The sequence below is a fragment of the Curtobacterium sp. RIT-PI-V genome (genome assembly GCF_025642935.1).
Classification (GTDB): Bacteria; Actinomycetota; Actinomycetes; order Actinomycetales; family Microbacteriaceae; genus Curtobacterium.
The window spans coordinates 1-97,996 of the sequence record NZ_JANZKM010000012.1; the positions used below are offsets into that span (position 1 = coordinate 1).

Annotated in this window: 95 protein-coding genes and 1 tRNA gene; 40 read left to right on the forward strand and 56 right to left on the reverse strand. The window is 71.2% G+C overall.

The window, feature by feature from the left end; genetic code table 11:
- From OGL88_RS09090 to OGL88_RS09100, 3 genes are all read left to right on the forward strand, one after another.
- On the forward strand, positions 1-975 hold a 975-nt coding region (locus OGL88_RS09090; protein ID WP_263091209.1), incomplete at its 5' end, for a Gfo/Idh/MocA family protein.
- Complete coding sequence (locus OGL88_RS09095) at positions 972-2,000, forward strand: Gfo/Idh/MocA family protein (RefSeq protein ID WP_263054889.1); 1,029 nt, start codon at positions 972-974, stop codon at positions 1,998-2,000. The genes OGL88_RS09090 and OGL88_RS09095, both read left to right, overlap by 4 nt.
- 49 nt (positions 2,001-2,049) lie before the next feature.
- Positions 2,050-3,291: an MFS transporter gene (locus tag OGL88_RS09100; RefSeq protein ID WP_205463616.1), complete on the forward strand. Its 1,242-nt coding sequence runs from the start codon at positions 2,050-2,052 to the stop codon at positions 3,289-3,291.
- A 15-nt stretch (positions 3,292-3,306) separates the two neighbouring features.
- On the opposite strand, the gene aztA is transcribed toward OGL88_RS09100, so the two are convergent.
- Positions 3,307-3,939, reverse strand: coding sequence for a zinc ABC transporter ATP-binding protein AztA (aztA, locus tag OGL88_RS09105; RefSeq protein ID WP_263054888.1), 633 nt, complete (start codon positions 3,937-3,939; stop codon positions 3,307-3,309).
- A 50-nt stretch (positions 3,940-3,989) separates the two neighbouring features.
- On the opposite strand from aztA, the gene aztB reads away from it, so the two are divergent.
- From aztB to OGL88_RS09125, 4 genes are read left to right on the forward strand one after another with little or no spacing between them, the layout of a single operon-like run.
- Positions 3,990-4,868: a zinc ABC transporter permease AztB gene (gene aztB, locus OGL88_RS09110; RefSeq protein ID WP_263054887.1), complete on the forward strand. Its 879-nt coding sequence runs from the start codon at positions 3,990-3,992 to the stop codon at positions 4,866-4,868.
- Positions 4,865-6,085: a hypothetical protein gene (locus OGL88_RS09115; protein ID WP_263054886.1), complete on the forward strand. Its 1,221-nt coding sequence runs from the start codon at positions 4,865-4,867 to the stop codon at positions 6,083-6,085. The genes aztB and OGL88_RS09115 overlap by 4 nt, the downstream gene beginning before the upstream one ends.
- Complete coding sequence (locus OGL88_RS09120) at positions 6,082-6,990, forward strand: metal ABC transporter substrate-binding protein (RefSeq protein WP_263054885.1); 909 nt, start codon at positions 6,082-6,084, stop codon at positions 6,988-6,990. Before OGL88_RS09115 ends, OGL88_RS09120 begins: the two co-directional genes overlap by 4 nt.
- 29 nt (positions 6,991-7,019) lie before the next feature.
- Complete coding sequence (locus OGL88_RS09125; RefSeq protein ID WP_263054884.1) at positions 7,020-8,198, forward strand: hypothetical protein; 1,179 nt, start codon at positions 7,020-7,022, stop codon at positions 8,196-8,198.
- Positions 8,199-8,276: 78 nt separating this feature from the next.
- On the opposite strand, the gene OGL88_RS09130 is transcribed toward OGL88_RS09125, so the two are convergent.
- Positions 8,277-8,633 carry a VOC family protein gene (locus OGL88_RS09130; protein WP_123339174.1) on the reverse strand — a complete coding sequence of 119 codons (357 nt, stop codon included), beginning with the start codon at positions 8,631-8,633 and terminating at the stop codon, positions 8,277-8,279.
- Between the two features lie 178 nt (positions 8,634-8,811).
- Between OGL88_RS09130 and OGL88_RS09135 the strand changes: the two genes are divergently transcribed.
- The 3 genes from OGL88_RS09135 to msrA all read left to right on the forward strand — a co-directional run bounded on the left by OGL88_RS09135 (position 8,812) and on the right by msrA (position 10,856).
- Positions 8,812-9,270, forward strand: coding sequence for a DUF4383 domain-containing protein (locus OGL88_RS09135; protein WP_123312179.1), 459 nt, complete (start codon positions 8,812-8,814; stop codon positions 9,268-9,270).
- 141 nt (positions 9,271-9,411) lie between these two features.
- The gene (locus OGL88_RS09140; RefSeq protein ID WP_263054883.1) at positions 9,412-10,233 is read left to right on the forward strand and encodes an aldo/keto reductase; all 822 of its coding nucleotides are present in this window, start codon (positions 9,412-9,414) and stop codon (positions 10,231-10,233) included.
- A gap of 101 nt (positions 10,234-10,334) precedes the next feature.
- On the forward strand, positions 10,335-10,856 hold the full coding sequence (gene msrA, locus OGL88_RS09145) for a peptide-methionine (S)-S-oxide reductase MsrA (RefSeq protein ID WP_123339177.1): 522 nt from the start codon (positions 10,335-10,337) through the stop codon (positions 10,854-10,856).
- 149 nt (positions 10,857-11,005) lie between these two features.
- On the opposite strand, the gene OGL88_RS09150 is transcribed toward msrA, so the two are convergent.
- Positions 11,006-12,007 carry an aldo/keto reductase gene (locus OGL88_RS09150; protein ID WP_263054882.1) on the reverse strand — a complete coding sequence of 334 codons (1,002 nt, stop codon included), beginning with the start codon at positions 12,005-12,007 and terminating at the stop codon, positions 11,006-11,008.
- Between the two features lie 119 nt (positions 12,008-12,126).
- Here OGL88_RS09150 and ppk2 point away from each other — a divergent pair, with 119 nt between their 5' ends.
- A complete protein-coding gene (gene ppk2 / locus OGL88_RS09155) occupies positions 12,127-13,074 on the forward strand; it encodes a polyphosphate kinase 2 (RefSeq protein ID WP_111086461.1) in 948 nt (315 codons plus the stop codon).
- A gap of 45 nt (positions 13,075-13,119) precedes the next feature.
- Here the strand turns inward: ppk2 and OGL88_RS09160 are convergent, their stop codons facing one another.
- Genes OGL88_RS09160 through OGL88_RS09175 form a run of 4 tightly spaced genes read right to left on the reverse strand, consistent with a single transcriptional unit; the run spans position 13,120 to position 17,917 of the window.
- Positions 13,120-14,961 carry a phosphoenolpyruvate carboxykinase (GTP) gene (locus tag OGL88_RS09160; protein WP_263054881.1) on the reverse strand — a complete coding sequence of 614 codons (1,842 nt, stop codon included), beginning with the start codon at positions 14,959-14,961 and terminating at the stop codon, positions 13,120-13,122.
- Positions 14,962-15,006: 45 nt separating this feature from the next.
- Positions 15,007-16,050, reverse strand: coding sequence for a 1-phosphofructokinase family hexose kinase (locus OGL88_RS09165; protein WP_263054880.1), 1,044 nt, complete (start codon positions 16,048-16,050; stop codon positions 15,007-15,009).
- The gene (locus OGL88_RS09170; protein ID WP_263054879.1) at positions 16,047-17,030 is read right to left on the reverse strand and encodes a transketolase family protein; all 984 of its coding nucleotides are present in this window, start codon (positions 17,028-17,030) and stop codon (positions 16,047-16,049) included. Before OGL88_RS09170 ends, OGL88_RS09165 begins: the two co-directional genes overlap by 4 nt.
- Entirely contained in the window at positions 17,027-17,917 is an 891-nt protein-coding gene (locus OGL88_RS09175; protein ID WP_263054878.1) for a transketolase, read from the reverse strand. Before OGL88_RS09175 ends, OGL88_RS09170 begins: the two co-directional genes overlap by 4 nt.
- 122 nt (positions 17,918-18,039) lie before the next feature.
- Between OGL88_RS09175 and OGL88_RS09180 the strand changes: the two genes are divergently transcribed.
- Entirely contained in the window at positions 18,040-18,825 is a 786-nt protein-coding gene (locus OGL88_RS09180) for an IclR family transcriptional regulator (RefSeq protein WP_263054877.1), read from the forward strand.
- Positions 18,818-19,588 carry an IclR family transcriptional regulator gene (locus OGL88_RS09185; RefSeq protein WP_263054876.1) on the forward strand — a complete coding sequence of 257 codons (771 nt, stop codon included), beginning with the start codon at positions 18,818-18,820 and terminating at the stop codon, positions 19,586-19,588. Before OGL88_RS09180 ends, OGL88_RS09185 begins: the two co-directional genes overlap by 8 nt.
- 48 nt (positions 19,589-19,636) lie before the next feature.
- On the opposite strand, the gene OGL88_RS09190 is transcribed toward OGL88_RS09185, so the two are convergent.
- The 10 genes from OGL88_RS09190 to OGL88_RS09235 form a co-directional block, all read right to left on the reverse strand.
- Positions 19,637-21,142, reverse strand: a complete 1,506-nt coding sequence (locus OGL88_RS09190) for an NAD-dependent succinate-semialdehyde dehydrogenase (protein WP_111085108.1) — start codon at positions 21,140-21,142, stop codon at positions 19,637-19,639.
- Positions 21,139-23,055, reverse strand: a complete 1,917-nt coding sequence (iolD, locus tag OGL88_RS09195) for a 3D-(3,5/4)-trihydroxycyclohexane-1,2-dione acylhydrolase (decyclizing) (protein ID WP_263054875.1) — start codon at positions 23,053-23,055, stop codon at positions 21,139-21,141. Before iolD ends, OGL88_RS09190 begins: the two co-directional genes overlap by 4 nt.
- A 24-nt stretch (positions 23,056-23,079) precedes the next feature.
- Positions 23,080-23,919 (reverse strand): 5-deoxy-glucuronate isomerase, encoded by an 840-nt coding sequence (gene iolB, locus OGL88_RS09200; protein ID WP_263054874.1) that lies wholly within the window; start codon positions 23,917-23,919, stop codon positions 23,080-23,082.
- Positions 23,920-24,020: 101 nt separating this feature from the next.
- On the reverse strand, positions 24,021-24,899 hold the full coding sequence (locus tag OGL88_RS09205) for a sugar phosphate isomerase/epimerase family protein (protein ID WP_263054873.1): 879 nt from the start codon (positions 24,897-24,899) through the stop codon (positions 24,021-24,023).
- The gene (gene iolG, locus OGL88_RS09210) at positions 24,896-25,906 is read right to left on the reverse strand and encodes an inositol 2-dehydrogenase (RefSeq protein ID WP_263054872.1); all 1,011 of its coding nucleotides are present in this window, start codon (positions 25,904-25,906) and stop codon (positions 24,896-24,898) included. The genes OGL88_RS09205 and iolG overlap by 4 nt, the downstream gene beginning before the upstream one ends.
- A gap of 55 nt (positions 25,907-25,961) precedes the next feature.
- Positions 25,962-27,014 (reverse strand): Gfo/Idh/MocA family oxidoreductase, encoded by a 1,053-nt coding sequence (locus OGL88_RS09215; RefSeq protein ID WP_263054871.1) that lies wholly within the window; start codon positions 27,012-27,014, stop codon positions 25,962-25,964.
- A complete protein-coding gene (locus OGL88_RS09220; protein ID WP_263054870.1) occupies positions 27,011-27,913 on the reverse strand; it encodes a sugar phosphate isomerase/epimerase family protein in 903 nt (300 codons plus the stop codon). Before OGL88_RS09220 ends, OGL88_RS09215 begins: the two co-directional genes overlap by 4 nt.
- A complete protein-coding gene (locus OGL88_RS09225) occupies positions 27,910-29,130 on the reverse strand; it encodes a Gfo/Idh/MocA family protein (protein WP_263054869.1) in 1,221 nt (406 codons plus the stop codon). Before OGL88_RS09225 ends, OGL88_RS09220 begins: the two co-directional genes overlap by 4 nt.
- An 84-nt stretch (positions 29,131-29,214) precedes the next feature.
- Complete coding sequence (locus OGL88_RS09230; RefSeq protein WP_263054868.1) at positions 29,215-30,237, reverse strand: LacI family DNA-binding transcriptional regulator; 1,023 nt, start codon at positions 30,235-30,237, stop codon at positions 29,215-29,217.
- Between the two features lie 21 nt (positions 30,238-30,258).
- Positions 30,259-31,737, reverse strand: a complete 1,479-nt coding sequence (locus OGL88_RS09235) for a sugar porter family MFS transporter (protein WP_263054867.1) — start codon at positions 31,735-31,737, stop codon at positions 30,259-30,261.
- A 236-nt stretch (positions 31,738-31,973) separates the two neighbouring features.
- Here OGL88_RS09235 and OGL88_RS09240 point away from each other — a divergent pair, with 236 nt between their 5' ends.
- The 4 genes from OGL88_RS09240 to OGL88_RS09255 all read left to right on the forward strand — a co-directional run bounded on the left by OGL88_RS09240 (position 31,974) and on the right by OGL88_RS09255 (position 35,165).
- Complete coding sequence (locus OGL88_RS09240) at positions 31,974-32,966, forward strand: substrate-binding domain-containing protein (protein WP_263054866.1); 993 nt, start codon at positions 31,974-31,976, stop codon at positions 32,964-32,966.
- Positions 32,963-34,003, forward strand: coding sequence for an ABC transporter permease (locus OGL88_RS09245; protein ID WP_263054865.1), 1,041 nt, complete (start codon positions 32,963-32,965; stop codon positions 34,001-34,003). The genes OGL88_RS09240 and OGL88_RS09245 overlap by 4 nt, the downstream gene beginning before the upstream one ends.
- A complete protein-coding gene (locus OGL88_RS09250; RefSeq protein ID WP_263054864.1) occupies positions 34,003-34,899 on the forward strand; it encodes an ATP-binding cassette domain-containing protein in 897 nt (298 codons plus the stop codon). The genes OGL88_RS09245 and OGL88_RS09250 overlap by 1 nt, the downstream gene beginning before the upstream one ends.
- Positions 34,900-34,991: 92 nt before the next feature.
- Positions 34,992-35,165, forward strand: a complete 174-nt coding sequence (locus tag OGL88_RS09255; protein WP_263091210.1) for a hypothetical protein — start codon at positions 34,992-34,994, stop codon at positions 35,163-35,165.
- 22 nt (positions 35,166-35,187) lie between these two features.
- Here OGL88_RS09255 and OGL88_RS09260 read toward each other — a convergent pair whose 3' ends face one another.
- Entirely contained in the window at positions 35,188-35,994 is an 807-nt protein-coding gene (locus tag OGL88_RS09260; RefSeq protein WP_263054862.1) for an N-acyl homoserine lactonase family protein, read from the reverse strand.
- A gap of 76 nt (positions 35,995-36,070) precedes the next feature.
- Here OGL88_RS09260 and OGL88_RS09265 point away from each other — a divergent pair, with 76 nt between their 5' ends.
- Together OGL88_RS09265 and OGL88_RS09270 are read left to right on the forward strand one after the other, a co-directional pair.
- On the forward strand, positions 36,071-36,721 hold the full coding sequence (locus OGL88_RS09265; protein WP_263054861.1) for a cyclase family protein: 651 nt from the start codon (positions 36,071-36,073) through the stop codon (positions 36,719-36,721).
- The gene (locus OGL88_RS09270; protein ID WP_263054860.1) at positions 36,718-37,404 is read left to right on the forward strand and encodes an alpha/beta fold hydrolase; all 687 of its coding nucleotides are present in this window, start codon (positions 36,718-36,720) and stop codon (positions 37,402-37,404) included. Before OGL88_RS09265 ends, OGL88_RS09270 begins: the two co-directional genes overlap by 4 nt.
- A gap of 30 nt (positions 37,405-37,434) precedes the next feature.
- Here the strand turns inward: OGL88_RS09270 and OGL88_RS09275 are convergent, their stop codons facing one another.
- The 10 genes from OGL88_RS09275 to OGL88_RS09320 form a co-directional block, all read right to left on the reverse strand.
- Complete coding sequence (locus tag OGL88_RS09275; RefSeq protein WP_263054859.1) at positions 37,435-38,712, reverse strand: metal-dependent hydrolase family protein; 1,278 nt, start codon at positions 38,710-38,712, stop codon at positions 37,435-37,437.
- Positions 38,713-38,731: 19 nt separating this feature from the next.
- Complete coding sequence (locus OGL88_RS09280) at positions 38,732-39,550, reverse strand: ABC transporter ATP-binding protein (protein WP_263054858.1); 819 nt, start codon at positions 39,548-39,550, stop codon at positions 38,732-38,734.
- A complete protein-coding gene (locus OGL88_RS09285) occupies positions 39,547-41,289 on the reverse strand; it encodes a dipeptide/oligopeptide/nickel ABC transporter permease/ATP-binding protein (protein ID WP_235035917.1) in 1,743 nt (580 codons plus the stop codon). Before OGL88_RS09285 ends, OGL88_RS09280 begins: the two co-directional genes overlap by 4 nt.
- On the reverse strand, positions 41,282-42,343 hold the full coding sequence (locus OGL88_RS09290; RefSeq protein WP_111086468.1) for an ABC transporter permease: 1,062 nt from the start codon (positions 42,341-42,343) through the stop codon (positions 41,282-41,284). Before OGL88_RS09290 ends, OGL88_RS09285 begins: the two co-directional genes overlap by 8 nt.
- A gap of 94 nt (positions 42,344-42,437) precedes the next feature.
- Positions 42,438-44,018 carry an ABC transporter substrate-binding protein gene (locus OGL88_RS09295; protein ID WP_165918706.1) on the reverse strand — a complete coding sequence of 527 codons (1,581 nt, stop codon included), beginning with the start codon at positions 44,016-44,018 and terminating at the stop codon, positions 42,438-42,440.
- A gap of 110 nt (positions 44,019-44,128) precedes the next feature.
- A complete protein-coding gene (locus OGL88_RS09300) occupies positions 44,129-45,520 on the reverse strand; it encodes an amidohydrolase (protein ID WP_263091211.1) in 1,392 nt (463 codons plus the stop codon).
- Complete coding sequence (locus tag OGL88_RS09305) at positions 45,513-46,118, reverse strand: cysteine hydrolase family protein (RefSeq protein WP_263054856.1); 606 nt, start codon at positions 46,116-46,118, stop codon at positions 45,513-45,515. Before OGL88_RS09305 ends, OGL88_RS09300 begins: the two co-directional genes overlap by 8 nt.
- A gap of 113 nt (positions 46,119-46,231) precedes the next feature.
- The gene (locus OGL88_RS09310; protein WP_263054855.1) at positions 46,232-46,786 is read right to left on the reverse strand and encodes a hypothetical protein; all 555 of its coding nucleotides are present in this window, start codon (positions 46,784-46,786) and stop codon (positions 46,232-46,234) included.
- Positions 46,783-47,544: an amidohydrolase family protein gene (locus OGL88_RS09315; protein WP_111086473.1), complete on the reverse strand. Its 762-nt coding sequence runs from the start codon at positions 47,542-47,544 to the stop codon at positions 46,783-46,785. Before OGL88_RS09315 ends, OGL88_RS09310 begins: the two co-directional genes overlap by 4 nt.
- Positions 47,545-47,685: 141 nt before the next feature.
- Positions 47,686-48,186, reverse strand: a complete 501-nt coding sequence (locus OGL88_RS09320) for a hypothetical protein (protein ID WP_263054854.1) — start codon at positions 48,184-48,186, stop codon at positions 47,686-47,688.
- 110 nt (positions 48,187-48,296) lie between these two features.
- Between OGL88_RS09320 and OGL88_RS09325 the strand changes: the two genes are divergently transcribed.
- Complete coding sequence (locus OGL88_RS09325) at positions 48,297-48,992, forward strand: GntR family transcriptional regulator (RefSeq protein WP_263054853.1); 696 nt, start codon at positions 48,297-48,299, stop codon at positions 48,990-48,992.
- A gap of 102 nt (positions 48,993-49,094) precedes the next feature.
- Here OGL88_RS09325 and OGL88_RS09330 read toward each other — a convergent pair whose 3' ends face one another.
- From OGL88_RS09330 to OGL88_RS09350, 5 genes are read right to left on the reverse strand one after another with little or no spacing between them, the layout of a single operon-like run.
- Positions 49,095-50,528 (reverse strand): amidase, encoded by a 1,434-nt coding sequence (locus OGL88_RS09330; protein ID WP_263054852.1) that lies wholly within the window; start codon positions 50,526-50,528, stop codon positions 49,095-49,097.
- Complete coding sequence (locus OGL88_RS09335) at positions 50,528-52,528, reverse strand: primary-amine oxidase (RefSeq protein ID WP_263054851.1); 2,001 nt, start codon at positions 52,526-52,528, stop codon at positions 50,528-50,530. Before OGL88_RS09335 ends, OGL88_RS09330 begins: the two co-directional genes overlap by 1 nt.
- Before the next feature lie 28 nt (positions 52,529-52,556).
- Positions 52,557-54,113, reverse strand: coding sequence for a gamma-glutamyltransferase (locus tag OGL88_RS09340; RefSeq protein ID WP_263054850.1), 1,557 nt, complete (start codon positions 54,111-54,113; stop codon positions 52,557-52,559).
- Positions 54,110-55,204 carry an FAD-dependent oxidoreductase gene (locus OGL88_RS09345; RefSeq protein ID WP_263054849.1) on the reverse strand — a complete coding sequence of 365 codons (1,095 nt, stop codon included), beginning with the start codon at positions 55,202-55,204 and terminating at the stop codon, positions 54,110-54,112. The genes OGL88_RS09340 and OGL88_RS09345 overlap by 4 nt, the downstream gene beginning before the upstream one ends.
- Positions 55,201-56,442, reverse strand: coding sequence for an aminotransferase class V-fold PLP-dependent enzyme (locus OGL88_RS09350; protein ID WP_263054848.1), 1,242 nt, complete (start codon positions 56,440-56,442; stop codon positions 55,201-55,203). The genes OGL88_RS09345 and OGL88_RS09350 overlap by 4 nt, the downstream gene beginning before the upstream one ends.
- Before the next feature lie 100 nt (positions 56,443-56,542).
- Here OGL88_RS09350 and OGL88_RS09355 point away from each other — a divergent pair, with 100 nt between their 5' ends.
- Both OGL88_RS09355 and OGL88_RS09360 read left to right on the forward strand, forming a co-directional pair.
- Positions 56,543-57,049: a RidA family protein gene (locus OGL88_RS09355; RefSeq protein WP_131844897.1), complete on the forward strand. Its 507-nt coding sequence runs from the start codon at positions 56,543-56,545 to the stop codon at positions 57,047-57,049.
- A complete protein-coding gene (locus tag OGL88_RS09360; protein ID WP_263054847.1) occupies positions 57,046-58,248 on the forward strand; it encodes an MFS transporter in 1,203 nt (400 codons plus the stop codon). The genes OGL88_RS09355 and OGL88_RS09360 overlap by 4 nt, the downstream gene beginning before the upstream one ends.
- Here OGL88_RS09360 and OGL88_RS09365 read toward each other — a convergent pair.
- Positions 58,235-59,689 (reverse strand): aldehyde dehydrogenase family protein, encoded by a 1,455-nt coding sequence (locus tag OGL88_RS09365; RefSeq protein ID WP_111086482.1) that lies wholly within the window; start codon positions 59,687-59,689, stop codon positions 58,235-58,237. The genes OGL88_RS09360 and OGL88_RS09365 overlap by 14 nt on opposite strands.
- 46 nt (positions 59,690-59,735) lie before the next feature.
- A complete protein-coding gene (locus tag OGL88_RS09370; protein ID WP_131844900.1) occupies positions 59,736-60,755 on the reverse strand; it encodes a phosphotriesterase in 1,020 nt (339 codons plus the stop codon).
- Positions 60,756-60,979: 224 nt separating this feature from the next.
- On the opposite strand from OGL88_RS09370, the gene OGL88_RS09375 reads away from it, so the two are divergent.
- From OGL88_RS09375 to OGL88_RS09415, 9 genes are all read left to right on the forward strand, one after another.
- Positions 60,980-62,608, forward strand: a complete 1,629-nt coding sequence (locus OGL88_RS09375) for an APC family permease (protein WP_131844901.1) — start codon at positions 60,980-60,982, stop codon at positions 62,606-62,608.
- Positions 62,609-62,621: 13 nt separating this feature from the next.
- Complete coding sequence (locus OGL88_RS09380; RefSeq protein ID WP_263054846.1) at positions 62,622-63,461, forward strand: urea amidolyase associated protein UAAP1; 840 nt, start codon at positions 62,622-62,624, stop codon at positions 63,459-63,461.
- Positions 63,461-64,165, forward strand: coding sequence for an urea amidolyase associated protein UAAP2 (locus tag OGL88_RS09385; RefSeq protein ID WP_134195549.1), 705 nt, complete (start codon positions 63,461-63,463; stop codon positions 64,163-64,165). Before OGL88_RS09380 ends, OGL88_RS09385 begins: the two co-directional genes overlap by 1 nt.
- A gap of 26 nt (positions 64,166-64,191) precedes the next feature.
- The gene (gene uca, locus OGL88_RS09390; protein ID WP_263054845.1) at positions 64,192-67,857 is read left to right on the forward strand and encodes an urea carboxylase; all 3,666 of its coding nucleotides are present in this window, start codon (positions 64,192-64,194) and stop codon (positions 67,855-67,857) included.
- Entirely contained in the window at positions 67,854-69,566 is a 1,713-nt protein-coding gene (atzF, locus tag OGL88_RS09395; RefSeq protein ID WP_263054844.1) for an allophanate hydrolase, read from the forward strand. The genes uca and atzF overlap by 4 nt, the downstream gene beginning before the upstream one ends.
- A gap of 23 nt (positions 69,567-69,589) precedes the next feature.
- A complete protein-coding gene (locus OGL88_RS09400; RefSeq protein WP_263054843.1) occupies positions 69,590-70,282 on the forward strand; it encodes a TetR/AcrR family transcriptional regulator in 693 nt (230 codons plus the stop codon).
- Between the two features lie 45 nt (positions 70,283-70,327).
- Positions 70,328-70,936: a biotin transporter BioY gene (locus OGL88_RS09405; RefSeq protein ID WP_263054842.1), complete on the forward strand. Its 609-nt coding sequence runs from the start codon at positions 70,328-70,330 to the stop codon at positions 70,934-70,936.
- A gap of 107 nt (positions 70,937-71,043) precedes the next feature.
- Entirely contained in the window at positions 71,044-71,442 is a 399-nt protein-coding gene (locus tag OGL88_RS09410) for a hypothetical protein (RefSeq protein WP_263054841.1), read from the forward strand.
- A gap of 71 nt (positions 71,443-71,513) precedes the next feature.
- Positions 71,514-71,861: a DoxX family protein gene (locus tag OGL88_RS09415; protein WP_263054840.1), complete on the forward strand. Its 348-nt coding sequence runs from the start codon at positions 71,514-71,516 to the stop codon at positions 71,859-71,861.
- A 16-nt stretch (positions 71,862-71,877) separates the two neighbouring features.
- Here the strand turns inward: OGL88_RS09415 and mpaP are convergent, their stop codons facing one another.
- The 12 genes from mpaP to OGL88_RS09475 form a co-directional block, all read right to left on the reverse strand.
- A complete protein-coding gene (gene mpaP, locus OGL88_RS09420; RefSeq protein WP_263054839.1) occupies positions 71,878-73,500 on the reverse strand; it encodes a daptide biosynthesis intramembrane metalloprotease in 1,623 nt (540 codons plus the stop codon).
- Positions 73,497-74,252: a hypothetical protein gene (locus OGL88_RS09425; protein ID WP_263091213.1), complete on the reverse strand. Its 756-nt coding sequence runs from the start codon at positions 74,250-74,252 to the stop codon at positions 73,497-73,499. Before OGL88_RS09425 ends, mpaP begins: the two co-directional genes overlap by 4 nt.
- Positions 74,249-74,971 (reverse strand): ABC transporter ATP-binding protein, encoded by a 723-nt coding sequence (locus OGL88_RS09430; protein ID WP_263054837.1) that lies wholly within the window; start codon positions 74,969-74,971, stop codon positions 74,249-74,251. Before OGL88_RS09430 ends, OGL88_RS09425 begins: the two co-directional genes overlap by 4 nt.
- Positions 74,972-75,109: 138 nt before the next feature.
- The gene (locus OGL88_RS09435) at positions 75,110-75,268 is read right to left on the reverse strand and encodes a hypothetical protein (protein WP_181433321.1); all 159 of its coding nucleotides are present in this window, start codon (positions 75,266-75,268) and stop codon (positions 75,110-75,112) included.
- A 66-nt stretch (positions 75,269-75,334) separates the two neighbouring features.
- Positions 75,335-75,487, reverse strand: a complete 153-nt coding sequence (locus OGL88_RS09440) for a daptide-type RiPP (RefSeq protein ID WP_263054836.1) — start codon at positions 75,485-75,487, stop codon at positions 75,335-75,337.
- A 29-nt stretch (positions 75,488-75,516) separates the two neighbouring features.
- On the reverse strand, positions 75,517-76,695 hold the full coding sequence (locus OGL88_RS09445) for an iron-containing alcohol dehydrogenase (protein WP_263054835.1): 1,179 nt from the start codon (positions 76,693-76,695) through the stop codon (positions 75,517-75,519).
- Entirely contained in the window at positions 76,679-77,950 is a 1,272-nt protein-coding gene (gene mpaD, locus OGL88_RS09450) for a daptide-type RiPP biosynthesis aminotransferase (protein ID WP_263054834.1), read from the reverse strand. Before mpaD ends, OGL88_RS09445 begins: the two co-directional genes overlap by 17 nt.
- A complete protein-coding gene (gene mpaM / locus OGL88_RS09455; protein ID WP_263054833.1) occupies positions 77,943-78,752 on the reverse strand; it encodes a daptide-type RiPP biosynthesis methyltransferase in 810 nt (269 codons plus the stop codon). Before mpaM ends, mpaD begins: the two co-directional genes overlap by 8 nt.
- Positions 78,749-79,705, reverse strand: coding sequence for a hypothetical protein (locus tag OGL88_RS09460; protein ID WP_263054832.1), 957 nt, complete (start codon positions 79,703-79,705; stop codon positions 78,749-78,751). Before OGL88_RS09460 ends, mpaM begins: the two co-directional genes overlap by 4 nt.
- A 105-nt stretch (positions 79,706-79,810) precedes the next feature.
- On the reverse strand, positions 79,811-80,398 hold the full coding sequence (locus tag OGL88_RS09465; protein WP_263054831.1) for a hypothetical protein: 588 nt from the start codon (positions 80,396-80,398) through the stop codon (positions 79,811-79,813).
- Positions 80,399-80,403: 5 nt separating this feature from the next.
- On the reverse strand, positions 80,404-80,583 hold the full coding sequence (locus OGL88_RS09470) for a hypothetical protein (protein WP_263091214.1): 180 nt from the start codon (positions 80,581-80,583) through the stop codon (positions 80,404-80,406).
- A 440-nt stretch (positions 80,584-81,023) separates the two neighbouring features.
- Positions 81,024-81,113, reverse strand: a tRNA-Ser gene (locus OGL88_RS09475).
- 143 nt (positions 81,114-81,256) lie between these two features.
- Between OGL88_RS09475 and OGL88_RS09480 the strand changes: the two genes are divergently transcribed.
- Positions 81,257-82,222: an SGNH/GDSL hydrolase family protein gene (locus tag OGL88_RS09480; protein ID WP_205463578.1), complete on the forward strand. Its 966-nt coding sequence runs from the start codon at positions 81,257-81,259 to the stop codon at positions 82,220-82,222.
- A 10-nt stretch (positions 82,223-82,232) separates the two neighbouring features.
- The gene (radA, locus tag OGL88_RS09485) at positions 82,233-83,594 is read left to right on the forward strand and encodes a DNA repair protein RadA (RefSeq protein WP_185021261.1); all 1,362 of its coding nucleotides are present in this window, start codon (positions 82,233-82,235) and stop codon (positions 83,592-83,594) included.
- Between the two features lie 80 nt (positions 83,595-83,674).
- Here radA and OGL88_RS09490 read toward each other — a convergent pair whose 3' ends face one another.
- Positions 83,675-84,058, reverse strand: coding sequence for an SseB family protein (locus tag OGL88_RS09490; protein WP_131922013.1), 384 nt, complete (start codon positions 84,056-84,058; stop codon positions 83,675-83,677).
- A gap of 281 nt (positions 84,059-84,339) precedes the next feature.
- On the opposite strand from OGL88_RS09490, the gene cspE reads away from it, so the two are divergent.
- The gene (gene cspE, locus OGL88_RS09495; RefSeq protein ID WP_017887662.1) at positions 84,340-84,549 is read left to right on the forward strand and encodes a transcription antiterminator/RNA stability regulator CspE; all 210 of its coding nucleotides are present in this window, start codon (positions 84,340-84,342) and stop codon (positions 84,547-84,549) included.
- A 227-nt stretch (positions 84,550-84,776) separates the two neighbouring features.
- On the opposite strand, the gene OGL88_RS09500 is transcribed toward cspE, so the two are convergent.
- Together OGL88_RS09500 and OGL88_RS09505 are read right to left on the reverse strand one after the other, a co-directional pair.
- The gene (locus OGL88_RS09500) at positions 84,777-85,439 is read right to left on the reverse strand and encodes a hypothetical protein (protein WP_263091215.1); all 663 of its coding nucleotides are present in this window, start codon (positions 85,437-85,439) and stop codon (positions 84,777-84,779) included.
- Between the two features lie 64 nt (positions 85,440-85,503).
- Positions 85,504-86,046 carry an amino-acid N-acetyltransferase gene (locus OGL88_RS09505; protein ID WP_263091216.1) on the reverse strand — a complete coding sequence of 181 codons (543 nt, stop codon included), beginning with the start codon at positions 86,044-86,046 and terminating at the stop codon, positions 85,504-85,506.
- Positions 86,047-86,144: 98 nt separating this feature from the next.
- On the opposite strand from OGL88_RS09505, the gene OGL88_RS09510 reads away from it, so the two are divergent.
- The 5 genes from OGL88_RS09510 to OGL88_RS09530 all read left to right on the forward strand — a co-directional run bounded on the left by OGL88_RS09510 (position 86,145) and on the right by OGL88_RS09530 (position 89,685).
- Positions 86,145-86,597, forward strand: coding sequence for an SRPBCC family protein (locus OGL88_RS09510; RefSeq protein ID WP_263054827.1), 453 nt, complete (start codon positions 86,145-86,147; stop codon positions 86,595-86,597).
- Positions 86,598-86,808: 211 nt separating this feature from the next.
- Complete coding sequence (locus tag OGL88_RS09515; protein WP_263054826.1) at positions 86,809-87,252, forward strand: hypothetical protein; 444 nt, start codon at positions 86,809-86,811, stop codon at positions 87,250-87,252.
- Entirely contained in the window at positions 87,249-87,707 is a 459-nt protein-coding gene (locus tag OGL88_RS09520) for a hypothetical protein (RefSeq protein ID WP_263054825.1), read from the forward strand. The genes OGL88_RS09515 and OGL88_RS09520 overlap by 4 nt, the downstream gene beginning before the upstream one ends.
- The gene (locus tag OGL88_RS09525) at positions 87,704-88,654 is read left to right on the forward strand and encodes a hypothetical protein (protein ID WP_263054824.1); all 951 of its coding nucleotides are present in this window, start codon (positions 87,704-87,706) and stop codon (positions 88,652-88,654) included. Before OGL88_RS09520 ends, OGL88_RS09525 begins: the two co-directional genes overlap by 4 nt.
- Positions 88,651-89,685: a hypothetical protein gene (locus tag OGL88_RS09530; protein ID WP_263054823.1), complete on the forward strand. Its 1,035-nt coding sequence runs from the start codon at positions 88,651-88,653 to the stop codon at positions 89,683-89,685. Before OGL88_RS09525 ends, OGL88_RS09530 begins: the two co-directional genes overlap by 4 nt.
- Positions 89,686-89,939: 254 nt before the next feature.
- Here OGL88_RS09530 and OGL88_RS09535 read toward each other — a convergent pair whose 3' ends face one another.
- Together OGL88_RS09535 and OGL88_RS09540 are read right to left on the reverse strand one after the other, a co-directional pair.
- Entirely contained in the window at positions 89,940-92,459 is a 2,520-nt protein-coding gene (locus OGL88_RS09535) for an ATP-dependent Clp protease ATP-binding subunit (protein WP_263054822.1), read from the reverse strand.
- A 223-nt stretch (positions 92,460-92,682) separates the two neighbouring features.
- A complete protein-coding gene (locus OGL88_RS09540; RefSeq protein ID WP_263091217.1) occupies positions 92,683-93,177 on the reverse strand; it encodes a Clp protease N-terminal domain-containing protein in 495 nt (164 codons plus the stop codon).
- Positions 93,178-93,229: 52 nt separating this feature from the next.
- Between OGL88_RS09540 and OGL88_RS09545 the strand changes: the two genes are divergently transcribed.
- Positions 93,230-94,162, forward strand: a complete 933-nt coding sequence (locus OGL88_RS09545; RefSeq protein WP_111086944.1) for an NAD(+)/NADH kinase — start codon at positions 93,230-93,232, stop codon at positions 94,160-94,162.
- Between the two features lie 150 nt (positions 94,163-94,312).
- Here OGL88_RS09545 and OGL88_RS09550 read toward each other — a convergent pair whose 3' ends face one another.
- The 4 genes from OGL88_RS09550 to lysS all read right to left on the reverse strand — a co-directional run bounded on the left by OGL88_RS09550 (position 94,313) and on the right by lysS (position 97,822).
- Complete coding sequence (locus OGL88_RS09550) at positions 94,313-95,371, reverse strand: sigma-70 family RNA polymerase sigma factor (protein ID WP_111086943.1); 1,059 nt, start codon at positions 95,369-95,371, stop codon at positions 94,313-94,315.
- A gap of 378 nt (positions 95,372-95,749) precedes the next feature.
- Complete coding sequence (locus tag OGL88_RS09555; RefSeq protein WP_263054821.1) at positions 95,750-95,881, reverse strand: hypothetical protein; 132 nt, start codon at positions 95,879-95,881, stop codon at positions 95,750-95,752.
- A 181-nt stretch (positions 95,882-96,062) separates the two neighbouring features.
- Entirely contained in the window at positions 96,063-96,266 is a 204-nt protein-coding gene (locus tag OGL88_RS09560; RefSeq protein ID WP_111086942.1) for a hypothetical protein, read from the reverse strand.
- A 29-nt stretch (positions 96,267-96,295) separates the two neighbouring features.
- On the reverse strand, positions 96,296-97,822 hold the full coding sequence (gene lysS, locus OGL88_RS09565) for a lysine--tRNA ligase (RefSeq protein WP_263054819.1): 1,527 nt from the start codon (positions 97,820-97,822) through the stop codon (positions 96,296-96,298).
- Positions 97,823-97,996 lie beyond the last annotated feature (174 nt).

Consider the following 97,996-nt stretch of genomic DNA (forward strand, 5'->3'; position numbering starts at 1 on the left):
ATCGCCCACGCGCACATGCCCGGCCTGCTCCGCCTCGGCCCGGTCGTCGTGTACGCGCAGGACGGTGCGCAAGATCTGGCCGCCGCGTTCGCCTCGGCAGCAGCCGCCGCGGGGTCGTCGATCACCGTCGTCGACTCGCTCGACGACCTGTTCGCCGCCGTCGACGTCGTGGACGTGGTGACGCCGACCTTCGCCCACGCCGAGGTCGTGCGCGCCGCACTCGCCGCCGGCAAGGACGTCGTGTCGGAGAAGCCGCTCGCCCGGACCGACGCCGACGCTGCCGACCTGGTGGCCCGTGCGCAGGACGCTGGCCGACAGCTCTTCCCGGCCCACGTGGTGCGCTTCTTCCCCGCGTACGTGCGCCTGCACGACGCCGTCACCACGGGCCTCCTGGGCGACCTGGCGGTCCTGCGGTTCGTGCGCTCCGGGGCCTTCCCGATCCGCACCGCGTGGTTCGCCGACCGGGCACTGTCCGGCGGCATCGTGATGGACCAGATGATCCACGACCTCGACATCGCGCGCTGGGTCGCCGGACCCGTCACCACGGTGTCGGCGGTCGGCGTCCGTGCCGGCACCGAGGCCGAGCCGGTGGAGGCGGCGCACGTCCTGCTCACGCACGAGTCCGGTGCGATCAGCCACGTCGCCGGGATCTGGGGACCGCAGCACCTCGCGTTCTCGACCGAGTACTCGGTGACGGGCACACGCGGCAGCCTGGCGCACCGGTCGCTCGACGAACAGGACTACGTCGCCGACCTCGCGGTGCCCGACGCCGCGGACGGCTTCCTGCCCGAGGTCGACCCCGCCGACGACCCGTACGGACTCGAACTGGCCGAGTTCCTCGGAGCGTTCGCCGGCGGTGCCGCTCCACGGGTGACGGCGGCGGACGGCGCCGAGGCGGTCCGGATCGCGAACGCGGCACTCGAGTCGATGGACACGGGGCAGCCGGTGTCCCTGATGACGGGGGCTCGCGCATGAGCGCCCTGAAGATCGCCGTGATGTCGTTCGCCCACACCCATGCGATCGGCTACCTCAGCGCCCTCGCCGCGATGCCCGGGGTCGAGGTCCGGGGTGCCGACCCGGACGGCGTCAGCACGGGCGAGACGGTCATCGAGCTGCGCGGCCGCGACCTGGCCGACGAGCTCGGGGTCGCCTACGCGGAGACGTACGACGAGCTGCTCGCCTGGGCCCCGGACGCCGTCGTCGTCACGAGCGAGAACGCCCGGCACCGCGAACTCGTCGAGGCCGCGGCCGCCGCCGGTGCGCACGTCCTGTGCGAGAAGCCGCTCGCGACCACGTGGGCGGACGGCCTCGCGATCCGCGACGCCGTCGACGCGGCGGGCGTCATGCTCATGGTGGCGTTCCCGGTGCGGTTCACCTCGGCGTTCGACAAGCTCCGAGCGGCGCACGACTCCGGTGCGCTCGGACAGCTGTTCTCGGTCCGCGGCGCGAACAACGGCATGCTCCCCCTGACCCGGTCGTGGTTCACCGAGCCGGAGCTGTCCGGCGGTGGCGCGATCGTCGACCACGTCGTGCACATCGCGGACCTGCTCGAGGGCCTGATGGGGTCGGCGCCCGTCACCGTCACGGCCGTGGCGAACCGCACGCTGCACGCGGCCCGGGCACGGGCGGAGACCGCCGGACTCGTCACGATCACGTACGCGAACGGCGTCGTCGCCGCGATCGACTGCTCGTGGAGCAAGCCGGACACCTCGGCGGTGTGGGGTGGACTGACGCTCGACGTCGCCGGGACGGGCGGCACGGTGTCGCTCGACTTCTTCGGTGCGGCTGCGCGCGGGATCGTCGCGGAGACCGGGCTGCCGATCGAGTCCCGTTACGGCGCCGACCCCGACGCCGTGATGCTCCGGACGTTCGTCGACGCCGTCCGGTCGGGCGTGCAACCGCAGCCGGACGTGCACGTCGGGCTGCGGACGTTGTCGATCGTGCTCGCCGCGCAGGAGTCGGTGGCGTCGGGCCGCACCGTGTCGGTAGCCAGCGAGTAGCGACACGACACGCGGGAATGGCCCGCGACCGGCGCTGCTTGACGACCCCATGACCTCGTCAGCAGAGCGCCGCGGGTGGCTCGGTGTCACGTCCGTCGCACTCGGGTCCTTCGTCCTCGTGCTCTCCGAGTTCCTGCCGATCGGACTCCTGCCCGCCATCGCCGCCGACCTCGACGTCGGGATCGGCACGGCCGGGCTCATGGTCGTCGCCACGGGGCTCGTCGGTGCCGTCGCGGCACCGGTCGTCACGGTCCTGACCTCGCGGGTGGACCGCCGTGTCGTGCTCGTCTCGCTGACCGTGCTGCTCGTGGTGGCGGACGGCCTCGCAGCGATCGCCCCGTCGTTCGGTGTGCTGCTCGTGGCGCGCATGCTCCTGGGCGTCGGCATCGGCGGGTTCTGGGCGATCGGCGCCGGCATCGCCGGTCGACTGGTCCGGCCGGCCGCCACGATCCGGGCGACCTCGCTCATCACCGCCGGCGTCTCGGTCGCGACGGTCGTGAGCCTGCCGCTCGGTGCCCTCGTCTCGTCGCTCGCCACCTGGCGGCTCGCGTTCGTCATCGGTGGTGTGCTCGGTCTGGTCGCACTCGTCCTGCAGCTCGCGATGCTGCCGCGCATCCCCGCGCAGCAGCAGGTCCGGTTCGCGACGCTCGGCTCGCTGCTCCGCGTCCCCCGCGCCCGTGTCGGTCTGATCGCCGCCGCGTTCCTGTTCGCCGCACAGTTCGCCGCGTACACGTACATCGCGCCGTACCTGCAGGACCTGGTCGGGGTCGGCCCGGACACCGTCACGCTCGCGCTGCTGGTGTTCGGCGTCGCGGGAATCGTGGGGAACTTCGCCGCCGGCTTCACCCTCGGGCGGAGCGTGCTCGGGACGATCAGCGTGTCGAAGGTCGCCCTCGCGGCCGCCGTGGTCCTGCTTCCCCTGCTCGCGCACTCGGTCGTCGGGGTGTTCGTGCTGCTCGTGGTGTGGGGGCTGGTCTGGGGCGCGTTGCCGCTCGGCATGCAGACGTGGATGTCCACGGCGTCACCCGCCGGGTCCGAGACCGGGCTCGCGCTGTTCGTCACGACCATCCAGCTCGCGATCGCCGCGGGGTCGGTGCTCGGCGGCGCGGCGGTGTCGTCGTTCGGGCTCGCCGCGGACTTCTGGTTGTCCGGAGGGGTCGCCGTCGTGGGCGCGATCGTGCTCGTCTCCCTCGGGCTGCGCCGCTCGAGCGCAGCGCCGGTCGCAGACGAGGCTCCGGCACCGGCGCCGGTGACGACCTCGACGGGTTCCGTCGCCGTCGCCTGCCCCTGACTGCCGCCCGCGCCGTCAGGGCGCAGAGAGGGTGACCACGGCGTCGGCTGCGGCGATCGCTGCAGGGTCGTGTGCGGCGTGCACGACGACGACGCCGTCGGCAGCCTCGGCGGCGAGCGCCGACACCACCAGCGCCGCGGACGCCGCGTCGACCCCGGCCGTCGGTTCGTCGACGAGCAGCACCCCGGCCCGCTGCGCCAGCCCGAGTGCCACGAGCGTGCGCTGCCGCTGCCCGCCGGACAACGCGTCGAGGGGCCGGTCCGCCAGGTCAGCGATCGCCATCCGCGCGAGCTGCGCGTCGACGACGGCTCGGTCGTCACGTCCGAGCGGACGCCACCAGGCCCGGTGACGCCACCGGCCCATCGCGACGGCCGCGCGGACGGTGAGCGGGAGCGTGGTCGGTGGGACGGACTGGCTCACGTGGGCGACGCCGTCTGACGGGAGGCCCGTGACGCGCCCGGCGGTCGGCCGCAGCACGCCCGCCACCACGTCGAGCAACGTCGACTTGCCGGATCCGTTGGGTCCGGTCAGCGCGGTGACCCGGCCGGCAGGGAAGGCCGCGTCGAGGCCGTCGAGGACGGTCCGCTCTCCGCGGAGGGCGGTCACCTGCTCGAGGCGGACGGCGGGCATCGGATCGGTCGCGAACACCTGAGCACGCTATCAGTATCGATAGTCGTTTTCATGTAGCGTCTCGGATCGTGACCTGGCTGACCGACCCCTTCACCGTCGACTTCATGGTGCGTGCCCTGACCGGTGGCGCCCTGGCCGCGGTGCTGTGCGCCGTCGTCGGGACGTGGGTGCTCGTGCGTGGGATGGCGTTCCTGGGCGAGGCACTGTCGCACGGCATGCTGCCCGGCGTCGCGATCGCAGCGCTCACCGGCGTGCCCGCAGTGCTCGGCGCCGCCGTGAGCGCCGGGGTGATGGTGTTCGGCGTCGGGGCGCTGCGACGACGCGGTGGCTTGTCGTACGACACCTCGATCGGGCTGCTCTTCGTCGGGATGCTCGCGCTCGGGGTCATCATCGTGTCGGCATCGCGGTCCTTCGCCACCGACGTCACCGCGATCCTGTTCGGCGACGTGCTGGCCGTCACCCGCGCCGACCTCGTCGGCCTGGCGATCGCCGTCGCCGTCGCCCTGCTCGTCGCCGCCGCGTTCCACCGACCGTTCACGGCACTGGCCTTCGACGTCCACAAGGCCGCGACGCTCGGCCTGCACCCCCGCCTCGCCGAGGTGGTCCTCGTCGGCCTGGTCACACTCGCCGTCGTGGCCTCGTACCGGGCCGTCGGCACCCTGCTGGTCGTGGGGTTGCTGCTCGCGCCCGCCGCCGCGGCCCGCGCCTGGACGAAGCACGTGGCCTCGACGATGCTCCTCGGCGCGGTGCTCGGTGTCGCCGCCGTCCTGGTCGGCCTGCTCGTCTCGTGGCACGTCGGAACCGCCGCCGGCGCCAGCATCGCGGCCGTCGCCGTCGCCGGGGTCGCCCTGTCCCGTGCCACCGCCGCCGTCGTCCGCAGGGTCGCGCGCGCGACCACCAGGCCCGTCGAACACCCCGTCCGAGCCACAGCACGAGAGGCACCATGAACCACGACCCGACCACCGACCGCACACGCGCACGCGCACGACGCACTCGACTCCTGGGTGCCCTGGGCCTGACGACCGGCCTCGCGCTCACCGTCACGGCGTGCTCCACCGCGTCGACACCGCCGGCCGACGACGCCAGCGCGACCACGGCCCCGCACGGCTACGTGGCGGGCGCGACCGAGTCCCAGGAACCGCAGCTGGGCCTCCTGGCCGTCTCCGCGACCGGCGAGACGGCCCGGCACGACCTGCTCACCGGCGACACGACCGACCTGGACCGCGTCGGCGCAGCCGAGCACTCCGCGACCGACGGCCGGTTCCTGGTGACGAGCGACGGCGACCGCACGACGATCGTCGACGGCGGCTCCTGGACCGTCGACCACGGCGACCACACGCACTACTACGCCGCCGAGCCGCGCGTCGTCGGGACGCTCGAGGGCGGCGGTCCGGTCCAGGTGCACTCGTCGGAGACGATGACCACGATCGCCTGGCCGGAGCGCGGCGAGGCAGTGGTGCTCGACCGCGCGGCACTCGGGCAGGGCGAGCTCGACGAGACCGCCCGACTCGACGCGACCGTGCTGCTGCCGCTCGGCGAGCACCTGGTGGCCGCCGACGGCGACACCGTCCGCGTCCTCGATGGCGACGGAGCGCAGACCGGGTCGACCGGGTCGACCAGCGCCGGACAGGCCTGCATCGACCCCGCTGGTGGGATCGTCACCCGCGCCGGCGCCGTGGTGGGCTGCGCCGACGGAGCGGTCGTCGTCGACGATGCCGGTGCGACCTCGTTCGTCGCACTGCCGGACGACGCCGAACGACCGACCGCGTTCGCCGCGCGGGCCGGCCGCCCCACGGTCGCCGGCCTCGCGGGCGACACCGGCTTCTGGTTGCTCGACGTCCGACAGGGCTCCTGGCAGCACGTGCCGACCGATCGGCCGCTGCGTGCGGTGGTCGCCGTGGACGACCAGGACGAGCACGTGGTCGGGGTCGACGACGCGGGTCGGGTGGTCGTGGTGACCGCCTCGACCGGGAAGGTCGCGACGACCGATCCCCTGGTCGACGGCGACCGAGCGCCGCTGCTGCAGCTCGACGCGCAGCGTGCGTACGTGGCCGACCCCACGACCGCCGTCGTCCACGAGGTCGACTTCGCGGACGGCGCCCGCGTGGCCCGGACCGTCGAGCTCCCGTTCGCGCCCGTCGCCTTCGCCGAGGTGGGACTGTGAGGGTGCACGGGCGCGCACTGACCGCAGCACTCGTCGTCGCAGCCGTCGCCGTCACGACGGCCGGCTGCACCACGACCGGGTCAGACCGCCCACTCGTCGCCGTGACGACGAACATCCTGGGCGACGTCGTGACCGAGGTCGTCGGCGACGACGTCGACGTCATGGTGCTCATGCCCCCTGGCGGCGATCCGCACTCGTTCGAGGTCTCCGCGCAGCAGGCGGCGCGACTCCGGAGCGCCGACCTCGTGGTCGAGAACGGCCTCGGGCTCGAGGAAGGGGTGGCCCACCACGTCCGCGCCGCGGCCGACGACGGCGTGCCCGTGTTCACCGCCGGCGACGCGATCGACGCCCTGGAGTGGACCACCGACGACGACAGCGGCCCCGATCCGCACTTCTGGACGGACCCCGCGCGGATGGTCGACGTGGTCGAGGCCCTCGACGACGAACTGGACGCCGTCGGCATCGACACTCCCGGCGCCGAGGCCTACACCGACCGGCTCGATGCCCTCGACGACGACATGACCGCCGCGTTCGACACCATCCCCGCCGATCGGAGGGCCCTGGTGACGAACCACCACGTGTTCGGCTACCTCGCCGATCGTTACGGGTTCCGGGTGGTGGGGGCCGTGATCCCGAGCGGCACGACCCTGGCGTCCCCGAGCGCCGCCGACCTGCGTGACCTGGCGGACGCGATCGAGCAGGCGGGCGTCCCGACGATCTTCGCCGACGCCTCGCAACCCGCACGCCTGGCCGAGGTCCTGGCGGAGGAGGTCGACGTGCAGGTGTCGATCCGCTCGCTGGCGACCGAGTCCCTGACCGAGGACGGCGCCGCGTCGACCTACCTCGGGATGATGCGCTCGAACACCGAGTCGATCGTCGACGGCCTGACGGCTCCGATTTCTTGATGAGAATGAGAATCAGTACAGTGTTGTCCATGACGAAACCTAAGACCCTCCGCGCCGCAGCACTGCCGGCCGCGCTGCTCGGTGCCGCGGCCCTCGCCCTGACCGGGTGCGCCACGAACGCCGCCGACGCCGAGAGCACCTCGGCCCCGAAGGCCGACGGCACCCGCATCACGCTGACCTACGACGGCGGCCTGCTCGTGCTCGACCAGGACCTGCAGGTCGTGGCCGACGACGCCGTCGACGGCTTCACCCGGGTGAACCCCGCCGGCGATGGCCGCCACGTGCTCGTCACGGTGCCCGAGGGTTTCCGGGTGCTCGACACCGCAGCGGACCCGGCCCTCACCGACGCGGTCTTCCCGGCCGACACCGGTGGGCACGCCGTCGTGCACGGTGACCACACCGCCCTGTTCGCCGACGGCACCGGCGACGTGACGACCTTCGACAACACCGAGCTCGACGGCGACGCCCTGCCCGACGCCCGGACCACCGAGTCCGAGGCGGCGCACCACGGCGTCGCGATCGAGCTCGAGGACGGCACGCTCCTGACCACCATCGGGACCGAGGAGAGCCGCTCGGGCGTGCGCGCCCTGGACACCGACGGCAAGGAACGCACGCGCTCCGAAGCCTGCCCGGACGTGCACGGCGAAGGTGCGGTCCAGGACGAGGTCGCGGTCTTCGGCTGCACCGACGGCGCGCTCGTCTACGCCGACGGCGCGTTCGAGAAGCTCGACGCCCCGACCGAGTACGGCCGCACCGGCAACCTGTTCACCACGCCACACTCGTCGGTCGCGGTCGGTGACTACAACGACGACCCGGACAGCGAGGGGTACCTGCTCGACCAGATCGCCCTGATCGACGCGGCCTCGGGGAAGTACACCGTCGCGGACCTGCCCGACGGCGTCGGCTTCACGTTCCGCGACCTCGCACGCGGCCCCGGCGACGAAGCGGTGGTCCTCGGCGACGACGGCGCCCTGCACACCTTCGACGAGACCACCGGTGAGCAACTCGACTCGTTCCCCGTGATCGACGCGTGGGAGGGCCCGGCCGAGTGGCAGGACGCCCACCCCGCCGTGAAGGTCGCTGGCGACATCGCCTACGTCACCGACCCCGCCGAGCGGAAGGTCCACGCCGTCGACCTCACCACCGGGAAGGTCGTCGCCTCGAGCGATGCACTGCCGGGCGTGCCCAACGAGATCGCTGTCGCGTAGCGCTCTGCAGGCGACCGCGCGCAGACGGGAGGCCCGGTGCCAGCTGGCACCGGGCCTCCCGTCTGTCCTGGGGTCGCGTCAGCCCTGCGGCGGCGCGTAGAACTGCAGGTCGTTGCCCTCGCTGTCCTTGAACGGGACGATCTTGCCCCACGGGTGCTCGCTGATCTCGCCCTGCACGTCCGCACCACGCTCACGGATGCTCGCCAGCTCGTCCTCGATCGACCCGTCCGGCTGGAACGTGATGACCGCTCCCCCACCGCTCGACGGGCTCGCCGACTCGCGACCGTTCAGCCCGATCATGAGACCGTTCGCGTCGATCTCGCTCCAGTCGTCGGACTCGTCCGTGACCGTCAGCCCGAGGGTGTCGCGGTAGAACGCGACCGCCCGGTGCATGTCGGTGACCGGGACCCATACCGCTGCGACTCCGCTTGCCATGGTGTTGCCTTCCGTCGGGTGTTGCCGTGTTGCGGAGCGTAGGCAGCACGGCATGCGCACCGACTCAGCAGGTGCACCGACGTTCGGAAATCGGATCGTCCCTGCAATCCGACTGCGCATCGACTACGAATGCCCTGTGCGTCACATCCGCGACGCGTACGAGATGAGAGGTCCCACCATGACCAGCAACGCAGCAACCGCTCGCAACCGCACCGGCTCGACGTGGACCCAGAAGGGTGCACTCCTCTTCGGTGTCGTCTTCCTGATCGTCGGCATCGCCGGCTTCATCCCCGGACTCACGATGGACATGGGCTCGATGTCGATGGCTGGCCACGGTTCCATGGCCCTGCTCCTGGGGCTGTTCCAGGTGTCGGTCCTGCACAACATCGTGCACCTGCTCTTCGGCATCGTCGGACTCATCGCAGCCCGTTCGGCGTCGGGCGCTCGCCTCTACCTGGTCGTCGGCGGCATCGTCTACGCCGTCCTGTTCGTCTACGGTCTGTTCACGGCCGGCATGGCGGACCCCGCGAACTTCGTCCCCCTGAACAGCGCGGACAACGTCCTGCACGCGTTCCTCGCCGTCGCGATGATCGTGCTCGGCTTCGTGCTGCCGCGCATCGGCGCGCGCACGCGCTGACAGTCGTCCGTCGCCTGACGCGTTCGCGCCCCCAGGCGGGCATCGCGCCCATGTGAGTCGGGGCGCGATGCCCGTTCCGGGGCGCGGTGCGCGGTGGCGGCGCTCCACACGTCCACCAACCCGCGGCGTACTGTCCGTCGCATGCCCGCTCTCACCGACACGTTCACCCTGTCCAACGGCCTGCACATCCCGAAGATCGGCTTCGGCACCTGGCAGATCCCGTCCGGCGACGACGCCTACGACGCCACGAAGACCGCCCTGGACGCCGGCTACCGTCACATCGACACCGCTCTGGCCTACGGCAACGAGGCCAGCGTCGGCCAGGCCATCCGTGACAGCGGCGTCCCGCGCGACGAGGTCTTCGTCACCACGAAGCTGCCCGCCGAGATCAAGACCGCCGACGGCGCCCGCGAGGCCTTCGAGACCTCGAGCCGCAACCTCGACGTCGGCGTCATCGACCTCCACCTCGTGCACGCACCGTGGCCCTGGGACGCCATCGGCTCCGACCACCGCGACGGCAACGTCGAGGTGTGGAAGGTCCTGGAAGAGGTCTACGACGCCGGCAGGACCCGCTCGATCGGTGTCTCGAACTTCGCCGTCGCCGACCTCGAGGACCTGCTCGGCCGCACCGACGTCGTCCCGCACGCGAACCAGATCCGCTGGTTCATCGGCAACACCCAGGACGAGACGACCGCGTTCGACCGCGAGCACGACATCCTCACCGAGGGCTACTCGCCGCTCGCCACCGGCGGCCTGCTCGAGAACACGCAGATCGCCGAGATCGCGGCGAAGTACGACAAGTCCGTCGCTCAGGTCGCGATCCGCTACCTGCTCGAGAAGGACGTCCTGCCGCTGCCGAAGTCCACGACCCCGTCGCGCATCGCCGACAACGCCGACGTCGACTTCGTGCTGTCGGCCGACGACGTTGCCGCGCTCGACGCGCTCGAGGACACCACGAACTGACGCGGCCCGACATCCGCCCGGCGACGGGAACACCGCAGCCCCGTCGCCGGTTGCACCACACGGTGCCGCAGCCAGCGGCACGACGACCTCAGGAGGCCACCATGACCACCACCGAAACCGCCATCCTCGCCGGCGGCTGCTTCTGGGGAGCGCAGCAGCTCCTCCGCCGCCGTCCCGGCATCATCAGCACCCGCGTCGGCTACTCGGGTGGTGACACCCCGAACGCGACGTACCGCAACCACGGTGACCACGCCGAGTCGGTCGAGATCGTCTTCGACCCGTCGGAGATCTCGTACCGCGACCTGCTCGAGTTCTTCTTCCAGATCCACGACCCGTCGACGAAGGACCGCCAGGGCAACGACGTCGGCCGTGCCTACCGTTCCGCGATCTTCTTCACCTCGCCCGAGCAGGAGCAGGTCGCGCGCGACACCATCGCCGACGTGGACGCCTCCGGCATCTGGCCCGGCAAGGTCGTCACCGAGGTCGAGCCCGCGGGCGACTTCTGGCAGGCCGAAGAGGAGCACCAGGACTACCTCGAGAAGTATCCTGCCGGGTACACCTGCCACTTCGTGCGCCCGGGGTGGAAGCTCCCGCACCGCGACGAGGCGACCGCGGCGGTCTAAGGCAACCCACCAAGAGACGGGAGGCACGGTGCCAGCTGGCACCGTCCCTCCCGTCACGGCCGTCGCCCCGCTGGCGCGGTGCGCCGGTACCGGCGGTGGGGCCCACCTCCCGTCCGTCCAAGGGTCACGCCCACTGCCTCCGGCGTGCGTCAGCCGCGCGGTACCAGGGCGTCGATCGCCGCGAGCTCCTCGTCGGTGAGCGGGGCACCCGCGAGGGAGTCGAGCGTGCCGTCCAGCTGACGGACGCTCGATGCCCCGACCAGCGCCGACGTGACGGCTGGCTGCCGGAGCACCCACGTGATCGCGAGCTGGGCGAGCGTCTGCCCGCGAGCCGCCGCGATGTCGTTGAGCGCCCGCGCCGTGGTCAGGTACTCGTCGTCGATGCGGTCCGCGCCGAACCAGCGGCCCTCGGCCGCACGTGACCCCACCGGAACCGAACCGTCCAGGTAGCGGTCCGTCAGCAGCCCGCCGGCCAGCGGCGAGAACACGATCGCACCGGTGCCGAGACGCGCGAGCTCGTCGAAGAGCCCGTCCTCGGGGACCCGGTCGAACATGTTGTAGCGCGGCTGGTGGATGAGCAGGTGCATGTTCTCGGCGGCGAGCGCCTCGGCTGCCGCGGCAGTCTGCGCCGGGTCGTAGTTCGAGATGCCCGCGTAGAGCGCCTTGCCCGAACGGACCGCGGTCACGAGCGCGCTGACCGTCTCCTCGATGGGGGTCTCGGGGTCGGGACGGTGCGAGTAGAAGACGTCGACGTAGTCGAGCCCGAGGCGCCCGAGCGACTGGTCGAGCGACGCGAGCATGTACTTGCGCGAGCCCCGGTCGCCGTACGGGCCCGGCCACATGTCGTAGCCGGCCTTCGTCGACACCACGATCTCATCACGGTACGGACGCAGGTCCGACTCGAGGATGCGGCCGAACTGCTCCTCGGCCGACCCGGCAGGCGGACCGTAGTTGTTCGCCAGGTCGAAGTGGGTGATCCCGCGGTCGAAGGCGTGCAGCACGATGTCGCGCTGCGTGGCGAGTGCGCGGTCGGCGCCGAAGTTGTTCCACAGGCCGAGGGAGATACGCGGCAGCAGCAGGCCGCTCCTCCCCACGCGCTGGTAAGGGAGCTGCTCGTAGCGGTCGGCGGCAGGTAGGTGGACGTCAGGCATCGTTGCTCGATCCGGGTCGGGGACAGGCCATCGAGAACGCTACCGCGCCCGGTGACGCAGCCGCCTGGTCACCTGTGGGACACGTCCGGTTGGGCAGTTGTCGGGTCGCACAGGACAGGATGGGACCAGCCGACCGATCGGCGGGCAGAGGAGACACCGTGGACACAGCGCCGTACTCGCAACCACTCCGGGAGTACATCGAGCAGCTCCGGACCGAGGGCTACAGCGTCGCGGACGGACACACCGCCGACCCGGACCTCATCGACCCGCACGGCAACCCCGTCCTGACGTGGCGCGACGACTACCCGTACGACGAGCGACTGCCGCGCGAGGAGTACGAGTACGCGAAGTACCAGCTGCAGATCGAGCTCCTGAAGTGCCAGTACTGGCTCGAGGACACCGGGCAGAAGGTCGTCGTGCTCTTCGAGGGACGTGACGCCGCGGGCAAGGGCGGCACCATCAAGCGGTTCACGGAGCACCTCAACCCCCGCACCTCGCGCGTGGTGGCGCTCAGCAAGCCGAGCGAGCGGGAACGCGGCGAGTGGTACTTCCAGCGCTACGTGCAGCACCTGCCGTCGGCCGGCGAGATGGTCCTGTTCGACCGCTCTTGGTACAACCGCGCCGGCGTCGAGCGGGTCATGGGGTTCTGTGACGACGACCAGTACGAGTCCTTCATGACCCAGGTGCCGCAGTTCGAGCGGATGCTCGTCGACTCCGGCATCCACCTGACGAAGTTCTGGTTCTCGGTCACCCGACGCGAGCAGCGCACCCGGTTCGCGATGCGGCAGCTCGACCCGGTGCGCCGGTGGAAGCTGTCCGACATCGACCTGCTGTCCCTCGACCGCTGGGAGGACTACACCGAGGCGAAGATGGCGATGTTCACGCGCACCGACAAGCGGTACGCGCCGTGGACCATCGTGCGGTCGAACGACAAGAAGCGCGCCCGCCTGAACGCGATGCGGTACTTCCTGACGCAGTTCGACTACCCGGACAAGGCGGTCGACGTGATCGGCAAGCCGGACCCGCTGATCGTGCGGCGCGGCAAGCGGGACGTCGACATCGAGTGAGCGGGGAACGACGCCGCGCGCTCGTGGCGTCCGCCCGGCGCTCCGTCACGCCGCGTCCTCGAGCCGATGGACGAGCTGGTCCAGCCGCGCCCGCAGCCGCACCGGTAACCGGTCGCCGAACCGGTCGAAGTGCGCCCGCAGCTGCTCGGCCTCGGCGGACCACGCCGCCGGGTCGACGGCGAACAACTCGTCGAGCGCGAAGCCGTCGAGGTCGAGCCCGACCAGGTCGAGTCCGCCCACAGCGGGCAGCCCGCCGACGGGACTCCAGTCCACGTCCGCCGAGCCGTCGAGCCGGCCAGCGATCCATTCGAGCACGCGGACGTTCTCGCCGAACCCGGGCCAGAGGTAGCCGCCGTCCGAGGACCTGCGGAACCAGTTGACTCGGAAGACGCGCGGTGCGTTCGAGCCGAGGCGGTCACCGATCTCGAGCCAGTGCGCCCAGTGGTCCGCCATGTTGTAGCCGCAGAACGGCTGCATCGCGAAGGGGTCGAGGCGGAGTTCGCCGACGGGTCCCTCTGCCGCAGCGGTCTGCTCGCTGGAGATCGTCGAGCCGAAGAACACGCCGTGTTCCCAGTCCTCGGCCTCGGCGACGAGCGGGACGTTGGTGGCGCGGCGACCGCCGAAGACGATGGCGTCGATCGGCACGCCGTCGGGGCTGTCCCAGTCGTCCGAGATGGTCGGGCACTGGGCAGCGGCGACCGTGAAGCGTGCGTTGGGGTGCGCGGCCGGGGTCACGCTGCCCGGTTCCCACGGCCGTCCGCGCCAGTCGATGAGGTGCCGCGGCGGTTCCTCCGACGCGCCCTCCCACCAGACGTCGCCGTCGTGCGTCATCGCGACGTTCGTGAAGATCGTGTTCGAGCGCACAGTGGTCATCGCCGCCGGGTTCGTGTCCGGGCCGGTCCCGGGTGCGACGCCGAAGAACCCGGCCTCGGGGTTGATCGCCCACAGACGGCCGTCGGCACCGGGGCGGAGCCACGCGATGTCGTCACCGATGGTCTCGACCTTCCAGCCGGGCAGCGTCGGGGTCATCATCGCGAAATTGGTCTTGCCGCAGGCGGAGGGGAAGGCGGCGGCGACGTGCAGGACCTTCCCCGTGGGCGTGGTGACGCGGATGAGGAGCATGTGCTCGGCAAGCCAGCCGTCCGCGCGGGCCATCGACGACGCGATGCGGAGGGCGAAGCACTTCTTCGCGAGCAGGGCGTTGCCACCGTACCCGGAGCCGTACGACCAGATCTCGCGGGTCTCCGGGAAGTGCGCGATCGTCTTGGTCGAGTTCGACGGCCACGGCACGTCCGGGATCCTCGTGCCGTCGTCGTCGACGAGCGGCATGCCCACGGTGTGCAGGGCCGGGACCCAGACCGTGTCCGGCCCGATCTGCGCGAGGGCATCAGCGCCCATCCGGGTCATGATCCTGGTGGACACCACGACGTACGGCGAGTCCGTGATCTGGACGCCGACCTGCGAGATCGCCCCACCCACCGGCCCCATCGAGAACGGCACGACGTAGAGCGTCCGCCCGCGCATCGCACCCCGGAAGCGCGCCGTGAGCTCGGTGCGCATGACGTCGGGTTCCCGCCAGTTGTTCGTCGGGCCGGCGTCGGCCTCGGTGGCGGAGCAGATGAAGGTGCGGTCCTCGACCCGTGCGACGTCCGCGGGGTCGCTCCTGGCGAGGAAGCTGTCCGGGCGCAGGCCCTGGTCCAACGCGATGAGGGAGCCGGCGGCGACCATCTCGGTGAGCAGTGCGCGGTTCTCGACCTCACTGCCGGAGCACCAGACGACGTGGTCCGGTTCCGTCAGGGACGCGACCTGGTCCACCCAGTGGTGGAGGGCCTCCAGGCCGGGTCCTGGCTCGATCGTCGATCCGATCGTCTCGGTGGTGGCAGTCATGCTGATCCTTCGAGGTCGGGCGCCCGCGGCGTGCTGCGGACGGCGTCAGCCGGTCGCGGCGAGCGAGTCGACGCGCAGCCAGGTGGAGTGGTCGGTGTGGTGCGGCGGGCGGAACGGCTGAGCGCCGTCGCCGCGGGTGGCCGGGGTGGCGCGGAGCGCAGCACCCCGCTGGGCGACCGCTGCAGCGCCCCAACGGACTGCGAGTCGCGCGGCGGCCGACGGCGTCGCGCCGTCCGACTCGGCGGCGAGGTACCCGGCGAGTGCCGCGTCACCGGCCCCGGTCGTGTCGACGCAGTCGGTCGCGACCCCGGGGACCAGTTCGTGTCGGTGGGCATCGACGAGGAGCGCCCCGGCGGCACCCATCGTGACGAGCGCGCGTCGTGCGCCCCGCGAGAGGAGGGCGCGCGCTGCACGCACCGTCTCGTCCACCGTCGTGACGGGGTGTCCGACGGCCTGCGCGAGTTCGTCGACGTTCGGCTTCACGAGGTCGACCGGCGCGAGCGGGTCGAGCACCGCCGTCAGCTGGTGGCCGGGGACGTCGAACGCGACCGACAGTCCGACGGCCCGAGCCGCGACGACGAGCGGGAGCACGTCGACGAGGTGGTCGCCACCGGCGACGGCCGGGATGCACCCAGTCACCACGAGCCATCGGGCGTCGGTGTCCAGCGTGGTGCGGAGCACGGCCACGGTCAGCGTCGTCCACTGCGCACGTGTCAGCGGGGCCGGGGCCTCGTTGACGTTCGTGGTGACGCCGTCCGCCGCGGTCACGACGGTGTTGACCCGGGTGCGCACGCCGAGGTCCACCGGCGTCAGGCCGGAGTGTGCGTCGTCGTCGAGGGGCGCGAGCGCCTCCGGCGACAACGGGGCGACCGCGTGCGACGCCGCGCCGTGCGCGAGGAGCGCACGGGTGACGTTCACGCCGTTGCCCCCGAGTGTCTCGGTGACGGTGTGGGCGCGGTGCACGGTCCCGCCCCGCAGGGTGTCGACGGAGTACGTCCGGTCGATCGCGGGCGCCGGGGTGAGCGTGACGATCGTGCGTCCCGTCCGGGTCCCCGTCCACGCCGCAGCGTCCGGACGTACCGTGCTCATGCGGCGACTCGCTCCCCGAGGACGGCACGGATGCGGTCCGCGACGCGCTCGACCGAGAGTCCGTACTTGTCGAGCAGGAAGTCGTTGGAGCCCGACTCGGCCCAGGAGTCGACGAGCCCGACCTTGTGCAGGCGGGCCCCGCTGGCGTGGCCGGCGAGGACCGCCGCGACGACGTCACCGAGTCCGCCGACGACGTTGTGCTCCTCGACCGTGACGACCTGGGCCGCGCCGTCGAGCAGCGCCCAGAGGGCGTCGTCGTCGAGGGGCTTGATCGTCGGCACGTGCACGTGTCGGACGCGGTGTCCCTCGGCCTCGACGGCGGTGATCGCCTCGACGGTGCGGGAGGTCTGGACGCCGGTCGAGACGACGGTGACGTCGGGTCCGGTCCCCGCGTCGCGTTCGTTGCCCTCGCCGTGGTCGTAGCCGTCACGCAGCAGCACGGGCGCGCCGATGCGGAACGCGTAGCTACCGTCGAAGACGTCGGCGACCGCGTCGCGGGCGAGCCGGAGGTACACGGGGCCGTCGTGGTCGGCGGCCCAGCGGATCATCGCGGCGGCCTCGGTCTCGTCGGCCGGCGCGAGGACGGTCATGTTCGGCAGCGCACGCATCACCGACAGGTCCTCGATGTCCTGGTGGGTCTTGCCGCTCGCGCCGTTGAGCAGCCCGGTGTACGCGGCGGCGAGCCGGACGGGGGCCTTCGTCTGGGAGACGAGCATGCGCACCTGGTCGAGCGCGCGGTTCGTCAGGAAGACCCCGAACGACGACAGCCAGGGGCGGTAACCGAGGGTCGACATGCCGAACGCGATCCCGACCATGTTCTGCTCGGCGATGCCGGCCTGGACGAACCGGTCCGGGTGGGCCTCGGCGAACGTGACCGCCATGGTCGAGGTCGCGAGGTCGCCGTCGACGACGACGATGCGGTCGTCGGTCCGTGCGAGTTCGGTGAGGGTGTCGCCCCACACTGCGCGCTGCGCCTTCATGCCAGGGCCTCCGTCTTCTGGTCGATGAGCAGTTCCGTACGGGCGGTGTCGAGCTGCTCCGCGGTGGGGACGCCGTTGTGCCACTTGAACGTGGCGCGGGTGAACGAGACACCGTTGCCCTTGACGGTGTGGGCGATGATCGCCGTCGGCTTGCCGGTCGCGCCGCGGGCGGCATCGACCTCGGAGTACGCGTCGAGGATCTCCTCGAAGTCGTGGCCGTTGATCTCGATGATGTTCCACCCGAAGCCGCGGAACACGGCCGGGAGGTTCACGTGCCCCATCGGTTCGCTGCGGTCGTAGCGGTCGTGCTCGCCGGCCGGCCAGCCGTACTGCTGCAGACCGTTGAGGTCGACGATCGCGGTGAGGTTGTCGAGGCCGTAGCGGGGGGCGTGGATGACGGTCTCCCAGACCATGCCCTCCTCGATCTCGCCGTCGCCGAGCACCACCCAGGTGTGGAAGTCCTTGCCCTGCATCTTCGCGGCGATCGCCATTCCGGAGCCGGCGGAGAGTCCCTGCCCGAGGGACCCGGTGGAGGAGTCCACCCCCGGCGTGAGCTTCATGTCGGGGTGCCCCTGGAGTCGGGAGTCGCCGTGGTCGAAGGTGGCGAGTTCCTCGACGGGGAAGTACCCCCGGAGGGCGAGCACCGAGTAGAGCCCGATCGCCGAGTGCCCCTTGGACAGGATGAACCGGTCGCGGTCAGGGTCCTGCGGCTGCTCCGGGTCGATCCGGAGCTGGTGGAAGTAGAGGGCGACCATCAGGTCCATGGCGGACATCGGGCCACCGATGTGCCCCGCCTTGCTCGTCGCGACCGTCTCGAGGACACGCCAGCGTCCTTCTCGGGCGACGGTCTCCAGGTGTTCGACGTCTCTCGCGTCGTTGCGTGTCACGGCGACTCCTTCGTTCTGCGGTGGTGGCATCAAACTATCACTCTGTGAACGACATGTCTACTGCGTGAGATTAGCGGAACGAGCCGACGAAGCCGGCGTGGTCGGCGTGGGAGGATGACGACATGGCAGACGGCGCCTCCGACGACGGTGGGATCGAGATCCTCAGCAAGGCCGGCGCGATCATCGACGCGCTGGCCGAGACCGAGGCCCTGACGGTGAGCGCGCTGGCGGACGCGGTCGGGGAACCCACGTCGTCCACCTACCGCCTGCTGCAGAGCCTCATCGCGATGGGCTGGGTCGACGCCGCCCCGGCCCGCGGCACCTACCGTCTCGGGCTCGCCTGCATGCAGATCGGCGGCGTCCTGGAGGACTCGCTCGACATCCGCGGGCTCGCCCTGCCCCGGATGCGCGAACTCCGCTCGAGCGCCGGCGTCGCTGCACTGCTCTGCTACCGCCGGGGCACGCGTGCCGTGTGCGTCGAACGCCTCGAGGGCCACGACGTCCGCTCCGTGGCGATGCAGGTGGGCGACTCGCTGCCGCTCCACGTCGGCGGGGCGCCCCGCGCCCTCCTGGCGTTCCTGGCCGCCGGCGAACAGCACGCCGTGGTCGACGAGCTCCTGGCGACGCCCGACCTGCCGTACGCCGTCCCGTCCCGGGGCGCGCTGCAGGCGGAGCTCGAGGCGACTCGATCGCGCGGGTACGCCCGGTCCGACCAGGACGTCACGATCGGCATCGCCGCCTTCGGCAGTCCCGTCTTCAACCACCGCGGCGAGCTCGTCGCCGCGGTGTCCATCAGCGGGCTGCGAGAACGGCTCGTCGACCGCGAGTCCGAGCTCGCGGACCTGGTGATGTCCACCGCCGCCGCGATCAGTGCGGACCTGGGGTACGACGGAGGTCGACGTGGCTGACCGGAAGCCGATGCGCGTGCTCGCCAACTCGATGGCGGTGGTCGAGGCCCTCGCCGAGCGCGGGGACCTCTCGCCCGCTGAACTCGCCGAGGCGACGGGACTCCCCCGCCCCAGCGTCTACCGGTTCATCGACGGACTCCGGGCCGTCGGGATGGCGACCACCACGGACGAGAACCGTGCGCGCCTCAGCGTGAAGTGGTTGCACCTTGCCGACGCCGCACGGGACGCCATGACCGAGTGGTCCAGCGCCCGACGGATCCTCGACGACCTCGCCGAGCGCACCGAACAGACCGCGTTCCTGACCGTGCCGCGCGGCGACGAGGCCGTGTGCGTCGACTGGGCGCCCGGTCGAGGCATCGGCGTCCTCACCCTGGCACCGGGCCGGTCCCTGCCACTGTACGCCGGGGGCGCCGGTCGCCTCGTGCTCGCGTACGCCCGTGACGTCGACGAGTACCTGGCCGACGGGCCCGAGCGTCGACCGCTGACGAGCGCGACGATCGTCGACGCCGACGCGCTCCGCGAGGACGTCGAGCGCACGCGGTCCCAGGGGTTCACACTGTCGCTCGACGACGCCACGATCGGGATCGGCGCGCTCGCGTTCCCCGTGCTCGGGTCCGACGGGGCGCTGATCGGGTGCCTGTCGGTCGCCGGCCGGTCGGTCGATGTCCGCGAGCGCCAGCAGGAGTTCACCGACGCCGCGCGTGCGGCCGTCGCGGAATTGACGAGCGGGGCCACCAGCGAACTGGCGACCCCGCTGTCCTGACGCGCACGCCGTGCCGTCGGCGGGCCCGGGCCTGCGGTGGCGCGAGCGCTACCAGCTCACGGCGATGTACTGCGACTCCATGTACTCCAGGAGCCCCTCGGCGCCGCCCTCGCGGCCGATGCCCGATTCCTTCATCCCGCCGAACGGCGCCGCCGGGTCGGACACCAGACCACGGTTCAGCCCGACCATGCCGGACTCGATCCGTCCGCTGACCCGCAGGCCCCGAGCGAGGTCCTGCGTGTACACGTACGAAACCAGGCCGAACGGGGTCCCGTTCGCGAGCCGGACGGCGTCGTCCTCGGTGCGGAAGGTGACCACGGGCGCGACCGGCCCGAAGATCTCCTCCTTGAGGATGCGCGCGTGCTCCGGCACCCCGGTCAGCACGGTCGCCGGGTAGAACCAGCCGGGGCCGTCCGGGGACGCTCCGCCGGTCAGCACCGTGGCGCCGTCCTCCTTCGCGCCGTCGACGAGCCGGGCGATGTCGTCGCGGGCGGTCTCGTTCACCATCGGGCCGAGCTGGACCTGCGGGTCGAGGCCGTCGCCCGTCCGGAGCGCGCCCATCGCCTCGGCGAGACGTGCCGAGAACGCATCGGCGATGCCCTCCTGCACGTAGAAGCGGTTCGCCGCGGTGCAGGCTTCGCCGCCGTTCCGCATCTTGGCGATCATGGCGCCGGCGACCGCCTCGTCGAGGTCGGCGTCGTCGAAGACCACGAAGGGTGCGTTGCCACCGAGCTCCATCGACGTGTTCACGACGGACTCCGCGGCGAGCTTCATGAGCTTCACGCCTACTTCGGTCGATCCGGTGAACGAGAGCTTCCGGGCACGCGGGTCGCGCACCATCTGCTCGACCACGGTGCCGGAGGACCGGCTCGGCAGCACGTTGAGGACACCGGCCGGCAGGCCCGCCTCGGCGAAGAGCGCGCCGATCGCCAGGGCGGTCAGCGGGGTGTCGCTCGCCGGCTTCAGGACCGTCGTGCACCCGGCGGCGAGGGCCGGTCCGATCTTCCGGGTCGCCATCGCCGCGGGGAAGTTCCACGGGGTGACGAGGATCGCGATGCCGATCGGACGGTGCTCGACGAGGATCTTGTTCGTGCCACCCGGTGCGGTCTGCAGCGCACCCGGGATCCGGACGGCCTCTTCCGCGTACCAGCGGAGGAACTCGGCGGCGTACAGGACCTCGCCGCGGGCGTCGGCGAAGACCTTGCCGTTCTCCGCCGTGATGAGCCGCGCGAACCAGTCGGCGCGCTCGACCATCAGGTCGTACGCTCGCGACAGCACCTCGGATCGCTTCCGGGGCGGGGTCGCGGCCCAGCCGGCGGCAGCGTCCGCCGCGGCGTCGACGGCCGCCTGGGCGTCGTTCCGGGTCCCGCTCGAGACGGTGGCGATGACGCTGCCGTCCACGGGGTCGTGAACGTCGAACGTCGCGCCGTCGGACGCTGCGCGTTCCACCCCGCCGATCAGGAGGCCCGTGGGGACGCCGGCGGTGATGCTCGCCCGGTCGGTCGTCGAGTCCACGGCGTCGATGGCGTCGCGGACGTCGGTCACGTCGGTCATGAGTGCTCCAGTTCTCGGACGCGGGGTGCGGGCTGCGTCAGGTAGAGGCGCTGCTCGCGCTTGTGCTCGTCGTAGGTGGCACGGGCGTCCTTCGTGCTGTCGAGGGTCGAGACCTCGGCGACCGGCACGTCCCACCAGGCACCGGAGCCGCCGAAGCGACCCTGGGCGTCGACACGGACGTACACGACGCTGGTGCCGTCGTGTGCACGGGCCGCGTCGAGCGCGGAACGGAAGGTGTCCGCGGTGTCGGCGGAGAAGACCTCAGCACCGTAGCTCGCCGCGTTGGCGACGAAGTCGACCTCGAGCCGGCGGCCGTCGTGTCGGAGTGCCTCACCGCGCTCGTTGAAGCGGGTGCCGAACGTCTGCGAGCCGAGGGTCTCGGACAGTGCAGCGATCGAGCCGTAGCCGAAGTTGTCGACGATGACGATGGTCATCTGCAGGTGCTCCTGCACCGCGGTCATGATCTCCTGCGACATCATCAGGTACGAGCCGTCACCGACGAGCACGTGCACGCGCCGCTCGGGTGCGGCGAGCTGTGCCCCCACGCCACCGGCGACCTCGTAACCCATGCACGAGTTGCCGTACTCGATGTCGTAGCCCTTCGGGCCGCCCGGACGCCACAGGCGGTGCAGGTCGCCCGGCATCGAGCCTGCGGCGTTGACCACGACGTCGTCGGGCTCGGCCGAGGCGTTGAGGAGCCCGAGCATCTCGGCCTGGGACAGCGTCGGGCTGTCCTGGACCTCGACGATGCGGTCGACCTCGACACGCCAGTCCGCGGCCGCCTGCTCGTTCGCGGCCGCGACGTCGGCGTCGAGCGTGAAGCCGTCGAGCGCGGCGCGGAGCTCAGCGAGCGTCTCGCGGGCGTCGCCGACCAGGGGGATGCCGGACTCCTTGAACGCGTCGATCTCGGCGACGTTGATGTTCACGAACGCCACGTCGGGGTTCTGGAACATGGTGTTCGAGGCCGTCGTGAAGTCGGTGTAGCGGGTCCCGATGCCGATGACCACGTCGGCGTCGTTCGCGATGGCGTTGGCGTACGCGGATCCGGAGGAACCGAGTGCGCCGAGGGCGAGCCGGTGGTCCCAGGGCATGCCGGCCTTGCCCGCCTGCGTCACGCCGACGCCGATGCCGGTCGACTCGGCGAAGCGTACGAGCTCCTCGGTCGCCTCGGAGTACACGACGCCACCACCGGCGATGACGACGGCCTTCTTCGCACCCTTGATGAGCTCGGCCGCACGCTGGATCGCCGCGGTGTCGGGACGGTTGCGGGCGACGTGCCAGACCCGCTCGGAGAACAGCGTCTCCGGGAAGTCGAACGCCTCGGCCTGCACGTCCTGCGGCAGGGCGATGGTGACGGCGCCGGTGTCGGCCGGGCTCGTCAGCACGCGCATCGCCTCGAGCAGGGCGGAGGGGAGCTGCTCCGGCCGGCTGATCCGGTCGAAGTACCGCGACACCGCACGGAACGAGTCGTTCGCTGTGACGTCCATCGCGTACGGGTGCTCCTGCTGCTGGAGCACCGCGCCGGTGGACCGGGTGGCGAAGGCGTCCGACGGGAAGAGCAGGACGGGGATGTGGTTCACCGTCGCGGTACCGGCACCGGTGACCATGTTGGTCGCGCCGGGGCCGATCGAGGTCGAGACGGCCAGCGCGCCGAGGCGGTTCTTCGTCTTCGCGTAGCCGGTCGCGATGTGGACCATGCCCTGCTCGTTGCGGCCCTGGTAGTAGGGGAACACGTCCTGGTACTGCAGGAGCGCCTGTCCGAGCCCGGCGACGTTGCCGTGGCCGAAGATGCCGAACGCGCCGCCGAAGAAGGACTGCGTCACCCCGTCACGTTCGACGTACTGGGCCTGCATGAACTCGACGATCGCCTGGCCCACCGTGAGGCGGCGGGTCGGCTGAGGGTGTTGCGCCATTGCGAACTTCCTTTTCGTGGTGGGTCAGGGGCGGACGGGGACGAACGGCACACGCGGATCGGTGCCGAGGGCTTCCCACTTGGCGCGGGCCGGGGCGAGCGCGGGGTCCTCTGCGGCCTGCAGGGTGCGCTTCGGCGCCGGGCCGGCAAGGACGTTCAGGTAGTAGAGGTCCTGGTCGTGGGCGGCCACGGTGGTGTGGTACCCCCAGGGGATGAGGCAGATGTCGCCGTCCCGGACGGGGACGTCGAGGTCGAAGTCACGCTCCGGGCTGTAGACCCGCTGCAGCGCCCACCCGTTCTCCGGGTCGCGGAGACGGTAGTAGTAGACCTCCTCCAGCTGCGCTTCGCCGTCGATGTCGTGCTCGTGCTTGTGCGGCGGGAAGCTCGACCAGTTGCCGCCCGGGGTCCACACCTCGACGATGTGCAGGCGGTCGGCCGGGAAGTCGGGTGACATCGGCGTGGAGACCTGCCGCGTCGCGTTGCCGGCACCGCGGGTGGCGGATCCGACGTCGCCCGGCGTGACCAGGACGACCTCGTGCTGCTCGGTGGCCGGCGCGGTCGCGATGGCCAGTTCGGCTCCGGGGGTGGCGGTGATCGTCACTCCGGTGTCGCGCGGGACGGAGAGCGTGTGCCCGAGTCCGTCGAAGACGGTGTCCCGGCCACCGAGGCGGTACTCCTCGCCGGCGACCGTGAGGACGAGGTCGCCGTGCAGGTTCACGAACGCCCGCTCGTTGCCGTCGGCGGGCAGCTCGACCGTCTCGCCGTCGCCGAAGGTCTTCACCTGGAAGGTGATGAACTCCCAACCGGCGATCTCCGGAGTGATGACGTCCCATGCGCCGTGCTTGAGCACCTGCGGGTCGACCATGTTGTGATCCTCTCTGCGTCGTTGCGTTCGGATGGGGAGAGCATACAGCTTTTCTCGCTTGGCGGACGAACCGTCCGCTGTGAGAAAAGCGGTCAGGCGAATCAGAACCCGGCTTCAGCGAGCCGGATGCACCGCAGGGTCGTGTCCCGTGCAGCGTCCAGGGCGTCGGCCAGCGACTTCGCGCGGTGCTCGATCGAGAGCATCTCGACGCCCCACGGGCCGGACCAGCCAACCCGGGCCATCGTGCGGAAGAAGCCGACGACGTCCTGCGCGCCCTCGCCCGGGTAGCGCCGGTTGTCCCGGGTGTCCTCGAACAGGGTGCGGCCAGCCTCGGGCAGGGCGTCCGCGTCGTTGACCTCGACCCCGACGACCGTCGTGGGGTCAAGGGTGCGTCGGAGCTCGTCGAGCGAGGTCCCGGCGCGGAAGACGTGCCAGGAGTCGACGACCAGGCCGGCGTGGGGATGGTCCACCGCCCCGACCAGTTCGGACCCCTGCGGCAGCGAGGAGATACCGGCGAAGGGCAGCGGCTCGAGCGCGAGTCGCGTGCCGATCGCCGCGGCCTCGTCGGCCAGCCGGCGGAACGGTCCGACGTAGGGCTCGACCGAAGCGAGCGTCGGCGCCGGAGGCGGAGCGATCTTCACCATCGGGCTGTCGAAGGCCTGCGCGGCGTCGCGGAGCAGGCCCCATCGGGCACGCCACGGCGCGTCCGACGGGTCGCGCCACCAGTCCTTGACGAGTTCGACCTCGAGGTGACCGATGCCGAGGCGGTCGGCATGGGCCCGGAGCGCGTCGAACCCGATCGTGTCCCGGACGACCTCGAGGTCGTCGACGACGAACCCGAGCCCGGTGAACCCGGCGTCAGCCACGGCACTGACCCTGTCCCGTGCCGAGAACGAGCTGCGCTCCGACGTGCCGTCCGGCACCGCGGTCCCCGACGTCGTCCAGCAGGTGGCGACGAGGTCGTGGCTGATCCCGGTCATCGCGACAGGTCGACCGCGACCGATCCGCCCGTGCGGGCCGACCGGTCGGCGGCGTCGGCGAGGACGAGCGCGGCACGGCCGTCCTCGAACCCGGGGCTGCGGGAGGGTTCGCCCCGCACCGCCTTCAGGAACTCGACGACCTCGAGCCGGTATGCCTCCGCGTACCGTTGCAGGAAGAAGTTCTGGTACGGCTCCAGTGCCTCGACAGCGTCGACACCCCAGTGCCGTACGAGCGTGTCGGTCTGGTTGCCGACCTGCAGGAGCCCCTCGGACCCGAAGACCTCGAAGCGCTGGTCGTACCCGTACGCCGCGTGCCGCGAGTTCGTGATCACCACGAGTTCGTCGCCCGCACCGCGGAGGGTGACGACCGCGGAGTCGAAGTCGCCGAGTTCGCGGGCCGTCGCACTGAACGTGTTCGCGCCACGGGCGGTCACCTCGACGATGTCCGGCACGAAGAAGCGGGCCATGTCGAGGTCGTGGATCGTCATGTCACGGAAGATCCCGCCGGACGACGCCAGGTACCCGGCCGGTGGCTCGGCGGGGTCGCGGCTCGTGATGAGGACCTGCTCCAGCGTGCCGATCTCCCCCGCGCTCACCCGGCGGTGCAGTTCGGCGAAGTGTCGGTCGAACCGCCGGTTGAAACCGAGCACGATCGGGACGGTGGCGGCCGCGGCCTTCGCGCGGAGCCGGTCCACCCGCTCGAGGTCGAGGTCGATCGGCTTCTCGCAGAGCACCGGAACGCCCGCGTCGATCGCGGCGTCGATGAGGTCGACGTGGGTGACCGTCGGTGCCGCGATGATGACCGCGTCGACCTCGCCCGAGGCGAACACCTCGGCCGGGTCGGTGCTGACCGCGCCGCCGTACTCGGCGGCCGTTCGCTCGGCGCCCTCGACGAACGGGTCGCAGACCCACGCGAGCTCTGCGTCGTCGATGGCGGCCACGCTCATGGCATGGACCTGTCCGATGCGCCCGGTGCCGAAGAGGCCGATCCGGATCTGTTGCGCCATTGCAATCTCCAGGTGGTGTTGGTCGCGTGGTCTACGCGGTGGTGGTCCGCGTGGTCTACGCGGTGGTGGTCCGCGTGGTCGACGCGGTACTGCGCGGTCGCACGGGACGACCGGTGTGGAACGATTCGGCAGCGGCTTCGGCGAGCGCGGTGGCGACGAGACCGGCGGCGGGCGGGGTGAGGCTCTCCGACTCACCACGGATCATCCGTACGAAGTGCGCGATCTCCTCCTCGAACGCCGGGACGAAGCGGTCGCCAAAGGTGTCGTACGGGTTCACCGGGGCGATGCCGCCGGGCTCGGTCGACGTGATCGGCGTGCGCGGTCCGTAACCCGCGCCGAACGCGCCGTTCGTCCCGGTGACCTCGAGCCGGACGTCCTGGCCGGCGTCGCTCCGGCGGAGCGCCCCGATGCTGCCGACGGCACCCGAGGCGAACCGCAGGGTCACCATCGCGGTGTCGGTGTCCTGGTGGTCACCGTAGACGGGCTCGTCCAGGACGGACCCGATCATCGAGATCTCGACGACGGGGTCGCCGACGACCCACGGGATGATGTCGAAGTCGTGGACGAGCAGGTCGAGCCACATGCCGTGCGACTGCGGGATGTAGTCCACCGGCAGCGCGTGGTGGTCGTTCTCGGTCGCCTGCACGAGTCGCAGCGTGCCGACGTCACCGTCGAGGACGTGCTGCCGCAACCGCTGGTAGCCCGGGTCGTAGCGGCGGTGGAACGCGACCATGATCGGGGTCCCCGTTGCGTCGAGGTCGCGGGACAGCTCGGTGAGCTCGTCCACGCCGAGTGCGAGGGGCTTCTCGATCAGGAGCGGGGTGTGCGAGTCCGCGACGACGCGGGCCAGGTCGGCGTGGGTGTCCGTCGCCGACGCGACGAGGACGCCGTCGAGCGAGGGCAGGACGTCCGTGAGGGGATCGACGGTGGTCGACACCGATGCCCAGCCGGTCTCGCCACTGCGCTGCGCGTCGAGCCGGGTGCGCACGACCTCGGTCCGGCCGGCGTCGCGACCGACGAGGACGACCTCGTCAACGCCCGGGGTCCTGGCGAGGTTCCGCGCGTGCATCGCGCCGATGCGGCCGAGGCCGGCGACACCGACCCTCACCGGGTGACCTCGGCGCCCTCGAGCTCGGCGACGAGGGCACGGACGAACTCGACGCTCGCACGGGCGTCCTCGATCGGGCCGGTCCCGGGAGCGGGCTCCTCGAGCACGACCTTGTCCTGCTCGAGGACGATCCAGCCGTCGAAGCCGGCCTCGACCATGCTCGTCAGGATCGCGCGGATGTCCACGTCGCCCTGTCCGACGGGTCGGTAGAGCAGGTCCGCCTTGATTGCGTCGAAGTAGCTGATCTCGCCGTCTGCCACCCGCTGCGCACCCTCGAGGGACACGTCCTTGAGGTGCATGTACGCGATGCGGTCGCTGTGGTCGGCGGCGAAGCGGACCGGGTCCGTGCCACCGAGGAACAGGTGTCCGGTGTCGAAGCAGAACGGGATCGTCGATCCGGCGAGCACGGCATCGACGTCGTCCTTCGTCTCGACGACGGTCCCGACGTGCGGATGCAGGGTCGCTGTCACGCCGACCGCCGCCGCCGCCTCGGTGATCCGGTCGAGGTTGGTGAACAGCGTCGCCCACTGCTCGTCGGTGAGCGGCTCGCGCTGAGCGTCGTAGCCGGTCTGCTCGCTGTCCGCGCAGACCACGAGCACGGTCGCCCCGGAGGCCGCGTAGTCGGCGAGTTCCTGTTCGATCCGGGGCAGCGGGTCGGTGCCGGGCTGATGGGCGATGACCGGCACGAAGCTGCCGATCGCCGTCATGCCGAACTCGGCGAGCCGGGCCGCCTTGTCCTCGGGCGTCGGGGGCAGGAACCCCTGGGCGCCGAGCTCGGTGGCCTCGAAGCCGAGGGACGTCATCTCGGCGAGGACGCGCTCCGGCGGCAACTGGTGGCCCCAGCCGTCGACCTCGCTGACGCCCCAGGAGATCGGTGCGGTCGCGATGCGGAGGCTCATGCGCGCACCCCCTCGGTGACGGCGGCGGTGTTGGCGGTGGTGCCCGGTTCGACGGGCAGGTCGACCCACAGACCCGACTCCGCCGATTCCTCGGCGGCGCTCAGCACGCGGGCCGAGGCGACGGCGTCGTGGATGTTCGACCCGGTGGCCTCGCCGCCGGTGGCCGCGGTGAGGAACTTCGCCGCCTCGATCACCTTGAGGTCGTCGTATCCCATGCTCGTGCCGGAGCTCGGCTGGAACCGGGAGTAGTCGGGGAAGTACCCGTCGGCGAACGCGCGGGTGTAGCCGACGTGCTGCCCGGTGCGGGCGAGGGCCACCTCGAGCTCGTTGAGCCGCTCGAAGTCCCAGCGGACCGACCCCTCGGTGCCGAAGACCTCGAACGCGTACTCGGACCGGGGGCCGACCGCGATGCGGGAGGCCTCGAGGTTGCCGATCGCGCCCGCGCCCACGGCGGAGTCGCCGAACCGGACGAGCATCGTTGCGTAGTCCTCGTTCTCGACGGGGAGCAGCTTGCCGGCGTCGGGCGTGCCGGGGAGCCCGGGCCGCTCAGTCAGGTAGGTGCCGGTCGCGGCCGAGATCGAGCCGATCGGGCCGAGGACGTAGTGCATGAGGTCGACGAGGTGCCCCATCAGGTCACCGAGGACCCCGCTGCCCGAGGTCGCCCGGACGAAGCGCCACGTCAGCGGGTCCTCCGGGTTCGAGGAGAAGCCGCCGAAGAACCGGCCGCGGACGTTCGTGATCCGGCCGAGGGAACCGTCGAGGACGAGCTGGCGTGCGTGTTGCACGGCCGGGACGTGCCGGTAGTTGAAGCCGATCGTGGTGGCGACACCGGCGGCGTCGGCGGCTGCGGCGACGGCTTCGGTCTCGGAGGCTCCGCGGCCGACGGGCTTCTCGATCCAGAACGGCTTGCCGGCCTCGGCCGCGGCGATGCCGATCTCGGCGTGCAGCGAGTTCGGGGCGCAGATCGACACGACGTCGACCTCGGGGTCGGCCAGGACTTCGCGGTAGTCCGAGACGACCTTCTCGTAGCCGAGGACGTCCTTCGCGTGGTCGCGACCGGCGGGTGCGACGTCGGCGGCGACGACGAGTCGGGGACGGAGCCCGAGCTCCGGGTAGACGAGCGGGAGGAGGGCGTAGGAGCGCGAGTGGAGGCGCCCCATCCAGCCGACGCTGATGAGGCCGACTCCGACTGAGCGGGGTGCGCTGTTCTCTGCCACGGGTGCTCCTTTGCTTCCTGGCGAGGATTTTGAACCGGTCCAAAATCTGGACCGGTTCAATGTACGACCGCGGTTTCGCCGATGTCAACCTCGGCGCAGTACTGACGACGACCGGACCCGGAGCGTCGGCGCGATGAGCACCTCGCCGGGGTTCTCCTCCGAGAGCAGGAGTTCCGCGGCACGTCGCCCGATCGCCGCGTTGTCCGGGTCGACGGACGTCAGGTCCACTGCCCCGAGCGCCGCCAGGTACGTGTTGTCGTACCCGGTGACCGCGACCGAGCCGGTGAGCCCGCGCTGCCGGACGGCCGCCGTCACGCCGATCGCGGCGAGGTCGTTCACGGCCGTGATCGCCGTCGGCGGTTCGTCCCGGCCGAGCAGCTCGAGGGCCGCTCGGTACCCGGCAGCCTCGGAGAAGTCGCTCTCGGCGACCAGCCCTCCGTCGAGCCCGTGTTCGTGGACCGCTGCACGGAAGGCCTCCACACGCCCGGTTGCTACGCGGCCCCCGGCTCCGCCCACGTGCCCGATGCGCCGGTGCCCGATGTCGACCAGGTGGTCGACGACGAGCCGGATCCCGACCTCGTCGTCCCCGCGGACCGTTGCAGCACCGGCGAGCCGACCGGGCCGTGCGCTGGCGATCACGATGCGGGCGGCGCCCATCACCTGCACGACCCGGTCCATGGTCGGCACCGACCCGACGACGATGAGCCCGGACGGCTGCAGGTCACCGAGCATCGCGACCGCGTCGAGGTCGAGGCGCGGGCGTGACGAACCGTTCGGCAGCACCGCACTGGTCATCAGCCCGAGGCGACCGCCCGACGCCAGGGACACCCGCGCCGCGTCGACGACCTCGGCGAGCACGGGGTTCCGCGAGTCGGCGACCAGGATCCCGACGAAGTCGTCCCGGGCGCCGTTGAGCGAGCGCGCCACCCGGTTCGGCCGGAACCCCAGCACGTCGGCGGCGTCGAGGATCCGGGCGAGGCGCTCGGGGCTGACCGAACCTGGTGAGCTGAACGCGAGCGACACGAGCGACTTCGACACCGCCGCACGGTCGGCGACGTCCCGCATGGTCGCGCGCCGCCCCGCTGTGGTGGACCCGTCGTCAGCCATGCTCCACATCTTGCAGCACGGTCACCGCTCGTCGCGACCGGCCCGCTTCGCCTTGCCCTTGATGGTGTCGATGTAGATCGCACCGGTCGTGACCTCCTCCTCGAGCTTCTCGAGCGACCAGCCTCGGGTCTCCGGTACCTGCGTCACGATGAACGCCAACGCGATGGCACCGATCACGGCGAAGAGGAAGAACGTTCCGGTGATGCCGACGCCCTCGATGAGCGACGGCACGTAGAGGGCCAGGACACCGTTCATCAGCCAGCCGGCGAACGCCGCGATGCCGGTCCCGAGGCCGCGCATGTTGAGCGGGAAGATCTCGGCCAGCCACACCCAGACCGCGATGTTGAGGCAGGACTGCATCGACAAGACGAAGGCGCAGATCAGGAACAGGAGCACGTAGGGGCGGATCGGGTTGCCGTCCGGGATCACCAGGGACGACACGCCGATCAGGATGTGGCAGGTCGTCGTCAGGGAGAGCCCGAGGATGAACGTCTTCCGACGGTCCACGCGGTCCATGTTCCGGAGGGCGATGAGCCCGCCGACGACCGCGAGGATGCCCGGGGCGATGTTCGCGATGAGTGCGGCGTTCGCCCCGAACCCGGACTCGATCAGGATGCGCTGGCCGTAGTACATGATCGAGTTGATGCCGGTGACCTGCTGGGCGATGGCGACGCCGCACCCGATCAGGACGATGCGGATGAGCCAGCGACTGGACAACAGGGCCTTCAGCCCGTTCAGGCGGGTCTCGCTGGGCTCCTCGGCCGTCACCCGACGGATCTCCTCGAGCTCGGCCTCGGCACGGCCCTCGTTGCGGACGGTCTTGAGGATCGCGAGCGCCCGTTCGTCGTGACCGTGCTCGACGAGCCAGCGCGGGGACTCCGGCATCCGGAGCATGCCGATGAACAAGGCGGCGGCCGGGATCGCGCAGATGAAGAACATGACGCGCCACACGCCACCCTCGTCGCCGAGGACGATGCCGATGATCGCGTTGATGACGAAGGCCGCGAGCTGCCCGCTCACGATCGCGAGCTCGTTGCGCCCGGTGATCATGCCGCGGATCTCGAGCGGCGCGAGTTCTGCCAGGTACACGGGGACGACGATCGACGCGGCGCCCACCGCCAGGCCGACGGCGATGCGTCCGGCCAGCAGCACCTCGAAGTTCGGCGAGAACACCGCGAGCAGCGTGCCGCAGAAGAAGAAGACCGCCATCACGAGGATCGTGGAGCGCCGGCCGATGCGGTCGGACACCGGGCCGCCGATCAGCCCGCCGACGGCCGCAGCGAAGACGAGCGACGAGATCACGACGCCGAGCCCGATGTCGTCGAGCCCGAGCTGCGACTGGATCGAGATCTCGGCACCGTTGCTGACGCCGGTGTCGTACCCGAACAGCAGGCCGCCGAGGCAGGCGACGACCGAGATGAGGCCGATCCGCTTCCGGTGCGGTCCCGTCGTGAGGGGTGGGAGTTCGAGCGCTCCGCGCGGTTGACCCTGTCCCGACATGCTGACTCCTTCGTCATCGACTCCCGCGGTTCTCACACTGCGGACGGACTGTTCACAGGGTAACAGTGACCGCCACCCTGATCCACTCTTGTGGACCATGGCGATTCGTTATACCGTACGCCGGACAGACAACCCGTCAGGTGAGAATTGGCAAAGTCGCTGGCTCTCAGACAGCTCCTCGGCGGAACCGTCGAACCCGTGCACCACAGCGGAACCACTGGACAAAGGAGTCTTCCGTGAAGCGCATCTCTGCAGTCATGGGCATCACCGCCGCGCTCGCGGCGGGTGCCCTCGTCGTCGCCGGTTGTTCCTCGCAGGGGGGTCGTGTCGCATCGAGCGACGACGACTCGTCCGGCGGGACCAGCAAGGGCTCCGGCCTCACCATCGCCCTCGTCACCCACGCCGCCCCCGGCGACACGTTCTGGGACATCGTCCGGAAGGGTGCCGAGGACGCCGCGAAGAAGGACGGCGTCAAGCTCCTCTACGCCTCCGACCCCGACGGGTCCAAGCAGGCACAGCTCGTGCAGCAGTACACCGACCAGAACGTGGACGGCATCGCGGTGTCGCTCGCGAAGCCGGACGCGCTGAAGAGCTCGGTGCAGGCAGCCGAGAAGGCCGGGATCCCCGTGGTGTCCTTCAACTCCGGCAGCGACGCCTACTCGGCCCTCGGCATCCTGGCGCACTTCGGACAGGACGAATCGGTCGCCGGTGAAGCGGTCGGCAACGAGCTGGAGAAGCAGGGCCTGTCGAAGCCGATCTGCGTCATCCAGGAGCAGGGCAACGTCGCACTCGAAGCACGGTGCGGCGGCATCAAGAAGGTCCTGCCCGACACCGAGACGCTCTACGTCAACGGCACCGACAACAGCGCCGTGCAGTCGACGGTGACCGCGAAGCTCCAGGCGGACAGCGACGCGGACGTCGTCGTGGGGCTCGGTGCCCCGTACACCGCGGTGATCCTCAAGGCGGTCAAGGCCGCAGGCAGCGACATCAAGGTCGCGTCGTTCGACCTCAACGCATCGCTCGCCAAGAGCATCAAGTCCGGCGACGTCCTGTTCACCGTGGACCAGCAGCCGTTCATGCAGGGCTACGAGTCGATCGACTCGATCGTCCTCTACAAGCAGGGCGGGTTCGTCCTCGGTGGCGGCAAGCCGACCTTGACCGGACCGGCCATCGTCGACTCGTCGAACATCGGCAAGGTCCTGCAGTACGCCGAGGACGGTCTGCGGTGACCGCCGCAGGGCTCGTCCTCGCGGGTGACGAGCGGCTCGCCGCCCGGAGCCCCGTCCGGAAGCTCCTCGGCCGCCCCGAGGTGGGTGCGGTGGTCGGCGCGATCGCGATGTTCGTGTTCTTCGCCGTCATCGCCCCGGTGTTCGTGCAGCCCGACTCGATCTCGACGGTCCTCTACGGTTCGTCGACCATCGGGATCATGGCGGTCGGTGTCTCGCTCCTCATGATCGGCGGAGAGTTCGACCTCTCCGCCGGCGTCGGGGTCATCTCCTCCTCGCTCACCGCGAGCCTCTTCGCCTGGTACTTCTCCACGAACGTCTGGGTGGGCGTGTTGCTCGCGCTCGTCTTCTCGCTCGGCGTCGGCTTCGTCAACGGGTGGATCCTCGTCCGGACGAAGCTCCCCTCGTTCATCGTCACCCTTGCGACGTTCCTGATGCTCGCCGGCCTGAACCTCGCGGTCACCCGCCTGGTGTCCGGCTCGGTGTCGACGCTGGACGTCTCGCAGCTCGACGGCTTCGCGCTGGCGGAGCAGATGTTCGCCGCCGACGTCCCGGTCTTCGGCATCACGGTGAAGATCACCGTGTTCATCTGGATCGCGCTCGTGATCATCGCCTCCTGGGTGCTCCTCCGCACCCGGGTCGGCAACTGGATCTTCGCCGTCGGCGGGGACGAGAACGCCGCCCGCGCCGTCGGTGTCCCGGTCACGAAGACGAAGATCGGCCTGTTCATGGGCGTCGGCTTCTGCGCCTGGATCGGCGGCATGCACAACCTGTTCGCCTTCAACGTCGTGCAGTCCGGCGAGGGTGTGGGAAACGAGTTCCTCTACATCATCGCCGCTGTCATCGGCGGCTGCCTGCTCACGGGCGGCTACGGATCCGCGGTCGGCGGTGCCATCGGCGCCCTGATCTTCGGGATGGCGAACAAGGGCATCGTCTATGCGCAGTGGAACCCGGACTGGTTCAAGTTCTTCCTCGGGCTCATGCTGCTGCTCGCCACCATCATCAACCTCATCGTCAAGAAACGAGCGGAGCAGAAGTGATGCCCGAAGCCGCGAACCCCACCACGCAGGTCGTCGAGGTGCCGGTGTCGGAGACGTCCGACACCGTCGCAGGCGCACCGCACCTCATCGCCCTCCGGGACGTCGGCAAGCACTACGGCAACGTCATCGCCCTGTCCGACATCACGATGGACGTCGACGCCGGCCGCGTGACGTGCGTCCTCGGCGACAACGGCGCCGGCAAGTCGACCCTGATCAAGATCATCGCCGGGCTCCACCAGCACGACGCCGGCACCTTCTCGATCATGGGCGAGGACCGGAAGCTCTCGTCGCCGCGAGATGCCCTCGACGCCGGCATCGCCGCGGTCTACCAGGACCTCGCGGTCGTGCCGCTGATGCCGATCTGGCGGAACTTCTTCCTCGGCTCGGAACTCCGGAACCGGCTCGGCATGCTCGACGTCCCGGCGATGAAGCGCATCACCAAGCAGGAGCTGCTCGACATGGGCATCGACCTGCGCGACGTCGACCAGCCCATCGGCACCCTGTCCGGTGGTGAGAAGCAGTGCGTCGCGATCGCCCGCGCCGTCTACTTCGGCGCGAAGGCGCTCATCCTCGACGAGCCGACCGCCGCGCTCGGCGTGAAGCAGTCCGGTGTCGTGCTGAAGTACATCCTCCGGGCCCGCGACCGCGGTCTCGGCGTCATTTTCATCACGCACAACCCGCACCACGCCTACCCCGTGGGCGACCGCTTCCTGCTGCTCCGTCGCGGCAAGAGCATTGGGTACTTCGAGAAGAGCGTCATCACCCTGCCGGAACTCACCGGCATGATGGCCGGCGGCGCCGAGCTCGAAGAGCTCGCGCACGAACTCGAGCAGGTCGGTGGGCAGTCCGAGCGCATCGAGGAGATCCGCGCAGCGGAGGTCGTCCCCGGCGCGTAGACGGACGGACCGCACGCGGCCCGAGAACGGGCAACAGACGAAACGGGAGGCCCGTGGGGACATCGCCACGAGCCTCCCGTTTCGTCCCACTGGTGGTCCACCGCAGCCTCGTGCACTACCTGCATGTGCACGAGGACAAGCAGATGCGCGGGTTGCGCCCCGATTCCGAGTACGTCGAACCGGCCGTCGAGGTCTCCGCGATGCTCGCCGACGCCAGCCCCAGACACGACCACTACCCGGATGCGTACCACCGCCACACGCTCTGAGCGGGAGGGCGGACCGGGACCGTCACAGCGCCGACTGAGGCGACCACGCGTGCCAGCCCGGGTCGTGTCCGGGCCAGACCTCGACCCCGTCCATGGCGGCGAGGTCGGCCAGCCGCTCGACGGCCCGCTCAGCGAGCCCCTCGCCGTCCGGGCCACCGGTCCAGCCGCAGGGGATCCGCTCGACGACGTTGCGCTCCAGGTCGGCCGCGTCGCAGGCGAGCACGACCGATCGCCCGGGCAGGTCGACGCGGAACGACTGGTGCCCCGGCGTGTGCCCGGCGGTGTCGAGCGCCGAGAACCCGGCGGCGAGCACCGTGTCGCCGTCGACGAGCCGCACGTCGACGTCGGCACCGAGGACGTCGGACGGGATCACCGTCTCCCGACGACCCGCGCCGGCCTGCAGCCAGTCCCACTCCCGCCGCTGCAGCACCACGGGCGTGCCCGCCGGGGCGAGCCGGAGCCCACCGGTGTGGTCGAGGTGGACGTGCGAGAGCGCCGAGAACCCGAGGTCGGCCCAGTCGAGCCCAGCTGCGGCGATGCCCTCGGCGAGCGCGTCGCCCGGTGGGACGACGGCGGTGTAGCTCTCGTAGTCGTAGTACTGCTTCCGCAGCGTCGGATCGCGGACGACGTCGAGGTTGAAGCCGCCGTCGATGAGCGCCCAGCCGTCCGCGAAGCAGACCGCAGCGGCCGTGACGGGTTCGAGCAGGAAGCGCGCCGGGTCTCCGCCGCGGAGCGACACGGATTCCGGGATCGGCTCCCACCCGAGCACGAGCGGCACGATCCGGCTCGGGGGTCCGCCGAGGTCGAACAGCGGGGCGGAGTCGGGCATCCGTTGCACCTCTCGTCAGGTTGGATACAATCTAGCCCAATGCGAATCCATCCTGCAGGAGTTCCGGGAGGAAGCCATGACCGACGCGATCGACATCAACATCCCGATCCACACCGAGATGCTGCACTGGGGCCGGCGCCCCACCTTCGAGATGGTCGAGGAGATCGCGGACGGGTACCCGTCGGACGTCTCCCGCTGGCTGATCGGTGCGCACACGGGCACGCACGTCGACGCCCCGTCGCACTTCGTGCCCGGTGCGACGACCGTCGACGAGATCGCGCTCGAGAGCGTGGTCGGCCCGGTCCGCGTCCTCGACCTGCGACACGTCGTCGAGGAGATCACCGCCGACGACCTCGAGGAGGCGGGTGCGGCCGGCGCCGAGCGCGTGCTGTTCCGCACGCGCAACTCGACCGACGCGCTGACCCGGAACGAGCGGTCGGAGACGTGGGTCGGCCTCGGCCCGAGCGGCGCGCAGTGGCTGGTCGACCGCGGGGTCCGGTTCGCCGGCATCGACTACATGACGATGGAGGCCCCGGCGCACACCGAGGCGTGGCCGACACACGTCGCCCTGTGCGGCGCCGGCGTCGTGATCCTCGAGAACGCGGACCTGTCCGAGGTCGAGCCCGGCGACTACCTGATGGTCTGCCAGCCGGTGCCGTTCGCGGGGCGCGAGGCCGCTCCCGCTCCGACCGTCCTGCTCCCCCTCGCCGTGGCGACCCACGCATGAGCGTCCACGTGGTCCTCGTCCACGGTGCCGGCGGTTCGCCGTCCACCTGGTCGTCCGTCGCCCCGCTCCTGCGCGACCGCCGTATCCCGTACACGCTCGCCGACAACGCGATGACCTCGCTCCGCGACGACGAGGCCTCGGTCCGCGCCCTGGTCGACGGCATCGACGGCCCGGTCCTGCTCGTCGGCCACTCCTACGGCGGCGCCGTCATCACGAACGCGGGCACGCACGACCGCGTCGTCGGACTGGTCTACGTCGCGGCCTTCGCTCCGGACGCGGGCGAGTCGGTCTCCGGGATCGTCGAGACCCGGGAACCCGCTCTCGTCTCGCAGTACATGCACCGCGGCCCGGCCGGCGAGTGGATCGCACAGGACGACGAGGAGTCGCGGCTGGCGCTCGCTTGGGACGTGCCCGAGGACGTGCTCCGGGCCGCACGTGCCGAGGGGCGAGTCACCGCCGACGCCGCCTTCCAGCAGCCCACGGCAGAGCCCGCCTGGCGGACCCGCCCGAGCTGGTACCTGGTCGCCACGAGCGACCGGCACCTGCTGCCCGCGATCCAGCGCGACTTCGTCGCCCGGATGGGAGCAGTGGTCGACGAGGTCGACACGAGTCACGCCGTCACGCACGCCGCTCCGGACCGGGTCGTCGCCGTCATCGAGCGCGCGGTGGCCGCGCTGCGCTGACCACCGCCGGCTGCGCGGGTGGCGCCACGGTCAGGAGGCCGTGGTCACCAGTCCGTCCAGGTCCTTGACCACACGACCCGCCTGCAGGACCGCGCGCACGCTGGCAGCGTCGGCCAGCGCGCCGACGCCGGCGAGCGGGTCGACGCCCGAGACGACCAGGTCACCGGCCTTGCCGGGCTCGACGGAGCCGAGCCGGGCCTCCAGACCGAGCAGCCGGGCACCCTGCAGCGTGCCGGCCGTGATCGCGGCGAGCGGCGAGAGCCCGACCTGCACGAGGCGGGCGAGTTCGGCGAGGTTCCGACCGTGCGGGTGCACACCCGCGTCGGTGCCGAGCGCGACGGGGACGCCGGCGGCGACGGCACGTCGCACGCTGTCGAGGCCGCGAGCGTGCAGTGCCGCGCGCTGTGCGAGGCGTTCCGCAGAGGCGGTGGACGGGTCGAGTTCGCGCAGGAGCGTGCTGAGGGTGGGGACGAGCACCGTGCCGCGTTCGACCATGAGCGCGATGGTGTCGTCGCGCAGGTCGTAGCCGTGTTCGATGCTGGCGGCTCCGCCGAGCACGGCGGCACGGACCGCGGCGTCGGTGAGCGCGTGGGCGGTGACCGGGCGGCCGCCGCGTTCGCGGACCAGGTGGACGACGAGCCGCACCTGGTCCTCGGTGATGCCGACGTCGTCCGGGTCGTCGGTCGGCGAACCGACCCCACCGGACGTGGAGACCTTGATCGCGTCGGCGCCGGTGCGGAGCAGCGAGCGGACCGTCCGGACGACGTCCTCGTCGGTGTCGACGACGCCCGGCGCGGGCATGCCCGGCCGGACGGCCCAGGCCGGCAGCGACCCGTTCGGCCGGACCGGGTCGGCGTGGCCACCGGTCGGCGAGAGCATGGCGATCGCGAGGTGCAGGCGCGGACCGGCGACGGTGCCCCGGGCGACGGCGTCGCGGTAGCCGGGGGTCAGCCCGTCCAGGTCCCGCGCGGTCGTGACGCCGGCGTGCAGGGTGCTCCGGAGCACCTCGGCGACCTCGAGCACGTGCTCCTCCGGGAACCGTGCCCGCTGTTCCTCGGGCGTCGTCGGCACCATGCTGAGGTGCACGTGCGCGTCGACGAAGCCGGGCAGCAGCCACCGGCCGGACAGGTCGACCGTCGGCACGTCCGCAGCCGGGGCGCGCCGTGGACCGACGTAGGTGACGTCGCCGTCACGCAGCTCGACCTCGGCGTCGGCGCGGGGCGGAGCACCCGTGCCGTCGACCAGGGTCGCGCCGACCAGTCGGAGCACGCCGTCGGCGTGCGGGGTCGTCGGGAGTCGTGCCGCCACAGCGGGCCTTCCGGGTCGGTCAGCCGGCCAGGCTGAAACGGGCGGAACCGGGGTCCGCGTCGAGGAGACGACGCGTGTACCAGTGCTGCGGATCGGCGTAGATCTGCTCGACCGGACCGGCCTCGACGACCTCACCCTGGTACAGCACGACGACTTCGTCGCTCACACGCTGCACGACCGCCAGGTTGTGCGAGATGAACATCATCGTCAGGCCGAGGGACTCCTTGATGTCGGCGAGCAGCTCCAGGATCTGCGCCTGCACCGAGACGTCGAGCGCCGAGGTGATCTCGTCGGCGATGACCAGGTGCGGGTCGATGACGAGGCCGCGGGCGATGGCGATGCGCTGCCGTTGCCCGCCGGAGAACTCGTGCGGGTAGCGGTGCATCATGTCCCGTGACAGCCCGACCCGCTCGAGCCAGCCGCCGATGCGGTCCTCGTGGGTGGCGACCCGGGGGCGGACGGGGTCGATCGCCTCGGCCAGGGTCTGCGCGACGGTCCGTCGCGGCGAGAGCGACGAGTACGGGTCCTGCGGGATCATCTGGATCCGGCGACGGTACCCGCGCAGGGTCGACCGGTCGGCCGCGGTCAGGTCGACGCCGTCCACCGCGGCGCTGCCCGAGGCGGGCTTCACGGTGCCGACCAGGACCTTGGCGAGGGTGGACTTGCCCGAGCCGGACTCGCCGACGACGCCGACGGTGCGACCTCGCTCGAGGCGGAGGTCGACGCCGTGCAGGACGGTCGTCGAGCCGAACGCGACGTCGAGGGCGCGGACGTCGATCATGGGGGCCGTGCCGGTGTCGGTTGCGTGGCGTTCGCGCGTCGTCGTGGTGTCGGTCATGCGTGTGCCTCCGCCTGTTCGGTGCGCGTGGACTCCGTGGGCACGGTCACGACCGGAGTGGCCGCCAGGAGCTGCTTCGTGTACGGGTGGTCGACGGTGTCCGGGGAGAGCCCGGCGACGTCGTCGATGCGCTCGACGATCTCGCCGTTCCGCATCACCAGGACCCGGTCGCACAGTGCTCGGACGACCCCGAGGTCGTGGGAGATGAACAGCACGGCGGTGCCGGAGTCCTCGTTCATCCGCTTCAGCACCGTCAGCACCTCGCGCTGGACGGTGACGTCGAGGGCGGTGGTCGGTTCGTCTGCGATGAGCAGGTCGGGCTTCGTGCTCATCGCCGACGCGATCATCGCGCGCTGCTTCATGCCGCCGGAGAGCTGGTGCGGGTACTGGCGCAGTCGACCCTCGGGATCGGTCAGCATCACGGCGCGGAAGCCCTGCGTCAGGAGTCGGATCGCGTCACGTCGGCTGTGTCGCAGCCGCATCCGCAGCACGTCGGACAACTGGATGCCGAGCACCATGGCCGGGTTCAGCGCGGTGCCCGGGTCCTGGTAGACCAGGCCGATGCGGGAGGCGAGCACGCGGTCCGGCACACGACCGAGCAGGTCGACGCCGCCGAGTTCGAGCCGCCGCGCGGAGCCCTCGAGCCCCTCGCCCAGCAGCTTGGCGACGAGCGAGGCCGTCAACGACTTGCCCGAACCGGACTCGCCGACGATCCCGAGCACCTCGCCCCGCCGGATGGTGAACGAGACGTCCTTGACCAGGGCGCGTCCACTGGCGGCGTGCTGCACCGAGATGCCGTCCGCGACGAGCACGGCGTCGTCCTCGACCGCGAGCGTCGACGGGCCGGTCGCGCGGGTGGTGCGGGACCGCGTGGTGTTCGACCGCGGGTTCGCGGCAGCGGCCAGTCCGTCCCCGACGAGCAGGGCGGCGAGGGAGGCGAAGGTCAGCGCGACCGCGGGGCCGACGATGACGACGGGGTTCACGACGATCCGGTCGAGTCCGTCGTTGAGCAGGGTGCCCCAGTCGAACGCGGGGGTCTGCGCGCCGAGGCCGATGAAGGACAGTCCGGAGATCTCGACGAGCGATCCGGAGAAGGCGCCGGCGATCAGGATCAGCGTCGGCTCGGCCATGTTCGGCAGGACGTGCCGCATCGCGACGCGGTGCGCCGGGACCCCCATCAGGCGTGCCGTCGTGACGTACTCGCTGGTGGAGATCTTCGCCGCCAGGTTGGCGGTCAGACGGGCGAAGCCGGCGATGTTCGCGACGGCGATGGCCACGACGACCTGCACCATGCCCTGCCCGAGGATCGCTGCGACGATGATCGCGACGAGCATCGTCGGGTAGCTGACCGCGAACTCGATCCCGCGCAGCCCGAGCTCGCGCACCCGGCGGGGGGCGAGCCAGACGCCGATGCCGAGCGCGATGCCCACGATCGCGGACAGGGCCGTGGCGGCGAGCGCCATCAGGACCGTGGCCCGGGTGGCGACCAGGGTGCGCGCGAGCATGTCGCGGCCGAGGGTGTCGGTACCGAGCGGGTGTTCGGCGGTGGACCCCAGCCCAGAGGTACCGCCGATGCCCGTGGCCTGGGCGCCGAACACGAACGGTGCGACGACCGCCACGATCAGGATCAGCCCGAACATCGCCAAGCCGACGATCAGCCCGCCGTTCCACGCGAAGGTGCGGGGACGCGATGCCGGGTCGGTCGAGGCCGCCTGGACGGCGGTGATGGTGTCAGCCACGCTTCTCCCCGAGGGTGCGCGGGTCGATGAGACCCAGGATGATGTCGATGACGAGCGTGATCACGAGCGAGATGAGCCCGATCACGAAGACCGCGGCGCGGATCACGGGGTAGTCCTTGTCCACCGCGATCGCCTGCACGATGACGCCGCCCAGGCCCGGCCACGCGAAGACCGCCTCGGTGATGAGTGCCGAGCCGAGCAGGGCCGTCAGGATGATCCCGGACAGCGTCAGTGCGGTGGTGAGCAGGTTCGGCAGCATGTGCTTGGCGTAGATCGACAGCGCCGGCAGCCGCCACCCGCGGGCGGTGCGCATGTAGTCCTGCTCGAGGATGACGGCGGTCTCACGGCGGACGATGCGGGCCACCGAGCACGTGCCGCCCACGGTGAGCGAGGCGATCGGCAGGACCGCCGCCGCGCCGAAGTCGTAGGCCGGCGAGTACGCGGGCGGCAGCACGTGCAGCAGGACCGCGAAGACGACGACGAACCCGGTGGCGAGCACGTACGTGGGGATCGACGAGATCAGGCCGGTGACCGCCGAGAACGAGACGTCGAGCCAGCGGTGCCGGTCGCCGCGGGTGAGGACACCGACGGTCATGCCGAGTGCGAGTCCGAGGACGAGCAGCAGCAGGACCGCGGCGATCGTGATCGTCAGCGTGTACGGCACGGCCGTCATGACGATGTCCATCGCCGGTGCGCGGTACTTGTACGAGTCACCGAAGTCGCCCTGCACGACGCCGGCGACGTAGTGCCACAGCTGGACGGGGATCGGCTGGTCGAGACCGAGTTGGTGCCGGACGAGCTCGACCTGGGCGAGCGTCGCGGTGTCGCCGGCGATGGCCGTTGCCGGGTCGCCGGGGATGAGCTGCACGATGAGGAACGTCACGAGGACGAGCAGCGCCAGGTTGATGACGAGTCCGACGGCACGGCGGAGCAGGAAGCGGCGCCATGCGCCACCGAGGCTCGCGGCCCGGGGTGCGGCGGCGGTCGGGGTTCCCGGAGACCCGGGGGTGCCCGGACCGGGCACGGGGAGATGGTCGACGGTGGTGGTGCTCATCGCGGGTCCTCCTGGTGCTCCGGTCCGGGCTGGGGTGGTGCGGTGGTGCGGTGGTGCGCGTTGCGTGGTGCGTGGTGCTCGTTCGGTCAGGCGATCAGGAGACGATCCGCATGGCGGAGACGTCCCAGTAGCCCGAGAACACGTGGGTCTCGAAGCCCTTGCGGGCGACGTACCGGTGCGTGTCCGTGATGAGCGGGGTCATGTCGACGCGCTCGAGGATCGACTTCTGCGCGGTGGCGAAGTCCTCGCACTGCTGGTCGGCGTCCGACGTGGCCATCGCCGCCTGGTAGGCCGCGAGTCCCTCGGGGTTGTCGCTCGAGGACACGTTCGTGCCGCCCTCGGCGTAGGTCGGTCCGACGTAGCGCGCGATCGAGGTGTTGATCAGCCCGGTCTGCGCGTCCTCGGCCGCCACGGCGACGTCCCAGGTCTTGGGCTCGGTGCGCATCTGCTTGGTCCAGTCGGCAGGGTCCGGTGCCGAGACCTTCACGGTCGCACCGGCGTTCCGCAGCGACTCCGCCAGGAAGTCGGCGGCGGGGTCCCAGTTCGACATGATGAGCAGGCGGATCGTCTTGCCCGTGAGCTCCTTCGTCGCGGCCTTCGCGTCGTAGGACTGCACGAGCGACGAGTCGTCCACCGCGCAGCGGTAGCTCGCCGCGTTCACCGTGTTCTGCTCGACCCCGAGTCCGTCGAGACCGGCGTTGTTGAACCCCTTCGTGTCGATCGCCTGGGCGACCGCGGCACGGAGCGGCTGGTCGTCGGCGAACACCGAGCCGGAGCCCTCTGCCTCGTTGAACACGAGGTTGTAGGCCGAGCTGGCGAACTGCACGGTGGAGTAGTCGTCGCCGCTGAAGCGCTCGGCGTTCGAGTCGTAGAAGCGTGCGACGTCGACACCGCCGGACTGCAGCAGGTTGGCGCTCGTGTTCGAATCGCCCTGCACGGTCAGGTTGATCGTCTTGGCCGGCTCACCGGTGACGGTCTTCCACGCCGGCCAGGCGTCGTAGTCGGACCGCAGCGCGTAGGAGACGCTCTTGCCGGCCGAGGACTTCGCGAGCGTGTACGGGCCGGACCAGGCGCCGTCGACGGTGCCGGCCGCGAGGCCCTTCGTGTCGGCGAGACCGGCCGGGCAGATGATCCCGGTACCGGGGCGGGTCAGGCCGCCGAGCAGCTGCGAGTACGGCTCGCTGAGCGAGATCGTCAGCGTGCCGGCGGCGTCGTCGGCGGTGAACTTCGGGTCGCCCGAGCCGAAGGCCTGGTTCTTCCAGGTCTGCGCACCCGAGTCGTCGAGGCCGACCAGGTACTCGAATGACTTCTCGACGACCGTCGGCGTGATCTCGGTGCCGTCGGAGCACGTGGCGCCGTCGCGGATCGTGAACTCGTACTTCGACGCCGACTCGGCGTCCCACTTCGTCGCGAGTCCGCCGATGTAGCCGCCGTCGTCGCCCTCGCCCTGCCGGAGCAGGGTGTCGAAGCCGAGTCGTGCGACCTCGACGTCCGAGCTGGCCGAGGCCTTCGCGGGGTCGAAGGTCGCCGGGGCGTACCAGAGCTCTGCGTTGATCGTGTCGGTGCTCGACGAGCTGTCGCCGCCGTCAGCGGAGCCGGACGCGGTGCACGCGCTCAGGGAGAGTCCGACGGCGGTCGCCAACGCGACGCCGACGAGGATGCGCTTCCTCACCATGGTGCTGTCCTCCAGTGGGATTCGGGGTGATGCCAGGGAGTCAGTCCCAGGGGCGGGTCCAACTTGGATCCAATTTAGAACAATCCGCATCCAACAGTGTTTCGAGTGGATTACATCTGCCCGAGACGAGCCGCGGCGTCGAAGACTGTCACGCCGCCGACGTCGGTGCGCAGGACCCGCGCCGCGGTGAACTCGTCGACCGTGCACGCGGCCGGGTCCACGTCGAGCAGCACCCAGTCCGCCAGGGCGCCGGCGCGCAGCACGCCGCGACGGTCCTCGGCGAAGGACGCGTGTGCGGCACCGCGCGTGTAGGCCTCGACCGCCTCGAGCACCGAGAGTGCCTGCACCGGGCCGATCGGCTCGTCGAGGCCGCGCATCCGACGGGCCGCGGCGACGGGGACCACCTCACGCGGGTCGAAGGGGAAGTACGGCGCGTCCGAGCCCATGGCGACCGTGGCACCGGCGTCGGCCCAGGTCCGCATCGGGTTGACCTCGTCGACACGGCTGCCGAGCCGGCGCTGCAGCCCGGCGGCGTTCTTCCAGGCGATCGAGGGCTGCAGCGACGCCACGACACCGAGGCGTGCCGCACGGTCAGCGCTCGCGACGCTCGGCTCGAGGTACGCGTGGATGAGCTGGCAGCGGAGTCCGGCGACCGATCGCCCCGTGTCCCGTTCCGCTGCCTCGAGCCCGTCGAGCACCTCGGCGACCGCTCGGCTGCCCACCGCGTGGACACCGAGCCCCCACCCCGCGGCCACGCACGACGCGGCGAGCCGGGCGAAGTCGCTCGCCGCGATCCGCTGCACGCCGTGGTCGTCGCCGGTCCAGGGCCGTTCGAGCAGCGCCTGCCCCTTCATGCCCTCGCCGTCGTAGTAGACCTTGACCGGGCCGAGCCGGAGGCGGTCGTCGCCGTCACCGGTCACGCCGTCGATCGAGTCGAGCACCGCCAGGGCCGCATCGACGTCGGGAACCGCTGCACTGCCGAGCTCGGGGTAGGGCATCGCGACCACGCGCAGGGTCAGGAGTCCCTGCCGGTGCGCCTCCCGGTACCCCTCGAGCTCGGGCAGCGTGACGGCCGGGTCGACGACACCGGTGAACCCCATCGCGTGCAGCAGCGGCTGGACGCGGCGGATCGCGGCGAGCCGGTCCCCGAGCGTCGGCGGTGCGTCCCCGATCCAGTCCGGGGCATCCGGGTCCGCGTCGCCGTCGGCGAGCATCGCGGCCGAGAACGTCGCTGCGTCGGCGTCGCCGTCCACGAGCTGCAGCGCTTTGAGTCCGGCGCGCTGCGCGTGCGCGTGGGCGTCGGTGAACCCCGGCAGGACGGTGCCCTCGACGTGGTCCTCGGCCGTGCCCTCCGGAGCCGCCGCCCGCACGTCGTCGAGCGTCCCGACCGCCGCGATCCGGTCGCCGACGACGAGCAGGGCCTCGGCGGTCGGCACCCCGGGGTCCATCGTCCGGACGTGTCCGACGACGAGCCGCGCGGACCGGCCGGCCGCCTCACACACCGACGGGCTCCCGCTCGTCGAGCCAGGTGCGCACGTCCGCAGCGGTCACGAGGGCGTCCCGCTGGAGGTACCCGATCGCCTCCAGTGCCGCGTCGTGCGCGCGTTCGCTCGACCCGGCGACGCAGTCGGTGAGGACCCGGACGGCGTAGTCGTGCTGGTGGGCGTCGGCCGCCGTGTAGTGGATGCAGACGTCGGTGAGTCCGCCGACGAGCAGGACGGTGCCGGCTTTGTACGCCTTGAGCACGATCTCGAGCTCGGTGCCGAAGAACGCCGAGTAGCGCCGCTTGCGGATGACGAACTCCTCGGGCCGAGGGTTGATCCACGAGGCCAGCTCGGTCTGCTCCTCGCCCTCGATGCAGTGCGGGCCCTCGGCGCCGTCGAGCTCACGGCCGATGTCGACGAGGTCCGGCTTGTGGACCTCCTGGATGAAGACGACGGGCACACCCGAGGAGCGGCAGTGCTCGATGAGGTCACGGACGCGCGGTGCGCGCTCGGCACGGCCGCCCATCACGGGGATGCCGGGCGTGGGCATCGTCGAGGCAGCTCCGCCCTGGATGTCGACGACGATCAGGACGGGGTTGCCGGAGACGGCGAGCATGCTGGTGGTTCCTTCCGGGACGGATCGTGCAGCGGGTGGGGACCGGTGCGCGCCGTCGCCGTCATCCTCTGACGGGATCCGGCACCGCAGGGGTCCGGGGTGTTTCCGCGGTGTTAAACCTCAGGTGTCGCCGAACCGGGCGGTGTCGCCGAACCGGGCGGTGTCGCCGAACCGGGCGGTGTCCCCGCGGGCGCCGTCACCGCTCCAGCCGCCGCCCGCGCGCTCCGCCGCCGCCGGAAGGGCAGCAGCTCGGCGACCCCGACCGGCCCGAACCCGTTCCCGACCGCGACCCACACCCGGGCGTCGGGCGCGTGGTCACCGAGCAGCTCCGCGCAGACCCCGCACGGCTCGATCAGGTGCATCGTCCCGCCCGGCCTGCGGAGCACACCCACGACCGACACCACCGGCGACCCGGCGACGACGGCCGCACTCAGCGCAGCGGACTCGGCGCAGACCGACGCGCGACCGGCCGATGCCTCGACGTGCAGCCCGGTGACCACACTGCCGTCGGCGAGCCGGAGTGCTGCGGCGACCTCGTGCACCCCCGTGCGGTACCGCCGGTCGAGCACGTCGGTCGCGATCCGGAGCAGCTCCTGGTCCGCGGCGCCCATCCCGGACGGCGGGCCGGCGAGCACCGGTCGGTCAGACGCGGGCGAGCCGCTGCTCACGACCAGCCCAGGATCCGCGCCATGTTGCCACCCTCGACCAGGGCCCGGTCGGCCTCGTCCGGGATCGCCTTCGCGATCTTCATGCGCTCGAGGTCGAAGTCGCTGCCCGGCCACTCCGACCCGAGCAGGATCTTCTCCGCGCCGAGGCGCGCGTACGCCCGCTTGACGTCGGACATCAGGGTGGCCGAGGTCTCGAGGTAGACGTGCGGGTTCCGCTCGGCGACGATGATCGCCTCGGGCACGTTCCACACCGCGCCCATGTGGGCGATGATCGTCGGCACCGTCGGGAAGTTCTTCGCGATCTCCTCGATGGAGAACGGTGCACAGAACGCGTCGTCGAGTGCGTTGATCAGCACGGGCAGGCCGAGCTCGGCGCAGACCTCGAACAGCGGGTCGAGCAGGCCGTGGTCCGCGACGTGGTAGCCGTGCAGGCTGGGGTGCAGCTTCAGGCCGACCAGCCCGCCCTCGGCGAAGCGACGGATCTCGTCGGTGGCGTTCTCCCACTGCGGCATGACCTGGCCGAAGCCGAACAGCCGGTCCGGGTGCGCGGCGACCAGGTCCATCAGGAAGTCGTTCTCGATCCCCTGCGCGAGCGAGCAGACCATGGCGCGGTCGACCCCCGCGGCGTCCATGCGGTCGAGGATCCGGTTCGCGTCGAACGGCGTGTACGCCGGCGGCTCCTCGCCCGGGCGCACGCCGCTCAGGTAGTCACTGCGGCCGCGGCGGTCCTGCGTGGTGTTGTAGGCGTCGATGATCATCGTGGGCGTCTCCTCGTCGGCGGCTCGTGGGGCGGAACTCCCGCACATGTGATCCGATACTGCCAGAATTGGATCCAATTTGGTAGCACTGGGGTGCGAGACACCCAACCTGGAGGCGCGACACACCCCCGCCGCGCTGGGTCAGTGCACGACGACCATCGCGCCCATGGCCAGCACGCTCACCAGTGACGCCGCCCGGCGCACGGACTCGACCCGCGGCACCCGGCCGCCGACGACGTTCCACAGCACCACACCGGCGTGCACCGCGACCGCCACCCCGACCGGCAGCAGCACCGCACCGTGGGAGTGCCCCGCGCCGGCACCAGCACCGGCATGGCCACCTGCGAGCAGCACGAACACCGCGCCGAGCAGCATCCCGAGCGCGTGCAGGTGGTCGCCACCGGGCCGACTCCGGCGACGCCACCGGTCCACCGCAGCCGTGCCCATCGCGCATCCACCGAGCAGGAGCGCCCAGAACGGCGCCGGCACCATGTGGAGCGCCGGCACGTGGACGTCGAGCATCGCGACGAGCATCACCGCCTCGGCGACGAGGGCGACCGGCCCGACCCGTCGCCCGCCAGCGATGCCGAGCCCGAGCGCACCGACGGCTGCGACGAGCATGACGACGAGCAGCACGGACATGATTGGATCCAATCACGAGCGAGTCGGATACGGCAACGGGATCCAACACCTGGCAGGATTGGATCCGCAGCGGGGGCTCGCTGTGACGACGTACCGAGGGAGACCACGACGTGACCACCAGCGACGGCAATGCACTCGTCGACGACCTCGCCGCCCGGATCCGCGCGAAGATCATGTCCGGCGAGATCCCCATCGGCGCACCGCTCCGCCAGGCCGACCTCGCCGCGCAGTTCGGCATCAGCCGCACCCCGGTCCGCGAAGCGCTCCGGCAGCTGCAGACCGGCGGCCTCATCGAGGTCGTGCCGAACCGTGGCGCGGTGGTCCGGGTGCCGGTGCCGTGGGAGGTCCGCGAGGCGTACGAGGTCCGCGCCGAGCTCGAGTCGCTCGCAGCCCGTCGCGCCGTGGACCGGCTCGACGACGCCACCATCGCGCAGCTCCGCTCGGTGAACCAGGCGATGTACGAACGCTCCCTGGCGGCGGCCGAGGGCGAGCAGCCGAAGCAGCGCGAGGGCAGCGACAACGACCAGTTCCACGGGCTCATCTACCAGGCCTCCGGCAACACCCGGCTGACCCGGATGCTCGTCGAGATCAACGACGCCTTCCCCCGGAACGTCTCGGCCCTGGTGCTCCGCGAGAACTCCCGGCACCGCGAGGAGAACTTCCGCGAGCACGAGGAGCTCATCGAGGCGCTCGTCGCCGGCGACCGCGAGCGCGCCGCCGAGCTCATGCGCGACCACGTCCTGCGCGCCGGCGAGCACCTGGCGCACTGGTACGAGCGCCGCTCGTCCACCGTCTTCACCGGCTGACCCGGCGCGACCAGCGAAAGCGGCGCGAGAGACCGGACCGCGCGGTCCCGCACTGACGGGGCGGGGCCGACCCGCGCCTCCCGACCGGGCCGCGCCGGCCGCCTACAGGACCGGCGCCCGCCGGATCCAGCCGGTGGCCTCCTCGATCGCGCGCGTCACCGCGAGCAGCTGGGCCTCGCGGCCGTACCGCCCGACGACCTGCACGCCGACCGGCAGCCCCTCGGGCGTGAACCCGGCCGCGGTCACCACGACCGGGTGCGCCGTCAACGTCAGCCGGTTCGCGAGCATCTGCCACGTGAAGTAGCGGTCGAAGCGGTGGCCGTCGACCTCGTCGACCCACTCGACCTCGGCCGGCGGCGCGACCACCGGCGTCGCCGGCAGCACGAGCACGTCGTGCCGGTCGAGCACCGCAGCCGTGTCGCGGTACATCCGGGTCCGACGCTCGTACGCATCGGCGAGCTGCGCCGCCGTGGTGGCGCGCCCCTGCTCGACGTTGCGGACGTAGTCCGGGCGGAACCCGGTGGCACCGGCGTCGACGGCGTGCCGCCCACCCAGGAAGAACTCGAACGTCTCGATGGTCTCCCACGCTTCGTCGGCACCCGCGAAGTCGGGCTCGTCCGCCTCGACGACCGCTCCGAGCCCGGCGAGCTGCTCGGCGAACGCCCGGTGCACGGCACGCACGGCCGGGTCGATCGGCAGGCCGCCGGCGTCCTCGCTCCACGCGACGCGCAGGCCGTCGAGCTCCACCGGACGGACCGGGTGCTGCGTCATGGCGGACATCGGCCAGACGGTCTTCTCGACGGCCAGGGCTTCCATGAAGCGTGCCGCATCGGCGGAGTCGCGCGCCATCGGGCCGGTGACGCCGTGCGGCGTCCAGGCGTTGCCGGTCCGGCCGCTCGGCACCCGGCCCGGGCTCGGCCGGACGCCGACGACGTTGCAGAACGCGGCCGGGTAGCGCAGGCTCCCGCCGCTGTCGGAGCCGTCTGCGATCGGCAGCATCCGCCCGGCGAGCGCCGATGCGGCACCACCGCTGGACCCACCCGCGTGCCGCGAGGTGTCCCAGGGGTTCACGGTCGTGCCGAACACCGGGTTGAAGGTCAGCACGCCCTGGCCCATCTCCGGCGTGTTCGTCTTGCCGATGATGATCGCGCCTGCGTCGCGGAGCAGCGTCGCGAGGACGCTGTCCTGCTCGGCGGGGCGCGCGTCGGCGAACGCCGCCGACCCGTTCGTGGTCGGCAGTCCGGCGACGTCCATCAGGTCCTTCACCGCGGTGGGCAGGCCGTGCAGGAGCGGGAGCGGTTCGCCCGCGGCGCGTGCCGCGGCGGTGCGGCGGTCCGCCGCTTCTGCCGCGGCCAACGAGACCGAGTCGGGCTGCTGGGAGACGACGGCCTGGAGGCGCGGGTTGCGTTCCTCGATCCGGTCCAGGTGGGCGCGCATCACCTCCACCGCCGACACCTCGCGGTTCGCGACGGCGTCGGCCAGGCGGACGGCGGACCAGTCGGCGAGGTGCTCCGCGGTGTGCTCGGGCGCGGGCATCAGCGGCCGCCCTCGTGGTCGTGCTGCTGCTCGGCGTGCACGTGCCCGTCGTGCGCGGCGTCGGCGTGGTGGTCGTGCGCCGCGTGGTCGTGGTCGTGGCCGGAACCCGGCGCGCAGTGGTCGGTCGCCGACGGCGGGACGTCGAGCGAGGGGTTCCGGTCGAAGAAGCCGTCCGGTTCGAGCCGGAAGCCGATCGTGTCGACGGGCATGATCGGCCACTGCTCCGGCCGCGGGAAGTGGTGCACGCCGAGGACGGGCCACAGCACGAGGCGCTCGTTCTCGAGGGACCGGTCCGCCTGCTGCCAGACGTGCACCCCGTCGTCACCGAGCTCGCCCTGGTTCGGGTACTCGCCGGCGATGAAGCGCTCCTCGGGGTCGAAGGCGCTCGCCCAGAGGTGCTTCGCGACGAACGGCGCCTTCCGCTCGACGATGCTGCCGGGGCGGACGTGCAGCTGCGCGGTGTTCTGGACCGCCAGGCGGTAGGCCGTGCTCTCGCCGTAGCGGTTCTGCGCGGACTCGCTCTCGATGCGCCAGTGCAGCGCGCGGGCCGGGTCGGTCATCCGGGCGCCGTCGGCCTCGGAACCGATCGGCGTCTCGACCGCGATGCAGGCGTTGCCGTAGGGGTTCAGGGCCTCGTCGGGCTCGGGCTCGGCGTGCACCTCGACCAGCCGGTTCAACGGCCCGTCGACGGCGGTGTCGAGCCGGACGGCGAAGTAGTGCTGGTGCGTCGGGGCCTGCACGTTCGGTGCGACCATCCGGCCGTACCGCGGGGTCTCGCCGTCGGCGATGCCGGACACCGACATCAGGCCGGTGAGCTTCACCTCGAGCTCGACGGAGCCGTCCTGGTACAGCGACCAGTAGAAGCCGTAGTCGTAGTTCGCCACGGTCGCGAAGCTCGAGATCACGAGTCGGCGGCTGCGACGGACCTCGGCGCTGCCGGTGCGGGTGTTGACGTGCTTCCAGAGGATCGAGTCGTCCTCCTCGTGCAGGCAGATGCCGTTGACGATCGTCTGCGCTTCGCCGTGGCCGTCCAGGAAGTCGACGTCGAAGTAGCGGATCTCCCCCAGGCAGTCGCAACCGAGCTCGAGGCTCGCGGTCAGCGGGCCGGCGCCGTACTCGCCCCAGTCGAAGAAGTTCTTCCGGTACGCGGTCGGGTCGCTGTCCAGGTACGGCACGTACATCTCGTTGACGGCCGCACGGTGCAGCACCGGGCGCTCGACGTCGCCGTCGCGGTAGGACAGGTCGTGCAGCACGAGCCCCTCGCGGTGTGAGAAGCCGACGCGGAACGTCCAGTTCTGCCAGCGGACCTCGTGCCCGTCGATCGTGAAGCCGGGACCGTTCGGCTGGACGATGTCGAGCGCGGAGACCTCGCGGTCGGGACCCCAGGTGCCGGAGGTGTAGACGCCGGTCTCGCTCGCCATCGGGATGACGCCGTGGTCCTCGATCCGGATGACCTCGAGGGTGTCGAGGTCGAGGATCGGGACGAGCCCGGCGACGGGTCGTGCGTAGCCGTTGTCCTCGGGGAACTCGCGGTACCAGACCGTGCCCCAGCTCAGGCGGCGGTCGGCGAGGTCCTCGGGCACGAAGCCGGTGATCGACTCCGGGTCGACCCAGACGAGCGACGTGTCGGTGATCCCGCGCTTCGCGAGCGCCTCGATGATGAGCGGCGACTTCCGTGCGGCCTGCGCGATGAGCCGTGCTTCGTCACTCGAGACGCCGGGGCGACGGTGGTCCACGTCGGTCCACGACTCGACGATCGCGGGCGAGTCCGGGCCGGCGGTCCACCCGCGCACCTCCCACGCGGCGTGGGCGTCCGGGTCCATCACGACGGTCCGCACCGGACGGGCGCCACCGGCGGTCGTGCCCCTGGCCTTCTCCTCGTCGAGCGCGATCCCCCAGAAGCGCGGCCGGGCCCCGATGCGCCCGGAGGCACGGACGGCGGTGACGAAGGAGGCGATCTCGACGGAGGTCAGCGGATCGAGGACGTGGGTGCTGCTCATGGGCTTCCTTCTCGGGTGGATCGTGCGGTCAGTGGGCGTCGAGGACGACGGCGCGGCCGTCCGCGCGGGGGTCGCTCGCGGCGTCGAGGTGTCCGTCGGCGTGCAGCCGGACGGTCTGCACGTGCCCGGCCTCGTCGACGGGGCCGTCGGTGCGGGCGACCGGCAGGCCGAGGGCGTCGGCGGCGGCGATCGCGTCCTCGGAGCCGGGTTCGGCGACGAGCGTCATCACCTCGTGCCCGAGGTCGCGCGCACCGATCACGAACCGCGGTCGGCCGAGGACCTCGTCGGGGTCGCTGCCCGCGGCGACCAGGTCACGGGCGAGCTGGGCGAGGATCCACGGCTGGGCGCTGCCGCCCTGGCAGCCGAGGCCGAGCACCAGGTCGTCGGTCTCGGCGATCACCGGCAACAGGGTGTGCGGCGGTCGCAGGCCCGGTCCGACGTGGGCGGGGTGTGCGGGGTCGGTGCTGAAGGCGGAGCCGCGGTTGTGCAGGACCACGCCCGTCCCCGGGTCGAGGATGCCGGAGCCGAAGAGCTGGTAGACGCTCTGGATGAGCGTGACGACGGTGCCGTCGCTGTCCGCAGCGGTCACCGCGACCGTGTCGCCGAGGGCCCGGCCGGCGCGGGGCAGTGCTCCGACCCGACCGGAGTCGCGTGGGTCGAGCATGGCCGCGACGTCGATGGAGCCGCCGCGGGGGTCGCCGAGTTCCGCCTGACGGACGAGTGCGGCACGGTGCACGGCGTCGACGAGGTCGGCGGTCGCGGCGGTCGCGGTGCCGTGCTCACTGCCGCCGGCGAGTGCTTCCGGCAGGATCCCGAGCAGCACGACGCCCTGCGTGGGTGGCGGCGCGACCCACCATCGGGCACCGCCGATCGTCGTGCCGCGGGGCTCGACGATCTCGGCGTCGTGCGCGGCGAAGTCGGCTTCAGTGTGGGTGCCCCCGAGCGCCCGCAGCCGAGCGGTGATCGAGGCGGCGATCCGTCCCCGGTACATCGCGCCCGGGTCGGCAGCGAGTTCGGTCAGGGTCGCGGCGAGTGCCGGCTGCACGAGCGGGTCGCCTTCGGCCAGGAGCGCCCCGGCGTCGTCGGTGAAGACCTCGCGCATCCCGGGGTCGGCGTGGAGCTCGTCGGTCCGGACCGCGATCGCACGGCCGAGTCCGGCGGAGACGGGGACCCCGTCGGCCGCGAATCGTGCTGCGCGGGTCAACGGGTCGGCGAGCCCGAGCCGGCCGCCGAGTGCGTCGATCGCCTGCCATCCCGCGACGACGCCGGGGACCGTCACGGTCTGGGCGCCCTGCCGGGGCATCCGGTCGTGCTGCGCGAGCGCCGCGACGTCGATGCCGGCCGGTGCGGCACCGGCGGAGACCACGGCGACGACGGGCTGTCCTCGCCGACGGACGAGGGCGACGAGGTCCCCGCCGATGCTGCACTGGTGCGGGTAGACGACGGTCAGTGCCGTGGCCGCCGCGAGCGCGGCGTCGATGGCGTCCCCGCCGGCCGCGACCGCCTCGGACGCAGCGTCGAGGGCGGCCGGGTGCGGTGCGGCGACGGCGATGCGTCGGGTGGAGGGTGCTGCTGGGGCGGTCATGCGGTGGTCACCATCCGTGCGGGGCTGAGGAACGCGAGGTCGGGTCGGTCGATGCCCTGCACCAGGTCGGCGACGGCCGCACCGATCGCCGGCCCGAACTTGAAGCCGTGGCCGGAGCAGGCCGCGGCGAGGAGCACCTCGGGCTGCTCGGGCAGGGCGCCGACGACGAACCGCTTGTCCGGGGTCATCGTGTAGAGGCACGCGACTGCCTGGGCACCGGCGGTGACGATGCCGGGGACGAACCCTTCGAGGAGCTCGGCCAGGTGCGCGACCTCGGCCTCGGTCGGCGGTGCGACGGGCACGTCCGGGTCCCACACGGGTCCGGCGTCGATGCCGATCTTCGCGCCGGATCCGGCGGTCTCCGGGAGCCCGAAGACGAGCCCCTCCGGCAGGTCGATCGAGAAGCACCCGAGCGCGGGCGGCTGCGCCACGGTCTGCCCCGTCGGCGCGGTGAGCGTGACGATGCGCCAGACCTCGAAGAACGCGGCGGCCTCGGGTACCAGGTGCGACGCCCAGGCGCCGCCGGCGAGCACGAGCCGTCGCGCGCGGACACTGCCGGCGTCGGTCAGGACGGTGACGACGCCGTCGTCGACCTGCCAGTCGAGCACGGTCTCGCCGTACCGCAGGTCGGCGCCGGCCGCCGCGGCGGCGGACTGCGCGAACGCGAGCGCCCGCGCGGCCTCGAGCACACCGGCGTCGGGGTCGTGGACCGCGCCGTACGACTCGGGCGGACGCAGCGAGGGCGCGAGCGTCGGCCAGGCTGCGCGGTCGACCGGGAGGCTCGCCCCACCCTGCATCGTCGGCTCGCCCCGGTGCGCGTACAGTCCACCGGTCCGGTGCAGGAAGGGCGCGCCGGCTGCGGCCCCCCAGCGGTCCCACCCGCGGTACGCACGGTCGACGAGGTCGTTCCACACCGGGTGTGGGTACGCGCGGCGGATCATCCGGGTGGCGCCGTGCGACGAGCCGCGCTCGTGTCCCGGCGCGAAGCGCTCCACCGCGACGACGTCGAGGCCGCGGCGCGCGAGCTCGTACGTGGCGGCGGATCCGTGGATGCCGAGTCCGAGGACGACGACGTCGTGCACGGCCGTCACGCGCGGACCTCGGCGACGACGTCCGCGACACCCTCGAGCAGGACCCGGACGTCCTCCTCGTCGTTGTACACGTGCGGCGAGACGCGGACGACGCTCGGCAGGCCACGGGCGCCCAGGTCCCACTGCGCGTGGCTCGCGGGGACGGAGATCGAGTCGATGCGGCGCTGCCGGAGCCGGGCCGAGACCTCCTTGCCGGCGACGCCGTCGACCGTGAAGGTGACGATCGCGGACGCTGACGCGGACGGGTCCGCCACGGTGACGCCGTCCACGGCGTCGAGCGCGGTGCGCAGGTGGGCGCCGAGGCCGACCAGGTGCGCCTCGGTCGCCGCCGGCCCGCGGTCGAGCGCTTCGCGCAGCGCCACTCCGAGGCCGAGCCGTGCGGCGACGGAGCACTCCCACGTCTCGAGCTGTCGCGCGGTGCCGTCCATCGTCCACTCATCCTCGCCGGTCCAGACGGCTCCGCGGACATCCGGCGCCCACGCACCGACGCCCTCGAGCATCCCGCGGCGCAGGTAGGCGATCCCGGTGCCGCGCGGCCCGCGCAGGAACTTCCGGCCGGTGGTGACGAGGGCGTCGCAGTCGACGGCGCGCACGTCGATGTCGATCTGGCCGACGGACTGCGTGGCATCGACGACGGTCAGGGCGCCGTGGCGACGGGCGACGGCGCTGATCTCCGCGATCGGTTCGACGAGGCCGGACGAGGTCGGCACGTGCACCGCGCTCACGACGACACGGCCGCTCGCTCCGGCGACGGCGCGGTCCAGGGCCTCGAGGTCCATGGCACCGGTGGCGTCGCTCGGCACGACCTCGAGCCGCACGTCGTCGTGCCGCTGCATGGCCAACAACCGGAGCGCCTGGCTGACGTAGCTGGATCGGGGTGCGACGACCGTGTCCCCGGCGCCGAGCCGCAGCGCGTCGAAGACACCGCGCAGGCCGCTCGTGGCGCTGTCGAACAGGGCGATCTCGTCCGGCGCCGACCCGAGCAGGGTGGCGGCCGCGGTGTAGACGCCGGCGACCTCGTCGGCGACCTGGTTGGCGGCTTCGTACCCACCCACCCGCTGTTCCCGGCGCAGGTGGGTGACCACTGCCTCCAGGACGCCGTCGCTGACCAGGCCCGCGCCGGCCGCGTTGAAGTAGTGGCGCCCTGCGGTGCCGGCGGTGCGAGACCGCTCGGCGGCCACGTCGATCGCCGTCACTGCCTGGGCGGCCATCGTGCCGTCCTCGAGACCGATCGTCATGTCGCGGGTCCTCCCTCGTGCGCGCCACCCCCGGACGCTGAATGGATCCCATCATAAACAGGTTGTATCCATTACCGCCACCGCCGGATACTGTTGTCCCATGGAACACTCCGCTGAAGCCCGCGCGCAGGAACTCGGACTCGTCATCCCGGACTACGCGAACCCGCCCTACGGTGGCCGGTACGGCAGCTCGCTCCGCGCGTTCCACCGCACCGGCGACCTGCTGGAGCTGAGCGGCATGACCCCGGAGTCGCGGGACGGCACGATGCTGCACCCGGGGTCGGTCGGGGTCGACATCACCCTCGAGCAGGCTCGTGAAGCGGCCCGCTACACCGCGGTCAACGCCCTCGGCATGATCCGCTACGCCCTCGGCTCACTCGACGAGGTCACTGCGCTGTCCCGCGGGCTGTGCTTCGTCCTCTGCCCGCCCGGGTTCGAGCAGCTCAACCAGGTGTCGAACGCGGCCAGCGACCTGCTGTTCGACGTCTTCGGACCGGACGTCGGCCGGATGGGCCGCGCGTCGATCGGTGCGACCGCCCTGTCGCGGAGCGCCTGCTTCGAGCTCTGGCTCAGCCTGGAGTGCCGCCCCCGCCGAGCCGGGGAGTGAGACCGCTCGCCGAGACCGGCACGCGGGGGACCGCGTTCTGGCTCCTCGTCGCGGCGTCGACCGCCGGCTACGTCGTCAACGGTGCGAGCACCCCGGTGGTGCCGCGGGTGGCGACGGACCAGCTCGGCGCCGACCCCGCCGTCGGTGGGCTGCTCGTGTCGCTCGCGGGGTTCGTGGCGATCGGCGCGATGCCACTCGCCGGCATCCTGAGCGACCGGCTCGGTCCACGACGTGTCATCCTCGGTGCCGGGTTGCTGGCGGCGGCCGGACTCGGCATCGTGCTCGTCGCGCTGAGCGTCCCGAGCCTTGCGGTCAGCCGGCTCGTCTTCGGCGCCGGCAACGCGGCCACCGCCACCGCCCTGACTGCCTGGGTCGTCGCCGAGGTCCCGGTGACCCAGCGGAGCCGCGCACTCGGCCTGTTCGGGCTCGCCGTCTGGATCGGTCTCGCCCTGGGGCCCGTGGTCGGCGAGAACCTGTACCAGTCGGCCGGACACCGCACCGTGTGGGTCGTCGCGATCGGCATCCAGCTCGCCGGGCTCGGAGTGGCACTGCTCACGCGGGGCGGGTCGGCTCCGGTGCACCGCAGCCCGGCACGACCGGCCGGTGCGGGTCTCGCGGCGGTGCTGCGGGCCGTCGTACGACCGGGTGCGGCGGGACTCGTGGCCTGGGCGGCCGAGGGCTTCATGATCGCGTTCCTCATCCAGCACCTGGTCGGGCAGGGCGTCGGCGCGCAGGGACTGACCGGGGCCGCGAACGTCTTCACGGTCTTCGCAGCGAGCGTCGTCGGGGTGCGACTGCTCCTCGGCGGACTGCCGGACCGGATCGGGCCCGTCCGCACCGCACGGGGAGCTCTGGTCGTCCTCGCCGCAGGGCTGGTCGTCCTCGCGGTCGCACACGACTTCCCGACCGCGGCCGCCGGTGCCGTCCTGGTCGGTGCCGGGTACTCGCCGCTGTTCCCGACGCTCACGATCCTGAGCACCCGGACGCTCGACGACCGCACCCGGGCCACCGGCGTCGGCGTCTTCTCGGCCGTCACCAGCGCGGGCTACGCCGTCGGCTCACTCGTGGGCGGGGTCCTGGTGTCGGCGGTCGGTTCCGGGTGGGCGCTCGTCGTCCTCGCCGCCTTGCAGCTCGCCGCGGTGCCCGCACTCGGCAGGCACGACGGCGGCGGCACCGGTCGCGACCTCAGAGCGCGATGACGACGCTCTTCGACTCGCAGAACGCGCGCAGGGCCTCTTCGCCGAGGTCGCGGCCGAGGCCGGACTCGCCGACCCCGCCGAAGGACAGTGCCGGGTCGAACAGGTTGTAGGTGTTCACCCACACGGTGCCGGCGTGCAGCCGTTGGCCCATCCGGTGGGCGCGGGACAGGTCACGGGTCCACACCCCGGCGGCCAGGCCGTACGTCTGGTCGTTCGCGATGGCGATCGCCTCGTCCTCGTCGTCGAACGGGATGACACCGACGACGGGCCCGAAGATCTCCTCGCGCGCGATGGTCATCGTGTTCGAGACGCCGGTGAAGAGCGTCGGCTCGACGTAGTAGCCCGGGCGCTCGGGCACGCCGCCGCCGACCGCGACCGTCGCCCCCTCGGCCTTGCCCTGCTCGATGTACCCGAGCACCTGCTGCCGCTGCTCCTCGGACACGAGCGGTCCGACGGTGATCCCGCCGTCGAGCCCGTCGCCGACGGGGACCTTCCGGACGGCGGCGACCAGGCGCTCGGTGACCTCGTCGAGGACCGACCGCTGCACGAGCAGGCGGCTGCCCGCGGTGCACATCTGGCCGGAGTGCCCGAACGACGCACGCATCGCGGTGAGCACGACGGCGTCGAGGTCGGCGTCCTCGAACACGATGTTCGGGCTCTTGCCGCCGAGCTCGAGGGTCAGGCGCTTGAAGTCCGCACTCGCGGCGGTCATCACCTTGCGGCCGACCTCGGTGCTGCCGGTGAACGAGACCTTGTCGACACCGGGGTGCGCGGTGAGCGCGGCACCGACCCGGCCGTCGCCGGTCAGGACGTTGACGACCCCGGCGGGCACACCGGCTTCCTCGCAGATCGCGGCGACCCGGAGCATCGTGAGCGGGGTCTGCTCGGCCGGCTTGACGACCACCGTGCAGCCCGCGGCGAGCGCCGGTGCGAGCTTGAACGCGCCGGTCATGATCGGGAAGTTCCAGGGCAGGATGAGCGCCGCGACGCCGACCGGTTCGAGGGTCGTGTACACGTGGTGCGCTCCGCCGTCGACGGGGACCACCGTGCCGGTCAGGCGCGAGGGAGCGCCGGCGTAGTAGCGGAACACCCGGGCCGAGGTCGCGGTGTCGGCGCGGGAGCGCTCGATCGGCTTGCCGTTGTCGCGGGTCTCGAGCACGGCGAGTTCCTCGAGCCGCTCCTCGATCAGGTCCGCGACCCGGTTCAGGATGCGGCTGCGGTCGTGCGGGCTCATCCCGCTCCACCGGCGGTCCTCGTGTGCCCGGCGCGCGGCGGCCACGGCGGCGTCGACGTCGGCCGGACCGGCCTGCGGCACCCGGGTGAGCAGCACCTCGGTGGCGGGGTCGAGCACGTCGAGGAGTTCGGCGCCGTCGGGTGCGGTCCAGGTGCCGTCGACGAGGAACGGCTCGAGCGGGGCCAGGGGTGCGAGCGTGTCTCTCATGACGGTTCCTTCGTGGGACGTGGGTGCGGTGGGTCGGGGTGCTCGGTCAGGGGCGGTCGAGCAGTCGAGCGGGCTCGTCGACCGTGATCCGGGTGAGGACCTCGTCGGGTACGCCGAGTGCGCGGAGGCCGGGGACGACCCGGGCGGTCAGGTGGTCGAGGCCGTGTCCGCCGTACCGACGGAGCTGGCCCTTCGTCCAGGTGGCGTGGCCGAAGACCCAGCGGGTGTCGGGGGCGCTCTCGCGCAGGGCCAGGAAGGCGTCGAGCCGTTGCGGATCGCTGGCGTTGCGGATGCGACCGACGTGCGAGCCCTCGTTGCCGAAGCAGAGTTCGAGCACGGCTCCTGCCTGGCCGAGGTCGCGCAGGTAGGGCAGGTCGAGGAACTCGTCGACGGTCGAGAACACGACCCGGCTCGGGTCGACCCCCTCGGCCACGACGTGCGCGAGCACCTCGAGGCCGTTCCGGGCGTCGGCGGCCAGCCGGACGACGACGGCCGCGCCGGTGGTCGCCGCCGCTCGTGCAGCCGCCGTGAGACTGCGGCGTTCCTCGAGTCCGTCGGCGGTCGCGAACGCCGTCGTCGTCCCCATCAGGCCGAGCAGCCCGGCGCGGTACGTGGTGCCGGGTACCGAGTCCGTCAGCGCCCGTTCGAAGAGCCCCTGTCGCCCGTCGGTGTCCAGGTCGAGGTACCACTCGGGCAGCAGTCGTGGCAGGTAGGCCCCGTAGCCGGCGACGATCCCGACGCCGCTCGCCCGTGACAGCTCGGGCAGCCGGGCGTGGTCGGGGCCGAAGCCGAGGGAGCTCAGGTCGACGGCGAGCCCGAGGCCGCTGTTCCGCGCGGTGCGGAGTTCGTCGGCGAGCAGGTCGACGTCGTCGAGGCGCAGGTTGTCCGCGAGTGCGAGCTGGCTCCACCGCAGGGCGGCAGCCAGGTCCGCGGTGACCGCGAGGCTCGGTTCCAGCGCTTCGACACCGGGCCGCTGCAGGGCGCTCGCGTCGGTCAGCAGGTGCTCGTGCATCGACACCGCACCGATCCCGGACGACTCGACGGGGCCGAGGACGGTCTGGATCACGACGTGCCTTTCGCGGTGGCGGACTTGACGGATCCAATCTACATCGGTTTGGATCCCTCTTGTCCACACGTGTCGCCGAGCTCCTCGCTCGACTCCGAACGTTTACACGCGAGCCCCTTCCGTCACGTGCCCGAAACAGCCGGGCAACGACGGCGACACGGGTCCGCACGACACTGGTCGCACTACCTGTCGCCCGACAGGTACTCCGCGAAAGGTCTGCAGCCATGCGCTCTCCAGAGTCACCGCTCCACGCACCGCGCGCCACGTCCAGCGTCGACCCCGTCGACACCCAAGGCTCCGCCCGACTCGGCTACGAGCAGGAACTCCACCGCGGGGTCGGCTCGTTCTCGTCGTTCGCGGCCGGGTTCTCGTTCGTCTCGATCCTGACCACCGTCTTCCAGCTGTTCGGCCTCGGATTCGGACTCGGCGGTGCCGCGTTCTTCTGGGCCTGGCCACTCGTCTTCGGCGGCCAGCTGCTCGTCGCGCTGAACTTCGCGCAGCTCGCCGCCCGGTGGCCGATCTCGGGCGCGATCTTCCAGTGGTCCAGTCGTCTGGCGGGCGCGCGCTTCGGGTGGTTCACCGGGTGGACGATGATCATCGGGCAGATCCTCACCGTGGCCGTCGCAGCCATCGCGGTGCAGGCCGTGCTCCCTGCGATCTGGAACGGGTTCCAGGTCGTCGGCGGCCCCGGAGCCGACCCCTCCCTCGCCTCGTCGACCGGTGCTGCGAACGCGGTGGTGCTCGGCATCGTGATGCTCGTCGTGACGACCCTGGTGAACATCACGAGCGTCCGGCTGATGGCGCGGGTCACGAGCTTCGGCGTGCTGATCGAGATCATCGGCGTCGTCGTGCTCATCGGCGCGCTCTTCCTGCTGCCGCACCGCAGCCCTGCGGTGGTGTTCACGACCGCCGGCTCGACGAGCACCGAACCGTACGTCTGGGCGTTCCTGGCATCGTCCCTGATGGCTGCCTACGTGATGGTCGGCTTCGACTCCGCCGGTGAGCTCGCCGAGGAGACGCACAACCCGCGCCGGACCACCCCGAAGACGATCGTCCGCGCGCTCACCGTCTCCGGCCTCGGCGGCGGGCTGCTCATCATCGGCGCCCTGGTCGCCGCCCCGAGCCTGACCGACGGCAAGCTGGCGACGCAGGGACTCGCCTGGGTGATCACCTCGACGCTCGGCGACGTCTTCGGCCGGCTGCTGCTCTGCACCGTCGCGGTCGCCGTGTTCGCCTGCACCCTCGCCGTGCAGACCGCCGGTGCGCGCATGGTCTACTCGATGGCCCGCGAGAAGGCCCTGCCCTTCCACCGCACGCTCGCTCGGGTCTCACCCCGGACCGGGACACCGATCGCCGCGTCGATCGTCGTCGGTGTCGGTGCCGGCCTCGCACTCGCCGTGAACATCGGTCAGTCCGCGATCTTCACCGCCCTGTCCAGCCTGTGCATCGCGATGCTCTACCTGGCCTACCTCGGCGTCACCGGCCCCCTGCTGGTCCAACGCATCCGGCTCCGACGGTCCGGCTTCCCCGCCGGCGTGGACGAGGACGGCAAGCCGCTGTTCACACTCGGCCGGTGGGGCATCCCGCTCAACGCCCTCGCCGTCGCCTTCCAGATCGGCATGGCGGTCAACCTCATCTGGCCGCGCCCGGAGATCTACGACCTGACCGGGAACTCGTGGTGGCTGCAGTACAGCGCCCTGCTGTTCATCGGCGCCGTCCTGCTCGTGGGTTGGGTGTGGTCGGCCCGGCGGCACCGTGCGCACGGACCGATCACCCTCGCCGAGGTCCCGTCCACCGCCTCGGTCCCCGCCGTCCAGGCACCCGCCTCCGCGACTGCGACCGTCGAAGCCTGACCGAAGGAACCCCATGCGCGACCTCCACCAGACCGACAGCGTGCTCGCCTCGCGTTCCGATGCGCGCGCCCAGGCCGGGACGCAGTCCGAGTACATGCCGTACCTGCCGGCGTCGACGTCCCCGTTCGCCCCCGAGGGCGTGGACCGCGCACAGCTCGTCTGGGCAGAGACGGTGGCCCCCGGCGGGTACACGCACAAGGTCCTGGCCAGGGGCTCTCGTCTCCGCTTCGACGACCCGACGGGGCAGGCCTGCGCCAACCTCCTGGTGTTCAACGCGCTCGAACCGTGGGAGCGGTTGAACGTCGCCGACACGCAGAAGATCCCGTGGCAGGCCTACCTCGGTGTCGGCACGCCGCTGCTCAGCGGGGACGGCCGTGCCCTGGCGACGGTGGTCGAGGACACCTCGGGGCACCACGACGCCTTCTGCGGCACGTCGACCGACGCCTGGAACGAGCGGAAGTACGGCGGTGCGGCACCCGAGGGGCCCAGCCCGAGCGGCCGGTCGCTCTTCGCGAAGGCCGCCGCCAAGCACGGGCTGACGAGGCGTGACCTGCCGCCGAGCGTCTCGTTCTTCCAGGGCGTCCGGATCGACGACGAGGGGGCGATGACCTTCACGGGGTCGGCCGGAGCCGGGCACCACGTCACCCTCGTCGCCGAGCTGCCGCTGCTCGTGCTCGTCGCGAACGTCGCGCACCCCATCGACCCCCGGCCGGAGTACGCCGTCGGCCCGCTCCGGGTGCACGCCTGGCGTGGGGCACCGACGACCGACGCGGACGAGCGGTTCACGGCGACGCCGGAACTCACCCGCGCCTACCTGAACGCGATCGACTACGCGGAAGCACGAGGCCTCTGATGCCCGACACGACGACGCACACCCGCACCTCCACCGTCCCGGTCGGCGCCGTCCACGCCCCCGACGTCGCCCTGGACTGGAGCGAGTCCCTCGTGCCCGGCGAAGTCGTCCGCGACGACCGGGTCGAGCCGCTCGCGCCCTGGTCCGCCGTCGTCCGCGCCGGCCAGGTGCTCACGATCGTCGACGTCGGAGGCAACCAGAGCGCCGACTGCCTGGTCTACGACGCGCACGACCCCGACGAGCGCTACAGCGTCCCGGACACCCTCGCGGCCCAGGGGAACGCCTACGTCCGCACCGGCACCGTGCTGATGTCGAACGAGGGGCACCCGCTCATGACGGTCGTCGCCAACGAGATCGACCGGCAGGACACCATCGGCGGCGCGTGCTCGAAGGAGTCCAACACCCTGCGGTACGGCCACCACACCCAGTACCAGCACGGCTGCCGCGAGAACTTCCTGGCCGAGGCCGGCCGGCACGGCCTCGGCGCCCGCGACATCGTCTCGAACCTCAACTGGTTCATGAACGTCCCGGTCGAGGCCGACGGCGCCCTCGGGATCGTCGACGGCATGAGCGCACCGGGCAAGCGCGTCGCCGTCCGGGCCGAACGCGACGTGCTCGTCATCGTGTCGAACTGCCCCCAGATGAACAACCCGTGCAACGACTTCTCCTGCACCCCACTGCGCATGATCGTGGTCCAGCCGTGATCGCCGCACCCGACACGGAGGACACCGTGCCCCAACCACCCGCGCTCTCCACCGACACCGTCCTCGTCGCGAACCGCGGCGAGATCGCCCGCCGGGTGATCCGCTCCGCCAAGGCCCTCGGCATGCGGACCGTCGCCGTCTACTCCGACGCCGACCGGGCCGCGCCGCACGTCCGCGACGCCGACGTCGCCGTCCGCCTCGGCCCGGCGCCCGCCCGCGACTCCTACCTGCGCATCGACGCCGTGGTGCAGGCAGCGAAGGACACCGGCGCCGGCTTGGTCCACCCCGGCTACGGGTTCCTGTCGGAGAACACGGACTTCGCCCGCGCCTGCGAGGACGCCGGCATCCGGTTCGTCGGGCCGACCGCCGACCAGATCGTCCGCTTCGGCGCGAAGCACACCGCGCGCGAGCTCGCCGCCGCTGCCGGGGTCCCGATGCTCGCCGGCACCGGCCTGCTCGAGAACGTCGACGACGCCGTGGCCGAGGCCGAGCGCATCGGCCTGCCGGTGATGCTCAAGGCCACCGGTGGCGGCGGCGGCATCGGCATGCAGGCGTGCGCGACCCTCGACGAGGTGCGCGCGGCGTACACGAGCGTCACCCGCACGGCCACCGCGGCCTTCGGGTCCGCCGGCATCTTCCTCGAACGCCTGGTGCGACCGGCCCGGCACGTCGAGGTCCAGCTCTTCGGCGACGGCCAGGGGCGCGTCGCGGTGATCGGCGACCGGGACTGCTCGTTGCAGCGTCGGAACCAGAAGGTCATCGAGGAGGCCCCGGCGCCCGCGCTGCCCGAGCACGTCCGCAGCGAGCTGCACGAGTCCGCCCGTCGCCTGGCCGCGAGCGTCGGGTACCGCAGCGCCGGCACCGTCGAGTTCGTCTACGACCCGGTGCGCGAAGAGGCGTCGTTCCTCGAGGTGAACACCCGCCTGCAGGTCGAGCACCCGGTGACGGAAGAGGTCTTCGGCGTCGACCTCGTCGAGCTCATGCTCCGCCTGGCTCGTGACGGCGCCGTCGGCATCGACGCCGACGTGTTCGACCGCACCTGGACCCCGAACGGCCACGCCGTCGAGGCACGCGTCTACGCCGAGGACCCGGCGAAGGGCTCGCTGCCCTCGAGCGGCCTCGTCACCCAGGCCGTGTTCCCGAGCGCGACCACCGAGTCCGGCGACCCGAGCGGACTCCGCGTCGACGGCTGGGTCGAGACCGGCTCCGAGGTCTCGGCGTTCTACGATCCGATGCTCGCGAAGGTCATCGCCACCGGCGAGACCCGCGACGACGCCCTCGACCGGCTGCGCGACGGCCTCGCCGCCACGCGGATCGACGGCATCGTGACGAACACCGGGCTGCTCCGAGCACTGACCGACGACCTCGAGCTCCGCACCGCCACGCACTCCACCTCGACGCTCGACGAGACCGACGACCCGGACCCGCGCATCGACGTCATCGCACCGGGCACCATGACGATGATCCAGGACCTGCCCGGCCGGGTCGGGTACTGGCAGGTCGGTGTCCCGCCGAGCGGACCGTTCGACGCCGCGTCGTTCGCCGAGGCGAACCGCGCCGTGGGCAACCCCGACGGCGCTCCCGCGCTCGAGATCACGGCGACGGGTCCGACGCTGCGCTTCTCGACCGCCGCCGTCGTCGCGCTCACCGGCGCACCGGCGCCCGCGAGCCTCGACGGCGACCCCGTCCCGCTCTGGGAGCCGATCGACGTCGGCGCCGGACAGACCCTGGCGGTCGGGACGGCGCCCGGGCCCGGCCTGCGCACGTACCTGGCCGTCCGCGGTGGCTTCGACGTCCCCACCTACCTCGGCTCCACCGCCACGTTCACGCTCGGCGGCTTCGGCGGCCACGCCGGTCGCGCGCTGCTCGCCGGCGACGTCCTGCGGCCGGGCTCCCCGGACTCCGACGCGGCGCACCCCGCCTTCCCCGGCGACGCCCGACTGGGCCTGGTCGGCGGCCCGACCCCGGCCGAGCACCGCACGGCACTCACCGACGCGTGGGAGATCGCCGTGACCGAGGGGCCGCACGCCGCCCCGGACTTCTTCACCCGCGCGGACCTGGACGTCTTCTACGCCACCGACTACGGCGTGCACCACAACTCGGCGCGCACCGGCATCCGGCTCATCGGGCCCCGACCCGAGTGGGCGCGGACGGACGGCGGCGAGGCCGGTCTGCACCCCTCGAACATCCACGACACCCCGTACGCGGTCGGTGCGATCGACTTCACCGGCGACACCCCGATCATCCTGGGTCCGGACGGGCCCTCGCTCGGCGGCTTCGTCTGCCCCGCCGTGGTCGCCAGCGGCGACCTGTGGAAGCTGGGCCAGCTCCGACCAGGTGACACGGTCCGGTTCGTCCCCGTCCGCGAAGCCGACGCCGCCGCGCTCGAGGCGAACCGGGCCTCCCGGACCGTCCCCCGCACCGGGGGCGACGGCGACGACGGCGTGATCACCCGCCTGGAGGCGACCGACGTCCGCCCGAGCGTCGCCTACCGACGCGACGGCGACGACAACGTGCTCGTCGAGTACGGCGACATGACGCTCGACATCGCGCTGCGCATGCGCGTGCACGCGCTCATGACGAAGCTGCAGCAGGAGGCGCCGAAGGGCGTCCTCGACATCACCCCGGGCATCCGCTCGCTGCAGGTGCACACCGACGCGTCGGTCCTGAAGGCCCGTGACGTGGCCGGGCTCCTCCGCGAACTCGAGGACGAGATCCCGCCCACCGACCAGCTCGTCGTGCCGTCGCGCACCGTCAAGCTCCCGTTGTCGTGGGACGACCCCGCCACGCGCCTCGCCATCGAGCGGTACATGAACGGCGTGCGGAACGACGCACCGTGGACCCCCTGGAACATCGAGTTCATCCGGCGCATCAACGGTCTGGAGAGCGTCGACGACGTCTTCCGCACCGTCTTCGACGCGAGCTACCTCGTGCTCGGCCTGGGCGACGTCTACCTCGGCGCCCCGGTCGCCACACCGCTCGACCCCCGGCACCGTCTCGTGACGACGAAGTACAACCCGGCCCGCACCTGGACCGCCGAGAACTCCGTCGGGATCGGCGGTGCGTACCTCTGCATCTACGGCATGGAGGGGCCGGGCGGCTACCAGTTCGTCGGGCGCACCGTGCAGATCTGGAACCGGTTCCGCCGCGGCGGGCTGTTCCAGGAGGACCCGTGGGCGCTGCGCTTCTTCGATCGCATCGAGTGGTACCCGGTCGGCGCGGACGAGCTGCTCGAGCTGCGAGCCGAGACCGACGCCGGACGGGGCTCGTTCGAGACCGTCGACGGCGAGTTCTCGATCGCGTCGTACAACCGCTTCCTCGAGGCGAACGCGGGCTCGATCGCGGACTTCCGGGCGCAGCAAGCGCGAGCGTTCGGCGAGGAGAAGGAGCGGTGGCGAGCCTCCGGCGAGTTCGACGTGCGCGACGAACCGGCCGCCGTCGTGGCGGACGAGGTCGTCCTGCCCGCCGGGGCGACGGCCGTGACCGCGCCCTTCACCTCGACGGTGTGGCAGGTGGACGTGCGACCGGGCGACCGGGTGGACGAGGGACAGAAGTTGTTGGCCGTGGAGGCGATGAAGATGGAGTCGATGGTGCACGCACCGGTGGAAGGCCACGTGTTGGAGGTCTACGTCAAGCCGGGCGACCAGGTCGCACCGGGGCAGGTCCTGGCCGCGATCGGAGCGGGAGCGTGAGCGCGGCGAGCGCCGCTGCGGACCGCGTCCGCGACGCCTTCGCCCGCATCGACGCCGTCGACCGGCCCGAGGTCTGGATCACCCTGCGCGACCGCGCCGCGGTCCTGCAGGAGGCCGAGGCCGTCGACCCGACGCTCCCCCTCGCCGGCCTGCTGTTCGCCGTGAAGGACAACATCGACGTGGCCGGCTTGCCCACGACCGCAGCCGCCCGCTCCTACGCGTACGAACCCGCCGCCGACGCGACCGCCGTCGCCCGCCTGCGCGCCGCCGGCGCGGTCGTCGTCGGCAAGACGAACCTCGACCAGTTCGCCACCGGCCTGGTCGGCACCCGGTCGCCCTTCGGCGCGGTCCGGAACGCGTGGGACCCGACGCGGATCTCCGGCGGCTCGTCGAGCGGCTCCGCCACAGCCGTCGCGCTCGGCATCGTCGACTTCGCACTCGGCACGGACACCGCGGGCTCCGGCCGCGTGCCGGCGGCGCTCGGCAACCTGGTCGGTGTGAAGCCGACCAAGGGCCTGGTGCCGAACACCGGTGTCGTGCCGGCCTGCCGCTCGCAGGACTGCGTCACGGTCTTCGCCCGATCGCTCGACCTCGCCCGCACGGCGGCGGAGCTGATGGCCGGGCCGGACGACACCGACCCGCTCTCCCGCCTCGACGTCGCGCTCGCCGACGTGCCCGCCGTCCCGCGGATCGCGATCCCGCTGCCGTCGCAGCTCGAGGGCCTCGCGCCGGGCTGGGCAGAGGCCTTCGCCGCCGCCGTCGAGCGCTTCCGCGCACTCGGCCACCAGGTGGTCGAGGTCGACATCGCACCCCTGCTCGACGCAGCGTCGCTGCTCTACGACGGCGCGTTCGTCGCCGAGCGGTACGCCGCCGTCGGCGCGCACGTCGAGGCGCACCGCAACCTGGTCGGCGACGACCTGGACCCGTCGGTCGCCACGATCGTCCTGGGTGGCGCCCGACCCACGGCAGCGGACCTCTTCGCGGACCAGGAACGCCTCGACGTCCTCGGCGCCGCGGGACGCGCCGCCCTCGCCGGCACCACAGCGCTCCTCACGCCCACCACGACGTGGCACCCCACCCTCGACGAGGTCGCGGCCGATCCGATCGGCGCGAACAGCCGGATGGGTCGGTACACGAACTTCGCCAACCTGCTCGACATGGCCTCGCTCGCCGTCCCTGCCGGGTTCGTCGACGGCCTGCCGTTCGGGGTCATGCTGACCGGTCCCGCGTTCACCGACCGACGGCTCGCGGCGCTCGGCGCCGCGTTCCTCGCGCCCACCGTCGACCTGCTGGTCGTCGGAGCGCACCTCCGTGACCAGCCGCTGAACGGCCAGCTGGTCGCGTCCGGCGGATCGTTCGTCCGGGAGGCCCGCACCGCGTCCGACTACCGGCTGTACGCCCTCGACACGGTGCCGCCAAAGCCCGGGCTGGTCCGGGTGGGGCCGGTCGCGTCCGGCGCTTTCGCGTCGGGGTCGGGGTCGGGCTCGGGCTCGGGCTCGGGGTCGGGCATCGCCGGTGAGGTCTGGCGGCTGCCCGCCGCCGGGTTCGGCACCTTCGTGGCGTCCCTGCCCGCGCCGATGGCCATCGGCACCGTGGCACTCGAGGACGGCACCGACGTCACCGGGTTCCTGGTCGAACCCTTCGCCGTCGAGGGCGCACTCGACATCACGGCGTTCGGCGGCTGGCGGGCCTACCGCGAGCAGGCATGACGCCGCGCTGGGAGGATGACTCCATGTCCTCCGACGACCGACCGGCCAGGCCCGGTCGCCCGAGGGCCGTCCCGAACGCCGACTCGGCGCTCAGTCCCCGCGACCAGATCCTCGACGCCGCCGCCGCACTGTTCGTCGAGAACGGCATCAGCGCCACCTCGACCCGAGCCATCGCGGAGCGGGTCGGCATCCGCCAGGCCTCGCTGTACTACCACTTCGCCGGCAAGGACGACATGCTCGTCGAACTCCTGACGACCTCGGTCCGGCCGAGCCTCGAGCTCGTCCGCGAGCTCGAACAGCGGGTCCCGGCGTCCGCCACCGCCGCCGGTGCCCTGGCCGCGCTCGTCCTGATCGACGTGGAGACCCTCGCCCGCACCCCGCACAACATCGGCACGCTGTACCTGCTGCCCGAGGTGCAGGGGGAGCGCTACGACGGTTTCCGGGCCGAGCGGGTCGAGCTGCGAGACGCCTACGGGCGCCTCGGGTCGCTCGCCGCCGCCGACGACGTCGATGCCTCGATCGTTCCCGCCCGGCTCGGCGGGATCCTCATCCAGCTCGCCGAGACCGTCATCCAGCTCCGCCGCGTCGGAGGTGTCGAGGAGGCCGACCGCGACGCCATCGTCGCGACCTGCCTGCGGGCGTGCGGGCTCGACACCGCTGCAGTCGCGGATGCCCGGCGCGAGGGTGAGTCGTTGCTCGTCGCCGTCACCGTCTGACCCGCTGTTCCGTTCGTCTCCGTCGCCCCACCTGGAGGTTCTGTCATGACCGCGCTCTCCCCCACCGCACACCGTCCGCTCGCCGACGCCCTGCTCCCCCGCACCGCGGTCGTGAGCACCGCGCTCGTCCTGGGTGGTGCGCTGCTCACCGCCAGCGCCGCACAGGTGTCGGTCGCGCTCTGGCCCGTCCCGATCACCGGGCAGACGCTCGCCGTCCTGCTGGTCGGCAGCGCCCTCGGTGCGCGCCGCGGTGCCCTGTCGATGCTCGTCTACGCGCTGCTCGGAGTCGTCGGGCTGCCGGTCTTCGCGGGTGGCTCGGCCGGGGTCGGCGTGCTCGTCAGTCCCTCCGGCGGGTACATCGTCGGGTTCATCGCCGCCGCTGCCCTCGTCGGGTGGATCGCCGAACGCTTCGGCGACCGCCCGCTGCGGAACTCGGTGCTGTCCTTCGCGCTCGGCACCGTCGTGACCTTCGCGGCCGGCATGGTCTGGCTCGCGGTGTCGCTCGGGCTCGACCTGCAGCAGACGCTCGAGTTCGGGCTGTACCCGTTCGTCCTCGGCGGCGCGGTGAAGGCGCTGCTCGGTGCCGGTGCCATCTCGCTCGGGTGGACGGCGGCGGTTCGGCGACGCGTGGCTGCGCGGGACGCGGGCCGCTGAGGCGCATTCGGCGGGCCATCGTGTTAGGTTGTGCACAACATGATTGCGCACAGCCGATGATCCGGTCCGCCGGCACGCTCCTCGCCCTGCACGGAGCAGGCACGTCGATGACGCAACCCCTGCCGGTCCGGGCGCACCGGATGCGGGAACGCGGTTTCGTGCCCGGCCTCCCGCACGCACTCCTGGTGCCGCTGCTCGAGATCGCAGCCGGCGCAACCCTCGCGCGGGGCGCACGTCCGTGGACCACGGCTGCCGCAGCCGCAGCGACGGCACTCGGAGCAGTGCGCACCGGCATCGACCTCGAGGACCGCACCGTCACCGTAGGGACCGTCGCCGCCGCAGCGCTGGCCGTCTCCGGCGCGACGGCGGTGGCCCGCGCGCATCGCGTCGGCCTCCTCGCGGCGACCGGTGCAGTGATCGTGTTCGAACTCACCCGCCGGCGTCGCATCCGCAGCGTCGGTCGACGCACCGCTCCACCATCCCCTGTGAAAGGCACGTGCCGCTGATGACCTCCCGCCGCCGCACTTCCCGCTCGACCAAGCCCCGGACCGTCGTCCGAATCCTGCTGGGAGCCGCCATGACCTGGGCCGGCATCAGCCACCTCACCGTCGCCCGTCAGGAGTTCCGGGCCCAGGTGCCGGAGTTCGTCCCCCTGGACCCGGACGTCACGGTCCTGGCCTCGGGCATCGCCGAGATCTCCCTCGGTGCCGCACTGATGCTGCTGGTCCGCCGGCAGGCCACCGTCGGGTGGGTCGCCGCGGTGTTCTTCACCGCGATCTTCCCGGGCAACATCGCCCAGTGGATGCACCACCGCGACGGCTTCGGTCTGGACACCGACACGAAGCGGTTCGTCCGGCTCCTGTTCCAGCCCGTGCTGATCGCCGTCGCACTCTGGGCGACGAACGCGCTGCGCAAGCGGCGCTGAGCCGGACCCCCGCGGGTCAGACCAGGGCGCCCCAGAGCGCCAGCCACAGCGGCGCGGGCGCCCCGTACACGAGCGCCTGGCCTGCCGGATCCAACTCCTCGACCTCGACCCGTTGACCCTTGATCGCGAGCGGGGCGGTGAGGCCGCGGAACTCGACACTCGAGGTCCGCACCGGAGCGACGGCCGCGAACGGCACGACCTCGGGTTCGAAGCGCGTTCCCGCAGCGACCCCAGCCTCCACCGCACCCTCGTGCAGGAACAGTCCGTTGCTGCGCAGGACGGCACGAGCCGGCAAGGCAAGGGAAGCACTGTCGGCACCGACCGGGAGGACGAGGCGAACATCCTCGCCGTCCCGCACGTAGCCGCTCACGGTGACCGTCGGCGTCGTGATGAGGAGCCCCGCTGCGGCCACCACGCCGACCAGCACGACGGCCGAGGCGCCCACACGGACGACGTGCACACCGGCGTCCATCGCCGTTCGGAGTACTCGACCAACCTCACGGGCGATCGCGACGACGAACGCGAGGACGGCCACCAGCCCGATCACGCTCCCGACGGTCCCGAAGGCACGGAGGTCACCGAGCCACAGCCACATCGCCGAGGCGACCAGGTAGGCCGGGAAGAGGATGCAGCCGATCCCGTACCAGCGCAGCCACCGGACCTCGGGGAACGCGTACGTCACCCGTCGGGTGAAGAGCGCACGGGCGAGCAGCCGGCGTCCCTCGAGGATCGCGTCGCGCCGGAGGAAGTTGTGGCCGGTGAGCGCCATGAGGGCGATGTACCCGTCGAACTTCACGAACGGGATGGCGTTGACGAGGGCCGCGAGGAACGAGACGACGCCGAACGCCGCGAGCAACTCCTGCCAGGTCGACCCTGCCGGCAACAGCGCGGCGACGACCTCGGCCAGCCCAGCGAGTGTGACCTGCACGAGGACACCGCTCGCCGCGACGAGCGCCCGTTGGCGCCGGTCCCCCACCCGCCAGGCATCGGAGACGTCGCAGAAGAAGGCAGGCAGCAGGTAGAAGAGCATCACACCGACGCGGCGAGGGCGGCCGCCGAGGCGTGCGAGCGCGGCAGCGTGCCCGGCTTCGTGCAACGCGGTCGCGACGGTGAGCATCGCCACGAGCAGCAGGTACTCGGACAACCCCAACGGATGGGTCACACTCGTGATCACGACGTCCCGGTTGATGACCGCTGCGACCAGACCCGCGACCACTGCCGACGCCGCGACCGCGAACACCGTCCGAGTACTGACCTTGCCGAGCAGTCGCTGCAGGAGCGAGAAGAGCCGTTCCGGGTTGGCGAGCGTCACCTGCACCGTGAGGGGTGGCACGTACCGGACCCGTCGCTTCTGCGACGCAGCCGACCCGGTCTCGTCGTCGAGGAACCCGAGCTGCGCGAGTTGTCCACGGGCCTCGGACAGGTCCGCGTCGGTCCACTCCTGACCGGTGTCGGCGCGCAACCGACTCCGCAGCTCCTCGTCCGTCCGGACGCTCGCCAGCGCGATCGCGTACAACGCGATGGCCGGACCGAGCCCGTACGCCTTCCCGTGCGGGTTGACCCCCACCCATCCCTCGGCGGTGTGGTTGACGGACGCAGCGGGAGCGAGGGTCGGGATCGCGCCGAGGGGTTCCGTCAACGAAGGTCCTTCGTGCGGGTCAGTTGGAACGCGCCGAGCCCGAGCACGACGAGCCAACCGACGATCACGGCGCTCGCGCTCGGCACCGACAGCAGGTGCTCCTGTGCGTCGATGTAGACCGATGCCATCGCGTTCGTCATGAAGAACTTCCCGACGCTCGGCACGAATGCCTGCAGGGCCGGTTCGACGAGCATGCACAGCGCGAACACGACGATGATCGCCACGATCGCGTTGCGGGTCAGGAGGCCGATCAGCGTCCCCCACAGGCCTGCGACGGTGTTGACCACTGCGCAGCCGAGCACGATCAGCCACGCCTCCTTCGACATGTGCAACGCCGAGTCGTTCATCGCCAGCAGGATCGCGGCGAACCCGACGGAGGCCGCAGCGCCGAGGAGCGCGCCGACGAACCCGGTCAACGCGCCGATCGCAGCCTTCCCGGTGAAGTACGCCGTGCGGCTGCCGAGGGCCGTGATCACCCGGCTCGCCACACCCGAGCTGACCTCGCGTGCAGCGTCGAAGGCCGTCGCCATCCCGATGAACAGGGACAGCGCGAACCAGGTGCGGACCATCGTCACGGTGACGTCGACGTCGCCGTCGGGCGTCCGGAGCTGGTCCGTCACACCCGAGAACGTCCCCGCCGCCGACAGTGCGGTGAGCAGGACGCCGAAGACCAGGAAGTAGGGGACTGCCCTGCCGAGCCAGGCGCGGCGGACCTCGGAACGGAGCATGGTGGCGGTGGTCATCCTGCTCACCGCCCCGATCCGGCTGCAGCGGGCGTCGGGACGAGGTCGAAGAACCGGTCCTCGAGTGATGCCCCGCCGACCGTCAGGTCAGCCAGGGTGCCCGAGTAGCGGACCGTCCGGTCGAGTATGACGACGTCGTCGACCGTGTGTTCGACCTCGGCGAGCATGTGGCTGGAGATCAGCACGCTGTTCCCTTGCTGGGCGTAGTGACGGATGAGTTCCCGGAGCCACCGGATGCCCTGTGGGTCCAGGCCGTTCGTCGGCTCGTCCAGGATGAGGAGGCGAGGTTCGGCGAGCAGCGCGATCGCCAGCGCATGGCGCTGCTTCTGCCCCGTCGACAGCTTCTGGACGCGCGTGCGGCGGTGCTCCGTCATGCCGACGATCTCGAGCAGTGACTCGACACGGTCTCGCGAGGCGCCGACGAGCTCCGCCCACGTCCGCAGGTCATCGCCGACCCGGGCATGCTGCAGGGATTGGACGCCGTCGACGCTGTACCCGACGACCTTCGCGGGCTGCGACAACGTCGAGAACGGCACGCCGTGGACGAGCGCTCGTCCCGACGTCGGTCGGACCAGGCCCAGGAGGCCGCGCAACGCGGTGGACTTGCCAGCACCGTTCTTGCCGAGCAACCCGACGACGCGTCCCTCGGGGACGGCGAACGTCAGGTCGGCGACGACCTGTCTGCCGCCGTAGGTCTTGCTGAAGCCGTCGAACTCGGCCAGGTTCATGATGCGTTCCTCTGGGTACTCGGGCAGGTGGTCGGGTACTGGCGGGTGTGCGGATCTCAGCGGATCTCAGCGGATCTCTGCGGATCTCTGCGGATCGAGGGGCGATCGACGCAAGCGCCGACCGCCCCTCGACGGTCATCAGGTGAGGATCAGGACCCCACCGGCGACCATGCCGGCGCCGACGACGGCACCGGCCGCGAAGCCCGCGGCCGTGTCCCAGAAGCCGGGTGCCTCGAGGTCCTCGAGCTCGCTCACGGCAAAGTCGAGGGTGCCCACCGAAGTGATCGTCTCGGTCATGTCACACTCCTTTTCAGTTCGTTGTCAGATGGTTGGTCGACCTGTTCGCCCCAGAAGGGCCGAGGATCAGGTCAGTGCCACGATCGCGGCTGCTGCGCCGGCTGCGGCGATGGCCGAGCCGACACCGACCACGAAGCCGCCCCAGAAGTCCGGTGCCTCCATGTCCTCCAGCTCGGTCGCGCCGAGGTTGAGCATGGTGTTCGTCTTGAGTTCCTGCATGTTTGTCCCTCCCTTCAAACAGTTCTTGGTCACACGGTCAGTGCGACCGATCTCCCTCGAGCGAGTGCTGCGTCGATGACCTTGCGGACATCGTCACGACCCGCCTCCCCCATGAAGGGAAGTCCAGCGCCCCAACGCTCCGTGACGCGCGCCGCGAAGGCGTCGTCACCGAGCCGCGTGAGCTCGTCGGTCGACGGCCGGCGGAGCCGACCGTCGATGATCTCGTCGAGCGCCTCGGCAGGCGACGCCGCCCCCGGCATCGCCTCCGCCCAGAGCTCGCACAGTCTCCGGTACGACCCGAGCCGGCCGTCGCCGTCGCGCATCACGGACCAGTAGCCCGGCAGCACGAGCGAAGCGGCGACCGCCTTGGTGCAGGACCACGCGATGGATGCCTCCGTCGTGACGATCCACGGCAGTGTCACCATCGGCGGTCGATCGCGCGCCAGCCACCCGGTGTGACTGAAGGCGCTGATCGAGGCGATCGCGCGGAGGTCGGCCGGTACGCGTCCACCGGCACGAAGACGCGGGGCCACCTCCATGAGCTGCCGGAGGCTGGCCCGCGTGACGACGTCCGCGAACGACGCCGCCTCGCCCGCGGCGTACAAGGTCGTGAGTCGGAGGACCACCTCGACGAGCCCCTCCGTCATCTGCTCGTCGTCCAGGCTGGCGAGCAGATCCGATCGAGCGAGCACGAGGTCGGCGCCGAGCGCAGCGCCCGAGACCAGCCGCTTCCGTTCCCGGGACGTGACGCAGGCCGACGACGAGAGCTCCGAACCGGTGCCGAACGTCGTCGGGACCAGGGCGACCCGTGTCGACCGCGGGCCGTCGGGCAGCACGACACGACTCGACCGGCCCGGCGACGTGACCCGCCGCATGGCGTCGGCATCGAGGCCGACCAGCTTCGCGACGTCGAGCGTCACGCCGCCGCCGATCCCGATCACCACGTCCCAGGGGCCGGCGTCCGCGATGCTCCTGACGAGCTCCTCACTGTCGTCGGACGCCAGGTGCAGCTGCGCGCCGAGGCGTTCGACGAGCGTGTCGACCAGCTCGGCGATGGTCGGAACGGATGCGTGGTTCCGGTCCGCCACGAGGCAGACCCGGCCGGCACCGGTCCACTCGGAAACCCGGCGCACGAATGCGTCGAGTGCGTCGACGGTGAGCGGACCGGGGTGGACGACCCACCCGAACCCGTCAGCGGAGGTAGGCATCGTCGTACTCCTGGAGCCCGACCTGGACGGCGTCGAACAAGGAACGCACGTCGCCGACGGTGTAGGTGAGCGCTGGGACGAGCTGGAACCCGTCCGGGCCCGGGTGCACGACCGCCCCCGCTCGGCGGATCGACCGGCGGAGCGCGGCGAGCGCTGCCTGGTCCCGCTGCGGCTGGCCGTCCCGATCCGCCACGGCGACGGCGCGGAAGTTCCCGGCTCCCCGAGTCGCGAGCACCGAGGGATGCTGCGCGGCCAAGGCGGTGAGCTCGGTCTCGAGGGTCGCTGCGAGCTGCTGCGACCGGTCGACGACCGAAAGCCGATCGAACTCGTCGATCGTCGCGCTGATCGCCGCTCCGACGACCGGGGTCCCCGCCTGCGTCTCCGCGTGCACGAACACGCTCTCGTTCCCGGTGAACCGAGCGGTGATCCGGGACCCCACCAGGATCGCTGCAGCGGCCTGGGTGCCGTTCGTCAACCCCTTCGAGGCGATCAGGACGTCCGGGGCTGATGGCCAGGACTCCGACGCGAACATCAGGCCCGTCCGACCGAAGCCGGTGGCGACCTCGTCGGCGACGATGAGGAAGCCGTGACGGTCTCGGAGTTCGCAGAGACGCTGGACGTACTCGTCGGCGAGGGCGAACGCTCCGGAGCCGAGGATCGGTTCGACGATCACCGCAGCGATCCGGTCACCGGTCGCGGCGACCAACCGCTCCAACTCGTCGAGGTCGTTGGGGGTCACGTGACGGACCTGCCGCGAGTCGACGCCGTAGAGCGATTGACCGAGGTCGTCGCCGCTGAGTGCATGCGCCCCGTACGTGAGTCCGTGGTAGCTGCCCTTGAGCCCGACGACGGTCTTCCGCGCCGGCTGGCCGTCGAGGATGGCGAAGTGTCGAGCAAGCTTCATGACAGCGTCGTTCGCCGATCCACCAGCAGTCGTGAAGAGGACTCGCGCGTACCGGTCGGCGCCCGCGACTTCGCGGAGCCGCACGGCGGCTTGCTCGATGTCCTCACTCCAGTAGCGGAACAGGGACACGTACGACGCCCGGACCATGGCCTCGTGGACGGCGTCTGCGATGCGCTGGTTGCCGTAGCCGAGGTTCACGTTCCACAGCCCGCTCGTTCCGCAGAGAGCCTCGGAACCGTCCGCGAAGGTCAGCGTCGTGCCGGAGGCGGCGACGATCTGCGAGTCGAGGTCGTTGTGCGCTGCGAGCGGGACGAGCGCTGGCCAGACGCTGTTCGGCCGCCGGTCAAGCACGCCACACCGCTTCGAGGATGACGATGGGATGGGCGCCGTCCGGGGTCGCCACCGGTCGGACCGCACGGACCTCCAGGCCAGCGACGGCGAGTTCTGCCTCGAGGACGAGCGGCGGGATGGCACGGACGTGCGTCAGGAAGACGGTGAGCGATCCGCGGCCCAGGTCGTCGAGATCGATCACGCCGACGTGCCGGATCGACGCAACCGGGTCGATCTCCTCGAACAGCCGGTAGCGCTGGCCGGCCAACCCGGGGAAGTCCTGGTACCTGCCGGTGGTGTCACCGAGCTTCGTCGTGTCCGTGGTGGACATCAGCAGAACGCCGTCGGCCGCGAGCCAATCTGCCGCACCGCGGAAGAAGCGTGCGCGTTGCGCGTCGTCGAGGAGCGAGATGGAGATGCACCCGAGCAGGGCCGTCGAGTACTGCGTCCCGTCGTCGTACGTCGTCATGTCGGACACTGCGGTCCGCACCGACGCTCGGAGCGCAGCATGTCGCCCGGCGAGCTTGTCGTCGAGCAGCGCGATCATCGCCGGTGACAGGTCCACACCGACGAGCTCGCGGCCAGCGGCGGCGAGTGGCAGGGTGAGGCGTCCGGACCCCGCGGCGAACTCGAGGATCTCGGCGGTGACGCCTCGGGTCGCCCGGATGAGTTCGCGGATCTCGTGGGTGTCGTGAACAGCCGCCGCTTCGTACACGGTCGAACCCTGGTCACCGTAGAGGTCGGCGATGTCGACCTGACCGGCGTACCCGTCGAGCAGACGACGCAGTTCCGTGGGGAGGGCATCGAGCCCGATCGTCGTCACGCGTCGACCCGCTCGGCGTCGTGCGCCTGGAGCAGTGGGTCGAGGAACGAACGCACTTGGGACAAGGCGGACTCCCGTTCCGAGCCGGAGAGACTGCGGAGCGTGTTCGATTCGTCCGTGTGCTCGAGTGCGCGGTCGCCGAAACGGAGCTGGAGCTCGACGAGGGACGCCAGGTCCCGCGTGAGCGCGTAGGTCTTGTGGCGCGCGGAGACGTGGAGCAGCTGCTGCTCGCGGTCGAACAAGAGCACCGCGCCGGGGTTCGGCTCCGGACGCTCCGATGCGGTCGACGTGTCGCTGTCGAGGTAGGCGCCGTACCCCGACACGGACAAGCCGCTGAGGCCGCGCGCTGCGGCGTAGCGAAGCGCCTCCACTGCCTGCAGGAAGTGCAGGGCGCCGTCCGGACCAGATCGGTGCGCCGAGTCGGCCTCCGGAGCGAGTTCGCCGTCCACGAGCCGGCCGAACCGCGGACCCCACGGCGACGACGAAACGGTCCCGTCCTCGGTGACGAAGACGAAGTCCGGTTCAGTGGGGACGGCACCACCCACCCATGCGAGCCGGTCGCCGATGACCACCTGCGGGTCGGTGAGGACGTCGGGGAAGACGCCGTCGGCACGTGCTGTCGCCAGATCGGCCGCGAAGGCCTCGAGGTCGCGATCCGTCTGCGGGACCAACACGGTCGGACCGGGGAAGCTCAGGAACTCCGCGACGGCGTAGTTCTGGAACTGGATGATCAGGTCGTCGTCGAGGCGGACTTCGCCGTCCTCGACGAGCTCGCCGCTGAAGCCCACGATCGGCGCGCCGTCGGTCTCGTGGTCCTGCGCGTCAGGCGCGAACACGACGTCGAAACCGCGGCCGAAGCGCGAGGTCGCGACGGCTTCGGCGTGCCCCGCCGACTGCACGAAGGCGACGCGCTGACGTACCCGAGTGGCCTGCGCCCCCTGCATCCAGCTCATCGCGAACCCGTGGATGTCTCCCCCAAGAAAACTCACGCCGTGAACGTAACAGGTTCCGCGACTGAACGTTCTATCCCGCGGATGGGGTCAGGGAAGAAGCCGTCCTCACCGGCGTGTCGCGTCGTCCGGGGGGATCGGGACCGGACGCGAGAAGTAGACCCACGGGAACGTCCCACCGGGCACCACACCCCAGCCCTCCTCCAGCATTCGAGACGACTTCCGACTGCCCTGGACCGCCCGTGCGTGCTCCCACGGCCGCGAGTCCTGCACGAGCTCGTGCGACTGGAGGCCGACCCGGATCGCGTGCCAACCCTCTGCCCCGAGCTGCGCGAGCTTGCCCATCTCGTCGAACGCGGTCACGGGGAAGAGCGTGCGCACTGCCGGCTCCAGCGGGACCGATGACGCCTCCGCAGTGATCGGTGGCGAGCCGTAGAGCTGCTGCGCCGCTTGACGGGACGACCCCAGGATCTTGCCGATCTCGGCCCAGGAGGCACCGTTCCTCCGAGCGCCGTCGACTGCCGACTGGGTCACGTCCCGGAGCGAGGCGCGCATCGACAAGCACAGCTCGACGGCTCGGAGCGACTGCTCGCGGGTTGCTTCCGGGGCGACGTCAGAATCGTGCTCGTCCGCCTCCGGCATGTTGCGCGCCAGTACCTCACGCAGCTGCGTGGTGAGGCCGTCATCGCCGTCCACGGCGCTCAGCGCTGGGTTCGTGCCGCACTCACGGCGAACACGGCGAACACGAGTCCGAAGATGATCGCGCCGATGGCGGCGGCGAGCAGTCCACCTTGGCGCCCGACGCTCCAGGCGTAACCGGTACCGATGGCGACGAGCCCGAAGGCGACGGCGATGAGTCCGAGGATCATGGTGTTCCGCATGCCGACAGGATTCCCCACCGCCCCGGTCGTGTCAACCGCAGGTTGACACGAGATGGCGCGCATGCGCCCCGAGTTCGGTCGGTCGGGGGCTCTTCTCGGGGGTGCCGTTCGCGAACGGTCTTGTGGAATGGCGGGTCATTTGCAGGTCCCGCTGATCCGCGGTGCAGAGCCGATCGGAGCCCGTGGCGGTGATGGTTCGCGCTGAGTTCCCCCTGGACCGCGCGCAGTTCTCGACCTCTGTACAGCGCGGAGCTGCGGTGAGCTTCGTTCCGGTTCGCCACGCGGGCGACAGAGGCGAAGACTTGCGCTTCGCTGCGCATGATCGCGGGACAGATGGAAGGCAGCCGCGGCACGGATCGGTCAGCTCAAGAGGTGCATCAGATGCGCACCGGAGCCACTGCCCGAAAGAAGAAAACCCCCGTGTGAACGGGGGTCTTCTGTGGCGGTACCGGTGGGATTTGAACCCACGGTGGAGTTGCCCCCACACATGTTTTCGAGACATGATCCTTCGGCCGCTCGGACACGGTACCGGGAAAGATCTTACACGATCCGGGAGGCCCGTCACGCCACCCGACGTCGGCTCGCCCTCCACAGGCGGTCCCCCTCACGGCTCTTCCCACACCCACAGGCCGCCCACGTCGTCGACTCGGCCTGCGGGCGTACCGTCCACGGCATGAAGACCCGCACGCTCATCGCACTCCTGACGTCCGTCCTCGGTGGGGCCGGTGTCCTCGGCGCCGCTGCCGTCGGGGCCCGCGCCGGGGTCAAGGGCCAACGGGCGGCTGCGCAACGGGTGGTCGACATGCTGCCGATCCACGCTGACTGGTGGCACGAGCGACAGCAGCACGAGGGGCAGCTGCTGTACGTGGCGATCGGCGACTCGGCGGCGCAGGGCGTCGGTGCGACGGTGCCGTCTCGCGGCTACGTTGGCCTGTTGGCGCGACGGATCCGGCACCGGTCCCACGAGTCGGTGCGGGTCGTGAACCTGAGCGTCTCGGGCTCGACGACGTGGGGCGCCAAGCGCGACCAGTTGCCGAAGCTCCGGCAGTACACGCCCGACATCTGCACGGTGTCGATCGGGGCGAACGACATCGCCGACTTCGACCCGGACAAGTTCGAGCGGAACATCCGGGCGATCTACGGTGCGGTGCCGTCGCACGCCGTGGTGGCGGAGTTGCCGTGCATGTTCGTGCCGGACCGTGAGCGCAAGGTCGCGGTGGCGAACGAGATCGTGCACCGTGTGGCCGCCGAGTTCGGACTCACGGTCGCGCCGCTGCACACGATCACGAAGCGGGTCGGGGTCCGCCGCACGTTCTTCAACAGCTACGGCGACCTGTTCCACCCGAACGACCGGGGATACGAGGTCTGGGCGAGCGCGTTCGAACCCGCGATCGACGCCCGGGTCGACACGGTCGCGGCGATCCGGCACTACCTGTCCGCGCGCGAGGCGGAGAACCTCGGGCGTGAAGCCGGAGCCGTCGCGAACGCTCGTGCCGAGCAGGACACCGACGGTGCCGAGGCACTCGACCACGCCAACCGGCCGAGTCCCGTCGAGCGGATCCGCAACCGGATGACGGGGTCGATCGCCCTGCCCGACGAGCCGGTGCACCGCTCCGGCGATGTCGGCGGCACGGCCTAGCCTCGACGACATGGCGCGCCCGCAGTCCCTCTACCGATGCACCGAGTGCGGCTGGACCAGTGTCAAGTGGGTCGGCCGCTGCGGCGAGTGCCAGACCTGGGGCACGGTCGAGGACTCCTCGGCGGTCTCGGCGAGTACTCGTGGCACCGCAGCTGTGGCCGTCACCGGCGCCCGAGCGGCGCGGCCCATCACCGAAGCCCGCGGCACGACGGTGCAGCGCTGGCAGACCGGCATCGGCGAGTTCGACCGCGTGCTCGGCGGCGGGGTCGTCCCCGGCGCTGCGGTGCTGCTGTCCGGCGAACCCGGCGTCGGCAAGTCGACACTGTTGCTCGAGGTTGCTTCGCGCGCGGCGGCGTCCGGCAAACGCGTCCTCTACGTCAGCGCGGAAGAGTCCGTCGACCAGGTCCGGCTCCGCGCCGAGCGCACCGGGGCGATGCACGACGACCTCTACCTGGCGAGCGAGGTCGACCTCGGCGTCATCATCGGCCAGATCGACCAGGTCAAGCCGGATCTGCTCATCGCCGACTCCGTGCAGACCATCTCCTCCAGCTCGATCGACGGCATCGCGGGTGGGACGTCCCAGGTGCGCGAGGTCGCTTCGACCCTGATCCGCATCGCGAAGGACCGCGCCCTCCCCGTGTTGATCGTCGGCCACGTCACCAAGGACGGCACGATCGCCGGGCCGCGCCTGCTCGAGCACCTGGTCGACGTCGTCTGCCACTTCGAGGGCGACCGGCAGACAGCGCTCCGCTTCGTCCGTGCGTTGAAGAACCGCTTCGGGCCCACGGACGAGGTCGGGTGCTTCGACATGGGTGGTGACGGCATCCACGAAGTGCCCGACCCCAGCGGCCTCTTCATGTCCAAGAACGCGACCCCGGTCTCCGGCACGTGCGTGACCGTCGCGCTCGAGGGGCGCCGGGCACTCCCGGTCGAGGTCCAGGCGCTCATCGTCCCGAGCTCCGCACCGCAGCCCCGACGGGTCGTGAACGGCGTCGACGCCTCACGCGTGGCGATGCTGCTCGCGGTGCTCGAGCGCCGAGCCGGCCTCAAGCTCTCCGATGCCGACGTCTACGTCTCGACGGTGGGCGGCATGAAGCTCACCGAACCCGGTGCCGATCTGGCGATCGCCCTGGCCCTGGCGAGTGCGGCACGGGACCGCCCGTACCCGCACACGCTCGCCGCCGTGGGCGAGATCAGCCTGGCGGGCGAGATCCGTCCGGCCACAGGGACCAAGCAGCGGGTGAACGAAGCGAGCCGACTCGGCTTCACCACCGTCCTCGGCGCCGACTCCGGGCACCTGCGCGAAGCACTGCGTGTGGCGTTCTCGATGACGCAGTCGGCTCGCGAGCGCGAGCTCGACCGCGCGTTCTGAGCCGACGGCCCACCGCGGACAGCCCGACGGCGCACCGCGGACAGCCCGACGGCGCACCGCGGACAGCCCGACGGCCAGTCCTAAGCGCGCAATGCGGCCAGCAGGTCCCCCGGGGTCGCCTGCATGGTGTTCGGCCCGGCGATGTCGAAGAACACGCCCTCGAGCATGTCGAGGTGGGCGGCGAGGAACTCCTCGAGCCGCGGTCCGTCGTAGACCATCACCTGCCGGATCTTCTCGTCCGGCACCATCGCCGTGTAGGCGTCCGCCGACGAGAACAGCAGCAGGATGCGCTGTTCAGAGCCTTCGCGCCCGAAGACCCGGACCTGCATGTCCTTCTTGCCGGTCACGAGTCGGGGGACGATCACGATGTCGTTGCGCAGCGCGAACGCCACCGCCGCGACGTCCTGCTTCGCGAGGGCTTCCTCGAGTTGTTCACTCCGGAAGCGCTGTTCCTTGTCTGCCATCCGAGCAATTCCACCAGATTTTCGTCGTTCAGTGACGCACGGGTAGCCAGTCGGCCCTGAGCACGCTAGCCTGATGGAACCGCTTCGGCGGCGCTCAACGTTCGAGCGAGGTGGTTTGCCCCTCAACTCGGACTACCAGGGTCACTGGCCATCAGGCCTGACCCCGAACCCGTCCCGCCGGCACCTGCCCGCGTGGCGCATCACCCCCGTCGACGTACGTCGGGGCTCCGCAGGTGCGATCGCACCATGGCGGAACGCAAGAAAGCTAAGGAAACGCCATCATGGCATCTACCGGTACCGTCAAGTGGTTCAACAACGAAAAGGGCTTCGGCTTCATCGCCCCGGACGACGGAAGCGCTGACGTCTTCGCGCACTTCTCCGCGATCGCCGGCAACGGCTACAAGTCGCTGGAGGAGAACCAGAAGGTGGAGTTCGACATCACCGAGGGCCGCAAGGGCCCGCAGGCGGAGAACATCACCGTCCTCGGCTGATCACATCAGCTTCGAACGGCCCCGTCGTCCTCTGGACGGCGGGGCCGTTTGCTGTCCCGGGTCGCCGAGCGCTCTGCACCGTCGCACAACCGAAAGCACCTCGAACCGCCACAATGCGCGGCGCGGTCACACTGTGGTTGTGCGAACGGCAACGGCGCCGGCAACGGCGCCGTAACGCACCGCCCGGCGCACCGCCAGACGACCCCGCACCCCCACGCCGCGCCCCGTCAGTTCAGGATAAACTGCACCGAGGACTTCGACTCGAGGTTCCCCACCGCGACCTGCAGGTGGTAGCTCGCCCCCTCGGCGGAGACAGCCGGGCGGGACGCGTCGCACGTCGTGGTGGACGATCGGGTGCGGTCCCAGGCGATCGCCGGCGTGGTCAGGGTCTGCCCGGCCTTGATCGTGACGTCCTGGTTCGTGCCGCCGGTCTGGCAGTCCTTCGACGACCAGTACTGCTCCTCGCCCGAGCTGATCGTCAGTACCTGCTGCGCTGACCCGAGGTCGAGGTGGCACGAGTTCGTGCCGGTGTTCTTGATCGACATGGCGATCTTCGGGTCCTCGGTGGGGCCGTACGCGTCCTTGTCGAGCACAGGCGTCAGGACGACCTGGTCCTTGCTGCACGTCGACCCGTCGGCAGCGCCCGACCCAGACGCCGACGCAGATGCCGACGCCGAACGGGACGGGGCAGCGGACGACGCACCACCGGCCGAAGCCGAGGCGGTCGGCGAGGACGTGGGCGCGGCCGTGGAGGTCGACGCGCTCCCCCGGCCGACGACGATGAGCACGATCACCACGACGATGATCACGAGTGCGCCGAGCACGGCTGCACGACGGCGCCAGTACACGACCGGCCTCTCGGGCCCGACGGGGTGACGCAACGACGACATGCGCACAGGGTAGACAACCACGGATGCCCGGTGCGGGACCCCCGCCGGGTGCCGCGCGAAAGCGTCAGAGGATCTTCAGCATGCGGGTGTTGCCGAGGGTGTTCGGCTTGACCCGGGCGAGATCGAGGAACTCCGCGACCCCTTCGTCCGACGACCGGACCAGCTCGGCGTAGACCGAGGGTTCGACGACCTGCTCGCCGATCTCCAGGTACCCGTGCTTCGCGAAGAAGTCGACCTCGAACGTCAGGCAGAAGATCCGCGCGACGCCGAGTTCGCGGCCGTCGTGCTCGAGCGCCTCGAGCATCCGGTGCCCGACGCGCTTGTGGATCCAGTCGGCGTCGAGGGCGAGCGTGCGCACCTCGGCGATGTCGTCCCAGAAGACGGCGAGGGCACCGCAGCCGATCGGCACACCGTCGGGGCCCTCAGCGATCCGGAACTGCTGGATCGAGCCGTACAGCGCGACGTTCTCCTTGCCGAGCAGGATGCGCCGGTCGACGTAGGGGGCGATGAGCCGCTGGATGTGCGGGACGTCGGAGGCGAGCGCCGGTCGCACGAGCATCCCGTGCTCGTCACGGACGTCGAACGCGTGCTTCCCGTGCTCTGTCATCCCGACAACCATAGCCGCGCCCGGACGAGCGGCAGCAGACCGCCCCGGGGGACACCCCGCTGGACGGTGCACAGGCTGAGCCGCCTACCGTCCACACCATGCCTCAGATCATCGAAACCGTCGACGTCAACGTCCCCGTCTCCGCAGCGTACGGTCAGTGGACCCGCTTCGAGGAGTTCCCGCACTTCCTCGACGAGGTCGAGAAGATCGTCCAGGTCGACGACAAGACCACCGACTGGACCGTGAAGGTCGCCGGCCAGGAGCGCGAGTTCCGTGCCGTCATCACCGAGCAGCACCCCGACGAGCGGGTGGCATGGACCGTCAAGGACGGCGAGACCGACCACGCCGGTGTCGTCACCTTCCACAAGCTGTCCGACAACGAGACGCGCGTCACCGCGCAGATCGACTGGGAGCCGTCCGGCTTCCTCGAGAAGCTCGGCGCAGCGGTCGGCGTCGGTGGCCACGCCATCAAGAAGGACCTGCAGAACTACAAGGAGCGCTTCGAGTCCGCTCCGACCGACACGGGCTGGCGCGGCGACGTGCAGGCGTGATCACGGCCTGAGACGTCCGCGCGGACGAGACGGGAGGCCCGGTGCCAGCTGGCACCGGGCCTCCCGTTTCGTCCGTGCACCGGTTTCGTTCGGCATCCCCCCACGACATGCCGACCTGCCGGTCCGGCGCGAGCCTGGCAGAGTGGTCACACTGGCCGTCGCGCTGGTCCAGTTTTATCATGTCTGAGACAGATGTACAGGGCGGGGAGACATGATCGAGTACAACGACGACGATGCACACCGGCGAGAACTCTCCCGGAAGCTGCAGTTGCTGATGGACGTCGTCGAGGCGAATGCCGGGCAGCGACCGTCCTACAAGGAGATCGCAGCTGAGGTCGAGGCACAGGGTGCGTCGATGAGCCGGCCGCGGTGGGGCTACATGCTCGGGGGCAACGGCCCGGCCGTCCGCGACCAGCATCTGCTCGCAGCACTCGCCGGCTACTTCGGCGTCCCGGCGGAGTACCTGACCGACGCGGCGGGCAACACCGACGTGCCCGAGCGGGTGCAGGCGCAGCTCGAACTCGTCCTCGAGCTCCGCAAACGCGAGGTCGTGGCCTTCGCGACCCGACGCCTCGGCGAGTTCGCCTCCGCCGACGAGATCCGGGACTTCACCGAGCACCTCCGGCGGCTCGACGAGTCGGGGTCCGCGCCGTGACCGGCGTGCGCGAGCGGTTCGGCGCCCGGCGTCGGCAAGCCGTCGCCCGGCGGAGCGTGCGGCGGCTCGGGCTCCCCCGGCGACTGACGCTGCCCGCCCTCCTCGCCCGCGCCGAGTCGACCCTCGGCAAGCCGATCCGGCTGCGGACTGCCGACCTGCCCGGTGACCTCTCCGCACGGTTCATCCAGCGCGCCGACCACGCACTCCTCGAGACCCGTCCGGACCTGTCCGAGCGCTCCCGCGTGGCAAGCGTGCTCCACGAACTCGCCCACGTGTTCCTGGCGGACCCCGGCTGCGACCACCAGGCCTACACCGGGCTGCTCACCGGCCGGACGGCGTTCACGCGGTCGCTGGACACCCCGCACGAGCAGGCGGTCGAACTCGTCGCCGACGAACTCGCGCTCCGGATCGGGCTGCTCGACCCGGACGACCGCGAGCCCGGGATCTTCCGGTGACGCTGCACGTGTGGGGATCGACCCCGGTGTGGGTCATCCTGACGGTGCTCGTCGTCCGGCTGCTGCTGGTGCGGACCCAGTCGGCGAGCGTCACCTGGCTCATGGCCTGCTGCGGCTTCGTCGCCGTCGGCCTGACGATCAACCAGCCCGACGTCACCACGTTCCTCGCCGGCGTCACGCACGTGCCCAACATCGCAGACCTGGTCGGCCGGTGCCTCATGGTGTGCGGCATGTTCGCCCTGGCCCAGTCGGTGGAGGCCGCTGCGCGCTCGGCGAAGCTCCTGCGCGTGAGCCGGATCGTCGTCTGCGTGGTCGTGCTCCTGACGCTCGTCGTGCTCTTCACGATGGTCGATGCTCCGACCCCGACGGCGCAGTTCATGACCGTCTACGGCGACCAGCTGCCGACCGCGCTGTACTCCGCGGTCGAGATGACGTACATCGCGGTCGTGATCGCGCGCTCCGCCGCCGCCGTCCTGCGCGGGTTCCGGAGCGGCGACGGCCTCGGCCGGATGTACTGGCTGTTCGTCGTCGGGGCCATCGGGCTGGTCCTGCTCGCCGTCATCGCGATCGCGCTCGACGCCGTCCACGTAGCCGGCGTCGACGGCGCGGTCCGGGTGCTGTCCACCGTGTACGCCCCGGTGTTCCTGCTGTCCATGGTGCTGCTCGCCGTCGGCGCCGCCGGGGGCGTGCTGCCGGACGCGGCACGGGAGTTCCGCGACTGGCGGGACACCCGACACCGGTTCCGCAGCCTGGAGCCGGAGCTCCGGCGGCTCGAGGCGGCCTCGGGCAACACCGGGCTCTACTTCACGATCGCCTGGCAGCGTCGCCAGTGGCGCAGCCGGTTGCACCGACTTGCCGTCGAGATCGAGGACCGCGCACGCGAGGCCGGGCAGGACGTCCCGGCTGCGGCGACCCTCACCACCGCACGACTCAGGGAGCTCTCATGACAGCCGGACGCACGACCGCACTCGGAACCGCACTCGGAACGACAGTCGGCACCGTCGGGACGCTCGGACTGGGCGCCTTCGTCGCCCGACGACTGCTCTTCCCCGCCCCCTACACGGCGACCGCCACCGTGCGGAGCAGCACCGGGACCGAGGTCGAACTCGTCGCCACACGCGACACCCGCCTGCCGGGGACGTACGACCTGCAGCACGACGACGCCCGCGTCCCGGTCGGCGCGATCGTCGCCGCGAGCACGAAGACCGGGCCCAGCGGGGACACCATCCGCCGCCGCGTCACCGGAACCGTGGCGACCGGTGACTGGGCCTGGGACGCCCTGCGGTACGACGGGCCGGCCGACGTCCCCGGCGCCGAACCCGAGGCCGCCACGACCCACGTCGTCCACGTGCACGGCCAGTCCCTCGGGCCGCGGCAGGTCCTCCGCGGCGTCGGTGTCTGGCGCGGCCTCGGCGCGACGTCCGAGGTCCTCGACATGACGGACCTGCCGCTCCGGTCGCTCGACCCGGGGGCAGCAGACCGCATCGTCGCCGCGGTCCGTGCCGCCCGTGCCCGCGGTGCCCGCCGGGTGGTGCTGCAGGGGTGGTCCGCCGGCGCCCTCGCCTGCTCGGTCGCGGCCGGCCGGGTCGACGTCGATGGGATCGTGGCCGTCTCGCCGCTGCTCGACGTCGCGTCGGCACTCCGCGGAGCGGTCCGTGGGGCACGACTGCCCGCCTTCGTCGGCACCGTCGCTGCGCGCATCGCGACAACCCCGCTGCTGTCCCGCCTGGCGGGAGCGTCGGCACCGGTCACGACCACGGCTTGGCAGGACGCGACGACGCCGACGCTCGTGGTCCACTCCGAGGCCGATGCGCTGGTCGCAGCGGACGACGTGGCTGCGATCACCGCTCGCCCGCACGCCACCGCCACCGCCGTCGCCTTCGGCACGGCACCGCACACGCTCGAGTGGAACGAGGACCCGGAGCGCTGGGAGGACGCGGTCCGCCGCTTCGTCGGGACGTTGCCCGCCATCGCGTAGCGGACGTGCAACGGCCCCGGTCTGCGAACAGACCGGGGCCGGCAGCGACTCGATCCGTTGGGGGGAACCGATCGAGTGCGACGCGCGAGGAGTTGGGGGGAACGTCTCGCGCGCCGGTCCCACCGTACCCCCGGACGGGGGTCCGTGGACGCGGGACGCGCGCATCGGCGATCCGGGATCTGGACCGACCCGATGACAGACGGGAGGCCCGGTGCCAGCTGGCACCGGGCCTCCCGTCTGTCTGGTGTCGGGTCCTAGGACTCGATCTCACCCTGGGGCGCGTCGGTCGCGGTCTCGACCGCGGCTGCGCCGGCGAGGACCTCTTCGCGGCCCGGCTGACGCCCGGTCTCGAAGTGGAACGCACCGTCGACGAAGTCGACCTTCACGTGGTCGCCGGCGGTGAGCTCACCCTGCAGGATGTGCTCGGACAGCTGGTCCTCGACCTCGTGCTGCATCGCGCGACGCAGCGGGCGAGCTCCGAGGGACGGGTCGAACCCGACCTTGATGAGCTGCTCCTTGGCGGGGAGGGTGAGCTCCACCGTCATGTCGCGGTCGAGCAGACGGTCTGCAAGGCGCTTCACGAACAGGTCGACGATCTGCAGCAGTTCGGACTGCGACAGCTGCGGGAACACGATGGTGTCGTCGACGCGGTTGAGGAACTCGGGCTTGAAGTGCTTCTTGAGCTCCTCGTTGACCTTGCCGCGCATGCGGTCGTAGCCGACTGCCGAGTCACCCTCGACCTGGAAGCCCACCGGGCCACCGGCGATGCCCTGCGAACCGAGGTTCGTGGTCATGATGATGACGGTGTTCTTGAAGTCGACCACGCGGCCCTGACCGTCGGTGAGACGGCCTTCCTCGAGCACCTGCAGCAGCGAGTTGAAGATGTCCGGGTGGGCCTTCTCGATCTCGTCGAACAGGACCACGGAGAACGGCTTGCGGCGCACCTTCTCGGTGAGCTGGCCACCCTCTTCGAACCCGACGAACCCGGGAGGGGCACCGAACAGACGCGAGACGGTGTGCTTCTCACCGAACTCCGACATGTCGAGGGAGATCAGTGCGCCCTCGTCGTCGAACAGGAACTCGGCGAGCGCCTTGGCGAGCTCGGTCTTGCCGACGCCCGTGGGCCCGGCGAAGATGAACGAGCCCGAGGGGCGGTTCGGGTCCTTCAGACCCGCACGGGTGCGGCGGATGGTCTTGGACAGGGCCGAGATGGCTTCTTCCTGACCGATGACCCGCTGGTGCAGTGCCTTCTCCATGAAGACGAGCCGCGAGGTCTCCTCTTCGGTGAGCTTGAACACCGGGATGCCCGTGGCCTGCGCCAGGACCTCGGCGATGATGCCCTCGTCGACGGTGCCGGACGCGGCGACGTCACCGGCACGCCACTGCTTCTCGAGGCGGAGACGCTCGCCCAGGAGCTTCTTCTCCTCGTCGCGCAGGCTGGCTGCCTTCTCGAAGTCCTGCTCCTCGATGGCGGCTTCCTTCTGCCCGCGGACCGTCGAGATCTTCTCGTCGAACTCGCGGAGCTCCGGGGGCGCCGACAGGATCGAGAGGCGCAGGCGTGCGCCGGCCTCGTCGATCAGGTCGATGGCCTTGTCCGGCAGGAAGCGGTCCTGCACGTAGCGGTCCGCCAGGTTGGCGGCCGAGACGATCGCACCGTCGGTGATGGACACCTTGTGGAACGCCTCGTACTTGTCGCGCAGGCCCTTGAGGATGTTGATGGTGTGCGGCAGCGACGGCTCGTTGACCTGCACCGACTGGAAGCGACGCTCGAGTGCTGCGTCCTTCTCGAAGTGCTTGCGGTACTCGTCGAGCGTGGTGGCACCGATGGTCTGGAGCTCACCGCGGGCGAGGAGGGGCTTGAGGATCGAGGCGGCGTCGATCGCGCCCTCGGCAGCACCGGCACCGACGAGCGTGTGGATCTCGTCGATGAAGACGATGATGTCGCCGCGGGTGCGGATCTCCTTCGTAACCTTCTTCAGGCGCTCCTCGAAGTCACCGCGGTAGCGGGACCCGGCGATGAGCGATCCGAGGTCGAGCGAGTAGAGCTGCTTGTCCTTCAGCGTCTCGGGCACGTCGCCCTTGACGATCGCCTGGGCGAGGCCCTCGACGACGGCGGTCTTGCCGACGCCGGGCTCACCGATCAGGACGGGGTTGTTCTTGGAGCGGCGGGAGAGGATCTGCATGACCCGCTCCATCTCCTTCTCGCGCCCGATGACGGGGTCGAGCTTGCCGTCGCGCGCGGCCTGGGTGAGGTTCCGACCGAACTGGTCGAGGACCTGCGAACCCTGCTGCGCGTTCTGCTGCTGCTCGCCGCCGACGGCGACCGCTTCCTTGCCCTGGTAGCCGGACAGGAGCTGGATGACCTGCTGGCGGACCCGGTTGAGGTCGGCGCCGAGCTTCACGAGGACCTGGGCTGCGACGCCCTCGCCCTCGCGGATCAGGCCGAGCAGGATGTGCTCGGTGCCGATGTAGTTGTGGCCGAGCTGCAGCGCCTCGCGCAGGGACAGCTCGAGCACCTTCTTGGCACGCGGCGTGAACGGGATGTGCCCGGTCGGCTGCTGCTGACCCTGGCCGATGATGTCCTGGACCTGGTCGCGCACGGCGTCGAGCGAGATGCCGAGCGACTCCAGCGCCTTGGCCGCAACGCCCTCGCCCTCGTGGATCAGGCCGAGGAGGATGTGCTCGGTGCCGATGTAGTTGTGGTTGAGCATCTTCGCTTCTTCTTGAGCGAGGACGACAACCCGACGGGCTCGGTCGGTGAATCTCTCGAACATGTGCTCTCCCTTGGCCCTTTCTGACGGAGCCGACAGCTGGTCCGGTCTCGTCTGAGTCCGGTCACGTACTCCGAGAGTAACCAGCGCTCCCCGTGCGGGCTGCCCCTGTTCGCCGTGGGCGTGACCTCACTGCGCGATGTGCGCAGTGAGCGAACGCAACAGGAGACGGGAGGCCCGTGGCGGCGTCCGCCACGGGCCTCCCGTCTCCTTCCCCGGTCACGTCTCAGGCGCGCCGCGCTGCCCGGCGCAGGGCACGCCGGAAGCGGCGCGGCTCGACGCCCAGGGCGTCGAGGACGTCGTGCGCGGAACCCATGAAGGGGTCGTCGACCCCGTCGAGCACGGCGAGCACGACGTGGACCGGGCGGACGCGCTCGGCAGGGCCGGCGAGGACGGCTGCTCGTGCGAGGACCCTGGCGGCCGCCGGGGTGCAGGCGACCCGGTCATGCTCGTCGGGGCAGGCGGCCCGCGCACCGACGAAGACGCTGATCTCGGAGCGGACGGCTTCGGGGCTGACCCCGTGCGCCTCGAGGACCGGGCGGAACCGGGGCATCCCGTTGCAGAGGGTGACGGCGGCGAGCAGGAGGTGCTCCGCGTCGACGAAGCCGAAGCCCGTCTCGTGGGACTCGAGGTCGGCGAGCAGCACGATCTCGCGACCCTGCCGGACGGTGGGGAGGGCGACGGACAGCTGAGCGATCTGCATGTATTCAGAATCTCGCATGCAATGACAATTGAACAGCCCTCGGTTCAGCGCGGCTCGGTACCATCCGGTCATGGATCAGCCCGTCGTCGGCCTCGTCGTCCACCCGACCAAGAACGTGCAGGAGTCCGTCACGACCCTGCAGCGCTGGAACGCGTCCGGCCGGGGCGAGCTCGTCGCCCGCCGAGCCGACGCGCAGCGGATCGGCGGAGGCATCACCGCGGTGGAGGACGACGACTTCACCGCACGGGTCGACCTCGTCGTGGCCCTCGGCGGCGACGGCACCATGCTCGGCGCCATGCGACTCGTGGCGAAGCGCCCGGTCCCGGTGCTCGGCGTGAACTACGGCAACGTCGGGTTCCTGGTGGAGATCGAACCGCCCGAACTCGAGGCAGCGCTCGACCGACTGTCGGCCGGGGAGTACCAGCTCGAGCCGCACCACGCACTCGAGGCCCGGCTGTCCTGGAGCGGCGCTCGCACGGACTACCTGGCGTTCAACGACCTGACGATCGTGCGACGCCCCGGCTCCGGCCAGGTGTCGGCGGACCTCAGCGTCGGCGGACTCGGCTACGGCTACTACCGTGCCGACGCCATCGTCGCCGCGACCCCGGCCGGCTCCACCGCGTACAACTACGCCGCGGGTGGCCCCGTGCTCTCCCCCGCGCTCTCCGGGTCCGTCGTCACCCCCGTCGCCCCGATGGCGGGCATCGACCGCGCCGTGGTGCTCGCCGCTCGCGAGCGCTACCGGTTCGACATCGCCGAGGGCACCAGGAGCGCAGCACTCGAGGTCGACGGGCTCGTCGTCGGCGAGGTCGCCACCGGAGCGCAGATCGACGTCCGACTCCGGAAGGACGCCGGAAGCGTCGTGCGGCTCGACGCCGAGCGGCACGGACGCACCGGGCGGGTGAAGCTGAGCCTGCTCGACCTGCCGGTGCGGCCGGACCAGCTCATCGAACTGATCCCGAGCGACCTGCGGCAGAAGCTCGGGCGCGAACTCGACCAGTAGCGGTCCGGGCCGGCGTCGGGCGCCTCCGAACGTGAACGGCCCGCTCGAGCAGTGCTCGAGCGGGCCTTCCCATCACCCCACCGGATCGTCTTCCCACAGACCGACCCGGGTTCCCCTGCCGACGCGAGCGCCGGCCGAAGCCTGCTGACCTCAGTCGGTCAGGTACAGCTGCATGTCCTGCGAGACCGCCTTGGCGAACAGGCGCAGCTTGGCGCGCGACTCCACCCGGCTGACGGCCTGGCGGGTCGTGTGCACGATCTTCGAGATCTCGTCAAGCGTCATCGGCTTGTCGTCGTCGAGGCCGTAGCGCATGCGGATCACGTTGGCTTCCTCGCTCGGCAGCTCGGCGACGATCGAACGGATGTCGCGGTGCAGGAGCGTGGTCTCGGTGAGCTCGTTCGGGGACGCAGCGTCCTCGTCCTCGATGAAGTCACCGAGCTCGCTGTCGTCCGAGTCGCCGACCACGGTGTGGATCGAGACCGGCTCGTGCGAGCGGCCCTTGAGGTCGACGAGTTCCTCGACCGACATGCTCAGCTCGGCGGCGACCTCGTCGGGCATCGGCGCGCGGCCGAGGTCGACGGTCAGGTCACGCTCGGTGCGGGAGATCTTGTTGATCAGCTCGACGGTGTGGACCGGGATGCGGATCGTGCGGGCCTTGTCGGCGAGACCACGCGAGATCGCCTGGCGGATCCACCAGGTGGCGTAGGTCGAGAACTTGTAGCCCTGCGTGAAGTCGAACTTCTCGACCGCACGGACCAGGCCGAGGTTGCCCTCCTGGATGACGTCCATGAACGGCAGGCCACGCTGCGAGTAGCGCTTCGCGATGCTGACGACCAGACGGAGGTTCGAGGTGATCATGCGCTCCTTGGCGCGCTCACCGTCGCGGACGAGCCAGCGGAGTTCGCGCTGCAGGGTCTTCGCGAGGCCCTTCTCGGTCGCGAGCTTCTCTTCCGCGAACAGGCCGACCTCGATGCGACGGGCGATCTGCGCTTCTTCCTCGGCGGTGAGGAGCGAGAGGCGACCGATGTGGCGCAGGTAGTCGCCGACCTGGTCGACGGAGGCGCCGCGGACGCCGGCGAGCTGCTCGTCGGCCTCGACCTCGGTGTCGAGGGAGGTCGTCGTGGACTCGGCGGCCTGGGTCTTCGATGCCGCTGCCTTCTTCGTGGTGGCGCGGCGGGTGGTGCTCGGTGCAGCCGGTGCGATCGTCATGGTGTTGCTCCCTGCGTTCGGCGGTGATGGCTTCGTGCGGTGGTGCTGGGGGTGGTGCTTCTGGGTGCTGCTTGGGGTGTTCACGAGTAAAGCGGTCCGGAGGTGTACCCCACAAACCGATCGGAATGATTCTCAGGCTTCTCCGTGCTTCGTCATCGAAACCGTCCCCCGTGGGGTACAGCGATGCTGCCAGTGTGGTCCCCCGAACCGCCGCGGATCAAGGGTGTGACGTGATGTTTCCGGCGTTGCAGGCGTGTTTCTCACGCGTTTCCGAACCTGTACCCCGGGGTGCCGCGCCTTCCGGACATGCAAAAGGGGTACGTCCGGCCGGATCGATGCGATCCGGTGGTCGTACCCCGAAAACCGAGTGGGTGGGGGTCACCAGGAGGGTTCGAGCCACCCGTCCCGGCGCTTGGACACCTCGAGGTCGGCGTCTCGGTCGAACTCGTCGTACTCGCTCTCGATGTCACCGACGAGGCTGCGACCCGTGAAGGGGTGTGTGGTTGCCATGCGGACGATGCTCACCCCGGCGCGCGACGGCGAGGTGAACGGCGCGTGACCGGTCGAGGGCGCACGGACGTCGAGGAAGCACAGACGTCGAGGGAGCACAGAAGTCGAAGGGGCGCGGACGTCGAAGGCCGCCGCCCACGATGGGGCGACGGCCTTCGGATACTACGTAGGTCGGGCGGCGCTACTCGGCCGAGGCCGGTGCCGGCGCGGGGACGCCGTGCTCGCGCTCGAACCGGGCACGTTCCTCGGCCTCGACCTTGGCGTACGCGGCACGCTCGGTGCGGTCGGCCCGCATGATCGCGCGCATCACGAACCAGAAGATGAGGCCGACGACGATGGTCGGCGTCAGGGCGAAGATGATCCCGGTCACGACTCCATGCGGCACCCGAGCATCGTACCCCGGGGAACCGGGGGCTACTTGACCAGCGGGAACAGGATCGTCTCGCGGATCCCGAGGCCGGTGATCGCCATGAGCAGGCGGTCGACGCCCATGCCCATGCCACCCGACGGGGGCATCGCGTGCTCGAGGGCCCGCAGGAACTCCTCGTCGACGCGCATCGCCTCGGGGTCACCGCCGGCTGCGAGCTTCGCCTGCTCGACGAAGCGCTCCCGCTGCACGACCGGGTCGACGAGCTCGGAGTACGCCGTCGCGAGCTCGAAGCCGCGGACGTACAGGTCCCACTTCTCGACGATGCCCGGACGGGTGCGGTGCTCGCGGGTGAGCGGCGAGGTGTCGACCGGGAAGTTCATCACGAACGTCGGGCGGTCGAGCGAGTCGATGACGAAGTGCTCCCAGAGCTCTTCGACGTACTTGCCGTGCGTGGCGTGCGCGACCTCGACGCCCTCGGCAGCGGCGAGCTCCTGCAGCGCGGACAGCGGGGTCTCCGGGGTGATCTCGCGACCGGCGGCCTCGGACAGCGAGCCGTACATGTCGATGCGCGGCCACTCGCCGCCGAGGTCGTACGTGCTGCCGTCGGGCAGGGTGACCTCGAGCGAGCCGCCGGTCACGGCCCGCGCAGCGCGCTGCACGAGCTCCTGGGTCAGGTCGGCCATCTGCTCGTAGTTGCCGTACGCCTGGTACGCCTCGACCATCGCGAACTCGGGCGAGTGCGACGAGTCAGCGCCCTCGTTGCGGAAGTTCCGGTTGATCTCGAACACCCGGTCGATGCCGCCGACGACCGCGCGCTTCAGGAAGAGCTCGGGCGCGATGCGCAGGAAGAGCTCGGTGTCGAAGGCGTTCGAGTGGGTCACGAACGGACGAGCCGAGGCGCCACCGTGCTGGGTCTGCAGCATCGGCGTCTCGACCTCGAGGTACTCGTGCTCGGTGAAGGTCTGGCGGAGCGAGGACATCACCGCGGCACGGGCGCGGACGGTGGCGCGTGCTTCGTCGCGGACGATCAGGTCGAGGTAGCGCTGGCGGACGCGCGTCTCCTCGTTCAGTTCGTTGTGCAGGTTCGGCAGCGGCAGGATCGCCTTCGCCGCGATCGCCCACTCGTCGACCATGATCGAGAGCTCACCGCGGCGCGAGGAGATCACACGGCCGTGCACGAACACGTGGTCGCCGAGGTCGACGAACTCCTTCCAGCGCGCGAGGGACTCGTCTCCGACCTCGGCGAGCGACACCATCGCCTGGATGCGGGACCCGTCGCCGGACTGCAGCGACGCGAAGCAGAGCTTGCCGGTGTTGCGCGAGAACACGATGCGGCCGGCGACACCGACGACGTCCTGCGTCTCTTCGCCGGTCTCGAGGTGTGCGTACTGCGCGCGGACCGCCGGGATCGTCGTCGTGATCGGGAGCTCGGCGGGGTACGCCTCGATGCCGGACTCGAGCAGCTTCGCGCGCTTGTCGAGCCGGACCTGTCGCTGCTCGCTGGTCTCCTGCTCGGCCAGTGCGGCGGCGTCGGCGATCGCGGTGTCGGTGGTGGCGGTCTCGTCGGTCATGCGGGTGCGGCTCCGATGGTCGTGGGGGTCGGGGGAAATGCTACCCGCGCCGCGCTCCCGCCCTCGAACCGTGCCCGGGTTGCGCCCGGACCACGCCCGGACCACGCCCGGGTTGCACCCGCCGACCGGTCACGACTCCCCGTCGTCACGATGCCGAGCGGTCACGAACTGTCG

Bases quoted from the DNA above. Each gene is read 5' to 3' on its own strand.
- OGL88_RS09170 (WP_263054879.1), bottom strand. From the start codon at position 17,030: ATGAAGGCGCAGCGCGCAGTGTGGGGCGACACCCTCACCGAACTCGCA.
- OGL88_RS09160 (WP_263054881.1), bottom strand. From the start codon at position 14,961: ATGACTGCCACCACCGAGACGATCGGATCGACGATCGAGCCAGGACCC.
- iolD (WP_263054875.1), bottom strand. From the start codon at position 23,055: ATGGCGCAACACCCTCAGCCGACCCGCCGCCTCACGGTGGGCCAGGCG.
- radA (WP_185021261.1), top strand. From the start codon at position 82,233: ATGGCGCGCCCGCAGTCCCTCTACCGATGCACCGAGTGCGGCTGGACC.
- iolG (WP_263054872.1), bottom strand. From the start codon at position 25,906: ATGGCGCAACAGATCCGGATCGGCCTCTTCGGCACCGGGCGCATCGGA.
- lysS (WP_263054819.1), bottom strand. From the start codon at position 97,822: ATGACCGACGAGACCGCCACCACCGACACCGCGATCGCCGACGCCGCC.
- OGL88_RS09205 (WP_263054873.1), bottom strand. From the start codon at position 24,899: ATGACCGGGATCAGCCACGACCTCGTCGCCACCTGCTGGACGACGTCG.
- OGL88_RS09515 (WP_263054826.1), top strand. From the start codon at position 86,809: ATGATCGAGTACAACGACGACGATGCACACCGGCGAGAACTCTCCCGG.
- OGL88_RS09545 (WP_111086944.1), top strand. From the start codon at position 93,230: ATGGATCAGCCCGTCGTCGGCCTCGTCGTCCACCCGACCAAGAACGTG.
- OGL88_RS09280 (WP_263054858.1), bottom strand. From the start codon at position 39,550: ATGACCGACACCACGACGACGCGCGAACGCCACGCAACCGACACCGGC.
- OGL88_RS09125 (WP_263054884.1), top strand. From the start codon at position 7,020: ATGACGAAACCTAAGACCCTCCGCGCCGCAGCACTGCCGGCCGCGCTG.
- OGL88_RS09260 (WP_263054862.1), bottom strand. From the start codon at position 35,994: ATGCCCGACTCCGCCCCGCTGTTCGACCTCGGCGGACCCCCGAGCCGG.
- OGL88_RS09410 (WP_263054841.1), top strand. From the start codon at position 71,044: ATGACGCAACCCCTGCCGGTCCGGGCGCACCGGATGCGGGAACGCGGT.
- OGL88_RS09130 (WP_123339174.1), bottom strand. From the start codon at position 8,633: ATGGCAAGCGGAGTCGCAGCGGTATGGGTCCCGGTCACCGACATGCAC.
- OGL88_RS09380 (WP_263054846.1), top strand. From the start codon at position 62,622: ATGCGCGACCTCCACCAGACCGACAGCGTGCTCGCCTCGCGTTCCGAT.
- OGL88_RS09230 (WP_263054868.1), bottom strand. From the start codon at position 30,237: ATGGCTGACGACGGGTCCACCACAGCGGGGCGGCGCGCGACCATGCGG.
- OGL88_RS09400 (WP_263054843.1), top strand. From the start codon at position 69,590: ATGTCCTCCGACGACCGACCGGCCAGGCCCGGTCGCCCGAGGGCCGTC.
- OGL88_RS09180 (WP_263054877.1), top strand. From the start codon at position 18,040: ATGGCAGACGGCGCCTCCGACGACGGTGGGATCGAGATCCTCAGCAAG.
- OGL88_RS09100 (WP_205463616.1), top strand. From the start codon at position 2,050: ATGACCTCGTCAGCAGAGCGCCGCGGGTGGCTCGGTGTCACGTCCGTC.
- OGL88_RS09415 (WP_263054840.1), top strand. From the start codon at position 71,514: ATGACCTGGGCCGGCATCAGCCACCTCACCGTCGCCCGTCAGGAGTTC.
- OGL88_RS09150 (WP_263054882.1), bottom strand. From the start codon at position 12,007: ATGCCTGACGTCCACCTACCTGCCGCCGACCGCTACGAGCAGCTCCCT.
- OGL88_RS09290 (WP_111086468.1), bottom strand. From the start codon at position 42,343: ATGAGCACCACCACCGTCGACCATCTCCCCGTGCCCGGTCCGGGCACC.
- OGL88_RS09535 (WP_263054822.1), bottom strand. From the start codon at position 92,459: ATGTTCGAGAGATTCACCGACCGAGCCCGTCGGGTTGTCGTCCTCGCT.
- OGL88_RS09235 (WP_263054867.1), bottom strand. From the start codon at position 31,737: ATGTCGGGACAGGGTCAACCGCGCGGAGCGCTCGAACTCCCACCCCTC.
- OGL88_RS09250 (WP_263054864.1), top strand. From the start codon at position 34,003: ATGCCCGAAGCCGCGAACCCCACCACGCAGGTCGTCGAGGTGCCGGTG.
- OGL88_RS09340 (WP_263054850.1), bottom strand. From the start codon at position 54,113: ATGACCGCCCCAGCAGCACCCTCCACCCGACGCATCGCCGTCGCCGCA.
- OGL88_RS09190 (WP_111085108.1), bottom strand. From the start codon at position 21,142: ATGACCGACGTGACCGACGTCCGCGACGCCATCGACGCCGTGGACTCG.
- iolB (WP_263054874.1), bottom strand. From the start codon at position 23,919: ATGGTCGACCCGCAGGTGCTCAAGCACGGCGCATGGGACGTCATCACT.
- OGL88_RS09295 (WP_165918706.1), bottom strand. From the start codon at position 44,018: ATGGTGAGGAAGCGCATCCTCGTCGGCGTCGCGTTGGCGACCGCCGTC.
- OGL88_RS09445 (WP_263054835.1), bottom strand. From the start codon at position 76,695: ATGCCTACCTCCGCTGACGGGTTCGGGTGGGTCGTCCACCCCGGTCCG.
- OGL88_RS09220 (WP_263054870.1), bottom strand. From the start codon at position 27,913: ATGAGCCTCCGCATCGCGACCGCACCGATCTCCTGGGGCGTCAGCGAG.
- OGL88_RS09430 (WP_263054837.1), bottom strand. From the start codon at position 74,971: ATGAACCTGGCCGAGTTCGACGGCTTCAGCAAGACCTACGGCGGCAGA.
- OGL88_RS09550 (WP_111086943.1), bottom strand. From the start codon at position 95,371: ATGACGATCGCACCGGCTGCACCGAGCACCACCCGCCGCGCCACCACG.
- OGL88_RS09540 (WP_263091217.1), bottom strand. From the start codon at position 93,177: ATGCGAGATTCTGAATACATGCAGATCGCTCAGCTGTCCGTCGCCCTC.
- OGL88_RS09335 (WP_263054851.1), bottom strand. From the start codon at position 52,528: ATGAGCAGCACCCACGTCCTCGATCCGCTGACCTCCGTCGAGATCGCC.
- OGL88_RS09315 (WP_111086473.1), bottom strand. From the start codon at position 47,544: ATGATCATCGACGCCTACAACACCACGCAGGACCGCCGCGGCCGCAGT.
- OGL88_RS09505 (WP_263091216.1), bottom strand. From the start codon at position 86,046: ATGACAGAGCACGGGAAGCACGCGTTCGACGTCCGTGACGAGCACGGG.
- OGL88_RS09135 (WP_123312179.1), top strand. From the start codon at position 8,812: ATGACCAGCAACGCAGCAACCGCTCGCAACCGCACCGGCTCGACGTGG.
- OGL88_RS09480 (WP_205463578.1), top strand. From the start codon at position 81,257: ATGAAGACCCGCACGCTCATCGCACTCCTGACGTCCGTCCTCGGTGGG.
- OGL88_RS09490 (WP_131922013.1), bottom strand. From the start codon at position 84,058: ATGGCAGACAAGGAACAGCGCTTCCGGAGTGAACAACTCGAGGAAGCC.
- OGL88_RS09115 (WP_263054886.1), top strand. From the start codon at position 4,865: ATGAACCACGACCCGACCACCGACCGCACACGCGCACGCGCACGACGC.
- OGL88_RS09165 (WP_263054880.1), bottom strand. From the start codon at position 16,050: ATGAGCACGGTACGTCCGGACGCTGCGGCGTGGACGGGGACCCGGACG.
- OGL88_RS09555 (WP_263054821.1), bottom strand. From the start codon at position 95,881: ATGGCAACCACACACCCCTTCACGGGTCGCAGCCTCGTCGGTGACATC.
- OGL88_RS09440 (WP_263054836.1), bottom strand. From the start codon at position 75,487: ATGCAGGAACTCAAGACGAACACCATGCTCAACCTCGGCGCGACCGAG.
- OGL88_RS09355 (WP_131844897.1), top strand. From the start codon at position 56,543: ATGGAACACTCCGCTGAAGCCCGCGCGCAGGAACTCGGACTCGTCATC.
- OGL88_RS09510 (WP_263054827.1), top strand. From the start codon at position 86,145: ATGCCTCAGATCATCGAAACCGTCGACGTCAACGTCCCCGTCTCCGCA.
- OGL88_RS09095 (WP_263054889.1), top strand. From the start codon at position 972: ATGAGCGCCCTGAAGATCGCCGTGATGTCGTTCGCCCACACCCATGCG.
- OGL88_RS09375 (WP_131844901.1), top strand. From the start codon at position 60,980: ATGCGCTCTCCAGAGTCACCGCTCCACGCACCGCGCGCCACGTCCAGC.
- OGL88_RS09140 (WP_263054883.1), top strand. From the start codon at position 9,412: ATGCCCGCTCTCACCGACACGTTCACCCTGTCCAACGGCCTGCACATC.
- OGL88_RS09500 (WP_263091215.1), bottom strand. From the start codon at position 85,439: ATGTCGTCGTTGCGTCACCCCGTCGGGCCCGAGAGGCCGGTCGTGTAC.
- msrA (WP_123339177.1), top strand. From the start codon at position 10,335: ATGACCACCACCGAAACCGCCATCCTCGCCGGCGGCTGCTTCTGGGGA.
- OGL88_RS09265 (WP_263054861.1), top strand. From the start codon at position 36,071: ATGACCGACGCGATCGACATCAACATCCCGATCCACACCGAGATGCTG.
- OGL88_RS09305 (WP_263054856.1), bottom strand. From the start codon at position 46,118: ATGCTCGCCGTCTCCGGCAACCCCGTCCTGATCGTCGTCGACATCCAG.
- OGL88_RS09385 (WP_134195549.1), top strand. From the start codon at position 63,461: ATGCCCGACACGACGACGCACACCCGCACCTCCACCGTCCCGGTCGGC.
- OGL88_RS09270 (WP_263054860.1), top strand. From the start codon at position 36,718: ATGAGCGTCCACGTGGTCCTCGTCCACGGTGCCGGCGGTTCGCCGTCC.
- OGL88_RS09470 (WP_263091214.1), bottom strand. From the start codon at position 80,583: ATGCGGAACACCATGATCCTCGGACTCATCGCCGTCGCCTTCGGGCTC.
- OGL88_RS09405 (WP_263054842.1), top strand. From the start codon at position 70,328: ATGACCGCGCTCTCCCCCACCGCACACCGTCCGCTCGCCGACGCCCTG.
- OGL88_RS09330 (WP_263054852.1), bottom strand. From the start codon at position 50,528: ATGCCCGCGCCCGAGCACACCGCGGAGCACCTCGCCGACTGGTCCGCC.
- OGL88_RS09350 (WP_263054848.1), bottom strand. From the start codon at position 56,442: ATGACGATCGGTCTCGAGGACGGCACGATGGCCGCCCAGGCAGTGACG.
- OGL88_RS09435 (WP_181433321.1), bottom strand. From the start codon at position 75,268: ATGACCGAGACGATCACTTCGGTGGGCACCCTCGACTTTGCCGTGAGC.
- OGL88_RS09460 (WP_263054832.1), bottom strand. From the start codon at position 79,705: ATGAGCTGGATGCAGGGGGCGCAGGCCACTCGGGTACGTCAGCGCGTC.
- OGL88_RS09530 (WP_263054823.1), top strand. From the start codon at position 88,651: ATGACAGCCGGACGCACGACCGCACTCGGAACCGCACTCGGAACGACA.
- OGL88_RS09365 (WP_111086482.1), bottom strand. From the start codon at position 59,689: ATGAGAGACACGCTCGCACCCCTGGCCCCGCTCGAGCCGTTCCTCGTC.
- ppk2 (WP_111086461.1), top strand. From the start codon at position 12,127: ATGGGACCAGCCGACCGATCGGCGGGCAGAGGAGACACCGTGGACACA.
- cspE (WP_017887662.1), top strand. From the start codon at position 84,340: ATGGCATCTACCGGTACCGTCAAGTGGTTCAACAACGAAAAGGGCTTC.
- OGL88_RS09320 (WP_263054854.1), bottom strand. From the start codon at position 48,186: ATGTCCGTGCTGCTCGTCGTCATGCTCGTCGCAGCCGTCGGTGCGCTC.